Source organism: Pseudazoarcus sp. NS34 (assembly GCF_059703725.1).
In genome coordinates this window covers 837,111-946,282 of the sequence record NZ_BAAKIZ010000001.1, presented here as the reverse complement: position 1 = coordinate 946,282, position 109,172 = coordinate 837,111, and the positions used below count along the sequence as shown (strand labels likewise).

Below are 109,172 nucleotides of genomic sequence, written 5' to 3'. Positions count from 1 at the left end.
GATGGGCACGCTCCTCGCCCGAGCGATGCTGGCTCCAGATCTCGCCTTCCCAGTAGCCATGTTCGGCCAGATTGCTCTGCAGGGCGGCATAGAAGGCCTCGCTCTGCCGCGCGGAGCTGAAGATCTGCGGCGCCTTGCCGACAGACTCGCTGCGGCTGTAGCCCGTCAGCCGGGTGAAGGCCTCATTGACGTCCATGATGCGCTGGTTGGCATCCGTGATGATGATGCCCTCGCGTGCATGGGAGAACACGCTGGCTGCGAGCTCTATACCGGACTGCGCCAGATCGCGCTCGCGCATCAGTTGCACGAGCTGGCGGTTGCGTCGCGAGAGTTGCATTAGCAGCGCGGAGATCACCACAACAGCAGCCACTGCGGCGGCCAGGTACGGCCAGTATTGCTCCCACACGTCGTGCGGAGAAATGGTTGGCGCGGCCTCGTAAGGCGGCATGCGCAGCGTGCGGGCGAGCTGTTCCACCGGCAGATAATCAGCCGGCGGCGCAAAGCCACCGAGATGCGCTGCGCGCGCCGCCGGATGCTCGGGATGCAGCGTCAGCAGCGCGGTGGTGATGCGACGGACAACGTCGTGATCGACCGAGGATAGCGCCACGAACGGCCACTCCGGATACAGTCGGGTCGAGATGGCGTAGGGGAAACCGGCGAGCGCTTGCGGGTTGATGACTTTCAGCTCGGACCGGTCGAGCTGGCCCGCGGCGGAGAGGCTCTCGAGAATGCCGGTGCGGATGAAGCCGGCATCAACGTCGCCGTCCAGCACGGCGTTGACGACCGCATCGTGGCGCCCCAGAACGACGCGGTCGATGGTTCGTTCCGGATCGATGCCGGCGTCGATGAGTTCCAGCGCCTGAGTCTGGTAGCCGCCGAGGTAACGCAATCCGGGAATGCCGATGCGCTGCCCACGCAGATCAGTCAGCGTGTTCAGATCCGCACGGTCGGCCCGCGCGATGATCACGCCGCCAAGCGATTCGATCGGCGTGCCGTCTTCGCGGCTGATCACGGTGGCCAGCACGCCGCCCAGGCTGTCGCGGCTGCGTACGATGAGGTAATGGCTGGGGTTGGTCAGCACCAGGTCGAGCTGGTGCTGCGCCATGGCCTGTTCGAGTTCGTCCTGCTCCAGCACGCGCAACTCGACCGTGGCGTTCGGCAGCTGTGCGCTGAGGTAGTCGGCCAGCGGCTGGTAGCGCTCGACCATGACCGGCTTGGGGCGGAAGGCGAAGACGCCGAGCACAAGCGTCTGCGCGGCATCGGCCAGCAGCGGTGCTGCCAGCAGCAGCACCGTAAGGCAACGGACGAGCAGCCTTGTCATGCCCGCTTCACCTTGTCGGGTAGAAAGCTGGCGTCAATGAGGTTGTCGATATTGACGGAGCGGCCGTTCGAAAGCATGCCGGATAGATTCTCGGCAGCCCGCTGCAGGGTGCCGTCCGCGGCCAGCATGCGGCGGTTTTGAGCGAGATCGGGTAGCGCCAATCCGGCAAACGCACGCAGTGTTTCGTCCAGGCTCAGGCCGCGCCAGGCAGCGATACGGCGCGTGGCGTCGTCGCGGCTGACGCGCAGGTGCTCGAGCCCACGCAGATGCGCGGTGATGAGATCGCGAATGCAGCTTGTGCGCCAGCGCATGCGGTCGTCGCGCACGGCCAGCACGTCGAAGATCGTGCCTGGAAACTGACGGCTGTCGAAGATGCGCCGTCCGCCGGCGCGCTCGATCAGCGCATCGCTTGGCGCGTAGGTGATGACCGCGTCGACCAGACCGTCATTCCATGCGGCGACCTGGCGATCGTGCGGCAGATCGACCACCGTCACCTCGCTCTCCAGCAACTGCCCCGCCGCGAGCAGCTTGTGCAGCACGATGCCCCCCACTGCCGAGCGTTCCACCGCAATGCGCCGTCCGCGCAGCTCGGCAGGGCTCGCGATGTCGGAACGCGCCAGCACGACATCCGCACCAACCGACTCGTTCATCACCAGAATGACGGACAGTGGCAGACCTTCGGCCCGCGCAGCCAGTACCTCGTCGAGCGTCAGCGCCGCGCCGTCCAGCGTGCCGGCACGCAGGCCGGCGAGCGATTCGCTTGCGCTGCTCAGCTTGTGCAGCGCAACAGTCGAAGGCAGCCAGCCGAAATGTTCGGCCAGATACAAGGGCTCGTAGCCGGGCCACGGCTGGATGCCGATTGTCAGCGCGTTTGCGGGGTTGCAGCCGGGCAAGGCCGTCAGCATGGCCATGCTGCCGAGGCTGGTCAGAAAGCGGCGTCTAAGCATTCCGGAATTCTAATTTGCACCTGCACCAAATGGGTGAATTCCTGCATTGCCGAAGGGGTTTTAAGGGCTCGATCGTGGCATTTGCCGCAATCCGCACCGCTTCGGGTGCGGTGGTTTTCTGCAAGTAACTGTTTGAGCATGATTTTCGTCTTGGCCTGCCTAGGATTTTGCGCCCCGCGGGCGTAGAATCCCGCCCTTCGCCGAATTTCACGCGCCGGGGTGCGCCATGCGATATCCAGACTCCTTTGATGTGATTGTTGTGGGTGGCGGCCATGCCGGCACCGAGGCTGCGCTTGCGTCCGCGCGCATGGGCGCGAAGACTTTGCTGCTTACGCACAACATCGAAACGCTCGGCCAGATGAGCTGCAACCCGTCGATCGGCGGCATCGGCAAGGGCCATCTCGTCAAGGAAGTGGACGCACTCGGCGGCGCGATGGCCGAGGCCACCGATGAGGGCGGCATCCAGTTCCGCATCCTCAACGCCTCCAAGGGCCCGGCCGTGCGCGCTACCCGCGCGCAGGCTGACCGCGTGTTGTACAAGGCGGCAATCCGTCATCGGCTGGAGAACCAGCCGAACCTCACACTGTTCCAGCAGGCGGTGGATGACATCACCGTTGAGGGCGAGCGCGTCACCGGTGTTGTGACGCAGATCGGTCTGCGCTTCGAGGCCCGCGCCGTGGTGTTGACGGCTGGCACCTTCCTCAACGGCCTGATCCACGTCGGCATGCAAAGCCATGTCGGCGGTCGTGCCGGCGATCCGCCGTCGATATCGCTGGGCCAACGCCTGAAGGAAATGCAGCTGCCGCAGGGGCGCCTGAAGACCGGCACGCCGCCGCGGCTGGATGCGCGCAGCATCGACTTCTCGGTGATGCAGGAACAGCCCGGTGATGATCCGGTGCCGGTGTTCAGCTTCCTCGGCTCGGCCGCGCAGCATCCGCGCCAGATGCCGTGCTGGATCACCAACACCAACGAGCGCACGCACCAGATCATCCGCGAGAACCTCGACCGTTCGCCGATGTATTCCGGCGTGATCGAGGGCGTGGGCCCACGTTACTGCCCGTCGATCGAAGACAAGATCCACCGCTTCGCCGACAAGGACACGCACAACGTCTTCCTCGAACCGGAAGGCCTGACGACGCACGAGATCTACCCCAACGGGATTTCGACCTCGCTGCCCTTCGACGTGCAGCTGGCCGTCGTGCGCTCGATTCACGGCATGGAAAACGCCCACATCCTGCGCCCCGGCTACGCCATCGAGTACGACTACTTCGACCCGCGCAACCTCAAGTCCAGCCTCGAGACCAAGAGCTTCAACGGCCTGTTCTTCGCCGGCCAGATCAACGGCACGACCGGTTACGAAGAGGCGGCCGCGCAGGGCCTGCTCGCCGGCGCCAATGCCGCGTTGCAGGTGCAGGGCCGCGAGGCGTGGTGCCCGCGCCGCGACGAGGCCTATCTGGGTGTGCTGGTGGACGACCTGATCACGCGCGGCGTGAGTGAGCCGTACCGCATGTTCACCTCGCGTGCCGAATACCGCCTGCAGCTGCGCGAGGACAACGCCGACCTGCGCCTGACCGAAAAAGGCCGTGAGCTGGGCTTGGTTGACGACGCGCGTTGGGAGGCCTTCTGCCGCAAACGTGACGCCATCGAGCGCGAAACAGCACGTTTCAAGGCTGCCTGGGCGCATCCGGCGAACGTGCCGGCCGCGGACGCCGAGCGCGTGTTGGGCAAGGCGCTGGAACGCGAATATCGCTTCTTCGAACTGCTGCGCCGCCCCGAGGCCACCTATGCCGGCCTGATGAGCCTGCCCGGCGCGCCAGCAAGCGAAGACATCGACCCTGCGGTGGTCGAGCAGATCGAGATTGCCGCCAAGTATCAGGGCTACATCGACCGTCAGCAGGACGAGGTGACGCGCCAGTTGCAGGCCGAGTCCACGCGCCTGCCGGCCGACTTCGACTATTCGGTGGTGCGAGGTCTTTCCAAGGAAGTGCAGCAGAAGCTCAACACGCACCGTCCCGAGACCATCGGCCAGGCCGGCCGCATCCAAGGCGTGACGCCGGCGGCGGTTTCCTTGCTGCTGGTCTGGCTCAAACGCAATGAGCTGATGCGCGCGAAGGGCTCCACGCTTGGCCGCAACGCGGACTCGGGGCTGCCCGACGGCACAACGAACAAGAAAACCGCATGAGCGAGGCGGCCCTGCTGGACCGCGGCCTTGCGGAACTCAAGCTCGACCTTTCCCCGGAAGCGCGCGCCAGCCTGCTCGCCTTTGCCGCGCTGCTGGGCAAGTGGAACCGCGTTTACAACCTGACCGCGATCCGCTCGCCCGAGCAGGCCATCACCCACCATCTGCTCGACTCGCTGGTTGTTCTGCCGCATCTGGCAGGCATCGCGAGGCTGGCCGACATCGGCTCGGGCGGCGGCCTGCCCGGCATTCCGCTGGCCATCGTGCAGCCCGATCTGGCGATTACGTCGATTGAAACCGTCGGCAAGAAATCGAGCTTTCAGCAGCAGGCGAAGATCGAGCTTCAGCTGCCCAACTTCACGCCGGTGCATGCGCGCGTCGAGGATGTGATGCCGGATGTGCCGTTCGATGCCGTGATCTCACGCGCCTTCTCGGACGTTACCGATTTCGTGCAACTCACCCGTCATCTGCTCGGGCCCGGCGGGCGCTTCCTGGCGATGAAAGGCGTGTATCCTCGGGACGAACTCGCGTCACTGCCCGCCGACGTGCGCGTCGTAGAGGCGCTGCCGCTGACGGTTCCGGGGCTGGACGCGGAACGACATCTGATCATCCTGGAACGGGACTGATGGCAAGAATCTTCTGCGTCGCCAACCAGAAAGGGGGCGTCGGCAAGACCACCACCTGCGTGAACCTCGCGGCCGCCCTGCATGAGGCCGGGCAGCGCACCCTGCTGATCGACCTCGACCCGCAGGGCAACGCCACCATGGGCAGCGGCGTCGAGAAACGCAGCCTGGGTCACTCGATCTATCACGCGCTGGTGGGTATCGCGGCTTTAGAGGAAGTGCGCGTCACGTCGCCTACCGGCGGTTTTGACGTGCTGCCGGCCAACCGCGATCTGGCCGGTGCCGAGGTTGAGCTGGTCGAGCTCGAGCGCCGCGAAACGCGCTTGCGCGACCTGCTCGCACCGTATGTCGAAGACTACGACTTCATCCTGGTCGATTGCCCGCCTTCGCTGTCTCTGCTCACGCTCAACGGCCTGTGTACCGCCCATGGCGTGATCATCCCGATGCAGTGCGAGTACTACGCGCTGGAAGGTCTGACTGACCTAGTCAACAGCATCAAGAAGGTGCACGCCAACCTCAACCGCGACCTGAAGATCATCGGCCTGCTGCGCGTCATGTACGATCCGCGCATGACGCTGCAGCAACAGGTCTCGGACCAGCTCGAAGGGCACTTCGGCGACAAGGTCTTCAAGGCGATCGTGCCGCGCAATGTGCGCCTCGCCGAAGCCCCCAGCCACGGTATCCCCGGCGTGCTGTTCGACCGCAGCGCCAAGGGCGCGCAGGCCTACATGGCCTTCGCGCAGGAAATGATCGAACGGGTGAAGACGCTGTGACGCGCCCCTTCGCAACACTCCGGAAACACGCATGACGCCACCAAAACCGAAAGGCCTCGGCCGTGGGCTGGATGCCCTGCTGGCCGGTAACCGCGACGACGAAGACAAGGGCGAACTGCAGACGCTGGCGCTCGACCGCCTGCAGCCCGGCAAGTACCAGCCACGCACGCGCATGGATCCGGGCTCGCTCGACGAGCTGGCGGCGTCGATCCGCGCGCAGGGGCTGATGCAGCCCATCCTGGTGCGCCCGGTCGGACCGGACCGCTACGAGATCATCGCCGGCGAACGCCGCTGGCGCGCTTCGCGTCTGGCCGAGCTCGAATATGTGCCGTGTCTGGTGCGCCAGATTCCGGACGAAGCCGCGCTGGCGATGTCGCTGATCGAGAACATCCAGCGTGAAGACCTCAACCCGCTCGAAGAGGCCGCCGGCATCCAGCGCCTGGTCGACGAATTCGGCATGACCCACCAGCAGGCGGCCGACGCGGTCGGGCGTTCGCGCTCGGCAGCAAGCAACCTGCTGCGGCTGCTCAATCTGGCCGCGCAGGTGCAGGAATTGCTGATGGCCGGCGACATCGACATGGGCCACGCCCGGGCCGTGCTGCCGCTCGACGAGGCCAGCCAGATTCAGGTGGCAAATCAGGTCGCGGCGCGCGGTCATTCGGTGCGCGAGACGGAACACCTTGTGTATCGCATGCTCAATCCGCATGCGCAGAAGACGCCGGCGGCCCCTGATCGCGACCTGCTGCGTTTGCAGGAAGAGCTGGCCGACAAGCTCGGCGCAACGGTGAAGATCCGCGCCAACCGCAAGGGTGCCGGCGAGCTGTCGATCCGTTTCGGCGATCTGGATCAGCTCGACGGGCTGCTCGGCCGACTCAAGTAGGCTTTACTCGGCCTTCCCGTGCGCGGCAGCAATGCCGCGCGCTTCGTTGACGGCTGCCAGCGGAACCAGCGCGGCGACGAACAGCACGATGCAGAACAGCACCGCACCTTGCAGCCCCAGGGCCAGCTGCAGCAGGCCGACGCCGAAAATGCCGAAGATCGCAGCGAGCTTCGAGAACAGCCCCCAGAAGCCGAACAACTCGGCCGCCCGTTCGGGTGGTGAGAAGGCGCCCACCAGCGCGCGCCCGACCGACTGACTCGACCCCAGACTGAGCCCCGACAGCAGGCCGGCGAACAGGAACACCTGCTCGGTCAGCAGACTGGTTCCGAGCGTGGCGTTGAGTACAGCCGTAATCTCGGCAACGAAATAGATCGCCAGGATTGCGATGATCCATAGCAGCAGTGTCACCGCGTAGGTTGGCCGCCCGCCAAGGCGATCCTGCAGCCAGCCGAACAGCAGTGCTCCGCCCAGTGCGGTGAGCTGCACGACGATGAACATCAGCGTGCGTGTGCCCTCGCTCCAACCGATGACCTGCGCACCGTAGATGAACGAGAAAGCGACGATCACATACACACCCGCCATCGCGAACAGGATCGAGATGAACACGCGGCGCAGGTCCGGATACTGCGCGGCGGTGCGCAGCGTTTCGCGCAAGCGGCCGTAACCGGCGGCGACTACACCACCATCCAGCGGCCGGCGCACGCCGATCTCCGGCTCGCGCAGCCACAGGAAGGTGGGAATCGCAGCAAACAGGAAGAATGCGGCGGCGAAGGGGCCGACCCAACGTACGCGCTCGAAATTGTCAAAGCTGACTTCGCCCAGGAAGATCAGCGCAAACACCGCTGCGATCAGCCCGCCGGCGTAGCCCAGCGCCCAGCCGAATCCGGACACCTTGCCCAATTCGCGCGGTTTTCCGAGGAAGGGCAGAAAGCTCGCAATGAAGGATTCGCCGATGGAATAGGCGGTGTTCGACAGCACGATCAGGAAGAAGCCGAGCCAGATCCAGCCGGGTGCAACGAAGTACAGCAGGGCGGTGGCCGCAACGGTGGCGATGTAGCTCGCGAAGAGCAGCCGCTTCTTGGCGCGGGCGTGGTCCATGATCGTGCCGAACAAGGGCGCAGTGAGTACCACCAACAGATAAGAGAGGCATAGCGCCAGGCTCCACATCAGGTTGCCGATACGGTAATCGGGCGCGTCCGCCACGACGATGCGGGTGTACAGGTCGCCGAAAATGACCGTGATGATCAGTAGCGTGTAGGCCTGGTTGGCAAAGTCGAACATGCTCCAGCCGAAGATCTCGCGGCGGCTGGCGCGGGAGGTGCGGATCATCGATCAGGCCCGTTGTTGGCGAAAGCCGCAGTCTGAGGCCCGCCACCCTCGGGCGCAAACCCTGCCGTGCGCGGATTCCCTGAAAACATGCGGCCGAACAGGTTTGACTTGATAGAGGTTAACCCCTACCATTGCCCGGATTTTCAGCCGTCGGCGCCTCCCGAACGGGGGAGAAAAGGCAGCGATCCATGCTGAAAGTCGTATTTCTGCAGATGTGCGCGACCCTCATTGCAGCGGCCCTGGCGGCCGTTTTTTTCGGGGTCCATGGCGCGGTTTCTGCAACCCTCGCGGGTCTGGTGTGTGCGGTGCCGAACTTGCTGTTCGCGCTCCGCATGAAGGCGGTCTCGAAGCATCCCGGTCCGGTGACGGCGGTGACTTTCATGATCGGCGAGTTCATCAAGATCGTCGCGATCGTAGGTTTGTTGGTGCTGATTCAGGCCTTGTATGAAGACCTCCACTGGGGCGGTCTGTTCATCGGTCTGATTCTGGCGCTCAAGGCGAATTTGTTTGCTTTTCTGGTGAAGACATAATCATGGCATCCGGGCACGCTCCGACCGCATCCGAGTACGTTGTACACCACCTGACCAACCTGAATCAGACCGGTCATGGGCAGGAAAACATCGTTGATTGGAGTTACATCAACCTCGACTCCGTGTTCTGGGGCTTTGGCCTCGGCGCGCTCACGGTGTTCGTCCTGTGGCGTGTTGCGCGTTCCGCGACCTCGGGCGTGCCCGGTCGCTTCCAGGGCATGATCGAGATGATGGTGGATCTGGTCAATGACCAGGCCAAAGGCATCATCCATAGCGCCGAGTCGCGCAAGTTCGTGGCACCGCTGGCGCTGACGGTATTCATCTGGGTGTTGCTGATGAACACCATGGACCTCGTGCCGGTTGATCTGATCCCGATGGCCTGGGGCGCTGCCATGGCTTCGCTGGGTTTCGTGGAGCACGCTGGCGAGGCGTACATGCGCGTCGTGCCGACGGCCGACATCAACGTGCCGCTGGGCATGGCGATCTCGGTGCTGCTGATGTGCTTCTACTACAACATCAAGATCAAGGGCGTCGGCGGCTGGATCCACGAGCTCTTCACCGCTCCGTTCGGTGCGCACCCGCTGCTGTGGCCGGTGAACTTTGTCATGCAGATGATCGAGTTCCTCGCCAAGACCGTCTCTCACGGCCTGCGACTGTTCGGCAACATGTTCGCCGGTGAGCTGCTGTTCGTGCTGATTGCACTGCTCGGCGGCACCGCCACCGTGTTCGGTTTCCTGGGCCACATTGTTGCCGGTTCGATCTGGGCAGTTTTCCATATCCTGATCATCGTGCTGCAGGCCTTCATCTTCATGATGCTGACTCTGGTGTACGTCGGTCAGGCGCATGAAGGCCATTGATTTTCTGTATCATCCGCCGTTTTAACTAGTCACCTTTCTTCAAGGAGTTGTCATGGAAGTCACTCTCGGTTACGTCGCTCTGGCTGCTGGTCTGATCATCGGTATGGGCGCCATCGGTGCGTGCATCGGCATCGGCATCATGGGCAGCAAGTACCTCGAAGCTTCGGCCCGTCAGCCGGAACTGATGAACGCCCTGCAAACCAAGATGTTCCTGCTGGCCGGCCTGATCGACGCCGCGTTCCTGATCGGCGTTGGTATCGCGATGATGTTCGCCTTCGCCAACCCGTTCGTCGTCGCCTGATCGATACCACCTCAACACCCAACGAGGGTCAAGAACAGTGAATCTGAACGCAACCCTGATAGCCCAGATCGTTGTGTTCTTCATTCTCGGCTGGTTCACGATGAAATTCGTGTGGCCGCCGATCATGAAGGCACTCGATGAGCGCGCGGCGAAGATCGCCGACGGGCTGGCAGCTGCGGACAAGGCCAAATCCGACCTCGAGCTGGCTGAGAAGAAAGCCGTCGAAGAGATGCGCAAGGCGCGCGAATCCGCCGGCGATGTTCGCACCGCCGCGGAGAAGCAGGCCGCCAAGCTCATCGAGGAAGCGCGTACCGAAGGTGCGCGTATCGTCGAGCAGGCCCGTACCGCAGCCGAAAATGAAGCCGTTTCGGCGATGCAACGCGCCAAGGAAGAACTGCGTGACCAGGTGGCGGCGCTCGCCGTGTCTGGCGCGGAGCGCATCCTGCGTCGCGAGATCGATGCCAAGGCCCACAACGAGCTGCTGGCAAACCTGAAACAGGAACTGCAATAAGTCATGGCCGAGAACCTCACCATCGCGCGCCCCTACGCTGATGCCGCGTTTGAGCAGGCGAAAGGCAACAAGGCGCTTGGGGCCTGGCTGGATGCCCTGCAAAGCCTTGCCGCCATCGTGTCCGACGCATCGATGAAGGAAGTCATCCGCAATCCGAAACTTTCGGACGATCAGGTGTATTCCGTGCTGATGGGCGTCGCGGGCGAGGGCCTCTCCGCCGATCAGCAGAACTTCGTTCGCGTCCTTATCGAGAACGACCGCCTGCAGGTGCTGCCGGAAATCCGCGATCTGTTCGTAGCCAAGAAGAACGGACACGAAGGTGTGCTGGAAGCCGACGTCAGTTCGGCTTTCGCCATCGACGACGCAGCGCTGGCCACCCTCAAGAAGGATCTTGAGGCCCACTTCAAAGCCAAGCTCAACGTCAACGTGCGTCTGGACCCCGAACTCATCGGTGGCGTCCGGATTGCCGTCGGCGACGACGTCATCGACACCTCGGTCCGCGGCAAGCTCGCGAACATGGCCGCTGCGCTCAAGAACTAGGAGTTATCGCAAAATGCAACTCAACCCCTCTGAAATCAGTGAGCTGATCAAGAGCCGGATCCAGGACCTGAAGCTTGGCGCCTCGTCGCGCAGCGAAGGCACTGTTGTTTCGGTCACCGACGGCATCACCCGTATTCACGGTCTCGCCGATGTCATGCAGGGCGAGATGCTGGAGTTCCCGGGCAACACCTTCGGGCTCGCGCTGAACCTTGAGCGTGACTCTGTCGGCGCGGTCATCCTGGGTGACTACGAGCACATCTCCGAAGGCGACACGGTCAAGGCGACCGGCCGCATCCTCGAAGTGCCGGTTGGTCCGGAACTGCTTGGTCGCGTGGTGAATGCGCTGGGTCAGCCGATCGACGGCAAGGGCCCGATCAACGCCAAGATCACCGACAAGATCGAGAAGGTCGCTCCGGGCGTGATCGCCCGTGAAGGCGTTTCGCAGCCGGTGCAGACCGGTGTGAAAGCCATCGACTCGATGGTGCCGATCGGCCGTGGCCAGCGCGAGCTGATCATTGGTGACCGCCAGACCGGCAAGACTGCCGTCGCCGTCGATGCGATCATCAACCAGAAAGGGCAGAACATGCTCTGCGTCTACGTTGCGATCGGTCAGAAGGCTTCGACCATTGCCAACGTGGTCCGTCAGCTCGAAGAGCATGGCGCGCTGGAATACACCATCATCGTCGCCGCCTCGGCTTCCGAGTCCGCCGCGATGCAGTACCTGTCGGCCTACGCCGGCTGCACCATGGGCGAATACTTCCGCGACCGTGGTCAGGACGCGCTGATCGTTTATGACGATCTGACCAAGCAGGCCTGGGCGTATCGCCAGATCTCCCTGCTGCTGCGCCGTCCGCCGGGCCGCGAAGCCTACCCGGGTGACGTGTTCTATCTGCACTCCCGTCTGCTCGAGCGTGCTGCTCGCGTGAACGCCGACTACGTCGAGAAGTTCACCAATGGTGAAGTCACGGGCAAGACCGGTTCGCTGACCGCGCTGCCGATCATCGAAACCCAAGCCGGTGACGTTTCCGCTTTCGTTCCGACCAACGTGATCTCGATCACCGACGGCCAGATCTTCCTCGAGACCGACCTGTTCAACGCCGGTATCCGTCCCGCCATCAACGCCGGTATCTCGGTGTCGCGCGTCGGTGGTGCAGCGCAGACCAAGGTCGTCAAGAAGCTCTCCGGCGGTATCCGTACCGACCTCGCGCAGTACCGCGAACTGGCGGCCTTCGCGCAGTTCGCCTCGGACCTCGATGCGGCCACGCGTCGTCAGCTCGAGCGCGGTCGTCGCGTGACCGAACTGATGAAGCAGGCGCAGTTCGCTCCGCTGTCGGTGGCCAAGCTGGCGATCACGCTGTTTGCGGTCAACAAGGGTTACTTCGACGACGTCGAAGTGAGCCGTCTGCTGGCTCTGGAAACGGCGCTGCACAAGCACATCGAAGCCCAAAACGCGGACCTGTACAACAGCATCCAGACCAAGGCCGAAATCGACGCTGAGGGTGAGAAAGAACTCGCCGCTGCCATCGAAGCGTTCAAGAAGACCTGGTCCTGAAATCGCTGAGGGAGGCGTAAATGGCAAGCGGTAAGGAAATCCGGACCAAGATCAAGAGCGTTCAGAACACGCGCAAGATCACCAAGGCGATGGAGATGGTCGCTGCATCCAAAATGCGCAAGGCGCAGGAACGGATGCGGCAGGCTCGCCCCTATGCCGACAAGATCCGCCAGCTCGCCGCCAACCTGTCGCAGGCGAACGTGGCTGACTATCGTCACCCGTTCGTCGTGCGCAAGGCCGAAGGCAAGAAGATCGGCCTGATCATCGTGACGTCCGACAAAGGGCTGTGTGGCGGTCTCAACACCAACATCCAGCGCATCGTCGTCAACGCGATGAAGGAATGGGAAGGCAGCGGCGCCAGCGAAGTTCAGGTGTGCGCAATCGGCAACAAGGGCCTCGGCTTCATGCAGCGCATCGGCGCCAAGGTCGTGTCGCACGTGACGCAGCTTGGCGATACGCCTCACCTCGACAAGATCATCGGCCCGATGAAGGTCGTGCTCGATGCCTTCCGCGAGGAAGAGCTCGACACCGTGTATGTGGCCTACACCCGCTTCGTGAACACCATGAAGCAGGAGCCGGTGCTGGAGCAGTTGCTGCCGGTCACCGGCGAGCAGCTCGGAACGCCTGATGCCTCGTGGGATTACCTCTACGAGCCGTCGCCGGAAGTGGTGGTCGATGAACTGCTGCTGCGTTACATCGAAACCGTCGTGTATCAGGGCGTGGTGGAGAACATGGCGTCCGAACAGAGTGCGCGGATGGTGGCAATGAAGGCCGCGTCCGACAACGCCAAGAACGTGATTGGTGAACTGCAGCTGGTCTACAACAAGACCCGCCAGGCAGCGATCACGAAGGAACTGTCGGAAATCGTCGGCGGCGCAGCCGCGGTCTAACGGATTATTGCTTTTAAGGAAATGACGATGAGTCAAGGAACGATCGTTCAGTGTATCGGCGCCGTGGTGGATATCCAGTTCCCGCGCGAATCGATGCCCAAGGTTTACAACGCACTCAAGCTCGAAGACACCAGCAGCGCCATCGTTGAAGCGGGTCTGACCTTTGAAGTGCAGCAGCAGATCGGCGACGGCGTGGTGCGTACCATTGCACTGGGCTCGACCGACGGCCTGCGTCGCGGCATGGCCGTGTCGGACACCGGTGCGCAGATTTCCGTGCCGGTCGGTGAAGGCACGCTGGGCCGCATCATGGACGTGCTGGGTCGCCCGATTGACGAAGCCGGCGAGATCAAAGCCGACGAGCTGCGTCCGATTCACGCCAAGGCACCGAAGTTCGACGAGCTGTCCCCGTCGGTTGAGCTGCTCGAAACCGGCATCAAGGTTATCGACCTGATCTGCCCGTTCGCCAAGGGCGGCAAAGTCGGCCTGTTCGGCGGCGCCGGTGTCGGCAAGACCGTCAACATGATGGAACTCATCAACAACATCGCCAAGCAGCACGCGGGTTTGTCGGTGTTTGCCGGCGTGGGCGAGCGTACCCGTGAGGGCAACGACTTCTACCACGAGATGAAGGACTCCAACGTTCTCGACAAGGTCGCGATGGTGTTTGGTCAGATGAACGAGCCGCCGGGCAACCGTCTGCGCGTGGCGCTGACCGGCCTGACCATGGCCGAGCGTTTCCGTGACGATGGCCGTGACATCCTGTTCTTCGTCGACAACATCTACCGTTACACGCTGGCCGGTACCGAAGTGTCCGCACTGCTCGGCCGTATGCCGTCTGCGGTGGGTTACCAGCCGACGCTGGCCGACGAAATGGGCCGTCTGCAGGAACGCATCACCTCGACCAAGGTGGGCTCGATCACCTCGATCCAGGCCGTGTATGTTCCCGCGGATGACTTGACCGACCCGTCGCCGGCAACGACCTTCCTCCACCTCGACTCCACGGTCGTGCTGTCCCGCGATATCGCCGCGCTGGGTATCTACCCCGCCGTCGATCCGCTCGACTCCACCAGCCGCCAGCTCGATCCGCTGGTCGTTGGCGAAGAGCACTACGGCGTCGCGCGTCAGGTTCAGCAGACCCTGCAGCGCTACAAGGAACTGCGCGACATCATCGCGATTCTGGGCATGGACGAACTGTCGCCGGAAGACAAGCTGGCCGTGGGCCGTGCGCGAAAGATCCAGCGTTTCCTGTCGCAGCCCTTCCACGTGGCCGAAGTGTTCACCGGCGCGCCGGGCAAGTACGTACCGCTGAAAGACACGATCTCTGGCTTCAAGATGATTGTGAACGGCGAGTGCGATCACATGCCGGAGCAGGCTTTCTACATGGTCGGCAGCATCGAAGAGGCCATGGAAAAGGCCAAGAAACTCTGATGGCGCAGTGCGGCGGGTTCGCCCGCCGCGCAGCCAGAACATAAGGACAACCCATGGCCATGACTGTTCATGTCGACGTCGTAAGTGCAGAAGAGCAGCTTTTTTCGGGTCTGGCAGAGTTTGTTGCCCTGCCCGGTGAAGCCGGCGAGCTCGGTATTCTGCCCGGCCACATGCCGCTGCTGACCCGTATCCGTCCGGGTGCCGTGCGCGTAAAGCTGCCCAATCAGAAAGCCGAAGAGGTGATCTTCGTCGCCGGTGGCCTGCTCGAAGTTCAGCCGGGTCTGGTGACCGTGCTGGCCGATACCGCCATCCGTGGTGCCGACCTTGACGAAGCCAAGGCGCTGGAAGCCAAGCGTCTGGCCGAAGAGGCCCTGCAGAACCGCTCGGGACAAGTCGATTACGCCAAGGCTCAAGCCGAACTGATGGAAGCGATTGCACAGATCGCCGCCATCCAGCGCATGAAGAAGCGCGGCCACTGAGCGTCGGCTGTACGTAGTTAAAAAGGGCAACCGCATGCGGTTGCCCTTTTTGTTTGTGGCGGCAAGCCTCTCAGCTGCTCTTGCGAAGTCGTGCGGTGCGTTTTTCCAGACGCGCGATCGCGTCGCGCAGCTGCGTAACATCGTCACGGAACTGGTCGACTTCGGAACGTGAGGCGATCACGCCCCCCTCTTCAGTCAGGTACTCGGCAAGGTTGCCGCTCAGGCCCTCAATCGCGCGCGCCTGTATTGCGCCGAGGTCGCGCACGCCGCTGACGATTCGATGCGCCGGGATGTCGCCGATGACCCGGGAGAGGTCCTCTTCGACGTCCCAGGACAGATTGCGGAATACGAAGCCGAGGGCCTCGGCGAACTCCGCGTTGCCGGTAATGCGCACGCGGTTCATCAGCCGGTCCATGCCGCCGGAAAGGATCGTCGGCGCCTCAGCCAACGGCAAGACCAGCGTTACGTCTGGCTCCGCCGTTTTCAACGCTGCGGCAAGCAAGCCGTTCGGAGCGACGCTTGCATCGAGCGCAAACGGAGCAGCGTCGATGCGAAACTGCTGACCGGAGAAGGCCTGCAGGCGCTCGCACGCCCACGGCGAGCGCACGAGTACGTGATTGACCGCAGCGACGAAACCCTGCCCGAACAAGGACGTGTTCATAAGTGCCCAGAGCGCAGTCGTCAGGCGCCTTGCTGAATACCGGCTACCAGCCAGCCGCCGGATCCGTCGATGTTCTTCACCAGATGCCAGACTTCATCGAAGCTGGCCGGTGCCGCATCGGCTTCCTCGCGGATCAAGCCATTGAAGCGCACGCTGACGACGTAGCGACGCCCGTCTTCGGCCACATCCAGCACCTCGGCATCGAGTTCGACGACGTCGGTCTGCTGACTCTCTGCCGGCGGATGCTCATTGAGTTGCATGCAGATCTCGGCAAATACTTCGGGCGTCGTGAAGCTGCGGATGTCTTCGTGATCGCCGCGATCGTTGGCGGCCTGCAGCCGGATGAAGTTGAGCTTGGCCTGGCGCAGAAAGGCTTCTTCGTCGAGCTGATCGCGCAGTGCATTGGTCGGCGCAGAGGCGCCGCCACCGATCTCGTTCATCGAAGCCGGTGCGGCACCGCCGAGCGCTCCAGGTGCGTTGCCCGCGTACTGCATGGGTCGGTTGCCGCCGGCGTCAGCTGTGGCGCGGCGAGTCAGCATGCGGAACAGCATGAAGGCGCCGAAAGCCAACAAGGCGATCAAGAAGAATGAAGCCAACTCTTCGCCAAGACCCAGATGCGAAAACAGCGCTGCCAGCCCGAGACCGGCGGCGAGGCCGGCAATGGGCCCCATCCACGACGAACGTGCCGGTGCGGCGGCGCCCGGGGCCTGACGAGCCGGCGCCGTGGCGGCTGGGCGCGGGGCTTGCGGCGGCGCCATCTGGCGCTGCATGCCGAAGCTGCTGCCACCGCCGAAGCGACGTGCTTCCGCTTCGGGGACCATCATGCCGAAGGTGAATACCGCTGCGATCAGCGTGATGAAAAGGTGTCTCATGTGTTGCCTTGCTCCACAAAAATGCCGGTCTTCGCCGGCCTGATCGGCACGCCCGTCGGGCGTGTTCTCCTCAAAGCTTGAAACCGCGGTGCAGCGCGACTACGCCGGCCGTCATGTTGAAATATTCGACTCGTGCAAGCCCCGCGCGTTCCATCAGGCCCTTGAGTTCCTGCTGGTCAGGGTGCATGCGGATCGACTCCGCGAGGTAGCGATAGCTCTCGGCATCCTGCGCCACCCGCTCACCCATCCACGGCAGGATCTTGAACGAGTAGAAATCATAGGCCGGCGCCAACGGTTTCCACACCTTGGAGAACTCAAGCACCAGCAGGCGTCCGCCGGGTCGCAGCACGCGCGTCATCTCGGCCAGTGCGACGTCCTTGTGGGTCATGTTGCGCAGACCGAAGGCCACCGTCACACAATCGAAATGATCCGATGGGAATGGCAGCTTTTCGGCATCGCACTGCGCCACTGGCAACATCGTGCCGCGATCCACTCCGCGGTCGCGTCCGACGGACAGCATGGCGTGGTTGATGTCGGTCAGCCACACTTGCCCGCTCTTGCCTACGCGCTTTGCAAAGGCCAGTGACAGATCGGCGGTTCCGCCAGCAACGTCGAGCACACGCGAGCCCTCGCGCACGCCGGAGAGCTGGATGGCGAAGGCCTTCCACAGCCGGTGCAGGCCCATGGACATCAGGTCGTTCATGATGTCGTAGCGCTGCGCAACCGAAGAGAAGACCTGAGCTACCTTGTGGCGCTTGTCGCCTTCAGCGACCGTCTGAAAGCCGAAATGGGTTTGCTTGTCACTCATGTGTCAGTGCCTGTGCGAACCGCAGCCACCGCCGCCCGAGGAAGGCGCGTCCGCTGCGGCGACATCGCGACTGCCGCCTTCGGCCGCGAGCTTGTCGAGATAGGCCTGCCACAGTTCGTGCTGCCGGGTGCCGAGGTCGTAAAGGTAATCCCACGAATACAGGCCGCTGTCGTGTCCATCGTCAAAGCGCGGGCGGATGGCGTAATTGCCGACCGGGTCCACCGCCACAATGGCCACATTGCGCTTGCCGACCTGCAGCACCTCCTGCCCCGGCCCGTGGCCGCGCACTTCAGCCGACGGCGAGTGCACACGCAGGAATTCAAAGGGGAGCTGGAACACCTTGCCGTCGTTGAAGCCGATTTCGAGCGTCTTCGACTGACGGTGCACGGTGATGCCGGTGGGGGTCGGGGTACGGGTGTCGAGTCCGGCCATGATGGGCCTCGTCTGCAGCTGTGGGGGAGGGTCCAATCATACCCGAAGCGGTCGCGACGCAGACTTACGTGACCTGTCACAAAACCTTCAAGGTTCTGCAATAGACTGCGCCTGAACAAATGGAGCAAACCATGGCTGCAAACATCCTCCTGGTTGAGGACGAACCCGCGATTCAGGAACTCATCGCCGTCAATCTGACGCGCGCCGGTCACAACGTGATCCGTGTCGCGGATGCCGAAGCGGCGCAAAGGCTGGTGCGCGAGGCCTTGCCCGACCTCGTCCTGCTCGACTGGATGCTGCCGGGCATGTCCGGTGTGGAGCTGGCGCGTCGCTTGCGTGCCGATGAGCGGACGCGCACCACGCCGATCATCATGCTTACGGCGCGCGGCGAAGAGGCCGACAAGGTAACGGGCCTCGAAACCGGTGCTGATGACTACATCACCAAGCCCTTCTCGCCGCGCGAGCTGGTCGCGCGCATCAAGGCAGTGCTGCGCCGTCGCGCGCCGCAAGCCACCGACGATCCGGTGGAAATGGGCGGTCTGAAACTCGACCCGATCGCGCACCGCGTCAGCGCCAACGATCAGGGGCTGGCACTGGGGCCGACCGAGTTTCGGTTGTTGCACTTTCTGATGACCCACCCCGAACGTGTGCATTCGCGTACTCAGCTGCTCGATCAGGTGTGGGGCGACCACGTCTTTGTCGAAGAGCGCACGGTGGACGTGCATATCCGGCGGCTGCGTTCGGCGCTCGAGCCGACCGGGCATGATCAGCTGATCCAGACCGTGCGTGGCAGCGGCTACCGCTTCTCCACGCAGCTCGACGCTGCGGCCTGAATCGGCTGCATGTAATAATCGACGGGCCCGCAGATGCGGGCCCGTCCTTCATTCCCGGGCAAGTATGTACAAGATCTGGACCGGATCACTGATCTTTATTTCGGCCTGCGCGGCGGTGTCCATCGTCGTCGGCTACGCCTACGGCATGTGGTTCGGCGTCGGCCTATTCATCCTCGTGTTGCTCGGTTTGCTGGATCATCACCTAAGCAATCTGCAGCGCCTCGCGCAATGGGCGCGTCGCCGCGACGATGCGCCGGCGCCTGAAGGGCATGGCGCATGGCGTCCGGTGTTTCACGAGCTCGAGTGCCGGGCGCGCGACGGGCGGGAAGAGCGTGTGCGTCACACCGCTACGCTGGACCGCTTCCGTGCGGCCAGCGAGGCCATGCCCGACGGCATCGTATACCTGTCGGCCAGCGACTCCATCGAATGGCTCAATCGGCGCGCCGAGCAGCATCTCGGGCTGTCGCAGGAACAGGACGTAGGCGTGCCGCTGGTCGGCATCGTGCGCGCACCTGAGCTGGTTGCGTACATGGAGGCCGAGCTGCGTGACGAGCCGCTGTTGATCCACTCGCCGCGCAAGGCAGGCATGCGCTTGCAGATTCAGATCGTGCCCTTCGGTGGCGGACAGAAGATGTTGATCTCGCGCGACATCACGCAGCTCGAGAAGCTCGAGACCATGCGCCAGGACTTCATCGCCAACGTGTCACACGAATTGCGTACGCCCTTGACGGTGGTCGGTGGCTTTCTGGAAACGGTGCATGACGGGCTGGATGATCTGGACCGCGGCGACATCGAACGCTTCCTGCAGATGGCGCTCGACCAGAGCACCCGCATGCAGCGGTTGATCGAGGATCTGCTGACCCTGTCTGCGCTGGAAACCGACGCGCCGGCACCGATCGAAGAGCGCGTCGACGTCTGTGCTCTGGTGCGCACCATCTCGCAAGAGGCCATCGTGCTGTCGGCCGGCAAGCATCAGATCGACGTCGAGCTGGATGTGCGCGATGAGGGAGATGTCGCGCTTGGCAGCCAGAAAGAACTGCATTCGGCGTTTGCCAACCTCGCCAGCAATGCGGTGCGCTACACCCCGGCCGGCGGTCGCATCATCATCGGCTGGCGTCGCGGCATGGGCCACGGCGAATTCTCGGTTTCGGATAACGGCATCGGTATCGACCCGAAACACATCTCGCGGCTGACCGAGCGCTTTTTCCGGGTGGACAAGGGGCGCTCTCGCGAAACCGGCGGCACGGGTCTGGGCCTGGCGATCGTCAAGCACATCGTGTCACGCCAGGGTGCCGAACTGCACATCGAGAGTACGCCCGGCAAGGGCAGCCGCTTTGCCGTGCGCTTCCCGGATTCGCGGCTCACCCGGCGACGTTGACGGCCTCGAAGGTGGCCTGGTCAAAGTCGGCACCGCGGTTGATGAGCTCAAGCAGCCGGAAACCGTGCAAGCCTTCGTCGAACATCTCGATGACACGGAAAGGCTGAAAGTAGCCGGCCGGCAGTACCAGCGTGGCGGGGGATTTGATGGCCGGCGTTTCGGACAGCTGGAAGGCCGGCTGGAAACTGACATCGTACTGGCCGTGTCCCAGCCCGACCGAACGCACGGCGATCACCTTCGGGACGCCTTCAAGCAACTGGATGCCGGCATCCAGGGCGCCGTCTTCGCGATACATGACCCAGCTTACGGTGCCCAGCATGAAGGTTCTGGTGTCGCTCGGACGGATGGCGATCAGTTCGCGATGTGCCAGCCGGTCTGCACTGCTGCTGCGGCGCAGCCGGAAGCCGCCCAGCGACTGATCGAGAATCTCCCACTGGGTGCAGATGAAGCCGCGATGCTCGGCTGCGCGCTGCACGGCTGTGGGCTGATCTTCCGCGATATCGGTAACGCGCTCGCCCAGCGTCAGCAGGCGCATGTCGCTGCGCACACTGCGCGCGGCGCCTTGCAGGCTGGGCTGGCTGAACGGCTTTCCCCCGATATAGAAGGTGATGGCTTTCCAGTCGCCGGTGAGTTCGGCTGTGCCGCCACCGGGACGGCGGGTGAAGCGTCGCCCGATCGAGCCGCGCGCCCACGGTCGGTAGAGTGACAACAGCAGTCGCACGGCTTCCTCCACCCCCACCGAGGCATCCAGACCGAGTTCCGCAACGCTCTGGCGTTTGCGCACGCGTGAAGTGAGCTCGCGGAACTGATCCCCCAGCTGCAGGCTGTCGAAGCGGCGGATGCCGTTCAGGCTGGTCAAGGTCGCGACCGGCCGCAAGCCGTGATCGGCATGGAGATCCAGACCATAGGCGGCGCGCCGGCCATCGTCGGCGGCACTGTCCGCTTCGAGCAATCGGCAATACGGGGCGAAATGTCTGGCGCAATGCCAGATCTGGCCGAACTCCCGCGGTGACCTGCTGAACGGCGCCGACAGGTCGACCAGCAGCAGCACAGTGTGTGCCTCCGCGGCGCTCTGTGCCTGCCATGGGTTGAGCGGGTCGGGCGCGCGAGTGTAGGCCAGGCCGCGCGCCTCGGCATCGGCCAGGCTCTCGTGCAGTGCCGTCCATAAGCCAGGCGCAGTGACACGTCGGGCACGCATGTATTCGAGCACCGCCCGCGCGTGGCAGTCGGTGCGGCGCTGTGCGAGCAGTGTGTGCGTGGTTTCCGAATTGCCTAGGGCGGTGTCCTGGGCGATGACGGAATAGGCCTCGGCCATCTTGCTCCAGGTCGAGCAGACCTTGAGCAAGGTGTCGTTCTCGGGTGCGTCGGGCGCAACCGGCAGGCCGGAGTAGCGCAGCGCCAGCGTGGCCAGCGCGCGGGAAAGCGGCTCGCGCAGGGTTTCGAGCACATCAAGATGGCGGCGCGAGGGCGGAACCGATGCGAGTACGGCGTCGAGCATGGCATCCAGCTCGTCGCGCAGCGTAGCGGGGTCCTTGCCGCGCAGGTCGCGCAAGGCAGCGAGGCATTCGACGGCAGTGGGATGGCTCATCACGCGCTCCGGGACGGGAGACTGCCAAGTTCGAGCGCCAGCGCGGCCGCCAGCGCTGCATCATCGGGTACGCCACGTGTGACGGGAGGCCGCTCGGGCGGAGCCCACACCGGCTGCGGAAAGTGGCGGTCATCCAGATAGCGCGGAATCACGTGCCAGTGCAGGTGCGGCACCTGATTGCCGAAGCTGGCGAGGTTGATCTTGTGCGGCTTGAGTACGTCACGCAGGACGCACTCTGTGGCAAACACCACGTCCATCAGATGATCGCGCTCCTCGGGTCGGAGATCGCTCATTTCGGCGACGTGCGCGTTCCAGATGACTCGACAGAAGCCGGGGTAGTCCGGGTCGGTTACGGCAATCACACGGCAGTGCGCATTCCGCCAGAGGATGCGCTCCGTGCCGGACTCGCAGAGTGGACAGATCATGGTGCCGCCAAGCAGGAATGGTGTGCTGATTATAGTGACAGCCAAGCGGCGGTCGGTTCAGCCTGCGTGGGGCACGGTGTGCATTTCTCCCAGTTCTTCCGGTTCGCCGTGTGCAAACGCCATCAGCGTGCCGGGAGGGATCAGCGTCCAGGTCTCGTTGTCGGTCAGCGGCAGGGTTGCGATCACCGCGACGCGGTCTTGCGGCGTGGTGACGTGATTGAAATCCACGCTCACATCTTCGTCGGACAGGTGTGCGGTAGGGAACGGGGCCTGCCGGATGACATAGGCGAGCCGGCTCGAACAGTGGGCAAACAAACGCTCGCCGTTCGACAGCAGAAAGTTGAACTCGCCGTGTGCGCCGATGCTAATCGCCAGCTCGCGCAGCGTCGCATGCAGTACATGCGCGTCCGGCGGCCCGTCCGGGAATCGCTCGGACAGCGTTTGCAGGATGTGGCAGAAGGCGCGCTCGGAGTCGGTCGTGCCGACCGGCAGAAAGCGCCCGCCCAGCTGCGGCGCGTAGTCGAGCAGATTGCCGTTGTGCGCAAAGATCCAGTAGCGCCCCCACAACTCGCGCTGGAAGGGGTGAGTGTTGTCGAGTCTGATCTCGCCCTGCGTTGCCTTGCGAATGTGCGAGATGACGTTGAGCGAGCGGATCGGATACTGGTGCACCAGTTCCGCCACCGGCGAATCGACGCTGGGCCTCGGATCGAGGAATACGCGTACGCCACGCCCCTCGAAGAAGGCGATGCCCCAGCCGTCGCGATGATGATCGGTCAGGCCGCCGCGCGCGCGAAAGCCGGTAAAGGAGAAGCAGATGTCCGTCGGGACGTTGCAGTTCATGCCGAGAAGCTGGCACATGGCGAAGAATCCGATAGCTCGAAGCCCTGATTATAGGGTGTAGAACCAGCTGTTCAGGCTTGGGCCGCGCTTGTGCCGCGGCGGTCCACCAGCCAGTCCGTCAGGGCGGCCCCAGCCCACATGCCACATAGCGTGACCCAAGCGGTCAGCGCAAATACCGCCGCGCCGGACACGCCCGCCCCCACCGCACAGCCGCCCGCAAGCATGCCGCCAAAGCCCATCAGCAGCGCCCCGGCGATGTAGCGGCGCATGGCCGCGCCGCCATCGAATCCCTCAAGCTTGAGCTCGCGTGCAAACCAGGCCGCGACGAAGGATCCCAGGAACACGCCTGGCACCATGCCATGATCAAAATTCAACGCCTGACCGAGTGGCGACAGCACCAGCATCAGCATGTCTGCGGCCGGGCCGGTGAAAGAAAGGCTCTGCACCGCGGTTGGCTCAAAAGTGATCCGCGACAGTGCAAAGTTGTACCACCAGGCCACGGCCACCATGACCCCGGTGCCGAGGCCACCGACCCAGCCCCATGGCGGAATGCGTGCACGCAGCGCAAAGAACACCCCGGCGGCGAGCCACACCAGCCCGAACAGCAGCCCGCCGCCGTTGCCCATGCCGGTCAGCGCCAGCAGGTCGCGGGCGTGGCCGCCCTCAATGGTCCAGAGATTTCCGAGCGTCTCGCGTGCCGGCGCGAGGATGCCTTTCATCGAGGCTTGCGCCGTGACGGCGAAGATCAGGCCCGACAGCAAGGCGCGCAGGTTGCCGTTGGCGGCCAGTACCAGCAGGCGGCTTGAGCAGCCGCGCGCCAGGATCATGCCGACGCCGAACAACAGGCCGCCGATCAGCGCGCCAGAGAGGCTGCCGCGGCTGGCGAGCTGGCGCACGTTGGCCGTGTCGAACTGCCCGATCAGCGCCAGTAACTGGGTGGTTACGACTGCCGCCGAGAACGCGAACAGCCATACCGCAAGCTTGCCGCCGAAGCGGCCGCGCGCTACGTCGATGACGGCGGCACGCAGGCAGAAGCGGCTGCGCTGCGCAAAGAAGCCGAACAGCGCGCCGACCACGAGCCCGCCCAGCGCCAGTGCGTACTGGTCGCCGAGGGCTTCGACGAGCTGGATGAGTGTGGACATGCATTCTTCCGCCACACGGGCGGTGCGTGGTGAGCGACCACATCAGAATGCACTTAAATTAGAGCTTGATTATTGACCTGACGCAAACAGCCGGCTCGAATGGCTTCAGCGAGTCATGCCCGGCATGTTCTTCATCATCTCGTTGAGATCGATGTTGCCGAGGCCGGGAACATTAACGCCGCCCTTCATGCGCGAGTCGCCAGGCTGCTGCCCTGGCAGGCAGTTCGGCGCCATCCAGCGGCCCTCGACGGTTGCCGTGGTTTGCTGCATGCCGTGCAAGGGTGGCGTGTAGCTGGAGCGCACCTGGCCACGGTAGGCGCGGCGGAAGTCGCCGGTGAATTCCGACACGATTTCGGCACGCGAGCCTTCGATGGTGCAGGTGGCGCGCGCCGTCATGCGGTTGCCGGCATAGTCGATCTTCATGTCGGAGCAGTCGGCGTTCTCGACCTCGGGACGCTGCAACAGCTCTTCGACACTGCCGCCCATGCAGCTTTCGAAGGTCATGGTCATGCCGCCCATTTCGGCGACAGCGGTCTTCATCTCCCACAGCCCGGCGTTGGGCTTGGGCATGTTCGGCGGTACCGGGTTGGCCAGCGCCGCGCCTGCGGCGGCGACGAGCGACAGGGCGAGAATGCGTTGCATGGCGTTGTGCTCCTTGGGTGCCTCAGGCGCCGAGCTTGCGCCTCAGGACTTCATTGACCTGCGCCGGATTGGCCTTGCCGCGGCTGGCTTTCATGACTTGCCCGACCAGTGCGTTGAAGGCCTTGTCCTTGCCCGCGCGGAATTCCTCAACCGATTTCTGGTTGGCGGCCAGCACCTCGTCGACGATGGCTTCGATGGCGCCCGAGTCGGTGACTTGCTTCAGGCCCTGCGCCTCGATGATCTCGTCGGCAGAGCTGCCTTCGCCGTTCCAAAGCGTATCGAAGACCTTCTTGCCGATGCTGTTAGAGATTGTGTTGTCGGCGATGCGTTGCACCAACCCGGCGATCTGCAGCGCGGAGACCGGTGACTCGGTGATGTCCAAATCCGCCTTGTTGAGCCGCGCGGCCAGATCCCCCATGACCCAGTTGGCGCAGGTCTTGGCGTTGGCGGTACCAGCTGCGTCGACCGTGGCCTGGAAGAAGGCCGCGACTTCGCGCGAGGCGGTGAGCGTGGCGGCGTCGTAGGGCGACAGGCCGAACTGCGCGATGAAGCGCGCCTTCATCGCCTCGGGCAATTCCGGCATGGCCGCGCCGACGTCATCCATCCATTGCTGTGAGATCAGCAATGGCAGCAGGTCGGGGTCGGGGAAGTAGCGGTAGTCGTGCGCGTCTTCCTTGGTGCGCATGACGCGCGTTTCGCCGGTATCGGGGTCGAACAGCACGGTGGCCTGCTGGATGGTGCCGCCGTCTTCGATGCGTTCGATCTGCCACTGGATTTCGTAGTCGATGGCCTGTTGCAGAAAGCGGAAGGAGTTCAGGTTCTTGATCTCGCGACGCGTGCCGAGCGGAGCACCGGGGCGACGTACCGACACGTTGGCATCGCAGCGGAAGGAGCCTTCCTGCATGTTGCCGTCGCAGATTTCGATCCAGCGCACCAGTGCGTGCAAGCTGCGGGCATAGGCCACCGCTTCGGCCGACGAGCTCATTTCCGGTTCGGAAACGATTTCCAGTAGCGGCGTGCCGGCGCGGTTCAGATCGATGCCGCTCATGCCGTGGAAGTCTTCGTGCAGGCTCTTGCCGGCGTCCTCTTCAAGGTGCGCACGGGTGAGGTTCACCGTCTTCTCGTAAGCCTTGTCACCTTCGCCGACACGGATCGTGATCGCGCCGCCCTGCACCACCGGCAGATCCATCTGGCTAATCTGGTAGCCCTTCGGGAGATCCGGGTAGAAGTAGTTCTTGCGCGCGAACACGCTCTTCGGCGAGACGTGCGCACCGATGGCCAGACCGAAGCGGATGGCGCGTTCGACCGCGCCGCAGTTGAGCACTGGCAGCACGCCGGGCAGCGCGATGTCGACGGCGCTGGCTTGGCGGTTGGGCTCGGCGCCGAAAGCGGTCGAGGCGCCGGAGAAGATCTTGGAGGCGGTGGTGAGCTGGGCATGGACTTCCAGTCCGATGACCACTTCCCAATCGTTTCTGCTCATGGTGTGTATCTCTCAGTCCGCGAGGGCGGGCCGACGCTGGTGCCAGTCGGTGACCTGCTGGTAGCGGTGCGCCACGTTGAGCAGGCGGGCTTCGTCGAAATGGTTGCCGATCAGTTGCAGGCCGACCGGCAGCTGGCCGGCGCCGAAACCGCAGGGCAGCGACAGACCGGGCAGGCCGGCGAGGTTGACGGCCAGCGTGAAGATGTCGGACAGGTACATCTGCACCGGGTCGTCGGTCTTCTCGCCGATCTTCCAGGCGGTGGTCGGGCTGACCGGGCCGGCGATGACGTCGCAGGCCTCAAAGGCCGCGGCAAAGTCGTTGGCGATCAGGCGGCGCAGCTTCTGTGCCTTCAGGTAGTAGGCATCGTAATAACCGTGAGACAGCACATAGGCGCCGACCAGGATGCGCCGTTTGACCTCGTCGCCGAAGCCCTCGGCGCGGCTCTTGCGGTACATGTCGTCGAGGTCGCCGTACTCGGCGGCGCGATGGCCATAGCGAACGCCGTCAAAGCGTGAAAGATTGCTCGAAGCTTCGGCCGGGGCGAGCACGTAGTAAGCGGGGATAGACAGTTTTGCATTGGGCAGGCCCACCTCGACCGTGGTCGCGCCCAGCGCGCGATACTGTTCGACGGCGGCTTCGACGGCGGCGCGCACGTCGTCGGCCATGCCCTCGCCGAAGAACTCGCGCGGCAGGCCGATGCGCAGGCCGGCCAGAGGTTTGTTCGCGCGGATGTCCCGCGAATAGTCCTCGGCCGGGCGATCGAGGCTGGTCGAATCGCGTTCGTCAAAGCCGGCCATGGCGGTAAGCACCAGCGCGCAGTCTTCGGCCGAGGCAGCGAACACGCCGGCCTGATCGAAGGACGAGGCGTAGGCGATCATGCCGTAGCGGCTGCAGGTACCGTAGGTGGGCTTGATGCCGGTCACGCCGGTCATGGCCGCCGGCTGGCGTACCGAGCCGCCGGTGTCGGTGCCGGTGGCGAACGGCGCCAGACGCGCGGCCACGGCAGCGGCCGAACCGCCCGACGAGCCACCGGGAATGCGCGACACATCCCACGGGTTGCGGGTGGCGCCGAAGTAGGAGTTCTCGTTGGACGAGCCCATCGCGAACTCATCCATATTGGTCTTGCCGAGCATCACCACGCCCGCTTCACGCAGCTTGGTGACGACGTGCGCGTCGTAGGGGCTGACGAAGTTGGCGAGCATTTTCGAGCCGCAGGTGGTCAGCACGCCTTCGGTGCAGAACACGTCCTTGTGGGCGAGCGGAATGCCGGTGAGCGGGCCGGCCGTGCCGGCAGCAATCGCGGCATCTGCGGCGGCCGCATCGCGCAGCGCACCTGCGCGATCAACGGTGACGAAGGCGTTGAGCTCGCCGTCGAGGCGTTCGATGCGGTCGAGGAACAGCGTCGTGAGTTCGACGCTGGAGATCTTGCGCGCGTCGAGGGCGGCGCGCAGTTCTGCGAGGCTGGCGTGAATCATGGTGGCGGCGGTGTGCGCGGGGCGCGGATTATTCGATGACCTTGGGCACGAGATACAAGCCGGCCTCGGTCTGCGGCGCGATATGCTGGAAGGCGTCGCGGCGGTCGGTTTCGGTGACACGGTCGTCGCGCAGGCGCTGTCCGCAGTCTTGCGGATGGCTCATCGGCTCGACACCGTCGGTGTCCACCGCCTGCATCTGTTCGATCAGCCCGAATATGCTGTTGAGCTTGCCTTGGGTGGCTTCGGCATCATTGCCCCGGAGCTCAATGCGAGCCAGCGTGGCGATGTTGTGGATATCTTCGAGCGAAAGAGACATGAGATGAAATGGTTTAGCTTTTCAAACCGCAAGAAATTGTAGAGTATCATACCGGCTTTCGCCCTTATCCCGCTTGGGTGTGGCGCTGATCGGCGCGTTTCTTGCGTCCTCTTGCATCGGTTACGGAACCCTCAATGTTCGGTCTTCTGCGTTCCTATCTTTCCAGCGATCTGGCAATCGACCTCGGTACGGCAAATACGCTGATTTACGTCCGCGGCAAGGGCATCGTCCTCGACGAACCTTCCGTTGTCGCGATCCGCACCGAAGGTGGCCCCAACGCCAAGCGCACGATCCAGGCGGTCGGCGCGGCTGCCAAGCTGATGCTGGGCAAGACGCCCGGCAACATCACGGCGATCCGGCCGATGAAGGATGGCGTGATTGCCGACTTTGTCGTCACCGAGCAGATGATCAAACAGTTCATCAAGAAGGTGCACGAGTCGCGCATGTTCTCGCCGAGCCCGCGCATCATCATCTGCGTGCCTTGCGGCTCGACCCAGGTCGAGCGCCGGGCGATCCGCGACGCCGCTCTCGCGGCCGGCGCAAGCCAGGTGTTCCTGATCGAGGAGCCGATGGCTGCGGCAATCGGCGCCGGCCTGCCGGTGTCCGAGGCCACCGGCTCGATGGTGGTCGATATCGGCGGCGGCACCACCGAGGTCGGCGTGATCTCGCTCGGCGGCATGGTGTACAGCGGTTCGGTGCGTGTCGGTGGCGACAAGTTCGACGAAGCCATCATCAACTACATCCGCCGCAACTACGGCATGTTGATCGGCGACACCACGGCGGAAAACATCAAGAAGACCATCGGCTCGGCCTTTCCGGGCTCCGAGGTGCGCGAGATGGAAGTCAAGGGCCGCAACCTGGCCGAAGGCATTCCGCGCAGCTTCACGGTGTCGAGCAACGAAGTGCTCGAAGCGGTCACCGAGCCGCTCAACAACATCGTTTCGGCGGTCAAGATCGCGCTCGAACAGACCCCGCCAGAACTCGGCGCGGACATTGCCGAACGCGGGCTGGTGCTGACCGGTGGCGGTGCGCTGCTGACCGATCTGGACCGTCTGCTGATGGAAGAAACCGGCCTTCCGGTGATCATCGCTGAAGAGCCGCTGACCTGCGTCGCGCGCGGTTGCGGCATGGCGCTGGAGAAGATGGACACACTCGGTTCCATCTTCTCATCCGAGTAATACGGACGGAGCCGATGCCCACAAGGTCACCGGCTCCGTTGCCAATACGCTGATATGTCGCTGGCAGGACACTCGCCGCCGCCCATCTTTCATCACGGACTCGCGCCGCGGGTCCGCTTGTTCATCCTCAGTGCAATCTGCATTGCCATGCTCGTCGCCGATCTTCGATTCGGCTACCTCGAGTTCGTGCGTCAGGTCGCTACCGTAGTCATCCACCCCATCCAACGCATTGCCGCCGCGCCGGTCGATTTCGCGCGCAATGCGGCCGTGTATTTCGCGACGCTCGTCGATGTCCAGCTCGAAAACGCCGAATTGCGTCGCAATCAGGTCGAGTCGGCGCAGCGTCTGCTGCGCTTCGGGCAGCTGGAATACGAGAACGCCGAACTGCGCCAGCTGGCAGGGCTGTCGCAGGCCGTCGCCCTGCGCGGGGTCGGCGCCGAAGTGCTGTACGACGCGGCGGACCCGTTTTCGCGCAAGGTGATTCTCGACAAGGGGAACCACCACGGGGTGCGTGCCGGCCTGGCCGTGGTTGATGCGCGTGGCTTGATCGGACAGGTCAGCCGGGTCTATCCGGTTCAGTCGGAGGTCACGCTGTTGACCGACCGTGAGCAGGTTGTCCCGGTCAGGCTCGAGCGCAGTGGCATGCGCGGCATCCTGTCTGGGTCCGGCGACGGCGGCGTGGAGATGCGCTTTGTGCCAGTCGGCAGCGACATCCAGCCCGGCGACCGGATCGTGACGTCCGGCCTCGATGGCCTGTTCGTCGCGGGCTTGCCGGTGGCGACCGTGACCGAGGTTTTTGCGGATAATTCTCCGCACCTGCGTGTGGTCTGCGAGCCGGTGGCGCGCGTCGAACGTGCTGTTCAAGTGCTCGTGCTCGGTCCGGAAGAGCCGCGTCCCGGTCGTCCGGACCGGTCGCAGGCGCTCCCGCTGCATGCACCTGCGGCAACGAGTCCGGTCGAATAAGATGCATCCCACCCATCGATCCAATCGCATCCTGCAGCCGGCCAAGACATGGTTCATCTGGTTCAGCCTGTTCGCGGCGCTGGCCCTGAACTACGTGCCGACCGGCCGGCTTCCCGGCCTGCCCGACTGGATGGCCCTTGTGCTGGTGTTCTGGTGCATCCGCGAGCGCCGCCGCGTGGGCATGACTACGGCCTTCTTCTTCGGCCTTTTGGTCGATATCGGGCAGGGAGCGGCAATGGGTCAGCATGCGCTGGCCTATGTCGCGATGGCCTATCTCGCCACGTCGTTATCGCGTCGCGTGCTGTGGTTCGGCACCGCGCAGCAGTCGCTGCATGTGTTGCCGATGCTGCTGCTGGCACAGGCGATCATGGTGGCGGTGCGTTTGCTGGCCGGGGCCGAGTTCCCCGGCTGGAGCTATTTCATTTCCAGTTTCAGCGGCGCGCTGCTGTGGGGGCCGCTGGGCCTGTTGCTGTTGCTGCCTCAATATCAGCCGGTGGATCGTGACGAGAATCGCCCCATCTGACCGCCGCGGCGAAGCCCGCACGCAGCCCGTGGGCGACGCAGGGGAATGAACGAGTTTCATAACCCCGTGCTGGTCCGGCTGTACTTCCGGCGCCGTGCGGTGGCGGCCGGCCTGTTCGTAATGGTCTGCTTCGCGCTGTTGGCCTACCGCCTGTATCACCTGCAGGTCGAGCAGTACGACTACTTCCATTCCCGCGCAGAAGGCAATCGCATCGCCGTGTTGCCGGTGCCGCCGAACCGCGGTGTGATCTTCGACCGCCACGGCGAGGCCCTGGCCCGCAACTATTCGGCGTGGACGGTCGAGATCAATCCGGCACAGGTCCGCGACATCGACCGCACGCTCGACGTGCTGGCCGAGGTTCTGCCCTTCGAGGAGCGCGACCGCCGGCGCTTTCGCCGACTGCTGACCGAATCGAAGTATTTCGACAGCGTGCCGATCCGCACCCATCTCGACGACGAGGAGGTGGCGCGCGTGGCGGCACGGCTGTACCGCCTGCCGGGCGTCGAGGTGAAAGCGCGGCTGTATCGAAACTATCCGCATGGCGAATCGGCCGCGCACATCATCGGCTACATCGGTCAGATCAACGAGCGTGATGTGCAACGCATCGAAGAAAATGGCGAGCTGGCCAACTATCGGGGCTCGGAATACACCGGCAAGAGTGGCCTGGAACTGCGCTATGAGCGCGAACTGCATGGTACGACCGGCGTCGAGCAGGTCGAAATCAATGCTTCCGGACGGGCGGTACGCTTGTTGGCGCGCACGCCGCCGGTGAACGGCAGCGACCTTGAACTGACGCTGGACCTGGGCTTGCAACAGGCCGCCGAACAGGCTCTCGGCGCGCGACGCGGGGCAGTGGTGGCGATCGAGCCGGCGACCGGCGGTGTACTGGCACTGGCATCGACGCCGAGTTTTGACCCCAACCTGTTCATCGACGGCATTTCGGTGACAGATTGGCGGGCCTTGTCCGATTCGCCCGACCATCCGCTGCTCAACCGCGCCATCTACAGCGCCTATCCGCCGGGCTCGACCTTCAAGCCCTTCATGGCACTGGCGGGTCTGGCATCGGGCAAGCGCACGCTCGAGCAACGCTTCAACAATCAGGGGCTGTTCAGCTTCTTCGGGCATCGCATGCTCGACCGCAAATCCAGATGCCAGCAGGGCGTGGACCTGCACACCAGTCTGGTGCACTCGTGCAATACCTACTACTACGAACTGGCCAACGAACTGGGTATCCAGGCCATTGCGGATTTCATGGCGCCCTTGGGTTTCGGCAAGCGCACCGGCGTTGATATTCCCGGTGAGGCGGCCGGCATCCTGCCTTCGCCGCAATGGAAGCGCGAGCGCTTCAAGACGCGTGAGCATCAGCAATGGTATGGCGGCGAGACGATCTCGGTAGGCATCGGCCAGGGCTATAACGCCTACACGCCGATCCAGCTGGCGCACGCGCTGACCGTGTTGCTCAACCATGGTGAAGTGCGCGTACCGCACCTGGTGCGCCGTGTTGTGGATGGGCGCGATGGGCAGATCGTCGACGCCACGCCGCCGCCGAGCGTGCCCATGCGCTTGCGGCGCGAGCATGCCGAGGCGGTGCGCAAGGCCATGGTTGATGTCACCAAGGTCGGCACCGCCCGGGCGGTATTCGCCGATGCGCCCTATGATGCGGGCGGCAAGACCGGCACGGCGCAGGTGTACTCGCTGCGTGGCCAGAAATACGTCGAGAAGGACGTGGCCGAGCGTTTGCGCGACCACTCATGGTTCATCGGCTTTGCACCGGCAGAAAACCCCACCATCGCGATTGCCGTGCTGGTCGAGAACGGCGGTTTCGGTTCCCAGTCGGCGGCGCCTGTCGCACGCAAGGTCTTCGATTTCCACCTCCTCGGCAGACCGGTTGCCAGTGAGGCGGCCGAGACGGATGAAGCGCTGGCCGAGGAGCTTGAACAATGATCGGGCGTTTCTATCCTCTGGTGCTGCTGAGGAATGTGCTGCGGCCGCTCGACCCCGCCTTGTGCATCTTGTTGGCGTTGTTGTTTGCCTACGGCTGGGTGCTCATGATCAGTGCCTCGCCCGAGCGTCTGCCGGTGCTGCGCATGCATATGCTGATTGCCGTCGGTGTGATGTGGATGGTGGCGGCAGTGCCGGCCAACCGTCTGCTGTCACTGGCGGTGCCTCTGTATCTGGGCGGCGTGCTGTTGCTGTTGGGCGTGATGTTCTTTGGCGAGATGTCCAAGGGCGCGCGGCGATGGCTCGACCTGGGGTTCATTCGCATTCAGCCCTCCGAGCTCATGAAGATCGGCATGCCGTTGATGTTGGCCTGGTATTTCCACATGCGCGAAGGCGCCATCCGACTCGTCGATTACGTTGTCGCAACCGTGTTGCTGGCCATACCGCTCGGCCTCATCGTGGTACAGCCGGACCTGGGAACCAGCCTGCTGGTGGCTGCCGCCGGCTTGTATGTCATCTTCTTCGCCGGTTTGAGCTGGAAATTGATCGTGCCGGTGTTTGTCGTCGGTGTCGTCGGCATCGGTCTGCTGGTCGGCTTTGGAGATCAGCTTTGCCAGCCCGGCGTCGACTGGCAAGTGCTCAAGGAGTACCAGAAGCAGCGCGTATGTACGCTGCTCGATCCGAGCCAGGATCCCTTGGGGCGCGGCTTCCATACCATCCAGTCGTCCATCGCCATCGGATCCGGCGGCTTGTGGGGCAAGGGCTGGATGGATGGGACGCAGACGCACCTGGCCTTCATCCCCGAGCGGCATACCGACTTCATCTTCGCTGTGCTGGCCGAGGAGTTCGGACTGATCGGAGCGTTGGTACTGCTGGTGCTGTACCTGTTGCTGCTGCTGCGCGGTCTGCGCATTGCCTCACGCGCCCCGATGCTCGGCGCTCGGCTGTTGGCCGGTGCCGTGACGATGATCGTATTTACCTATGCTTTCGTGAACATCGGCATGGTCAGCGGTATCCTTCCGGTCGTCGGTGTGCCGCTGCCTTTCCTCAGTTATGGCGGCACCGCGCTCGTGACACTGTGTGTCGGCATGGGTATGCTCATGAGCGTTGCGCGTAGCCGCAGCACGCCCAAGGATTGATCGACCCGCATGAGCATGAACCGTTTTCTTTCCGCGCTTTCTTCACCGCTGCTGGCTATTTTGCTGGCCGTGGCGCTAGTGGCTTGTAGTTCACGGCCCGTACAGCAGGCTGACAAGGCGCCCGATCCCGCGCCTCGGCCGACCGTGGTGACGACGGTGAAGGGCGGTGGCTACTATCTGGATGATGGTCCGCATGCGACGCTGCCGGCCGATCTTGATGTGCTGCCCGATGCGGCGCCGCGTATCGAGCCGATCTACCCGCCCTCCTTGCGCCCCTACACCGTCATGGGTCAGCGTTTTGTGCCGATGACCGCGCTGCACCCGTACCGCGAACGTGGTCACGCCAGTTGGTACGGGCGCAAGTTCCATGGCCGGCTCACGGCCATCGGTGAGGTGTACGACATGTACAAGATGACCGCGGCCCACCCGACGCTGCCCTTGCCAAGCTATGCGCGCGTCACCAACATCAGCAATGGCCGTTCGGTGATCGTGCGTGTGAATGATCGCGGGCCGTTCCTGCGCAGCCGTGTGATCGATCTTTCGTACGCGGCCGCAAACCGCCTGGATTACATCAATGCCGGCAGTGCAGTGGTGGATATCGAACTGCTCACGCCCGAGATCATTGCCGCGATGAATCGCGAGCGTCATGACAATGCTCGCAGCGTGGTGGCCAGCGCCTCTGCGCCGGAGATCAAGGTTACGCGCGCGCCCGCCAGCGAAGGCGGCGCTGCGGCGGCTTACCTGCAGCTGGGTTCATTTGAAACGCCGGCCAACGCGGCACGCATGATGGTGCGTGTGCGCGAGGAGTTCGACCTGCTGGTCGAGCAGATGCATTTGCTCGACGAAGATGGCCGTTATCGCCTGCAGATCGGACCGTTCGCCTCGGTCGCCGAGGCGCGCAGCACGGCCGGGCGCATGGTCCTCCTGCTGGAGGTCCAGCCCTACCTCGTGATGCGTTGAACCAAGCCGCGTCGTGCGCGGTCTTTCCCCTCGCTGGCGGCCATGCGGTCGCCCTTCGTTTTTTTCACTTCTCCGGATTCCACACACAAGTCGTCATGCGTTTTCTCATTGCTCTGCTCTGCGCCCTCCTGCCCCTCGCCGCCTCTGCCCAGATTCCGCCGGCGCCTCGACTCGCCGCCAACGCGTGGTTGCTGATCGACCACGGTACTGGCCAGACGCTGGTTTCGCACAATGCCGATGCGCGTATCGAGCCGGCTTCGCTGACCAAGTTGATGACGGCCTACATCACCTTTCAGACGATCCGTTCCGGCAATCTGGCGCTTGAGGATACCGTCCAGGTCTCCGAGAAGGCCTGGCGCATGACCGGCTCGCGCATGTTCATCGAGCCCAATCGCCCGGTGACGGTGGAAGAGTTGATCCGCGGCATGATCATCCAGTCGGGCAACGACGCCTGCGTGGCGCTGGCCGAGCGTATTGCCGGTTCCGAGGAAGGCTTCGTCAGCATGATGAACCGCGAAGCCGAACGGCTCGGCATGAAGAACACACGCTTCGCCAACTCATCCGGGCTGCCCGACCCTGAGCTGTACACCACTGCCAATGATCTGGCCTTGCTGGCTTCCGCGCTGATCCGTGACTTCCCCGAGTTCTATCGCATCTATTCAGCGCGCGAGTACACCTACAACAACATCACTCAGCCCAACCGCAACCGCCTGCTGTGGCTTGATTCAACCGTTGATGGCATGAAGACGGGCTTTACCGACGCTGCCGGCTATTGTCTGGTGTCGTCGGCCGTGCGTGGTCCGCGCCGCCTGATCTCCATTGTGCTCGGTACCGAATCCGAAGCGGCGCGTGCGCAGGAATCGCTCAAGCTGCTCAACTATGGCTTCCAGTTCTTCGACACCGTGCGTCTGTATCAGGCCGGTCAGGAGTTGTCGCGCTTCCAGGTGTGGAAGGGGGCAGTCAAGGACGTGCCGGTCGGCTTTGCCGAGGATTTCGTGATGTCCATGCCCAAGGGGCAGGTCGATCGGATCGAAGTCTCGCTGGTGAGCAGCCAGCCGGTGTTGGCGCCGATCGAGCGCGGTCAGTCCATCGGTACTCTGACGCTGACGGCTGATGGCAAGGAACTCGGCCAGTACCCCGTGGTGGCGCTCGAAGAGGTCAAGATTGGCGGATTCTTCAGCCGTCTGTGGGACGCGCTGGTGTTGTGGATCAAGAGCCTGTGAGCATCTGCTTTCTGAACGGGGGCTTCGTACCGCGCAGCGAGGCCCGCATCTCGCCGATGGACCGTGGCTTCCTGTTCGGCGACGGCGTGTATGAAGTCATCCCGGTGTACGGCAAGCGGGCGTTTCAGCTGGCGCCCCACATCGCGCGGCTGGAGCGCTCACTGACTGGTGTGCGCATCAGCAACCCGTACTCCGCTGCGGAATGGACCGATCTGGTCGAGCGTCTCGTCGAGGCCCATGCGTGGCCCGACCAGGCCATCTATGTGCAGGTTACGCGCGGCGCCGATACGGTACGCAACCACGCCTTTCCGGTGGACGTTGCGCCCACCGTTTTCATGATGGCCGACCCGCTTGCGCCAGTGCCCGACGAGCAGATGGAGAACGGCGTCAGCGTGGTCAGCGCCGTCGACAATCGCTGGCTGCGCTGCGACATGAAGACCACCGCCTTGCTCGCGAACTGCCTGTTGCGCCAGCTGGCGGTCGAGCAGGGCTGTGCCGAGACGCTGCTGTTTCGAGACGGCTTCCTGACCGAGGGCAGCGCATCGAACATCTTCGTGGTGCGCGACGGAGTGTTGCTCGCGCCGCCCAAGAGCCGTCTGATACTGCCCGGCATCACCTACGACGTGGTGCTGGATCTGGCGCGCAGGAATGGCCAGCCGGTCGAAGTGCGCGAGATATCCGAGGACGAAGTGCGCGGCGCCGACGAACTGTGGCTGACGTCATCGACCAAGGAAGTGCTGCCGATCACGCAGCTCGACGGCCAGCCCGTCGGAAGCGGGCGACCCGGCCCGGTGACCATGAAACTGCATGGCTGGTACCAGCTTGCCAAGGCCAGCGGAGAACTTGCATGAGCGACGCACGCGAAACGCTGATCGAATTCCCCACCGATTTTCCGATCAAGATCATGGGCGCGCGGGTCGAAGGCTTCGCGCAGGCGGTGGTCGATGTCGTGTTGCGCCATGACGCGGGCTTCGACGCCGCGACGGTCGAGATGCGTCCGTCGAGCAAGGGCAACTACCTTGCGTTGACCTGTACCGTGCGTGCCGTGTCGCAGGAGCAGCTTGATGCGCTGTACCGCGAGCTGTCCTCGCATGCCATGGTCAAGGTCGTGCTGTGAGCCTGGCGCTGGCCGCACGTCCGGCGCTGCTCGTCAAACGTCCGGGCCGTGTCGACTACGAAGCGGGGTTGGAGGCCATGCGAGTCTTCACCGCTGCACGCGATGCCGACACCCCCGACGAGATCTGGCTGGTCGAACACCCTCCGGTGTATACCTTGGGCCAGGCCGGCAAGCCCGAACATCTGCTGCACGCCAGTGACATTCCGCTGGTCAAGTCCGACCGCGGGGGGCAGATCACGTATCACGGCCCGGGCCAGCTCGTGGCCTACCTGCTGATCGATCTGACGCGGCGCGGCCTCAAGGTGCGTCAGCTGGTGTCGGTGATGGAACAGGCGCTGATCGACTGCCTCGCGGAGTACGACATTGCGGCCCAACGGGTCGCCGGCGCGCCGGGCGTCTACGTGCAGGGAGCCAAGATCGCCGCGCTCGGGCTTCGCGTGCGCAACGGGCGCAGCTATCATGGCCTGTCGCTCAACGTAGCCATGGATCTGGCCCCGTTCTCGTGGATCAACCCCTGCGGCTACGAGGGCCTGAAGACCACGCAACTGGCGGATTTCGGCGTGCGCGACGACCTCGATGCGGTCGGCGCCCGCCTGTTGGCCCATCTGCATCGGCTCCTGCCGGAGCAGACCGCCTGATATTGCGGCTTACCGCCGCAGCGATCGGGGCCGCCCTACCCGGGTCTGCCCCGCAACCGAGGAACCCACGAGAGACCCCGATGGAAACCACCTCCCGCAAGCAGCGCGGCGCCGACAAGACCGCCCGCATCCCGATCAAGATCGTGCCGGCCGAGCGCCTCAAGAAGCCGGACTGGATCCGTATCCGTCTCGGCTCAGGCGCCGAAGTCGAGCGCTTCAACGAAATCAAGGCCACGCTGCGCGAGCACAAGCTGCACACCGTCTGCGAGGAAGCGTCTTGCCCGAACATCCACGAATGCTTCGGCAAGGGCACCGCCACCTTCATGATCATGGGCGACATCTGCACGCGGCGTTGCCCGTTCTGTGATGTCGGCCACGGCCGGCCCGAAGCGCTCAACGCCGACGAGCCGCGTGACCTCGCCAACACCATTGCCGCGATGCGTCTCAACTACGTCGTGATCACCTCGGTGGACCGCGATGATCTGCGCGATGGCGGCGCTGCCCACTTCGTCGACTGCATCCGCTCCACCCGTGAAGCCTCGCCAAAGACCACCATCGAAGTGCTGGTGCCGGATTTCCGCGGCCGCATGGAAGTCGCGCTGGAGATCTTCGATCAGGCGCCGCCCGACGTGATGAACCACAACCTCGAGACCGTGCCGCGCCTGTACAAGCAGGCCCGCCCCGGCTCGGATTACGCGCACTCGCTGCTGCTGCTCAAAGAGTTCAAGGCGCGCAAGCCCGACGTTTTGACCAAATCCGGCCTCATGGTGGGGCTTGGCGAGACCGACGAGGAAATCCTCGAAGTCATGCGCGATCTACGCGCCCACGACGTCGACATGCTGACCATCGGTCAGTATCTGCAGCCTTCGGCCGGCCACCTGCCGGTGCTGCGTTACGTGCATCCGGATACCTTCAAGATGTACGAGACGGAAGCCTTGAAGATGGGCTTTCGCAACGCTGCCTGCGGCCCGATGGTGCGTTCCAGCTACTGGGCCGACCAGCAGGCGCATGGCGCTGGCGTGGTGTGAGCGTAACGCCGTTCGACGCGTGGGGAACGTGGCTCAAGGGTTCTTTGTGGGCCTACCCCGCGCTGGAAGCGGTACATATCACCGGCATTGCGTTGCTGTTCGGCAGCCTGGTGGTGCTGGAGCTGCGCCTGCTTGGGCTGGGGCGTGCGCTGGAGGTGTTCCCGCTGGCCCAGCTTGCGCTGCCGGTGAGCCTGTTCGGCTTCGGCGTGGCAGCCTGTTCCGGTCTGCTGCTGTTCGCGGCTGACGCCTTTGATCTGCTCGTCAATCCCGCCTTCCGCCTGAAGATGCTGGTACTCGTGCTGGCCGGCACCAATGCCGCGCTGTTCCACGCTGCCGGTGGCTTGCGCGCGAACGGCACGCTGCCGAAGCTGCAGCTCGTGGTCTCGCTGCTGCTGTGGCTGGCGGTGATTGCCTGCGGGCGCATGATTGCCTACGTCTGAACTCTGCCGACATAAGCGCACTCTCAGCGTCGTCCGACCTTTCGGAGAATGACGATGAACCGACGCAATTTCGTACTCACCGCCGCCGTCGCGGCACTGGCCCCCCAGCTTGTCCGTGCGCACCATGGCTGGAGCGGTTTCGATGTCGATACGCCGGTGTTCCTGCGCGGCAAAATCAAGGCCGTGAAGTGGGAGAACCCGCACGCGATGCTGACCATCGAGATCCCCGATGCCCTGCAGGTGCCGGCTCAACTGCACGAGCGAGCCTTGCCGGAACAGGCTTCTCGCGTGGATGGCGCAGACATCCTGCGCCGAGCGGTGGCGCCGCCCAAGGGGGAGCTGGAATGGACGCTGCAACTGGCGCCGCTGTTCCGTGTCAGGCAGTGGGACATGCCGCAACCGGCCGTCGGCGATGAGGTCGAGGCCGTCGGTTATATCCTGCGAAAAGAAAACGCCCCGGCGTTCATGCGCGTGGAGTATCTGTTCCACGCCGGCCGGGGCTATGCGTTGCGCTCAGGCCCTGCCTGAGGCGCGATCGGGCTTGCTGTCAGCGGAAAACCCGCTCCTCGCGCTCGTGCCGCTCCTGCTCTTCGATGGTGAGCGTGGCGGTCGGGCGGGCGAGCAGGCGGCGCAGGCCGATCGGCTCGCCTGAGGCTTCACAATAGCCATAGGTGCGGTTGGAGATGCGGTCGAGCGCGCCGTCGATCTTGCGCAGCTGCTTGCGTTCGCGGTCGCGGATGCGCTGCTCCAGCACGTGCTCTTCTTCCTGCGTTGCGCGGTCAGCTTCGTCCGGCGTGGCTTCGGTTTCGCGCATGTGCGAGATCGTGGCCAAGCCGTTCTCGAAGATTTCCTCGCGCATGCGTTCGAGCAGCGCGCGAAAGAACTCGAGCTGCTGCGTGTTCATGTAGTCGTCTTCCGACATGGCGAGAAGCTCGGCCTCGGTCAGCGGCTGCGCTTCGGCTGCGGTTTTGGTTTTCATCGCGACAACTCCTGCGTCGTGCGAACATCGTGACTGCATCATACGGCCAGTTTGCCGGCCACGGGCGTTTTGTGGATGCCGCGCCACACCAGCCGCATCGGGTAGAATCGGATCGCTGCCGCCTGCGGGCGGCAGTTCCATTTCCAGCCCCGCCCGGAGCCATGTCCGCACACCTCAACGCACCTCAACGCGAAGCCATTCGCTACCTCGACGGCCCCTGTCTGGTGCTGGCCGGCGCGGGTAGCGGAAAGACGCGCGTCATCACGCACAAGATCGCGTGGCTGGTTGAGGAATGTGGCATCAACCCGGCCAACATCGCCGCCATCACCTTCACCAACAAGGCGGCCAAAGAGATGCAGGAGCGCGTCGCGCATCTGATGGGCGGGCGCACACCACGCGGTCTGACGGTGTGCACCTTCCATGCGCTGGGCGTGCGCATCATCCGCCAGGAGGCGCAGCACTGCGGCCTCAAACCGCAGTTCTCGATCCTCGATGCGGCTGATACGGTGCAGATCGTCTCGGACGTGGCAAAGAACGCCGACAAGGCCATTGCGAAACAGATGCAGTGGCAGATTTCATCGTGGAAGAACGCGATGATCCTGCCGGCCGAAGCTGCGCAGCTTGCCGACAACGAGATCGCCAGCGCTGCGGCAGTGGCTTATGCCGAATACGAGCGCACCTTGCGCGCCTATCAGGCGGTGGATTTCGACGACCTCATCGGTCTGCCGGTGCGACTCTTCGATGAGAACGATGAAGTGCGCGAGCGCTGGCAGAACCGCTTGCGCTATTTGCTCATCGACGAATACCAGGACACCAATCGCGCGCAGTATCGGCTGCTGAGCCAGCTCTCCGGCGTGCGTGGCGCATTTACAGCGGTCGGCGACGACGATCAGGCCATCTACGCCTGGCGTGGCGCCGACGTCGAGAACCTGCGCTTGCTGCAGCAGGATTACCCCAAGCTGCGCGTCGTCAAGCTGGAGCAGAACTACCGCTCGTCGGCGCGCATCCTGCATGCTGCCAACACACTGATCGCCAACAACGACAAGCTGTTCGAGAAGAAGCTGTGGTCCGAACACGGCCCCGGCGAGCAGATCGTTGCGTTGTCGTGCCGCGACGGCGAGCACGAGGCCGAGTCGGTGGCGATGAAGATATCTGCCCACCGCTTTCAGCATCGCACGCGTTTTGCCGACTACGCCGTGCTCTATCGCGGCAATCACCAGGCGCGCGTGATCGAGCAGCAACTGCGCAACCACAAGATTCCCTACGTGATTTCGGGCGGGCAGTCGTTCTTCGACAAGGCCGAGATTCGCGACCTCATCTCGTGGTTGCGACTGCTGGTGAACGAGGACGACGATCTCGCCTTCATCCGCGCCATCACCACGCCGCGGCGCGGGGTGGGCACGGCGACGCTGGAGGCGCTTGGCGCTTACGCAGGACAGCGCCATGTGAGCCTGTTCGCGGCGGTCTTCGAAGAAGGCGTGAGCGAGCATCTCAACACCCGCCAGCTCGAACTGGTGCGTGAGTTTGCGGCGTACATCAACAACCTGCGACACCGTGCGCCGCGTGAAACTGCCGGTGTCCTGCTCGAAGAACTACTCGCGACCATCCGTTATGAAGTGTGGTTGTTCGAGCACCACGACTCGCGCGAGGCCGAGAGCAAATGGAGCAACGTGCGCGACTTCGTCGAATGGCTCGCGCGCAAGGGCGACGAGGACGGCAAGGACCTGCTGGAGCTGACGCAGACAATTGCGCTGATCTCGATGCTCGACAAGGACGACCCCGATTTCGACGGCGTCCAGCTTGCCACGCTGCACGCGTCAAAAGGCCTGGAGTTCCCGCACGTGTTCATGATCGGCGTGGAGGAAGGGCTGCTGCCGCACCAGTCGAGCATCGAGGAAGACAAGATCGAGGAAGAGCGGCGCCTGATGTATGTCGGTATCACGCGCGCGCAGCGCAGTCTGACCATCAGCTGGTGCGAGCGGCGCAAGAGCGGCAAGGAGTGGCGCCCATGCGAGCCTTCGCGTTTCATCGAGGAAATGGGCGAGGACGTAAAGCTTGGCGGGCGCAAGTCCAGCGAACCCGTCGCGCGTGAGGACGGTCGCGCGCGCGCCGCCGCGCTGCAGGCTATCTTCCAGAATCGCGGCTGAGTGGCAGCAGTGCCGGCTGCGCACAGCCAACCCATTCCGCAGGTTCGGGGCGGTGCTGCACGAAACGCCTGCTCCACCCCGACGAACCGCAAAAGAAAAGGGCGGCTTGAAGCCGCCCTTTGATGCCCGTGTGACGGCGCTTATTCGCTGAAGTTGGCGCCGCTCTGGTTGGCCATGTGAATGACCGCGCGGCGCACTTCGTCGTCCGTCAGGTTGGGGTTGCCGCCGCGAGCCGGCATCGCGCCTACGCCGTTGATGGCGGTCGTGACGATGACGTCCAGACCTTTGGCAATGCGCGGACCCCAGGCGGCGTTGTCACCGGTCTTCGGTGCACCCGCGACGCCAGCCGAGTGGCAGGCCGAGCAGACCGACTTATAGACGGTTTCGCCGTCACGGTCGCCGGCAGATTCATCAGCCGCAGCGACTTTGAGTTCGACTTGCGCAACCGGCTGGATCAGCGTTGCGGTGGTTTCATGGTCGAGCTGGGGCTTGTCGCTACAGGCGGCCAGCACCAGGGCGAGCAGCGCAGCGACGGGCACGGCATAACGGCGGTGCTGCATCAGCGCAGCGGGCTTGCGGGTGTTCGACATGCTGAATCCTTTTCGCTGGACGGGGCAAAGCCCAGATTATAGCGGCAGCCCCCTTTTTTGTCGCCGGGCCGCCCCAAGACAAAAGCGCGGTTTTTGGTGACAGCGCCGTCCAAAGCGGCGGCGTGGCGGAACCGCCCTTTGATCCGCGGCGATGGACGCTCCGGTGCTTCGGGTATATCCTTGCGCCCCCCGCGTCGAGTACACTCGGGGACTGGCGCCCGTAGCTCAGCTGGATAGAGTACTGCCCTCCGAAGGCAGGGGTCGTGCGTTCGAATCGCGCCGGGCGCGCCAGAATTTCCGAGGGTCGGACCAAGCGGTTCGGCCCTTTGTTTTTGGGCCCCGTCGGGCGTCGACGCATCAATTTGCGATGGTCTTCTGCACGAGGTCGCGAAAGTCTGCCCTTGGTCGTGCAGATTCTCTCGAACTCGTTTCACTGGTTCTTTCAGCCAGCCAGCTTTAGCACTACTCAAGAGACGGCGTATCGTTAGCGTCATTCTCATGCACACTGGGCCGTGTAAATTGCGTCCAGCCGGGGCAGGTCCGGGAATGAACGGAGTGAGTTGAAGCATGGTGCAGAGGCAGTTTTCATGACGTCCGCAGTCGATGAGGCAGAGGTGCTGTGCGTCATCGCGGTGTGCACCTATCGCCGACCGGGAATGCTGCTCAATTGCCTGCAATCGATTCTGGCGCAGGACATTCCGCCGCATTGGAATGTGGTGGTGGTGGTGGTCGACAACGATCCTCAGGGGCAGTTGCCCGCCGCCGTCGAGGCCCTGACCGATACTTCTCCGATGGCCCTGGAATACGTGCGCGAATCCCAGCGCGGCATTCCGTTTGCACGCAATGCCGCCTGTCGACGCAGCCTTGAACTCGGCGCTCAGTGGCTGATGTTCATCGACGACGACGAGGTGGCCATGCCCGGTTGGCTCACCGCCTATGCTGAAGTGATGGGCCGTTTCGAAGCCGAGGCATACACCGGCCCTGTGCTGTATGAAATGCCGGCAGAGTACGCGTCCTATCTGCAGAACCGGGGGCTGTTGCATTTGTCCGATGGCTCCCCGCTACGCCGCGCGGCGACCAACAACGTGCTGATCAGCACACGTCTGCTGCAGCCGCCGTGGTCGCTGGAGTTCGATACCCGTATGGCGTTTTCCGGCGGCAGCGACAGTGACTTCTTCATGCGCTGCACGTTCCATGGCGGCCGCATCGTGTGTGCCAGTCGGGCGCTGGTGTCGGAACCGGTCATGCCAAACCGGCTGAGTCTGAGCTGGCGCATGAAGCGCCAGTTTCGATCGAGCGCGAACCGCGTCTACACGAACTACAAACTCCACGGTGCAGCGCGCACCATTCGCGAGAGCGTTGTGGAAATATTGTCCCGCGTTCTGCGCGGGCTTTTCCGTCTGATCACCTTGCCGTTCTACCTGCCGCGAGGGCGAGCGGCGGTGATGCGCGCCTGGTACCACGGCCTGCGGCACTTCGCCAAGGCGGGCGGTATCGTCTCCGGCCTGTTCGGCATGCAGCCGCGTCCGTACTGGGAAACCGACGGCTACTGAGCCGATTCGGCGGCTTCCCTGGCTGATCCCCTCGTGCCACCAAAGTCCCTGGCCGACGAAACGTGATCGCAACGCACGATCAGCGGGCCGGCCGGCATAGCGCTCTCGGCGTGCCCCATGCCGACTTCATTGACAGCCTTGCGCATGAATTCTTCCACGGGGCTGCTGCAGCGCTGTTCGCACCCGGTTCGGCCGTGCTGACCTGCCCCGGAAATGCGCTTACACTGCCTTCAACTTCCGGTCGCTCAAGGGCCATCGCGCTCATTCGGCCGGGTTCCCGTCCAAGCCGCAGCGCGGCTGGTTGCCATGGGCCCTGCGATGCGTGATGTGCTCGATCTCCTCACTTCCGGTGTGCATGACGCCAAGAACCAGCTTTTTGTCGCCGAGTCGCACGTGGTACGTGCCGAGGCCGAGCACGGCATCCGCATGGATGAAGCGCGCTTTGCCATCGAGCAGGCCGCCTTGCGTCTGAACCGCATCCTCACCGCCTATCGCAGCCAGCGCGGCTTGCTTGCGTTGGCGGTCGACATGTCGCGGCTCGAAGATCTGCTCGACGAGGCTGTGCTGGTGGCTGGATCGCATTGCACGCATGCCGGCCTGGCGCTCGAATCGGTGTGTTTCGACGACGACCTGCAATGGCCGCTCGATCGCGAGCGCATGCTCGACGTGTTGTCCAACGCTCTCAACAACGCCTCGCGTTTTGCGCGCAGCCAGATCCTGCTGTCGGCCCGCCGCGACGGCGACGAGTTGGCGTTGCGCGTCGAGGACGACGGCCCCGGCTTCGACACCACCGACCCTGCGCTCATCGTGCAACGCGGTCTCGGCCTGTTTGTCGCCGGCGAGATCGCGCAGCGCCACCATCGCGGTGAGCGCGCCGGGCGCTTGCTGTTGTCCAATGGCGGCGCGCTCGGTGGCGCCGTGTTCGAGCTGCGTCTGCCATGAGCGACGCCGAGCGCGAGCGCTACAAGAACCTGCGCTTCCTGGTCATCGACGACCAGCCGGCCGCGCGGGATGGTTTGCGCACCTGTGCGCAGACCATGGGGGCCTTTGCAGTCGAATTCGCCACCGCCTACAAGGAGGCCATTGCGCGCGTACGCCGCGCCGTGCCCGACGTCATCCTGTGCGACTACAACCTCGGCGAAAAGCGCAACGGCCAACATCTGCTTGAAGAGATGCGGCGCGACAAGCTGCTGCCCGAAGAGTCGGTGTTCATCATGGTCACGGCGGAGAAATCCTACGAGAACGTCGTGGCGACCGTCGAGCTCGGGCCGGATGACTACATCATCAAGCCCTTTTCGCCTGATCGCCTGCGCTTCCGGCTGGATCGCGCGCTCACTCGCAAACTGTTCTTTCGTCCGCTTTACGTGGCCAAGCGCGAAGGCGATTTCGCCATGGCCGAGGCCTTCATCCAGGAGCATCTCACCAGCGCCGAGGGCAAGCCTTACCACTTCGATCTATTGCGGGCGCGTGCCGAACTGAAGCTGGTGCGCGGGGATTCGTCGTCCGCCCAGGCCGCCTACACCGAGATCCTCGAACTGCACCCCTTCCCGTGGGCGCGGGCTGGTCTGGCGCGCGCCCTGTTGATGCAGAATCGGTTGCAGGAAGCGCGCGAACTGGTCGACGGCGTGGTCGTCGAGGCGCCGATGTATTTCGATGCCTTCGACCTCAAGGCAAAGATCTGCATGGAGATGGGCGACCACGCCGAAGCCCAGCGTACGGTCGAGGACGCCTCCCGTCGCAGCGCCAGAAACCACACGCGCAAACGTCTGCTGGCCGATGTCGCGCTGCGTAATGGCGATGCCGAAACCGCCCGCCGTGCGATCGCCGAAGTGCTTGAAATCGACGTGCTCGGCGATCCCCCTTCGATTGCCGACCGCCTGATGCTGGTGCGTAGCCACCTGGACGCCGGTGACATCCTGGCGGCCGAACAGGCCTTGCAGGCCATCCAGCCGGCCGAGCTGGAAACGGCCAGCCTCGACGACAAGACCAGTCATCTGGCGCTGCGTGCGCGACTCGGGCAGGACGACGCGCGACTGGCATTCGGCGCACGTTGTGCCAGCCTGATGCAAACGGATCTCGGGCTCGATGCCAGCGTAGACATCGTGCTCACTGCGCTGACGCTGCAGGATTTCGACACCGCCCGCGCCATGGCCGGGCGGCTGTTCGAGCACGGCAACATCCGGCCGATTTTCGCGCAACTGCGCTCGGCCTTTGCCGCCGCTGATCTGGAAGGCGAGTTCCGCGACATGCAGAAACGCGCGGCGCTCAGCCGCATCGGAAAAGACACCCCCGGTTGAATCCGGTCGGGCGTTTCCGAATGCTGCATCAGGTGAACGGAGGGGTCTTGCGATGCGCATGCCGGATATGCAGTGCGTGACCCAGTCGGGCCAGCTCTGCGTCGTCACGGCCGAGAATGCTCTCGGCTAGCGGCAGGAAACGTGTTTCCTCAAAATGCGCATGAGCCTTGTAGCCGGATACTAGCTGTTCTACCGCATCAGCGTCGATGTGCGTTGCGTTGCCGGCGGCGATTTGGGCTAGCTGCGGTTTGATGTCCTCCCACTGCCTCTCCAGCAGACGATGATCGGAAATCAGCCGGTCGACCAGCGCTTTGACCGAATCACGTTCGATGCCGGAAGCGGCGTATTTGCATACCGTCGGAAACAGTTCTCGCTCCTCGTCCTCGTGGTGTTCGATGATCATCTCGTCGAAGAACTTCAGCACGTCTCGAGCGATGACGCGCGCACGCGTCGCTGCGGTGAGCATCGCGTCGAGATCGCCGAGGGCGTCGAGCTGGCTGACGATTCCGTCATGACAATCGGCAAAGCGGGAGATTGCGTCGCTGGTGGCGGGGTCGGGTTTCACGGAAGGTCCTTGCGAGTTGACGTACAGTCATTACAGAGCTACTAACATATTAGTAGTATATAGTCGCGTACGGGTCAATCGTGACGACAGCACTTTGCGTGGCGCAAGCATCCGCTTCCCGAGTCATGCACTGCTGGCGGAACCATCCATGGAGGCAGGCCGAATGGAGCACTTTGAACCGCTGCGCCGCTTTGTTCGCGGCATGACCGAATCTGCGGTGCTGTCCGGCGACGAAGCCGAGCAAATGTTGCGTGCGCGTGCGCTCCTTGCGGAGTTGATCTCGCGAGATGACTGGTTGCCGGAAGAGTTCTCCCGCCCGCATCCAGAGCACTATCAGCAATACCTGTTGTATTGCGATCCGCTCGAGCGCTTCTCGCTGGTGAGCTTTGTGTGGGGCCCAGGTCAGCGCACGCCGATCCACGACCACACCGTGTGGGGGCTGGTCGGCATGCTGCGCGGTGGGGAAGTAAGCGAAGGGTTCGAACTGGGGGCGGAAGGCGACGCGCCCCGTGCCACCGGGAAACTGCGGCTGCAGCCGGGAGACATCGAGGGGGTGTCACCGACCCTTGGCGATATCCACCGCGTGATTAACGCCCACGACGACCGGGTCAGCATCTCCATCCACGTGTACGGCGCAAACATCGGGGCCGTACACCGCCATGTGTATGACGCTCAGACCGGAGCCGCGAAAACCTTCGTTTCGGGCTACGCAAACTCCACTCTGCCCAATCTGTGGGACAGATCGCGCGATTGAATGGGTCTTACAGACTCGACAGCACGGTGGCGCGGGTGAAGGCGTCAATGCTGTCGAGAAGTCGGTCGAGCGCTGAGCCGGCGGCATCCGAGTCGCCGCGAGCGATGGCGCCCGCAATGGCAGCATGCAGACGGGCGCTTTCGGGCAGATCGGCGGCCTGCTTGTAATGCACATACCAAAATCGGCGCGACAGACCATGCATCAGTCGCATCGCACCTTCGGCGAACTCGTTGCGTGCGGCGACCAGACATAGTTCGTTGAACTCGCGGTCGCTGCGCATGAAGGCCTCATCGTCATTCGATTCGGCTTCGGCCAGGAACTCCGCTTCGATTTCGCCAAAGCGGGCACGTTCGACGTCGGTCGCCCGTCTTGCCGCACTGCGACAGATCAGGCGCTCGACTTCACGCCGCGTCTCCAGCAAACGCAATTGCTTGCGCACATCCATCTCGGCAATCAGCAGGCCGCGCTGGGGCAGCACCACGATGAGCTTCTCTTGCGCCAGGCGTTGGATGGCCTCGCGGATCGGCGTGCGGCCGATGCCCGTCATCTCGCTCATCGCCAGTTCCGACACCACCGCGCCGGGAGGCAGTTTGAGCGTGACGATGGCTTCCTCTATCTGACGGTAGGCGAGGTCCTTCAGCGTCATGCGGGGTTCGGTCGGATGGATCCTTCCGGGCGGGCGCTTCGAAGGTTTGCGGGGCATCGCGCGGGCTCCTGCGGTTCGTTTGAGCCGATTATACGGGGCCTCTCGGAATCCACGGATACATCAAATCGGCTATTGACCGATCAAAGCCATACAACTAGTATATTACACATATACGCAGGATCGGCGTTCTCTGGATGCCGGCCGACATAAGCGTAAGACAAGAAGCGTGTCCGCGTGCAAGCTGCGTGAGATCCGTCCAAGCGTGGTGTTCCAACCGAAGGAGACTGAGATGCGGAAGAAGACTGGAATGATGCTCGCAACACTGGCCGTTGGCCTAGCGGCGGTGTTCGGCGCGCAAGGCGCCTTTGCTGCAGAGGAGACGGCCTGTCCCACGGTAGGCTCGTGCAAGTGGAAGATGGCCACTGGTTGGGCCGGCGGTCCGCTGATGGATATCGGCGCCAAGGCGTTTGCAGACCGCCTCAAGGAACTGTCGGGCGGCCGCATGGAAGTGCAAGTCTTCCCGGGCGGTGCGCTCGGCGGGGCACTCAAGGTCAGCGAAACCGTCAAGAACGGCATCGCTGACATGGGCCATCTGTGGATGGGCTACGACTGGGGCAAGGACAACACTACCGTGCTGTTCGGCGGCTATGCCGGCTCCTTTGACTCCGAGCGCATGCTGCACTGGCTGTACCAGGGTGGCGGTGTCGAGCTGCAGCGCGAGTTCCGCGAGAAGCAGTTCGACGTGATTTCCTTCCCGCTGTTCATCCGCACCTCCGAAGTGTTTCTGCACTCGCGCAAGCCGGTGCGGACCCTGGAGGATCTGCAAGGCCTGAAATTGCGTACCGCCGGCGCGTGGATCGAGATGTCGGCGGCGCTGGGTGCGGCGCCGGTAACCACGCCGGGCGGCGAGATCTACGCCGCACTGGAGCGTGGCGTGATCGACGCGACCGAGTGGGGCACGCTGTGGGAGAACATCTCCCCGGGCTTCGCCAAGGTGGCGAAGTACGTGATCCTGCCCGGTGTGCATCAGCCGACGGCGCCCTTCGAGCTGGTACTCAACAAACGCATGTGGGGCAAGCTCAAGCCGGCTGATCAGGCGCTGATCGAGACGGTGGCGAAGCTCGTGACCTACGAGTCGTGGCTCAAGATCGGCCAGGAAGATGCCAAGGCAATTGAGTACTTCCGTGCCCAGGGCAACGAGATTATCGATCTTGACCCCGAAGTGCAGTACGCCGCACGACGCGTCGGCCGCGAATGGGCGGACAAGCAGGCGGCCTCCAGCGAGTGGTTCAAGCGGGTCTATGAAAGTCAGAAAGAGTTCGAGAAACTGTGGGCTGACTCGACTCGTTATCGCAACGTGAAAGTCGAAGGCGCGAAGTAAGTCGCCGTCCCCGCCGCCGGTTCGCTTTGCGAACCGGCGCGCCCCGCTCCCTCTCCAGCTTCCCGGAGACCCCAATGAAAAAGCTGCTGAGCCTGATCGACCGGATCACGGCCAACGTCGGCGTGATTGCGGCGTGGCTGATCGTCCCGCTGGTGGCCGCGACTGCCTACGAGGTGTTCTCACGCTACCTCCTCAATGCCCCCACGGTATGGGCGTTCGAGATCGGCTACATGATGATGGGATCGCACTTTCTGCTCGGAGCAGCCTATACGCTGCGTGCCGGCCAGCACGTGCGCGTCGATCTGATCTATGGCCAGGTCTCACCGCGCACGCGGGCGATCATTGATGTGGTCGGCTATCTGTTCCTGATGTTGCCGCTCACCATCTGGATGAGCTGGGGGCTATGGGATTACTTCGCGACGGCCTGGATGGACAACGAAACCTCGGGCAACTCCTCATGGAACCCCGTGGTGTGGCCGTACCGACTGGTGTTCTTCATCAGTTTCGCGGTGCTGACGTTGCAGATACTCGGTGAGGTCATCAAGGGCGTGCTCGTGCTGCAAGGCCGCGCCGACGAAGCGGAGGTCGCGCAATGACCGATTACCTTGCCCTGTTGATGTTCCCGGTCTTGCTGATCCTGATCTTCATCGGCTTCCCGGTTGCCTTCTCGCTGATGGTCACCGCGCTGCTGTTCGGGCTCGTGACCTTCGGCGACAACCTGATCCACATGCTCGTCGACAAGGTCGACGAGGTCGGCTCCAACTTCGTACTCGCTGCGGTACCACTGTTCGTGTTCATGGGTTCGATGCTCGAACGTTCCGGCATCGCCGACAGGCTGTTCGAGGCCATCCATCTGTGGACGCGTCGCCTGCCCGGTGGCCTCGCGCTCGGCACCATCCTGATGGCCATCCTGTTCGCGGCCTCGACGGGCGTGATCGGCGCGGCCGAGGCGGTGATCGGCCTGTTGGCGATTCCGCCGATGCTCAAGCACCGTTACAACAAGGCGCTGATCAGCGGCACGATCTGCGCCGGCGGTTCGCTTGGCACCATCATTCCGCCGTCGGTCGTCGCCGTCGTCATCGGTCCGCTGGCCAATGTGTCGATCGGCGATCTGTTCATGGGCATGGTGTTTCCGGGCCTGCTGCTCGCAAGCTTCTACGCGATCTACGTTGTCGTGATTTGCGTGATCCGGCCCGATTACGGCCCGCGCAGCGAACCTGGCCCTGACGATCCCGGCCTGCTCGAGAAGATCCGCATCACCGTCTACGCGATGGTGCCGCCGATGCTCATGATCTTCTCGGTGCTCGGCTCGCTCATCATGGGCTGGGCGGCGCCGACCGAAGCCGCCGCGCTCGGGGCGCTGTGCTCGGTGGCGCTGGCGGTGTTCTACCGCCGCTTCAACCGCCGCATGCTGAGTGAGGCGCTGATGTCCACGCTGCGCATCACCTCGATGATCATGCTCATCCTGCTCGCAGGAAACATGTTCACCGGCGTGTTCGCCGGCACTGGCGGCATGATGGTCGTACAGAACCTCATCGACGCGCTGGGCCTCGGTCCGTGGGGGCTGCTCTTCCTCGTGCTGTTCCTGACCCTGCTCGCGGGCTTCTTCCTCGAATGGGCGTCGGTCACGCTGATCTTCATCCCGATCTTCGCGCCGCTGATTGCCGCGGCCGGCTTCGACCTGGCGTGGTTCTGCATCCTGTTCATGATCATGCTGCAGACCGGTTACCTGACACCGCCAATGGCCCCGGCCATTTTCTACCTGCGTGGTGTCAGCCCGCCGGAGATCACGCTGCCCGACATGTACCGCGGCGTGATCCCGTTCATCCTGCTGCAACTCGTGGTTGCTGGCGTCATCATGACCTTCCCGCAGATGGTGCTGTGGCTGCCTGCCCAGGTGCTGGGCTTCTAGCGGGGCGGACATGAACCACACCATCATTCGCGACGCCCGCCCCTCCGAACGCGTCACTGCCGATGTGCTTGTTGTCGGAGGCGGTGCGGCGGGTCTGGCCGCGGCGGTCACCGCTGCGCGCCAGGGCCTGTCGGTGATCCTGCTCGAACGTTATGGCTTCTGCGGTGGTGGCGCGGTTGCCGGCCTGTCCGGCACGGTCTGCGGGCTGTACGAGGCGGATCAGTCGGATACCGCCGCGCCGCGCCAGCTCGTATTCGGTTTTGCCGACGAGTTTGTACGGGCGATCGCCGCGCGCGGCGGGCTGACCGGCCCGGTGCGCTACGGCCGCACCTTCACGCGGGTGCATGATCCACTGGCGTGGCGTGAGACCGCCGACGAATTGCTGGAGGCAGCCGGCGTGCGCGTGTTGTTGCACACCGTCGTCACCGATGTGCTCACTGACGGCGGCGAACGCATCGAAGGCGTGCTGGCCTGGACCAAGCAGGGGCGTATCGAGGTGCGTGCCACGATCACCGTCGACGCCAGCGGCGATGCTGATCTGGTGGCGCTGGCGGGTTTGCCTCACACGGTCGGAGACGAGGGCCGGGTGCAGAACCCGACCATGATCTTCCGTCTGCAAGACGTCGACGTCGAACGTTTCACCGCCACCTACGGCCCGGATTCCATCCTGGGCGACGCGGTTGCGAGGGCCATTGCCGAAGCCAACGCCTCGGGCCGCTTCCGCCTGCCGCGTGCCAAGGTCTTCCTGTTTGAGACGCCGCGCCCCGGGCAGCTGCTGTGCAACGCCACGCGCGTGGTCGGCCGGGACGGGCGCGAGCTGAATCCGATCCAGGTCGCCGACATCACCGAGGCCGAGATCGAGGGCCGCCGTCAGGTGCGCGAGTACGAGCGCTTCTTCCGCGAGCATCTGGCCGGCTGTGAGCACGCCTGGGTCAACGACACCGGCGTACAGGTCGGCGTGCGGCAGACGCGGCAGGTCGCCGGTGTTGCCACACTCGCCAACGACGACGTCGTTTCTGGTCGCAAGCGCGCCGACGGAGTGGCGCGCAGCCCGTGGCCGATCGAGCTGCATTCGGGCGAGAAGCCGCGTCTGTCGTGGCTGTTCAACGATTACTACGAGGTGCCGTTCGGCAGCTTCGTGCCGAGTCGCGGTGAGGCGCTGCTGGTGGCCGGCCGCTGCCTCTCGGCGCAACACGAGGCGATGGCCTCGGCGCGTGTCACCGCGCAGTGCTTCGGCTACGGCCATGCGGTCGGTCATGCCGCAGCGATCGTGGTGCGCGAGCGCATCGCGGCGCGAAGTTTGCGCGGCGAGGACGTGCGCGCGGCGCTCAACCGCGACGGCGCCCAACTCGACTGAAACCTTCCTTTCGACTCACCTAGCGACACACGCACGGAGCCACCTATGGCGAACAAGCTGCGCAGCAATTTCGATCGGGGAACCACGCGCTGGGCCGTGCGCCGCGCACAGTGGATTGCCATGGGCATCCCCGAGGAAGACTTCGACAAACCCAAGATCGCCATCGTCAATTCGTCGAGTAAATTGTCGGTGTGCTATGCGCACCTGGACGATGTCGCGCGTGAGGTCGAACGCGCAATCCGCGCCGCCGGCGGCCTGCCCTTCGAGATCCGCACCGTCGCGCCTTCGGACTTCGTTACCAGCGCGGGCAAGCAAGGCCGCTACCTGATGCCGACACGCGATCTGCTGGTGAATGACGTCGAGGTGCAGGTGGAAGGTGCCGAGCTCGACGGCATGATCCTGCTCGCCTCCTGCGACAAGACCACGCCGGGCCAGCTGATGGCTTGCGGGCGGTTGAACATCCCCGCGCTGATCCTGCCCTGCGGCTACCAGCTCGGCGGCGAATGCGGCGGCAAGCACGTCGATATCGAGGAGGTGTACAAGGCGGTCGGCACCGTCAAGGCCGGCAAGATGACCTTGATCGAACTTGAGGACATGACGCGCCATGCCATCAAGGGCCCCGGCGTGTGCGCCGGCCTTGCCACCGCCAACACCATGCAGTGCATGGCCGAGGCGCTGGGCATGGCGCTGCCGCACAGCGCGCCGATCCGTGCCGGCTCTGAGCGCCTCGTCGAGCAGGCCGACAAGGCCGGCCGCAAGATCGTGGAACTGGTCGAGAAGAACATCCGCCCGCGCGACATCATGACGCCGGGCGCCTTCCGCAACGCGATCACGGTCGCGGTTGCGACGGGCGGTTCGGTGAACTGCGTACGCCACCTCATCGCGACCGCGATCGAGGCCGAGTGCCCGGTCGACGTACTGGCCGAGTTCGCCCGCATCGGCGAGACCACCGACCAGATCACGCTGGTGCGCCCCAATGGCCCGCATCGCATTGAGGATCTCGATGCGGCGGGTGGCTGTGCGGGCGTGATGCGCCAGTTGCGCGACAGCCTCGATCTGTCCGTTGCGACGGTGACCGGAGCGAGCCTGGCCGAGAACCTCGAGGCCGTGCCGGTTCCGGACGAGGCCTTCATCCGCCCGGTCGACAACCCATTCCGCCGCGAGCCCGGCATCGTCATCGTGCGCGGCTCGCTCGCGCCGGAAGGTGCGGTCGTGAAGCTCTCCGCAGTGCCCGAATCAGTGCGCCGCTTCGTCGGCCCGGCGCGCGTGTTCGAGAACGAGAACGATGCCATCGCCGGCCTGCAGGATGGCTCGGTGCGCGCTGGCGAGGTCATTGTGCTGCGCATGATGGGCGCCAAGGGCGGCCCCGGCACGGTGTTTGCGGCGAGTTTCATGGCGGCGCTGGTCGGCGCCGGCCTGGGTGCAGAAGTGGCGGTTGTCACCGACGGCGAACTGTCTGGCCTCAACAGCGGCATCACCATCGGCCAAGTCATGCCCGAGGCGGCCGAGGGTGGCCCGCTCGCGATCGTGCAGGATGGCGATACCGTTGTGATCGATCTCATGCGGCGCGTACTCGAACTCGATGTCGCTCCGGCCGAGATCGCAGCCCGGCTGGCGGCGTTCCGGCCGCCGGCCAACGACGTCAAACCCGGCTGGCTTGCGATGTATCGCCAGCTCGTGCAACCGATGTCCCAGGGCGCGGTGCTCGGTGAGCGCCGTGTTTTGACGGAGCCGAAATGAACCGATCCATTCAGCAGTCGCTCGCAAACGACTTCACTGCGCTGCATCACGCTGGCTCGACGCTGGCGTTGCCGAATGCGTGGGACGCCGCGAGTGCGCGCGTGTTCGAGGCGGCGGGTGCACGTGCCGTCGGTACCAGCAGCGCAGGCATCGCGTTCTCGCGTGGCTACCCGGACGGCGAGCGCATTCCGCGCGACGAAATGATCGACGTGGTGCGTCGCATCGTCGCGAGTGTTTCGGTACCGGTCACTGTGGATATCGAGGCGGGCTATGGCGAGTCGCGCGCGGCGGTACTCGACACGGTGCGCGCGGTGCTTGATGTCGGCGCGGTCGGCGTGAACCTGGAGGATGCGCCGACCGGGCGACCTGGCGAATTGCGTGACGCAGCAGACCAGGCCGGACTCGTCGCGGGGGTGCGCGAACTGGCGCAGCAATCGGGCATCGACCTCTACCTGAACGCGCGTACCGACGTGTACTGGCTCAAGCTCGGTGACGCCGAAACACGCTTCGAACGCGCCGTTGACCGCGCGCGGCGCTATCGTGATGCCGGCGCGAGCGGGGTGTTCGTGCCGGGCGTGACCGACGCGGAGACCATCGCCGCCCTGGTCGCTGCAGTGGCTTGCCCGCTCAACGTGCTGGCCGGGCCGACGTGCCCGGACGTCGCGATGCTGTCGCGGCTCGGTGTTGCACGGGTTTCCATCGGCTCGGGTCCGATGCGCGCGGTGATGGCGCTCACACGCCGCATCGGCGAAGGCTTGCTGCGCGACGGGAGCTACGAGCCGATGCTCGCCGACACCATTCCCTACGCAGACGCGAACGCCCTGTTTGAGCGCGACTGAGCCCCGTAGCGCAGCACGCGCCTGGCCTCAGAGGTCCGACAGCACGGTGGCGCGTGTGAATTCTTCCATCTGATCGAGTAGACGGTCGAGCGCGCGGGCGGCGTCGTCCGAGTTGCCTCGCGCAATCGCGTCCGAGATTCCGGCGTGCAGCCGCGCAGTTTCCGGCAGGTCGGCTGCCTGCTTGTAGTGCACGTACCAGAAGCGGCGTGACAGGCCGTGCATCAAACGCATCGCGCCCTCGGCGAATTCGTTGCGCGCGGCAACCAGACACAGTTCGTTGAACGCGCGGTCGCTGCGGATGAAGGCCACGTCGTCGTTGGCTTCGGCCTCGGCCAGGAACTCCGCGGCGAGTTCGGCGAAGCGGCGCCGCTCAAGCTCGTTCGCACGCCGCGCAGCGCTGCGACAGATCAGGCGTTCGATTTCACGCCGCGTCTCAAGCAGGCGCAGTTGTTTGCGCACATCCATCTCCGCCACCAGCAGGCCGCGCTGCGGCAAAACCGCGATCAGGTTTTCCTGCGCCAGGCGCTGGATGGCTTCACGGATAGGCGTGCGGCCGATGCCGGTCATCTCGCTCATGGCGGACTCGGACACCACGCTGCCAGGCGGCAGTTCGAGCGTCACGATGGCCTCCTCTATGCGCTCATAGGCCTGCTCCTTGAGGGTCGGCTTGAGCCGCGTGGGTGAGCGCGGGTCGGACAGAGCGGCAGGGGCGTCGGGCCTGGACATGGCGGAACCTCCGGGATGTGCGTGATCGGACATCGTTTGCGTGGTAATTGAGATATCAGTAGTATATAACAAGTATCCACAGAATCAGGGCTCGACATGGACGTACTCGAAACCGGCGCAGGCCCGACCACGATCGTCGCCGTGCACGGCATCCAGGGCACGCGAGCCGCGTGGGGCGGGCTGGCCGCACGGCTGACCGACGACGCGAAGTTCGTGTTGCCGAACCTGCGCGGACGAGCCGCTGCAGTGCGCGGTTCCGGCCCGGACGATTACAGCCTCGATTGTCTGGCCGACGACCTCGAAGCGGTCGTGCGCCAGCGCGGAGAGGCGGCGCCTTTCGTGCTCGCAGGCTGGAGCATGGGAGTTTCGGTGTCCCTGCAGTACCTCGCGCGCGCCGACGTGCCAAAGCCGCAAGCACTGGTGTTGATGTCCGGCACGCCGATGCTCGATCAGGCGGCCTGGTTCCACGCAGAGGGCGAGGCCCTGCTGGCCGAGATCGCTGCACGCGAGGAGCGCCTTGGCCTGGTGGAAGCAGCCGACCGCGATGCGGCGGCGTGGACATGGCAGGCCATTCGCGGCACCAACCAGCTCGCCCTGCTTTCCGCAATCAACATTCCGACGCTGATCGTGCATGGTCGCGAAGACGCCGATTCGCCGTGGTCCCACGCAGAACGTCTTGCGGCTGGTTTGCCCAATGCGCGGCTCGTCGGCTTGTCGGGCATCGGCCACTCGGTGCTCAAGGATGCTACCGATGAAGTCGCGCGCGCCGTGCGCGACTTCCTGAATGAAATCCGGGAGGGAAATCCGGCATGAACATGAATGATCAGATCCATTGGTGCGCACCGGCGCGCACTGTATTCGGCTGCGGTGCACGTGCGGGCCTGCCAGCGCTGGTCCAGCGTATGGGGTGGCGCCGCGGCGTGCTCGTGACCGACCGGTTCTTCACCGGTCAAACCCCCTGGGTGCGCGAATACGTCGAAGCGGCCGCAGCGCTCGGCATCGTGACCGAGGTATATGCCGGCGGCCTGCCCGACCCGACCACGACGCTGTGCGATGACGCGACGCGGGAGATCTGCGCGGCGCTGGCCGGGCATAAGGCGGACCACGTCATTGCGCTCGGTGGCGGCAGCAACATCGATCTGGCGAAGGCACTGTGCCTGACGTTGCCCGAGGGCCGCCCGGTGCGCGACTTCGCCGGTGCGCTTGCTGAACAGCCGCAGGCCCTGCCGCTGGTCGCTTTGCCGACCACGGCCGGTACCGGATCCGAGGCCACGCCTGGTGCGATCCTGATCGACCCCGACAACGCAACCAAGATCGCAGTCATGGACAACGTGCTGCGCCCGGTCATCGCGCTGATCGACCCGGAGTTCACGTATACCTGTCCGCCGCGCGTGACGGCCGATGCCGGCATCGACGCGCTGACCCACGCGGTCGAGTCCTACCTGACGATGGATTCGGCGGACTTTGACCGTGGCGGCAACCCCGACCCCGGTTACAGCGGGCGGTCGTCGCTGACGATGATGTTCGCGCGCGAGGCGATCCGGCTGTGCGGCCTCTACCTTGAGCGGTGTTACCGCGATGGCGAAGACCGGGAGGCGCGGGTCGGCATGGCCTACGCGAGTTACTACGCGGCGCTTTCTTACGGCAGCGCCGGGCTCAATGCGGTGCACGGCACCGCCTATGCGGTAGCCGGCGTGACACACAAGTCACACGGCAGCACCAACGCCGTGATGCTGCCCTATGTGCTCGATGCCCTGCGTGAGTCGCGTCCGGCCGAGCTGATCGACACCGGCCGCATGTTCGGCCTGAATGGCGACGACGCGACCGTGCTGCGCGAGACGCCGCGCCGCATGCGCGACTTGGTCGCGGCACTGGGCATCCCTTCCGATCTTGCGAGTTTCGGACTTGCACGCGAGAACATCGATGGTCTCGTCGACGATGCGCTGGCGGTGGTGCGGCTGGCCAAGGCCTTTCCGGTACCCGACGTGCCGTCGGCCTACCGCGCGATCATCAACGCCGCGTGGCATGGCCACCTTGCTGCCGAAGCTTGAGAAGTCGGCTCTTTTTGCGCGCGGCTGATCCTCCTTGCGCGCAGATCGATGAACACAAAAAGGAAATACAGACTTGACGACATCTGACATGATCACTAGTATATTAGTCATATACACGCCGTGGAGGTGACTGATCATGATGTCCGAGAAACAGCGCAAGTTCCGAGAGCAATACAAGGCCGACATCAGCCCGATGTACAACGGGCTGCTGCATATCGTCGTCATGTATGGGGTCGGCATTGCAGCAATCTGGTACTGCGCGAGCCAGATCGAAAACCTCGGCTGGGAATGGCTGATTGCCGTGCCGGTGTTCATCGCGGGCAACTTCGTCGAATGGTTCATGCACCGCTACGTGATGCACAAGCGCATCAACGTCTTTGGTCTGCGCCAGATCTACGAACGTCATACGCGACAGCACCACCAGTACTTCACCGACAACGAGGCCACCATCGACACGACCCGCGAGTTCCGCATCGTGTTCTTTCCGTGGCGCGTGCTGGCCACGCTGGGTGCGGCCGGCCTTCCGCTGGCGTACATCACGAGCCTGATCTTCAATGCCAACGCCGGTTACGTGTTGTTCATGACGATGGTCGCGCAGTACCTGATCTACGAAACGTTCCACTACTGCTGTCACTGTCACGACAACTGGTTCGTGCGCAACATGCCCTTCATCAACACCATCCGTCGCCATCACACGGCGCACCACAATCAGGGAATCATGATGAAGTACAACATGAACCTCACCTTCCCGATTGCGGACTGGTTCATGGGTACGAGCGATCTGGATCGGGGGCTTGTCGGTACGCTGTTCAACGGCTATGACGAGTCGCACGTGAAGACCGAACTGCGCCCGGTGATCGAACGCTTCCGCCTGGATGATTCGCGCGTGACACTCGACGGACCGGAGCTGACGCCGGACGAGGAGCGTGTGCTGGCCTCCTGAAGCCAGTCTGCAGGTGGTCGCCGAGACGGTCACCTGCGGATGAGGCTGTTCCTCGGAAGGCGGGTGGGTGAGTGAATCAGCCGCAGAGCGCGGCGATCTCCAGAGCGACCGATCCGACTCCCGCAAATCGGGCCTCGATGCGTTCCCCCGGGCGCGCCTCGTAGAGTCCGGTCCAGGTGCCTGATGCGATCAGGTCTCCGGCGCTCAGGCCGTCTGCGTGTCGCGCAACATGGCTGTCCAGCCACGGCAGGATCGCGATCGGCGAGCCGAGCGCGTGTCCCCCGTGGCGGCGCAGCTCCTTCCGCCCGTCGATTCTGAGGAATCTTCCGTGTCGGCAAGGGAGTCTCGCCCCCTTGCACGAGATCCGTGCGCAGCAAACTGCACGGTCGGGCGTCTCAAAGTCGTACAGTCACTTCGACATCGTTAATGCTGGCCTTTGCCAACAGAGGTCGCAATGCTTTCCCTGCTCCGGGCTCGTATTCACGAATGCAACAATATATCATCGCAATCGTGTCGATCCATTTCGGAGCTTTCCATGACCTCTCCTTCCCTTGATTCCGCATCTCGTCGTCTCCCCGTGACCGTGTTGTCGGGTTTTCTCGGTGCCGGCAAGACCACGCTGCTCAATCACGTGCTGAACAACCGCGAAGGCCTGCGCGTGGCGGTCATCGTCAATGACATGTCCGACGTGAACATCGACGCCCGGCTGGTGCGCGAGGGTGGTGCAGCGTTGTCACGCTCCGAAGAGAAGCTGGTCGAGATGTCCAACGGATGCATCTGCTGCACGCTGCGCGAAGATCTGCTGGTGGAGATCCGCCGGCTCGCTGACGAGGGCCGTTTCGACTACCTGCTGATCGAGTCCACGGGCATCTCCGAACCGCTGCCGGTGGCCGAGACCTTCACCTTCCGCGATGAAGACGGCCGCAGCCTTTCCGATATCGCGCGCCTCGACACAATGGTGACGATGGTCGACGCCTGCAATTTCCTGCGTGACTACGGCTCGCAGGATTTCCTCGCCGACCGCGGCCAAAGCATGGGCGAGGAGGATGACCGTGCCGTGGTCGACCTGCTGGTCGAGCAGATCGAGTTCTGCGATGTGCTGGTGGTCAACAAGATCGACCAGGTCAGTGATGAGCAGCGCGAACGTCTGGCGGCGATGCTGCGCGGGCTCAATCCCCGTGCCGACATCGTGTACGCGGAGTTCGGCCGGGTGCCGCTGGATCGCGTGCTCGATACCGGCCGTTTCGACTTCGAACAGGCCGCCAACGCGCCGGGCTGGCTCAGCGAGTTGCGCGGTGAGCACACCCCGGAAACCGAGGAATACGGCATCACGAGTTTCGCCTACCGTGCCCGACGCCCGTTCCACCCGCAGCGCTTTCATCGCTGGATCAACGAAGACTGGCCCGGCGTGGTGCGCTCCAAGGGCTACTTCTGGCTCGCCAGCCGGCTGGATCTGGTCGGCAGCTGGTCACAGGCCGGCGCGCTCACGCGCCACGAGCTCGGCGGACTGTGGTGGGCCAGCGTGCCGCGCGAGCACTGGCCACAGGACGACGACAGCCTCGCCAACATCCGCGCACGCTGGGTCGAGCCGTTTGGCGACCGTCAGCAGGAACTGGTACTGATCGGCATGGGCATGAACGAAGCTGAACTGCGCGCCGGCTTCGATACCTGCCTTCTGACTGATGCCGAGCTGGAGGCGGGTCCGGCGGCCTGGGAGCGCCTTGAGGACCCCTTTCCGCGCTGGATCATGCGCGAGGAAGAGGCCGAAGAAGCGCTCTGAACAAGAAGCTGGCTCGGGGTCTTCTGCATCTAAGTGCGCCGAAAACAAGCCATCTTGCTGTCATCTGACGGGCGGCCGGTTCGCCATGGGAGGGCTCTTGCTGTATGGTGAGGCCCTTTCATGCTTCACCAACCGCCATGCGCAACCGGTGGAGATCCGGCTAACGCACTTATCAGGAGGTGCACATGGCACAGATCAAGCAGGGCGATACCGTCCGCGTTCATTACACCGGCAAGCTGGCTGACGGTTCGGTGTTCGATTCCTCGGTCGGCGGCGAGCCGCTTGAGTTTACGGTCGGTTCCGGCCAGCTGATTCCCGGCTTCGAGAAGGCCGTTACGGGTCTTGGCGCTGGTGAGAAGACTACCGCGCTGATTCCGTCCGACGACGCATACGGCGCGCACAACCCCGAAGGTGTGATCGAGGTTCCGCGCGGCAACATTCCGGCCGAGATCGAATTGTCGATCGGTCAGCAGCTGCAGATGCAGACGCAGGATGGCCGGCCGGTGCCGGTCGTGGTCGTCGGTATCGAAGACGAAACCATCAAGGTCGACGCCAACCACCCGCTGGCCGGCAAGGATCTGACCTTCGATATCGAGATCGTTTCTATCGTCTGAACTTGCCATCAGGCATGTGGAAAGGCCGGGACATGAGCCCGGCCTTTTGCGTTGACGAGTGCTTTTCAGGGCTTTGCGCCTGCGCTTTCGGTAAAATCCACACTTTTCCGCTGCAGCTTGCGGCCCACGATCAACCCGTTCAGGAAGACGCCATGACCACCGACAATCGCCGCAAGTACTCCGCCGAAGTCGTCGACGGCATCAGCAAGGCGCCCGGCCGCGCCATGCTGCGTGCCGTCGGCTTCACCGACGAGGATTTCAAGAAGCCGCAGATCGGCATCGCCTCGACCTGGAGCAACGTCACGCCGTGCAACATGCACATCAACCGCCTCGCCGATGAAGCCGCGCGCGGCGCAGATGCAGCCGGCGGCAAGGGCGTGATCTTCAACACCATCACCATTTCGGACGGCATCGCCAACGGCACCGAGGGCATGAAGTACTCGCTGGTGTCGCGCGAGATCATCGCCGACTCCATCGAAGCCGTTGCAGGCTGTGAAGGTTTTGACGGCCTCGTCACCATCGGCGGCTGTGACAAGAACATGCCGGGCTGCATCATCGGCATGGCACGCCTCAACCGCCCGTCGGTGTTCGTCTATGGCGGCACCATCCTGCCGGGCAAGAACCACACCGACATCATCTCGGTGTTCGAGGCCGTTGGCGCCCACGCGCGCGGCACCATGACGCTCAAGGAAGTGAAGGACGTCGAAGACACGGCCATCCCCGGCCCCGGCTCCTGTGGCGGCATGTACACCGCCAACACCATGGCTTCGGCCATCGAGGCGCTGGGTATGAGCCTGCCCGGTTCGTCGGCGCAGAACGCCATCTCCAGCAACAAGATGGAAGATTGCCGTCGCGCTTCCGAAGCCGTGATGAAGCTGCTTGATAACGACATCAAGCCGCGCGACATCATGACCCGCAAGGCCTTCGAGAACTCGATCACCGTCATCATCACGCTCGGCGGCTCGACCAACGCCGTGCTGCACCTGTTGGCCATGGCGCATTCCTGCGATGTCGAACTCACGCTCGAGGACTTCACCGAAATCGGCAAGCGCGTGCCGCTGCTGGCCGACCTGCGCCCGTCGGGCCGCTTCATGATGAGCGAGCTGGTCGAGATCGGTGGCATCCAGCCGCTGATGAAGATGCTGCTCGATGCCGGCCTGCTGCACGGCGACTGCATGACCGTCACCGGCAAGACGCTGGCGGAAAACCTCTCCACCGTCGAGCCGTATGCTGCCGGTCAGGAGATCATTCGCCCGCTGTCCAACCCGATCAAGAAAGACAGCCACCTGCGCATTCTCTACGGCAACCTCGCGCCCACCGGCTCGGTGGCCAAGATCACCGGCAAGGAAGGCACGCAGTTCACCGGCAACGCCCGCGTATTCCACTCCGAAGAAGAAGCGCTCGACCGCATCCTCGACGGCACCGTGGTGGCGCACGACGTGCTGGTCATCCGCTACGAAGGCCCCAAGGGCGGCCCCGGCATGCGCGAGATGCTGAGCCCGACCTCCGCCATCATGGGCAAGGGTCTGGGCAAGGACGTGGCGCTGATCACCGACGGTCGCTTCTCGGGCGGTAGCCACGGCTTCGTAGTCGGCCACATCACGCCGGAAGCGGCTGAAGGCGGCCCGATCGCGCTGGTCGAAACCGGCGACAAGATCACCATCGACGCCGACAACAACGTCATCACGCTGCATATCGACGACGCCGAGATGGAACGCCGCCGCGCCAACTGGAAGCCGATGGCACCGCGCTACACGCGCGGCGCGCTGGCCAAGTTCGCCAAGACGGTCAGCTCGGCCTCCGAAGGCGCGGTGACCGACAAGTTCTGAGTCTTGCCGCATCGGAAATGAAAAACGCCACGGCTCGCCGTGGCGTTTTGTTTTGAGCATCGGAGACACACATGAACCTCACTCCCTGGCTGTACCTCGGCACGGCGATCATTGCCGAAGTCATCGGCACCTCGGCCCTCAAGGCCAGCGATGGCTTCACGCGGCTGTGGCCGTCGGTCATCGTGGTCGTGGGCTATGCCTGTGCGTTCTGGCTGCTGGCGCTCACGCTGCGCTCCATTCCGGTCGGTGTGGCCTACGCCATCTGGGCGGGGGTGGGCATTGTGCTGATCGCGCTGGTGGGCGTGGTGCTGTTCGACCAGAAGCTCGACGCGCCGGCCGTCATCGGCATGGGTCTGATCGTGGCCGGCGTGGTGGTGATGAACGTGTTCTCGAAAACCGCCGGCCACTGAGGCCGTTCAGCCGCGGTGCGCGCGGTGGCGCGCGGCGAGGCTGCGCGCAGATTCCATTGCCAGTCCAGCGGCCAGCGCCCAGGCCGGGTTCATCGCGAAGGCCACTGCAGCGGTGATGCCGATCACCGCCCAGCAATCCGGTCGCGTGTTGAAGAGCCGTTTTGAGAAGGCCAGATCGGCGCCGGCTACGGCCAGCAACGCACCAGCGACCGGCAGCGGGAAGGCCGCCAGCAACGCCGCAGCGGATTCTCCGGCAAACAACGCGCTTGCCAGCAACACCGCGCCCAGCAGCACCGGCGCGGTGCACGACCGTGCGCCGAAGCGGTGTTGCGCCACCACGCCGCCGGCGCCGTGGCACATCGGCATGGCGCCGAAGGGCGCCAGCAGCAGGTTGCCCAGCCCGGTGCTCAGCGCCAGATTGCGCTCGTTGGCGCGTGCAGCCTGCTCGTGGAACAGCGAGGCGCTGACCGCAGCGGTGACGATGATGGCGTTCGACAGCGTCAGCGGAATCTGCGGCAGCACCGCCAGCTCCAGTGCGCGCGGCAGGTCGGCCCACGATGGCAGCGCGAGCTGCGGCACGGCCAGGCCGAATCCGGCCAAGGTAGGCACGGTGTCGCTCAGGCCCAGCCAAGGTGCTGCGAGCACCGCGACGATGCCCATCGCCAACAAGGGCAGGCGTGTGACGAACATCGCTGCGACGGCAAAGGCCAGTGCGCCAGCACCGAGCAAGGGCGCATCCATCATCAGCGTTCCGCCCAGCCACGCCATCGATAAGCCCAGGCCCAGCGTCAGCCCCAGCGTGACCGAATGCGGAATGCGCCGTGCAATCCACGAAACCCCGCCAGTGAGGCCCAGCACCAGCAGCGTGCCGCCGATCAGCAGACCGGCCATGGCCACTTCGCCGGGCGTCAGGCCTGAGGTCAGCAGCACGGCGGATACGGCCTTCATCGGCTGGACCGCCATCGGCATGCCGTAGAACAGCCCCGCCGCGATCAGCGCGATACCGAAACCGAAGAACACGCCGAGCGCACTCAGCCCGCCGACCGTGACGGCACCGACGGCATACGGCAGGAAGGTGCCGAGGTCTCCGCAGGCGCCGTTGGCCTCGCGCGCCAACTGGCTTGCTGCGCGCTTCACAGCGGCATGCGCCAGGGCAGCTCGCCCTGTATGAACAATCGCGCTTCCTCCGATGCCGGGCGCGCGAAGAAGCGCTGCACCGGCGTGTGCTCGCGCACGCGGCCGGCACTGATGAAGATCACCTCGTCGCCCAGCCGCGTGGCCTGGCCGAGGTTGTGCGTGGTCATGACAATGCGTGTGCCGTCGGTGCGGATCTCGCGGATGATGCGCTCGACCTCGGCGGTGGCCGACGGGTCGAGGCTGGCGGTGGGTTCGTCGAGCAGCAGCAGGCGGGGTCTGGTCAGCCAAGCGCGCGCCAAAGCCAGTCGTTGCTGTTCGCCGCCGGAGAGGTGGCGTGCGCTGTCTTGCGCGCGGTCGGCCAGCGCCACGCGTTCGAGCACTTCAGCCGCACGCCGGTAGCGCTCGGCGCGCGACACGCCGAGCGGCTTGAGGCCCAGCGAGACGTTTTCCAGCACCGAGGCGCGAATCATCATCGGGTGCTGGAAGACCATCATCACGCCGCGCTCCGGGCGCGGCCCGCCGGCCCATTCAATGCTGCCGGCAGAGGGCTCGATCAGGCCGCACAGCGTGCGCAGCAGCACGCTCTTGCCGGCGCCGTTGGGGCCGAGCACCAGCGTGATGCCTTCGTCGCCGAGTTCGAGGTCCACGCCGTCGAGCACCGTGCGGCCGTTGGGCGTGAAGCGCACGTCATGCATGCGCACCGGAAACATCGCCGCTTCAGCCATAACGCCGCATCGCCCAGCCGCGCATCAGGTGCGCGAAGGTGTTGAGGATCAGGATCACCGAGATCAGCACCAGCCCGAGCGCTATCGCCAGCGGCAGGTCACCCTTGCTGGTTTCCAGCGCAATCGCGGTGGTCATCACACGCGTCACGCCGTCGATGTTGCCGCCGACGATCATCACCGCGCCGACTTCGCTCATGGCGCGGCCCAAGCCGGCCAGCACGGCCACCAGCAAGGAATGACGACAGTCGTAGAGCAGCGTGGTGAGGCTGTGCCACCACGAAAAGCGCATCACGCGCAGTTCCTCGGCGTAGCGCTGCCAGGCGTCTTCGACGACTTGCCGCGCAATCGCCGCCATCAGCGGAATCACCAGAATGGTCTGCGCGATCACCATGGCCGTGGGGCTGAACAGCAGGCCGAAATGCCCGAACGGGCCGGAGCGCGACAGCAGCAGGTACACGACCACGCCGATCACCACCGCCGGTGCGCCCATCAAGGCATTGACCAGTACGGTGCCGACCTGTTGGCCGGGCCAGCGGCCGATGGCCAGAATGGCCCCGAGCGGCAGGCCAATGAAGGTGCCGAGTACCACCGCAGTGCCGCTGACCTGGATCGACAGCAGCACGATTTCCGCGACGCGCGCATCCAGGCTGGCGATCAGCGAAAAGGCTTCGGAAAAGGTGGCGGCGAAGGACATCAGGCACCAGAAATACGCGTCGCGCGCGCGAGGCCGAACACTGTAAGGGCGGGCGAATACGCCAACAATATGAAATGCCGTGCATAGGGGCCGTGCGAACGCGGCTCAGTCTGCCGGAATCGCCTCGTCGAGCGTCAGCAGCAGGCCGGATTCATGACCGTCGTAGCCGGGCAGCGCGGCGACGGAGGCGCGGAAATCGTGGCTTTGCATGATGTCGTGCATGCCGCGCACGGCGGTGGATCTCATCGCCGAAGCGTTACAGGCGATGAAGTAGCGTTCGCGCGCGATCTCGATGAAGTCGAGCTTGAAGCGATGCGCGGCGGTGCGCACGCCGAAGCCGACATCGGCCATGCCACTGGCGATATAGGCCGCTACCGCGGCATGCGTCAGCTCGGAATTCTGAAAGCCGCGAATGCGGTCGCTGTCGATGTGGTGCGCCTCGAGCAGCAGGTCGAGCAGGATGCGTGTGCCGGAGCCGGGCTGGCGGTTCACAAAGCTCACGTCCTCGCGCGCCAGATCCGCCAGCCCGGTGATGTTCTTCGGGTTGCCGGGCAGCACGAACAGCCCCTGCTGGCGTTCGGCCAGATGGATCAGCCGGTGCTTTCGCGGCCGCAGCCACTTGCGGTACTGCGCCCAGGCCGCAGTCTCGAACTCGCCCAGTGGCACGTGAAAGCCTGCCACGTCGCAATCTCCACGGGCCAGCGAAGCCACCGAATCCAGGCTTCCGCGGTATTTCAGATCGACCGGAATGTCGTGGTCGACCAGAAAGCCGCGCAGCGTCTCGACCGCAAAGCCGTGGCTGGCGTTGATGCGCAGGATGCGGTCCTTGTGCTCAACGCTTTTGAGCAGCTCGGCTTCGAGTTCGGACGCCAGGCTGTCGAGTGTCGGCGCGAGCCGGGCGGCGATGCGCTTGTCGGCCCACAGCAATTTCTTGCCCAGCGCAGTCAGCGTCGTGCCGCGTCCGCGCGCCTTGCTTACCAGCGGGCTACCGAACACTTCCTCGCCGGTGCGCAGAAGCCCCCAGCCGTGGCGGTAGGACACGCCGAGCTGCGCGCAGGCCTGCTCGATCTGGCCGAGTTCATCCACCACCGCCAGCAGCGCGAGCAGGCCGGGCAGCGACAGCTGAGCTTCGCCGTCGCGCGAGATGTGCCAGGCCGGTTTGATCGTGACGCTGAACTTCATGTGCAATTCATATCATATTGAGAGGCAAATTTTCCTCTGCTAACTTGGCGGTGTAGCGATTCGGAGTGGGTTCTGATTCATATGTTTAGTTGTTCATATGAGATCGGCGCGACGAATCCAGCTTACCCCGAATCGACCGGTTATCAAGTTTTCGAGAGGTGCACATGAGTTCCGCCCAACCCGCCTGGGACCGCGACAAGGTCCTTGGCATCATCAATACGCTGAAGGACATGCCCGGCGCGCTCATGCCGATCCTGCACGGCATCCAGGACAGCATCGGCTACGTGCCCGATGACGCCGTGCCGTTGATGGCCGAGGCGCTGAACCTGTCGCGCGCCGAAGTGCACGGCACGATCACCTTCTATCACCACTTCCGCACCACCCCGCCGGGTCGTCACAAGCTCGAAATCTGCCGTGGCGAAGCCTGTCAGGCCGTGGGCGCCAATGCCCTTGTCGCCCACGCCAGGAAGACCCTGGGTGTGGACTTCCACGAAACCACCAATGACGGCGCCGTCTCGCTCGAGCAGGTGTTCTGCCTCGGCAACTGCGCCTGTTCGCCGTCGATCATGGTCGATGGCGAGGTCGTCGGTGAGGTTTCGGCGGACAACTTCGACGGCATCGTCGACAGCCTGAGGACCCGCCAATGACCGTAAAAGTCTACGTTTCCCGCGACTCCACCGCGATCTCCAAGGGCGCCGACAAGGTTGCCCGCGCCATCGCGTTTGAGGCCGCCAAGCGCGGCGCCACCATCGAACTCGTACGCAACGGCTCGCGCGGCATGTTCTGGCTCGAACCCATGGTTGAGGTCACCACGCAGGAAGGCCGCGTGGCCTTCGGCCCGGTCAAGCCTGAGGATGTGCCCGAGCTGTTCGAGGCCAACTTCCTGTACGGCGGCCAGCACCATCTGAACCTCGGCCTGACCGAAGAGATTCCGTACTTCGCCAAGCAGCAGCGCCTGACCTTCGCGCGCGTCGGCATCACCGATCCGGTGTCGCTCGACGACTACCTCGCGCATGACGGCTACCGCGGTCTGGCCAACGCGCTGAAGATGACCGGCGCCGATATCGTCGAAGAAGTCGCCACCTCCGGCCTGCGTGGCCGCGGCGGCGCAGCCTTCCCGACCGGCATCAAGTGGCGCACCGTGCTCGGCGCGCAAGCCGACCAGAAGTACATCGTCTGCAACGCCGACGAGGGCGACTCCGGCACCTTCTCCGACCGCATGATCATGGAAGGCGACCCCTTCGTGCTGATCGAGGGCATGACCATCGCCGGTCTGGCCGTCGGCGCCACCATGGGCTACATCTACCTGCGCTCGGAATACCCCTACGCCGAAACCGCGCTGAACGAAGCCATCGACGTTGCCAACGCGCGCGGCTATCTGGGTGCGGACATCCTCGGTTCGGGCAGGACCTTCCACCTCGAAGTGCGCCGCGGTGCCGGCGCCTACGTGTGCGGCGAGGAGACCTCGCTGTTGGAGAGCCTCGAAGGCAAGCGCGGCATGGTGCGCTTCAAGCCGCCACTGCCGGCGCTCGAAGGCCTGTTCGGCAAGCCCACGGTCGTGAACAACGTCATCTCGCTGGCCAGCGTACCGATCATTCTCGATCAGGGCGGCGCCAACTATCAGGAATACGGTGTCGGTCGCTCGCGCGGCACGCTGCCGTTCCAGCTCGGCGGCAACGTCAAGCACGGCGGCCTCGTTGAGGCGGCCTTCGGCATGACCATCCGTGAGCTGTTGTACGACTTCGGCGGCGGCACGCGCAGCGGCCGTCCGATTCGCGCCGTGCAGATCGGCGGCCCGCTCGGCGCCTACGTGCCGGAGTCGCACTTCGACCTGCCGCTCGACTACGAAGAGCTGGCAAAGAACGACGCAATGCTCGGCCACGGCGGTCTGGTGATCTTCGACGACACCGTGGACATGGCTGGCATGGCGCGCTTCGCGATGGAGTTCTGCGCCATCGAATCCTGCGGCAAATGCACGCCTTGCCGCATCGGCTCCACGCGCGGGGCCGAGGTCATCGACAAGATCGTCGAGGGCAAGGAACGACCCAAGCAGGTCATTTTGCTGCGCGAACTGTGCGACACCATGCTCAGCGGCTCGCTGTGCGCACTGGGCGGCATGGCACCTTTCCCGGTGCTCAGCGCGCTCAACCACTTCCCTGAAGACTTCGGCGTGAGCAAGCCCGCCGGCAAGGCAGCCTGAGGAGAACCACCATGCTCTACAACCTGAACGAAATCGATTTCGGCACGCCCGCCAGCGTTTCCGAAAAGCTCGTGACGCTGACCATCGACGACGTCGAGATCTCCGTCCCGGCCGGCACCTCGGTGATGCGCGCCGCTGCCGAAGCCGGCATCAACATCCCCAAGCTGTGCGCCACCGACAGCCTTGAGCCCTTCGGCTCGTGCCGCCTGTGCCTGGTCGAGATCGACGGCCGACGCGGCACGCCGGCCTCGTGTACCACTCCGGTGGACGAAGGCATGGTGGTGCACACCGAGAACAAGAAGCTCGCCGACTTGCGCCGCGGCGTGATGGAGCTGTACATCTCCGACCACCCGCTGGACTGCCTGACCTGCTCGGCCAACGGCAACTGCGAGCTGCAGGACATGGCCGGCACCGTCGGCCTGCGCGAAGTGCGCTACGGCTACGAAGGCGAGAACCACCTCAAGGACACCACCGACTATTCCAACCCGTACTTCAACTACGACCCGTCCAAGTGCATCGTCTGCAACCGCTGCGTGCGCGCCTGCGAAGAAACGCAGGGCACCTTCGCGCTGACGGTGGATGGCCGAGGCTTTGAGTCGCGCATCGCGGCCAGCCAGAACCAAGACTTCATGGATTCGGAGTGCGTGTCTTGCGGCGCCTGCGTACAGGCCTGCCCGACCGCCACGCTGATGGAGAAATCCGTTGTCGAACTCGGCCAGGCCGAGCACAGCGTGGTCACCACCTGCGCCTATTGCGGCGTCGGCTGCTCGTTCAAGGCCGAGATGAAGGGCGAGACCGTGGTGCGCATGGTCCCCAACAAGAATGGTCAGGCCAACATGGGTCACTCCTGCGTCAAGGGCCGTTTCGCCTGGGGCTACGCCACCCACACCGACCGCATCACCAAGCCGATGATCCGCAAGAAGATCACCGATCCGTGGCAGGAAGTGTCGTGGGACGAGGCCATCAACTACGCGGCTTCCGAGATCAAGCGCATCCAGGGCCAGTACGGCCGCGGCTCGGTCGGCGGCATCACCTCGTCGCGTTGCACCAACGAGGAAACCTACCTCGTGCAGAAGCTGGTGCGCGCTGCCTTCGGCAACAACAACGTCGACACCTGCGCCCGTGTCTGCCACTCGCCCACCGGCTACGGCCTGAAAGTGACCATGGGCGAATCGGCCGGTACGCAGACCTTTGAATCGGTGCTGCACTCCGACGTGATCTTCGTCATCGGTGCCAACCCGACCGACGGCCACCCGGTGTTCGGCTCGATGATGAAGCGTCGCCTGCGTGCCGGTGCCAAGCTCATCGTCGCCGACCCGCGCCGCATCGATCTCGTGAGGTCCGCCCACATCAAGGCCGACTACCACCTGCAGCTGCGCCCCGGCACCAACGTTGCGCTGGTCACGTCGATGGCCCACGTCATCGTCACCGAAGGCCTGATGGACGAGGCCTTCATCCAGGAGCGTTGCGACCTCGAGTCGTTCGACCTGTGGAAGAAATTCGCTGCCCGTCCGGAAAACAGCCCGGAAGCCATGGAAGCCGTCACCGGCGTGCCGGCCGACGTGCTGCGCGGCGCCGCACGCCTGCTCGCCACCGGCGGCAACGCGGCCATCTACTACGGTCTGGGTGTCACCGAGCACGCACAGGGTTCGACCACCGTCATCGGCATCGCCAACCTCGCCATGGCCACCGGCAACATCGGCCGCAAGGGCGTGGGTGTGAACCCGCTGCGCGGCCAGAACAACGTGCAGGGCGCCTGCGACATGGGCTCCTTCCCGCACGAGCTGCCGGGCTACCGCCACGTGTCCGATCCCAACGCCCGCGCGCTGTTCGAGTCCGAATGGGGCGTGTCGCTGGAAGGCGAGCCGGGCCTGCGTATCCCGAACATGTTCGACGCCGCGCTTGATGGCTCGTACAAGGCCATGTACGTGGAAGGCGAGGATATCGTTCAGTCCGACCCGGATACCCAGCACACCACGGCCGCGCTGGAGCAGCTCGAGTGCCTGATCGTGCAGGATCTGTTCCTGAATGAGACGGCCAAGTACGCGCACATCTTCCTGCCGGGCGCATCCTTCCTGGAGAAAGACGGCACCTTCACCAACGCCGAGCGCCGCATCTCGCGCGTTACCAAGGTCATGAAGCCGCTGGCCGGCTACGGCGACTGGGAAGTCACGCAGCTGCTGTCGAACGCGCTGGGCTACCCGATGAACTACCAGCACCCGTCCGAAATCATGGACGAGATCGCGCGCCTCACGCCCACCTTCCACGGCGTGTCGTTCGACCTCATCGAAAAGCTCGGTTCGGTGCAGTGGCCGTGCAACGAAGAAGCGCCGGAAGGCACGCCGACCATGCACATCGACGAGTTCGTGCGCGGCAAGGGCAAGTTCGCCCCGACCCGCTACGTCGCCACCGATGAGCGCGTGACGCAGAAATTCCCGCTGATCCTGACCACCGGCCGCATCCTGTCGCAGTACAACGTGGGCGCGCAGACCCGCCGCACCGCCAACAACGCGTGGCACAGCGAAGACCGGCTGGAACTGCACCCGCACGACGCCGAAGACCGCGGCATCAAGGACGGCGACTGGGTCGGCATCCAGAGCCGTGCCGGCGAGACCGTGCTGCGCGCGACCATCACCGAGCGCATGCAACCGGGCGTGGTGTACACCACCTTCCACTTCCCGGAATCGGGCGCCAACGTGATCACCACCGACAACTCGGACTGGGCCACCAACTGCCCCGAGTACAAGGTGACCGCGGTGCAGGTGCTGCCGGTGTCGCAGCCGTCCGAGTGGCAGCAGGGCTTCCAGCGCTTCACCGAACAGCAGCTCGCGCTGCTTGAGGAAGCGCGTACGGAAGGCGCCAAATGAGCGTGTGCAGCGCTCGCACCGGGCAGCCCGTGCAGGCGCGTCCATGGTCGAGCCGTCGGGTCGAACGCTGGTCCGCTGGCGGGCCCACCGACGGCATCGACCAGGTCGCCGAAGAAGTCCCGGTCGCGCTGGTGTACAACGGCATCTCCCACGCGGTGATGCTGGCGTCGCCAGCCGACCTGGAAGACTTCGCGCTGGGCTTCTCGCTGTCCGAAGGCATCCTGCGTGAGGCCAGTGAGCTGTACGACATCGAAGTCGAACAGCTCGGTGAAGGCATCCAGGTCGACATGCGCATCTCGGCCGAGTGCTTCATGCGCCTCAAGCAACGCCGCCGTAACCTCACCGGTCGCACCGGCTGCGGCCTGTGCGGTGTCGAGACGCTGGAGCAGGCCGTGCGCCACCCCGCGCCGGTCGCCAACGCTGACCTGCAGGTTTCGGCCGAGGCCGTGCACCGCGCCATGGCCGAGATGGCTGAAGCGCAAACCCTGCAACGCATCACCGGCGCCGTTCATGCCGCCGCCTGGGCCCACCCCGACGGCAGCCTGCAACTCGTGCGTGAAGACGTCGGCCGCCACAACGCGCTCGACAAGCTCCTCGGCGCCATGGCGTCCGAGAGCATCGACGCGGCCTGCGGCTTCGTCGTCATCACCAGCCGCGCCAGCTACGAGATCGTGCAGAAAGCCGCCACCCGCGGCATCAGCTTCGTCGCCGCCATCTCCGCACCCACCGGGCTGGCCGTGCGCATCGCCGAAGAAGCTGGCGTGACCCTGCTCGGCTTTACCCGCGGCAAGGGCCACGTGGCCTATTCGCACCCCGCGCGGCTCGACACAACGCAATCAGGAACCACCGAATGAACATCCAGACCCTGATCAAGATGGCCAATCAGATCGGCACCTTCTTCGAGCCCGAAGTCGCGCTCGAAATCGCCGCCGACGACACCGCCAACCACATCCATCGCTTTTGGGACCCGCGCATGCGTCGCGCCCTGATCGCCCACGTCGACACCAGCGGTGATTCCGAACTGCTGCCCGTCGTCGCCGCCGCGCTGATGCGCAACCGCGATGCCCTGCTCGGCGTCGTCCACCAAGAACGCCAGGCCGCCTGATCATGAACGTCCAGACCCTCATCAAGATGGCCAACCAGATCGGCACCTTCTTCGAACCCGAAGTCGCCATCGAAATCGCCGCCGACGACACCGCCGGCCACATCAAGCGCTTCTGGGACCCCCGCATGCGCCACGCCCTCATCCAGCACGTCGACGCCAACGGCGACGAAGAGCTGCTGCCGGTGGTATCCGCCGCGCTGGAGCGCAATCGCAACGCGCTGCTCGGCGGCAAGCAGAGCATCGACGAGGAAGAGCAGTGGAAGGGGCCGCAGGGTGGAGGGGATGCGGGCTGAAGAGCTCGCGGTTCCGAAACGAAGAAGCCGGCGGAGACGCCGGCTTTTGCGTTTACGACGACGTCAATGGAAAGGAGGAGGGCTTAACGTATTAGGTTCGAAATGAACGAATTGAAGATTTGCCTTCAGTTGTGTGCTGGATCCGACTTCCTTCTGGAAGTGACGAAGGCGCTGGGGTTGAAGCTACAGGTCGAGCTCGCCTAAAGGTGAAGAAGGCCCACGCCCAAGTAAGCGGCATGGCGTTCCCTCGGCTTCTTCCTGAGAAAATAAAAATTTAAGCATTGGCAAGCCCAAGTGTCTGCTCCAGGTGGAGGATATGCTCATCAATTCGCGATATAAAATCGCGGACTGAAGCTTGCCTCAATTCCATGTCGCTACGTGCTGCTGTCGACACTTCACGATAGGCCGCTAAGAGGTATTGCCCATCTCTGGTGCCCCAATGACGCTCGTAGAAGGCTGCTAGTTGCGTCTCCGCATTGTCATCGCCACGCACAATATGCGACTTGGCGATCTCCCGCAACGCAATATCCGTAGACCAGAGGCTCCACCACGGGCCAGCGGCTTGTGCGACAAGTTGAGCGAATTTCTGCAACAGAAACATGTCCCACGTCGCATTACGAAGTCCGGACCGAAGGGCGGTCAGATTAGATGAAAAAATGCCTTTTAGCATTCCGCCCTTAGGAGGCTTGTGAGCAATTGCGGCGACGCAGTACACTCCGCTTGATGCGCTGAAGAAGGCCTCTTCCGCCTGCCAGCGTGTGAGCGCTTTTGCTGCTTCGAAAGCCGTCAAACCTGAACGTCGCAAAGAAACTGTCTTGAGTGCATAGAGATAATTTGGCTTCCAGCTCTTTAGTCTGCGTTCGAAGTCTTTCTCGGGAAGCGCATACTGAGCGACATCAGTAAGGGTATGAACGTACTCTAGAAGTTCCCTTGGTAGCCGATCGGCACGCCCAAGTGCAATATCAAGAAATGCCATTGGATCTGCATTGTCCGCAACTCTAAAGAGACGAGCGTCAGACTGCGCAGCCTCGTGCCCGGCAGTGGCGGCGTACTCGTATATCGAGATGTTTGGTTCAATCAGAATTTTGGCCAAAATGCAGAAGCAAGCGCATGCCGAAGCCAACCTCGCATTGCTTTGTGCCTGGCCGGCCTTGGGAACGCATTCTCCTTTGGCCAAAGCCACCAATGGCGAGATCAGGTTTCGGTCAAACAGTGCGTTAAATTCACAGTCTTCGAAGAACGCAGCGGCCAAGTAATTGGCAAGTACGTAGGGGTCTTCTCCGACATAGTTTCCAGGTACCAAAACATCAGCACGTCGTAGCATGCGTTGTAAGGATTCGAGTTCGTCGCTCTGAAAAGGGAAACCGATCAACAGGGAGAGATCATCGTCATTCATAGCGATGCATCTTTCCCTACTTAAGGTAAACCCACAGGGTATCAAGATACCGTCGAGCGCAGGCGCGCGCTTCGCGCTCGGATCAGCCAGCACGATCTCGGATCAGAGACCGTCTTTAATTTAAACCGCACATGGAATCAGGCCGTTAAACCTCAAGCCGTCAGCCGCAATTCCGTATGCAACCCAGCTCTTGTCGCCAAGGTCAGCAGCATGTCGAGACTGAAGTCTTCCACCTTGCCTTTGATGAGCCGCGAGACACGGGGCTGGGTAATGCCGAGCTGACGCGCGGCCTCGGCCTGTGTCCAGCCGCGCTCTTTCAGGTGCTGCGCGGTGCGGATCATGACCTCGGCGCGCAGTTTCATGACTTCGGCCTCAGCGGCATCGAAACCGAGATCGAGAAAGACGTTGCCGCTGCTCTCGGTGATAAGGGTGTCGTTGTTCTGCATGGTTCATTCTCCGATCGACTTGTAGCGCCGGGCGGCGAGGTCGATGTCTGACTTGGATGTTTTCTGCGTTTTCTTCTGGAAGGCGTGGAGCACATAAACCGCACCGGCCAGCCTGGCAACGTAGATCACGCGGAAGGCGCCGTGAATATCCCTGTAGCGAATCTCATACGCTCCAGCGCCAACTGTTCTCATGGGTTTGAAGTCGCGTGGCTCGCCGCCGTACTGGAGCGTCATCAGTTCGAGGCCCAGCGCGTGCCGCACGGGAGCCGGCATGCTGCGAAGGTCATCCAGGCTGGAGCCGACAAAACGGAGCGGCTTCATACGGAAACTATGCCAGTACTTGCATGGCTATACAAGTACTGGCATGTCTGCGCTGCGTGCCAAGAGGCATCGCTGGCGTTGGTCCAAGCCGGCCCGGCCACTGTTAGCGCCCGGCGATGAGTTGTAGATACATGGACTTCGCACCTGAGGCGATCACAGAGGGCTGATACAACACCGCCGAACTGCCGTCCTTCGCATGGATGGTGAACTTGAAGACGAACGTTGAATGGCCTTTTTCGTAGAGCCAGGGGACGACCTCTCGCGTCATCGGCAGAGGGGGCATGCGCCCCGTCCATCCTTTGTTTTTGAGCGCCGGAGTCCGGTCTTCCACCACCCTCTCCAATTCTCCGTTGGTGGTAACGACTTCGATCGTCACGGATGCCAGCTCGATGGCGCTTTTGGCGGTCAAGCCGAACCCCCAAACCAGTTTGGATTCGGCCGGATTGCCCTTTTTGACCGAGGCGCTGAATCCGGCAAATTCGATCTTGTAGTGCTCGTTCTCGGCCGGCAGTGCGCCTGCTCGGGTCACAGGCAGACTGATCGTCTTGCCGGCGTCCACCTTGAAAGTCGCCTGATGCACCGTATGGCCCATGTACTTTGGCCCGGTTGCGCAGCCAGCCAGGATTGCCAGAGCCAGAATGGCGAAGAAAATGCGCTTCATTGTTACTCCCGTGAATGGTCAAGACCAGGATCGCGCTGGACGCCGAGCAAGGGCTCAGAGCAAGTGCGAAAATCCTGCGACAGTATGCCGTACGCGTTATCCGTGAAGGCGTAGAAATGCGTATCGAATACTTGGGGGCTGGAGAAGGGTGAGCGCAGGGAGTGGTTGGTGTCGTGGGTGGTGAAGATCACGCCGAGGCCCTCACCCTTGATCCGGCGCGCGTCGTCGTCCCCGCTGCGGAACCACCCGCCGATCACGTTGCCGGAGCTTTACCGGCGGGCCATGTGGATGGCCGTATGGGGCTGTGGCCCCGGCCGCAACGTGAACGTCTGCAGTCCGCCCGCCGCGCTGCCCTTCACGAACCCGCCGGAGCGCAGGCCCACGTCGGCCTGACCGGCCACACTGTTACAGGAGCACCATCATGAGCATTCATCTCGGCGACATCGCCCCCGATTTTGAGCAGGATTCCACCGAAGGCACCATTCGTTTCCACGAGTGGCTGGGTGACAGTTGGGCCGTGCTGTTTTCGCACCCGGCCGACTTCACGCCGGTGTGCACCACGGAACTGGGCCAGACCGCAAAGCTGCGCGACGAATTCGCGCGCCGCGGCGTGAAGGCCATTGCGCTGTCGGTCGACCCGGTGGAATCGCACCGCGGCTGGATTGGCGACATCAACGACACGCAGGGCACCGAGGTGAACTTTCCGATCATCGCGGACGCCGACCGCAAGGTGTCGCAGCTCTACGACTTCATCCACCCCAACGCCAGCGCCACGGCCACTGTGCGCTCGCTGCTGATCATTGATCCGGCCAAGAAGGTGCGCCTGATCATCACCTACCCTGCGAGCACGGGGCGCAACTTTGACGAGGTTCTGCGTGTTATCGACTCACTGCAGCTCACCGACAACCACGCTGCCGCCACGCCGGCCAACTGGCGTCCAGGTGACGATGTGGTGATCGTGCCGTCGCTGAAGGACGAGGACGAGATCAAGCGCCGCTTCCCCAAAGGCTACAAGGCGCTGCGCCCGTATCTGCGCATGACGCCGGATCCGCGCAACAAGGACTGACGGGCGGGGCGGATAACCGCGAAGGCTCGAGACAACGATGGGCGCCCGGCATAGTCGGGCGCCCATTTTTCATCCGTGAAAAGCTCGCGCGCCACGGCTTTGCCAGGCGTCGTCGGCTGGAACGAACGGCACGGAATCTATCTGGCCAGAAGATAGATGCTGAGAAGCGTGGACAGCCCGGAAAGCCCCAAGGCAATGACGAGCAGGGCCTTGTAGGTCGCAACCTGTTTCCTCGCCTCTTCGGCGGCCATCTCGATGCCCTGGATGGCCTGCTGCAGCTTTTCAGCCAGCACATGAATCGACTCGGCGTTCTGTGTGGCGGCTGCCTGAAGCTCCTCGATCTGTTGGGCCACTACCGGCGCGCTCTTGGCAGTATCAGCGGGTTTGGAGGTGAATGCGGGAATCGCGGCGGTTGCGATCTGCGCCAGATAAGGCGCAACGGCTTTGATGATCGGGAAAATTGCGACGGCCATGAAGCCCCCCGTTGGTTGAGGTAATCCTTAGGTGTGGCTTGGAGCACAAAACTGCCGGAAAGCTCCGCGATCCGTCTTTCAGGCCGTCAGCCGCAACTCCGGATGCAACCCCGCCCTGGACGCCAACGTCAGCAGCATGTCGAGGCTGAGGTCCTCCGCCTTGCCTTCGATGAGCCGCGAGACGCAGGGCGGGGTAATGCCGAGCTGACGCGCGGCTTCGGCCTGCGTCCAGCCGCGCTCCTTCAGGTGCTGGGCGGTACGGATCATTACTTCGGTGCGCAGCTTCATGACATGGGCTTCTGCGGCATCGAAACCGAGATCAAGAAAGACGTTGCCGCTGCTTTCGGTGATGCGGGTGTCGTTGTCCTGCATGGCTGAGCCTTTAGTCGTCCTGCAGCGCTGGCAGGGAGCAGGTTTCGCTTTCACGCGGTCTTGGCATACAGCGTCACATCCGGCAGGTCCTTGAAGTGCGCATCGCAAGTCATCAACCGCGCGCCCTGGTGGCGCGCTGTCGCGTAAACGATGGCGTCGGCGGTGGCCAATCCGTATTCCCGGTGGAAGTCAGCAGCAAGCAGGGCAAGGGTCGTGTCCAGCGGCACGACCACGCACTGCATGGTGTAGGCGATGACCTGATCGGCCTGGTCTTCTCCGACTTCGCGCACCATCCATTTCGACAGTTCAAGCTGGACGATGGTCGGGACGATGCACTGCGCCTTGTCCGGGAAGTGCTTGCCCAGCTCCTTGCCGAGCGCGCTACCCGTGAGCCATTCGATCCAGGCGGAGGTGTCGACCACGCATGGCCTGGAGGCCATCAGAAGCGGTCCTCGCGGTCGCGGTAGTCGGCCTTGTTTGCGCCACGCGCGATGCCGGCGAGTTGTTCCAGTTCCGGTACCGGCATGACGAGCACGCCCTTACCCTTTGGGATGAACACGAACTCCTGCCCGGCCTCCCAGTGCTGCTCTTCACGCACAGCCTTGGGGATGGAAATCTGGAATTTGCTTGAGAGGGTGGCGGAGGCCGACATCTTCGTACTCTTTATCGATCGTTCAATGAACCGTAAGAATAGACTGTGTTGTTGTGCGTTGCCATGATTGGGTGGAAACCAAATAGGGGGTGCAGAGTGGAGTACGGCGCGGCTACTCCCTCCTCTTCAAGGGGAGGGTCGGGGTGGGGATGGGTTTCGATTGGCGCCAACACAGTAACCCATCCCCCTCCCAACCTCCCCCTTGACGGGGGAGGAGCGGCGCTCACGTACTTGATCCCCGAGTAATGGCTTGTCGTGCTGGCCCCTCACTCCGCCACGAAGAACGCCTGCTCATGCGCCGTATCTCGCAGCGCGGCTACCTTCGTCCCGTATATCCCCGCCAGCGCCTCGGCCGTAAGCACCTCTCCGGCCGCCCCATCCGCCAGCGCGCGCACCCGGGCGGGGTTCAACAACCCGTCAGATGGCTCCGAATCCATGACGCTTGAACACCTGCTGCGCGGCCGGCGACCGGATGTAGTCAGCCAGCGCCTTGGCGGAATCGGGCGCGCCGTCGCGCACGCTCATGCCGTAGGTCGCGCCCACCGACAGTTCCGCGGGAATCTCGACGATCTGCAGCTTCGGCAGTTCTTTCTGCGCGGCGACGGCGTTGGTGCAGTAGGTCAGGAAGACGTCCGCTTTGCCCTCATCCATCACCCAGGCGTACGGGTTGCGCCCTGCCGGCGCCTTGGCCGAGTCCGGCCCGCCGGTGAGCTTGAGCGCCTTGGCGTCGAGCGCCTTGAACGAGCCGGCGCGCACTTTCTCGGCCTTCTCGAACAGCGCCCAGGCGTAGTCGCCGGAGGGGTCGGCTTTGGGTGTGGAGGTGCCGAGCCTGGTGGCGGGGTCGAGCATGACGTCGAGCAGACTGGCGCTGTCCACCTTCACTTCCGGCTGCGCCATTGCGCACAGGTTGTTGTGCGTGAACACCACCGGCGCGCTCCAGCCGCCAGCGTCGGCCAGCGTCTTGGGATGCTTCATGTTGGCGGAGGCGAAGACCTGAGCCGCTTCGCCCTTCTCGATGCGCTCACGCAGCAGGCCGGACGGCCCAAAGCTGCCGCTGACGGCCTGGCCGGTCTCGGCGGTGAAGTCTTTGGACACTTCGGTCAGCACCGCCTTCAGGCTGCCGGCTGCGAACAGCGAGACTTCGGGTTTGGCTTGAGCCAGGACGGCGCCGGAATGCAGGCAGGCGGCCAGCGCGCAGGTGAGCAGTGCGGGATTCATCGTTTTCTCCGTTGGAAACAGAGGGCCGATGCTAAGCGCGCCTATGCACAGGGGCCATAAGGGCAAGTACGAAATGAAATGGCGTGCATAGGGGAGAAGGCCTGGCGGAAACACATTCGCCAGCCCGCGCGGGGCACGCTCGCCGCGTTTGCCAAGAGCATTGTTGGGCTCAGTGTCGGATCACCAGGCGCTGCCACACTTTCCGCCCCCACGCTTCGAGCCGGTCCAGCAGCAGCGCCAGCCCTTTGGATCGCGCCGCGAGTAGCGCAAGGCCGGGAATCCACAGCAGAAAACCCGGAACGCCGGGCGGAATCGAAAGCGCCACGCCGCAGACGATCAGCAGCAGGCCGGCGATGACGGCCCCCAGCGTTGCCCACGGCAGGCGCTGCGCGTCTTCCTTGCGCTTGCTGCGTTCGTAGTAATCGACAAATCGGTGGCCGGGTTCGCCATTCTTGATGGCTTGAAATTCCAGCTTGAGCTTCTGTAGCAATTGCGAATCCGTTATTGAGCTGATGAGCGGAAGCGCAGTGGCCGCAAGCCCGCATGGCACGGGCTGGTCATCGCAGTTGCTCAGTTCGGGCTGAGCAGCGCGGCGCTATGGGCAGTGCTGAAAGCAGGCCGCGTGCCCGCATCTGCTCGTGCGGCTCAGGGGCCGAGCGTGACTTTCCAGTCTTCAACATCGAGAAACCCCAGCACCTGCAGCTTCTTGCTGGTGTCGTCTTCCGCCACGATCAGCGCGGTGCCGTAGTCCGGCGTGTCGTCGTCATACCCCAGCTCTGCCTGGAATGCCTGCATGCATCCGCTGTGGGTCACGAGAATCAGATTGCGGCCTTGCGCCTTGCGCTGTTTGACGCCTTCGAGCATCTGCTCCTTGCACTCGTACAACCAGTGTTGATCTTGCTCGGCGCGACTGAATACGACCTGCGAGGTCTGCGCCGTACGCGCGAGCGGGCTGTTCGAAATGTCGGTGTTCGCCAGGCCGAGCCGGTGGAATGCCTTGCCCAGCTCATGGCCGTCCTGCACGGCGCGCAGGGTGATGCCGCTCTTGTCCCCGTGCAGGCAGGGCACGTCGGCACGATCACAGCGTTCGAGGTGGCGAAGCAGCACGATCACGTCGCCTTCCTGCCACTCGGACAGCAGCCGCGGCGCCATTGTTTGCTTGTCTTCCGACAGGTCTTCCACCGACGGCGGCTGGGCCAGAAGCACGCCACCGTAAACCACCAGAGCCGCAGGTATCAGCAGTACTGCCTTGCGCCTGCACCAACTTGCTAGCTTCTGTGGGCGCGTGGGTTGCTTGCATTGGTCGGCTGCTTCACCTGCGCCGTCCGGACGATCAATCATGTTGCTGATCCTTGTTTGTCTGCTGTCTGGTGCTGCTCTTGCGCAGCTTTATTTGCCTGCGCCACGGGGGCGCAGTTCGGGCGGGGCGACCCCGCGAATACTGGGAGGGCGGCATTACATCGGTGTTACGGGCGTGGACTCCGGAGACAGGGGTTTTTCTATCAAGCGCGCACGCGCGGGCGAGTCACTTGCAGCAAGACCGCCGCAATGCGTTCGACGCCAGCGTAGGTTTCGCCTTCAAGCTCTTCGCCGAAGACGTCGGGGTCGAGCTCGCGATACGCCCACTGCGCGCCGCGCAAGGCATGCCGCTCGCGCAAGGCAGCGGCGAATGGATCGGCTGCGCCCGGCATCGCCACGCCGGTGTACAGCAGCAGGCTGCCGCCCGGAGCGAGGCGCGGCACCGCGGCATCCACGATGGCCAGCGACAGTCCGGCGCCGAGCTCGCCGCCGCCATGGCGGTAGCTGCGTGCGTCCGGATCGAGCATGTAGGGCGGGTTGGCGACGATGAGGTCGAAGGCGCCGGAAACCTCCGTCATGAGGTCGCTGTAGCGCAGGCCGACGTTGTCGGCGCCGGCAAAAACGGCGTTCACGCTGGCCAGCCGCAGGGCGGACAGATTGATGTCGGTGCCGGTGACTTCCGCGCGGGGGCGCAGGCGCGCAATGGTCAGCGCGCCAGGGCCGGCGCCGCAGCCGATGTCGAGCGCGCGCTTTACGGGGCCGTCGTGACTGAGCAGGTGGGCTTCGATGGCCGAGGCAAAGCGGTAGCTGTCGGGGCCGAAGAACACTGCATCGGCCTGCGCGGTGGGGAAGGCGGAATGCAGCAGCAGGCTGTCGCCCAATGTGGAGGCACGCACCACGCTGCGCCAGCCGTCCTCGCACGGCACTACCACGCCGGCTTCGCGCAGCGATTCGAACACGGCTGTCGGCAGAAGATCCGGCGCAAACGGCCGGCTCCAGCCAAAGGCGTCGCGCAGATCGGCCCGCTGCGGCGGTGCGCGCCGAAGCACGCGCTGGTGGGTAGCGGGCGTCGGGGTGACGAAGTGGTAGTCGGCCTGCCGCAAACTCGCGAGCAAGCCGAGCAAAGCCGGTGCCGCGGTCGAGAAGGCTTCGCCGTCGGGTGCGGTGAAACTGCTGTCGCGCACGTTCATGGGCGGGCCGCTCCCAGAGTTTCGCTGAACAGCCGGGTGGCGAACAGGCCGGCGGCGGTGTGGTGGAGGCTCGGCGACATCATGCGCGGCAAGGCATCCAGCAGGCTTGCGCAGTCCGTGCACTCGGCCAACCGCTGTTCCAATTGCGGCTCTGCGTCGGTGGCTGGCGGCATCGGCTGCTCGGGGGGCTGCCCACGCGTGCGTCGCAGTCGCTCCCTCTGACGGAAGCTGCGTCGCGGCGTGCCCGTGGAGTCGGCAGAGTCATCGGCAATCCAGTCTTCAAGCAGCTGCACCTCGTACGGCGAGAACACCCCGAACATCTCGGCGCGCTCACCCTGAATCAGTTGCCAGAATCGGCTCTCCGACGGTGCTTCTCCGCGCCGGATCCAGCCCCGTCGCTGCAGCGCATCCAGAAACGCCGGGATGTCATTGCTGTCGCTCAACCACTGGCTCACGCTGCGCCCTTCAATGCGGCAGTAGTCGGAATGGACGTAACGGCCGACGGCGCTCTTGTCGGTCAGGACCCGGACCAGCTCAGCTTCGAGATCAAAGCTGCGGATCACCGATTCGCTGCCCGCGCCGAGTGAGTTGAGGCGGTATCCGAGGCGCACTCGGCGCAGGAAGTCTTCGCGCCCGACCCCCGTCGGGGCAATGTGCTCGACGGCCTGCACGGCCTTGCGCGCATGGCCGTTGACGGCGTTGTCGATGGTCACGTGCAAGGTGAAGTAGTAGGGGTCTATGCCCAGCTCGTCGAGCTCATAGGCGCTTACCAACAGATGCAATGGCAATTGCTCGTAGCCCAGGTTGAAGCCGATCACCTCTGGCAGAAAGTCGTCCGCAAGGTAGGCAAGGCTGAGCTGGATCGCGCCCTGCGTGTATTCCGCCGCAGTGCGCCCGCCCTCCCAGTCATCGCAGCCCACACTCGCCAGAAGCTTGCGGTAGAGCGCCACATGGTTGAGATCGGCGCTGCCATCGCCCAACTCTTCGAGATAGGTTCGAATCAGCGGCAGGTAGTCTGGATTGCGCCAGTGGCGGAGCAGGCCATACAGCCAGGCGCCGTCGACCAGTTTGGTCGGCGCCACGCCGCGCAGAAAGTGCATGGCGTGGGAGCGGCTCGAGAAGTAGCGGCGCGGGCCGCCGGCCGCACGCGTGTCCAGGTACGCGCGATACGCGTCGCCCACCTCTTCGAGCCGGCCGGTCAGCCAGTCTTCCGAAGGGGCGCCGGAGTCGGGCAGGTCGTCCTCGACGTCGTCGGCTTCGCGCAGCCGATCCGTCAGAAAGCGCCGCGCCACGGGCACGGCGCTCTCACGCAGGCGCGCGTCGAGCAGAGCCAGGTAGAGCGCATGCACCTCGTCGACAGCCTGCGTCGGTCGATCAAACGAGGTATCCCTGGTGCTGAGAAAGTCACGAAGCATCATGAAGGCAGGTTCAGCCGGAACGATAACGGGACCAGCTTTCCACGAAGCGCACGGCCGGGACAACGCGGGGGGTGTTACGTGTTGTGTCCGCCCGCCCGTGGCACGCGCCGGGCATATCGCTAGCTGCTGGCGATTTCGTCGTAGCCCTTGCCCAGAAACTGAATCAGGCAGAAGCCGTGACCGAACGGATCCGCCATCAGCGCGAGCCTGCCCCAATTGAAGGTCTCGATCGGTTTCTCCAGCGTTGCGCCGGCGGACATTGCCTTTTCCAATGCGACTTCGATATCACTTACGACGAAATCGAGGTGGATCGGGCTCCAGTGGCGCAGGTAGTGGCGCGTCTGCGCCGTGCGCTCGGACGGTGAGCTGCCCTCGGGCTTTGACAGCAGGTAGATGGACGACGAGGCGCCGACCAGCTCCGTAACGTCCGGGCCCAGACGCCGGCCGACCGAGAGGTCGAAGGCGCTGCAGTAGAAGGTCGTGGCTTCGCCGAGATCGTCGACGTCAATGTTGACCAGAATTTTCATCGAAGGCTCCTTATGTTGCCGACTCAGCCGAGCACGCCCAGCATGATGCCGGCCACCACCAGATACCGGCCAAGCTTGGCGACGAAGACGATCAGCACAAAGCTCCACAGCGGTTCGCGCAGCACGCCGGCGATCACCGTGAGCGGGTCGCCGATGAACGGCGCCCAGCTCATCAGCAGCGACCAACGGCCCCAGCGGTGATACATGCGCTGAAAGCGGTCGAGTTGCGATTCGCGCAGCGGAAACCAGCGGCGGTGGCGGAAATGTTCGATGTAGCGGCCGAGCAGCCAGTTGATGATCGAGCCCAGGACGTTGCCGGTGGTGGCCACCGCGATCAGCGCCCACACCGGATGGTCGCCCAGCGAGAGCAGGCCGGCGAGCACGACTTCCGACTGCATGGGCAGCATGGTCGCGGCGACAAGTGCGGACAGGAACAGGCCGAGGTAGGCGGTCATCAGGTGTCAGTGCCCATGGCGGCGGGAGACATGCGGACGGCGCGGGCGCTTGTGTTGGTCATGGCGGTCACGTCCGACCTGAATGGCTCGCAGATCAAAGCGCGGTGGCGCAGCAGATGGAGCCATTCGCGCCAGGCCTTCGGGTAGGTCTGCAGGGTGGGATGCGTTCTTTGCCCTTGAGGGCCGCGCACCTTGCCGACAGCACTGCAGACCCACGCGACCGGCCAGTGCAATTGGCGACAGGTCCTAGGGCTTGTGCCCTTTGCCATCGCGGCTCATATCATTCTTGAGCTGAGTGCCGCGGCGCTGCACATCCTGATCTGCCTCCGCTTCCTCGCGAATGGCATTGCCCTCAGGCGTGTCCTCGTTGCCAAACGCGCCGTAAGCATCCCCTTCGCGCGTGAGTCGGGACGCGGGGCGGTACAACTCCGCCTCGGTCTGCTCGGGAGCCGGTGAGCCCGTTTTCCGGGGCTGCGCGAGTGCCGAGTCGCGATCGTTCGTGTCAGGGGTCTCGGGCGAGTTCTTCTTGTGGCCTTCAGTCGGCCGGGAATCCTTTGCGGTCATCTGATAGATCTCCTGAAATGCCGGCACGGGCAGCACGTCGTAGCCGGCGCGCGTGACAGCGTTGCGAGTGTGCGTGGGCGTGGCACAAACGTTTGTGCGCTCTCGTACCCAGGCGAGCCGGGAAGCAATGCTTGCGAGGCTGATTGATGGTACCCGCATGGCCAGCGCCAGGAGCCCGCGCAGGACGAGGTTTTACAAGGGCTTACGCCAGCGCCTGTTCGCACTTGCCCGGCGGGCGCGCTTTCAAGCCGGCCCCCGGACGGAGCCGCACTGTAAGCTTGCGCTTACGGCGTCACGGCCGGAAACAGCACGTCGGTAAAGCCGAACTGGCTCATGTCGCGGATGCGCATGGGGTAGAGCATGCCGATCAGGTGGTCGCATTCGTGCTGCACGACGCGGGCGTGGAAGCCGTCCACCGTGCGGTCGATGGCTTCGCCCTGCGGGGTGAAGCCGGTGTAGCGGATGTGCGTGTGGCGCGGCACCAGGCCGCGCATGCCGGGCACCGACAGGCAGCCTTCCCAGCCGTCTTCCAGCTCGTCGGACAGCGGCGTGATGACCGGGTTGAGCAGGATGGTCTGCGGCACCGGTTCTGCGTCGGGGTAACGCTCGCTGCGCTCGAAACCCATGATTACCAGCTGCAGGCCGACGCCGATCTGCGGTGCGGCCAGCCCGACACCGCCGGCGTCGGCCATGGTGTCGAACATGTCGGCGATGAGTTCGTGCAGTTCGGGCGTGTCGAACTCGGTGATCGGTTCGGCGGGCACCAGCAGGCGCGGATCGCCCATCTTCAGTATCGGTCGTACGGCCATTGGGTCTCCAGCGGCCCGGACCGTGCCGGGCCGTATTGCGGTGGGCTTATTGCGGGCCGATGTCCATCTCGACAAAGCCGAGGCCGGGGAAGTCGGCGCGCAGCGCTTCGCCACCGCTGACGAAGAGCATGCCGGTGCAGCTGCCGGTGGTGACGAACTGACCCTTGCGCAGGCCGCCGCAGCGGATTGCGACGTGGTTGGCGAGCCAATGCACGAGCCGGAAGATGTCACCCGCGGGGTTGCCGCCGGTCTTCTCGACCCAGCGTTCGCCGTCGACGTCGAGTTGCGCGCGTTGTTGGGTCTGGTCCAGCCCGATGAGGTCGGGACGGCCATCGCCATAGACGAAGGCGCCGTTGCCGAAGGCGTCGGTGGCGAGGATGACGCGGCTCTGGTGCGCGTGCGTCATCAGGCGATAGGTCACGATCTCGAAGGCCGGGTGCACGGTGTCGATCGCCGCGAGCACCTCTTCATAGGTGTAGGGGCGGCCGAGCGGCGGCAGATCCTGCTTCATGCGCACCGCGATCTCGCATTCGATGCCGCATTTGTCGGCGGTGTAGGCCGGCATGCGATGGCCCGAGGCGTGCACCAGCGAGGCCGGCATCGGCGCGCAGGTGGGTTCGGCGCCGGGTTCCTTGGCGCCGACTTTCCAGCCGCCGACCGGGCCGAGCGCCTCGGATACGGCGTCCTGAATGGCATAGGCCTCGGCAAAGTCGGTCGGCTCGCAACCGGGCGGCAGTGATTTCAGCAGCGTGCCGGCGGCACGTGCGTCGAGCAGCGCCTGTGCGGCGCGTTGGATGGCTTGCTTGTCCATGGCTCCTCTCCCTGCCGGTGGTCCGGCTTAGTGACGCTTCGGGTTGCCGGCGATTCGACCGCTTGAACGGTTGGTCACCGGTGACCTTCGACGCCTGTTAATCAAGCTGTCGTGCGAAGGTGTCGCGAAGCAGATTCTTCTGCACCTTGCCCATCGTATTCCTCGGAAGCTCCGGAAGGAAGAACACTCTCTTGGGTACCTTGAATCCGGCCAGTTCTGCCTTGAGAAGAGCCACCACTGCGGCTTCGTCGATTTTGGCGCCCGGCTCGGGCACGATCACGGCGGTCACGGATTCACCGAAATCCGGATGCGGCAGACCGATCACGGCGGATTCGCGCACGCCCTCGATTTCGTCGATCCAGCTTTCGATCTCTTTCGGATACACGTTGTAGCCGCCGGTGATGATGAGGTCCTTCGAGCGGCCGACCAGATGCACATAGTCGCGCTCGTCGATCAGGCCGAGGTCGCCAGTGCGGAAGAAGCCGTCGGCGGTGAATTCCTCGGCGGTCTTCTCGGGCATGCGCCAGTAGCCGGGGAAGATGTTGGGGCCGCGCACCTGCACGTGGCCGGTTTCACCCTGCGGCAGCGACTGGTCGTCGTTGCCGACGATGCGCAGCTCCACTCCCGGCAGCGGGTAGCCGACGGTGCCGGCGCGGCGCTCGCCGTCATACGGGTTGGAGGTCAGCATCACGGTTTCGGTCATGCCGTAACGCTCCAGGATGGCCTGGCCGGTGCGGCGTTCGAACTCGCGGTGGGTTTCGGCCAGCAGCGGGGCGGAACCCGCCACGAACAGACGCATGTGGGAGGTCAGTTCGCGGTTGAACTCGGGCTGTTCGAGCAGGCGCGTGTACAGCGTCGGAACGCCCATGAAAACGGAGGCGCGCGGCAGCAGCTCGATCACGCGGTGGGCATCGAAACGCGGCTGCCACAGCATCAGGCTGCCGTTGAGCAGCGAGCAGTGGCAGGCCACGAACAGACCATGGGCGTGGAAGATCGGCAGCACGTGCAGCACAACGTCGCCGGGCACGAAGCCCCAGTACTTGTGCAGCGTCTGCGCGTTCGAGGCGAGGTTGCGGTGCGTCAGCATCGCGCCCTTGGAGCGGCCGGTGGTGCCGGAGGTGTACAGGATGCAGGCCAGATCGTCGTCGCCGCGCTGCACCGTGTCGAACAGCTCGGACATCGTCGAGGCGCGCTCGGGCGCCGTACCGTTGCCGTGGTCGCCCAGCGTCAGCACGGTGGGGTTGCCGGCCTCGGCCGAGATGTCGAGGAAGAGGTCTTCGTGCGAGGGGCTGCACACCACCATGCGCGGCTCGGCGTCGGTCAGGAAGTAGGCCAGTTCCTTGCGCTGATAGGCCGAGTTGAGCGGCACGAAGATGGCGCCGGCGCGCAGGCAGGCCAGATACAGGAACAGCGCTTCGGGCGATTTGTCGATCTGCACCACGACGCGATCGCCCGGCATGACGCCGTGCGAGGCGATCAGGTTGGCGTAACGCGCACTCGCCCGGTCGAGTTCGGCGTAGGTGAATACGGCACCGGTCTCGGTCTCCAGCGCGGGGGCGTCGGGCGATTCGGGAAAGCCGCTTTTAAGCGTCAGATACAGGTTCTTGTTTTGCATTTCGTCGAAGTTCGCGTGTGTTCCGGGGTGCGAAGTATCTGCCGCCCGCGCCGCCGTGGTCAAACCGGCGCGGGCGGCGGACGCGTCAGTTCAGGTGATCCGCCAGCACCACCGCCACATGCAGGGCCTCGCGCTGTGCGCCGTCGGCGATCTGGTGGCGGCAACTCGTACCGTCGGCGACGATGATGGCGTCCGGCGCCGAGCGCACCGCCGGCAGCAGCGACAGTTCGGCCATTTTCATCGACGCGTCGTAGTGCGAGGCCTCGTAGCCGAAGGCGCCGGCCATGCCGCAGCACGATGATTCGATCAGTTCCGGCTTGGCGTCGGGAATCAGGCGCAGCACTTCGAGCACCGGTGCCACCGCGGCGAAGGCCTTCTGGTGGCAGTGGCCGTGCACCTTGATGGGCTGGGTCGCAGGGCGCAGATCCAGCGCAAAGCGGCCGGCCTTGGCCTCTGCCGCGATGAATTCCTCGAACAGTTGCGCGCGCGCGGCCACCGTTCGGGCCTTGTCGCCAAAGCCCATGACCAGCATCTCGTCACGCAAGGACAGCAGACAGGACGGCTCCAGGCCGACGATGGCCAGCCCCTTCTCGGCAAACGGCAGCATCGCCTCGAGCAGCTCGGAGGCCTTGTCGCGGGCCTCGTCCATCATGCCGGCGGCCATATAGGTGCGGCCGCAGCACAGATTGCGCTCGCCCGTGCCGCGCGCGGCATGCACCTTGTAGCCGGCGGCCTGCAGCACGCCCACCGCCGCGATGGCGTTTTCGGAGTCGAGGAAGCCGTTGAAGGTGTCGACGAACAGCACCACGCCCTTGTCGGCCATCAGCACTTCTTCGCGACTGGCCAGGCGCAGCTTGCGGGCGTCGCGCCAGAAGGTGTCGCGGCGCCATCTGGGCAGGCTGCGGCGGGCCGACAGGCCAAGCAGCTTTTCGCTCAGCGTGGCGAAGCCGGGAATGATGTCGCGCAGGTTGAACAGCCACGGCAGCTTGCTGGCCAGGCCGGCGTAGGCCGGCACGTGGGCAATGAGCTTGTCCTTGAGTGACACGCCGTAGCGGCGGGCGCGATGGGCCTGCACCTCGTATTTCATCTTGGCCATGTCGACGCCGGTCGGGCAGTCGCGCTTGCAGCCCTTGCAGCCGACGCACAGATCCATGGCTTCTTTCACCAGATCGCCGGTCAGCGCGTCTTCGCCGAGCTTGCCGGAGAGCGCCATGCGCAGGGTGTTGGCGCGGCCGCGCGTGAGGTGCATCTCGTCGCGCGTGACGCGATAACTCGGGCACATGGTGCCGGCGTCGAACTTGCGGCAGTGGCCGTTGTTGTTGCACATCTCGACGGCCTTGGCGAAGCCGTGCGTGGTGTCGCCGCCGGTGCCGGGGGCGGTGGTCTCTTCGGTGACGGCGTCGTTCTGCACGTCCCATGCCGACCAGTCGAACACGGGTTTCAGTTCGATGGTGCGGTAGCTCGGCGGATAGCGGAACAGGCTGTCGTCCGTCATCTTCGGCGGATCGATGATCTTGCCGGGGTTGAGCAGATTGCCCGGGTCGAGATGTTGCTTGAGCGCGCGGAAGGCGTCGTTGATCTTCGGGCCGAACTGCCACTCGATCCACTCGCCACGGCACAGTCCGTCGCCGTGCTCGCCGCTGTAGGCGCCCTTGTACTTGCGCACCAGCGCGGCGGCTTCCTCGGCAATCGCGCGCATCTTCGAGGCGCCGTCGCGGCGCATGTCGAGAATGGGGCGCACGTGCAGCGTGCCGACCGAGGCGTGGGCGTACCAGGTGCCGCGCGAGCCGTACTTGGCGAAAACTTCGGTGAGCCCGTCGGTGTACTCGGCCAGATGTTCCAGCGGCACCGCACAGTCCTCGATGAAGGACACCGGTTTGCCGTCGCCCTTGAGGCTCATCATGATGTTCAGGCCGGCCTTGCGCACTTCCCACAGCGCTTTTTGCGCGCCTTCTTCGGGCATTTCGACGACGCTGCCGGGCAGGCCCAGATCGCCCATCAGCTCGACCAGTTGCGCCAGTTGGTTGAGCAGCGCGGCACGGTCGTCGCCGGCGAATTCGACCAGCAGGATGGCGTCCGGCTTGCCGATCAACGCGGTTTCGATGACCGGGCGGAAGGCCGGGTTGGCCGTGGCCAGCTCGATCATGGTGCGGTCGACCAGTTCCACCGCGGTCGGCCCCAGCTTGACGATGTGCTGGGCCGAATCCATGGCCTTGTGGAAGGTCGGGAAGTTCACCACGCCGAGCACCTTGGACTTGGCCAGCGGCGAGAGCTTGAGCTTGAGGCTCCTGGTGACCGACAGCGTGCCTTCCGAGCCGATCAGCAGGTGCGCGAGGTTCACGCTGCCATCGGTGGTGTAGGGCTTCTCGCTCATCGGATGAAAGATGTCGAGGTTGTAGCCCGCCACGCGGCGCATCACGCGCGGCCACATGGCGTCGATGTCGGGGTGCAACGTATCGACCAGACCGCGCACGGTTTCGGCCAGCGCGCGCTCCTTCGCGCCGAGACCATCGACCGGGCCGAGCGACAGCTCCGAGCCGTCGGCCAGCCAGGCATTCACGCCCAGCACGTTGTGCACCATGTTGCCGTAGGCAATCGAGCGGCTGCCGCAGGAGTTGTTGCCGGCCATGCCGCCGAGCGTGGCCTGCGCGGAGGTGGACACATCCACCGGATACCACAGGCCGTGCGGCTTCAACTGCGCGTTGAGGTGGTCGAGCACGATGCCGGGTTCGACTTCGACCGTGCCGGCCTCGACGTCGAAATCCAGCACCTTGCGCAGGTACTTGGTGTTGTCGATGACCAGCCCCGCGCCGACGGTCTGGCCGCATTGCGAGGTGCCGCCGCCGCGCGAGGTGATCGGCACCTTCAGGTCGCGCGCAATGTCGATGGCCGCGGCCACGTCCTGCGTGCTTTTCGGCACGAACACGCCGGTCGGCATGATCTGGTAGATCGACGCATCGGTGGCATAGCGGCCGCGCGAAGCGGGGTCGAACAGGACTTCGCCGGTGGTTTCGCGCGCCAGTCGACGCGCCAGTTCGGCCGCTTCCGGCGCACCGCGTCGTGCAACTTCGGCAGCGCCGGCGTCGGCGTTGTCATGCGTGACGGCGAGCGGCAGAGGCTTGTTCATGCGTTTTCCTTCCTCGACTGGTTCAGGCGGCCGGAGCGCATCAGTTCGATCACCGTGTCGCGTTTGACCAGCAGGTGCGTGATGAGCAGCTTGCGCAGCCCCTCGGCATCGCGGGCAGCCAGCATGTCGACCATCTGCTCGTGCTCGACCAACGCCTGATCCCACTTGGCGCCGTCGAGGTTCGAGCGGAAGCGCAGCACCTGCAGGCGCGCATTGACGTTGCGCCAGGTCTGGGCCAGCACCGGGTTGCGTGCGGCGGCGTTGATGCGTTCGTGGATGGCGGCGTTGAGGCGGTAATACGTCGGCAGATCGCGTCGCGCATGGGCGGCGCACATCTCGAAGTGCAGCGCGCGGATCTCGGACAGCTCTTCGGCCGTGATGCGCTGCGCGGCCAGTTCGCCGGACAGGCCTTCGAGGCCGGCAATGACCTCAAAGGTGTCGCTGACGTCTTCCTCGTCGAGCTGGGCAACGACCGCACCGCGGTTCGGCAGCAGCTCGACCAGCCCTTCGGCGGCGAGCATCTTGATGGCTTCGCGCAAAGGGGTGCGCGAGACATCCATGACCTCGCACAGCTCGCGTTCGTTGAGCTTGGCGCCGGGGGGCATGTCGCCCTCGATGATGCGCTGACGCAGCCGATTCACCACCTCCTGGTGTAGTGACTGGCGCGGGATGGAGACGATGTTATTCATGGTCGTCCGTAGGTTTGTATGCAAAACATGGGGTGGGTGCAGGGCCATTATAGCCAACGAAAAGCAGTTCTTGGTTGACAAACGTATTTTGTATGCAAAACTTAGCCTACCGTTTGGAGGAACCTTGAATGTTGAACCTTGATGCACATCCCAGCGGCCGGCACTTTCTGCAGATCCCCGGCCCGAGTCCCGTACCTGATCGCATCCTGCGGGCGATGAGCTTGCCGACGATCGATCACCGCGGCCCCGAATTCGGCGTGCTCGGCCTGCAGGTGTTGGCCGGCATCCAGAAGATTTTCAAGACCAAGCACCCGGTCATCATCTACCCGGCGTCGGGCACGGGCGCCTGGGAAGCTGCGCTGGTGAACGTCACCAACCCGGGCGATCTGGTGCTGATGTACGAGACCGGTCACTTCTCTTCGTTGTGGCACAAGATGGCTACCCGCCTGGGCGTGAAGACCGAATTCCTGTCGCTGCCCGGCACCGACGACACCGGCCTGCCGGTGACGTGGCGCAATGGCGTGCAGGCCGACCTCATCGAGAAGCGTCTGCGCGAAGACAGCGGCCACCAGATCAAGGCCGTGTGCGTGGTGCACAACGAAACCTCGACCGGCGTGACCTCCGATATCGCGGCCGTGCGCCGTGCCATCGATGCCGCCAAGCACCCGGCGCTGCTGATGGTCGACACCATCTCGGGTCTGGCCTGCGCTGATTTCCGCCACGACGAGTGGGGCGTGGACGTCACCGTGTCCGGCTCGCAGAAGGGCCTGATGCTGCCGCCGGGCATCAGCTTCAACGCCGTATCGCCCAAGGCCATCGAAGTCAGCAAGAAGTCCACGATGCCCAAGGCCTACTGGGCCTGGGACGAAATCATTGAAGGCAACAAGACCGGCTACTGGCCCTACACGCCGAACACCAACCTGCTCTACGGCCTGCACGAAGCCATCGAGATGCTGCTGGGCGAAGGCCTGGACAACGTCTTTGCGCGTCACCAGCGCTGGGGCGCCGGGGTGCGCAAGGCGGTGGAAGCCTGGGGCTTGCCGGTGCAGTGTGCCGACGCCGCCGTGTATTCGCCGGTGCTGACTGGCGTGATCACGCCGCAGGGCGTCGATGCCGACGGCATCCGTCGCCAGATCTACGAGCGCTTCGACATGTCGCTGGGCACGGGTCTGGGCAAGGTCCGCGGCCGAATGTTCCGCATTGGTCACCTGGGTGACTGCAACGATCTGACGCTGATGGCCACGCTGTCGGGCGTCGAGATGGGCCTCAAGCTGGCGGGCGTCAAGCTGGCCGGCAGTGGCGTACAAACCGCAATGGATTACTTCATGGCGCACCCGCAACAATCAGGTCTCAAGGTTGCCGCGTAAGCGGTGACCGGCAGCAACCTCGCCGGGGCGCCGCCTCGGCGAGGCAGTCGAAAGATATCGACGTCACAACAAAGAGGAGACACAAGCATGTTCAAGATGAAGAGAATCGTCACCGCAGGGGTGTTTGCGATGGCAGCGGCTGGGCTCGCGGCCACTGCCCATGCGCAGGTCGAAGTCCGTCTCGGCCACGTTGGCGGCCCCGGCTCGCTGTTCGAGTTGTCTGCCAATGAGTTCGCCCGCGTCGCCAACGAGCGCCTTGGCAGCAAGGGCAAGGTCGTCGTGTTCGGCTCCAGCCAGCAGGGTAGCGACTCGGAGATGATGCAGAAGCTGCGTCTGGGCACGCTGGAACTGGCGCTGCCGTCTTCGGTGATGTCGTCCACGGTCGACGCCTTCGGCATGTTCGAGATGCCGTATCTCGTGAAGAACCGTGATCACATGAAGAAGATCGAGGCCGAAGTGGTGTGGCCGAGCCTCGCCCCGCTGGCCGAAGACAAGGGCTACAAGGTGCTCGGCGTGTGGGAGAACGGCTTCCGCAACATCACCAACAACGTGCGCCCCATCGTCAAGCCTGAGGATCTCAAGGGCATGAAGCTGCGCACGCCCAAAGGTGTGTGGCGCGTGAAGATGTTCCAGGCCTACGGTGCCAACCCGTCGCCGATGGCGCTGTCCGAAGTGTTCGTGGCGCTGCAGACCGGCGTGATGGACGGCCAGGAAAACCCGCTCACGCAGATCTACTCCTCGAAGTTCCAGGAAGTGCAGAAGTATCTGTCGATGACCGGCCACGTCTACACCCCGGCCTACCTCACGGCGGGCAAGCGCAAGTTCGAGTCGCTGCCCAAAGACGTGCAGGAAATCCTGATGCAGACCGCCAAGGACGTGCAGCCCTTCGTGTATGAGACCGCCGAACGCCTGGACGGCGAGCTGCTCGCGAAGATCAAGGCTGCCGGCGTTGCTGTGAACGAAGCCGACAAGGACGCCTTCATTGCCGCCAGCAAGGGCGTGTATGAAGACTTCGGCAAGGAAAGCCCGGAAGGCGGCAAGCTGGTCGACAAGGCCATTGCCCTCGGCGCCGGTATGTAAGTGATGCATCGGCCCTGCCGGCGGAGACTTCGCCGACAGGGCCGAATTGCTTCGCCCCCGGTTCTTCTGCTTCAACTATCCAGGATTCAAGAATCGTGTTCTCTACGCTAAGAGCCGTATTCGAGCGCGTGCTGACGACCATCGTCATCACGCTGCTCGTCACGCTGACGGTCATCGTTCTGATGGGCGTCTTCTACCGCAAGTTGGGCTGGTCGCTGGTCTGGTATGACGAGGGGGCATCCATCCTGCTCGCCTGGCTCACCTACTACGGTGCCGCGCTGGCTGCGCTCAAGCGCGCCCACATCGGCTTTCCGGGTCTGGTCAATTCCTTCCGCCCACAGCTGCGCGTAGCCGTCGTGCTGCTGGCTGAGGCCATCGTCATCGCCTTTTTCGCACTGCTCGCGTGGTACGGCTATCAGGTGATCGTCATTCTCGAGGGCGACACCATGGTCACGATGCGCAACATCCCCACCAGTCTGACCCAGTCGGTCATTCCGGTCGGTGCCGTGCTGTTCATCATTGCGCAGCTGTTCAGTCTGCCCGAGGTGCTGGCGCAGGCGCGAGGCGAGGGCATCATCGATGCCGAAGAGCGTGAGCTGATGGAGGCACTGAAAAAATGACCGGTCTTCTGATGCTTTTGGGCCTGGTGGCCCTGATCCTGATCAACGTACCCATCGGCGTGGCGCTGGGCGTCGTCGCCATGGTGATGATGATCGCCTCGCATGGCATGGATTCGCTGCTCTCGGCCGCGATCACGATGTTCTCGGGTGCGACCAACTTCCCGCTGCTGGCCATCCCGCTGTTCATCCTGGCCGGCGCCATCATGAACTCGTCGAGCCTGTCGCGTCGTCTGATTGCCTTTGCCTCGGCCATCTTTGGCTGCATCAAGGGCGGCCTGGCGATGGTCAACATCGGCACCTCGCTGTTCTTCGCCGAGATCTCGGGTTCGGCCGTGGCCGACGTGGCCGCGATGGGTTCGATCCTGATCCCGGCGATGAAGAAGAAGGGCTATCCGAAGGAGTTCGCGGCAGCCGTCACGTCTTCGTCGGCAACGCTGGCGGTGATCATTCCGCCGTCCATCCCGATGATCCTGTACGCGGTGATGGCCGATGCCTCGGTGGTGCAGATCTTCGTCGCAGGCATCGTGCCGGGCGTGGTCGGCGGCCTGATGATGATGGGCCTCGCCTACTGGTATGCCGTGCGTTTCAACTACCCGGTCGAGGAAGTGTTCAGCTGGAAAAAGCTCCGGGATACAGGCAAGGATGCCGGTTGGGCGTTCACCCTGCCCCTGATCATTCTCGGCGGCATCTTCGGCGGCTGGGTCACGGCCACCGAGGGTGCGGCGCTGGCGGTATTGGCCGCGCTGTTCATCGGCGGAGTGATCTACCGCGAGCTCAACTGGAAGCACCTGTACGAGTCCATGCTCGACGGCGGTATCCAGACCGCCGTGGTGATGTTGCTGGTCGCAGCCTCCGCGCTGCTCGGCCACCTGCTCACCGAACTGCAGATGCCCCAGCAGATCGCCGCGTCGATGACCGCGCTGACCGACAACAAGTACGCCGTGCTGGCGATGCTCAACGTGTTCTTCCTGATCTGCGGCCTGTTCCTGCATTCGGCAGCGGCCATCATCCTGGTGGTGCCGATCGTGCTGCCGCTGGTGAACGCGGTCGGCATCGATCCGGTGCACTTCGGCCTGATCGTGACGCTGAACCTCGGCATCGGTCAGCAGACCCCGCCGGTGGCGAGCGTGCTGGCGACCTCGTGCTCGATCGCCAAGGCGGATATGTGGAAGGTCACCAAGGTGAACCTGCCCTTCATCGGCGTGCTGTTCTTCCTGCTGATGATGGTCACCTACGTGCCGGCGATCCCGATGTTCCTGGTGGAGTACTTCTACCGTTGATCATCGCGCCTTGATGCAAACCCCGGCCCGGGCATTGTCCCGGGCCGTTTCCATGGAAGATTGCTATGAGTGAAGGCACTGTTCATCTGAACATCGAAGGCGGCGTGGCTGCCGTCGTGTTCGACCGCCCGCAGGCGCGCAATGCCATGACCTGGGCCATGTACGCGCGGCTCGGCGAGATCTGCGAGCAACTGCGCGAAGACGCCAGCGTGCGCGTGGTCACCTTTCGCGGCGCCGGTGGTGAGGCCTTCGTGGCCGGCACCGACATCGAGCAGTTTCGCGATTTCGACGGCGACGCCGGCGTGGACTACGAACGCAAGATCGACGCCTGCATCGGCCTGCTCGAAAGCCTGCCGATGCCTACCGTGGCCATCGTCGAAGGCTGGTGCGTCGGCGGCGGACTGGCGATCGCCACCGCCTGCGATTTCCGCGTGGCCACCGCCAATGCGCGCTTCGGCGTGCCGATTGCCAAGACGCTGGGCAACACGCTGTCGATTGCCAACCTCGCGCGCCTGGTTGCCGCCTTTGGCCAGCAGCGCATGAAGCGCATGCTGATGCTGGCCGAGATGCCGGATGCCGCCGAGGCGTTGTCCTGCGGTTATTTGCAGCAGGTGTGCGAAGCGGCCGAGCTCGACGCGGCTGCGGCCAAGCTGGTGTCGCGTCTGGCCGCGCTCGCGCCGGTCACGCAGCGCACCGTCAAGGAAGGCCTGCGCCGGCTGGTCAATCACGACCTGCCGACCGGTGAAGACCTGATCCACGCCTGCTACGGCAGCGCCGACTTCCGCGAGGGTGTCGACGCGTTCATGAGCAAGCGCAGTCCGGCCTGGACGGGGCGATGAGCGGCATGCAGCAAATCGGTTTGCCGTCCGGAATGAACGCGCTGGTCCGAAGCCGGTCCGGGATTTTCAGAGGCTAGGGCAGATGCGGGTGCAACATAGCCGGGAGTCGGTGTTGCATGGCTCGACCGGCCGGGATTTCGCCCCGGCGGGCGACTTCCTTTCTTGTTGCACGACAAGAAAGGAAGCAAAGAAGCGTGCCCCGCCGTCTCGGCCCTTCGGGCTTCCCTCGCTCCGGGTGTTTTCACCGGCCGGTCCTGAACTCGCTGCGCTCAGACAGCAGGACCGGACTACCCCGGCGAAACCACCCTGCACTCGGCGAGCCAGAGGGGATAGGGTGCCAGGTGAGCCGCCAAGCTTGTGACCGCTCTCTACGTTGGGGCACGACTTGTTTACCCCTCCCTTCTGAGTCGCTGAGCGAAGAGTGCTCACGGCGGGGTCTTCCGGCCTTGCTGTTTGAGCGAAGCGAGTTCGCAAGGCCGGCCGCCGGGAGTGCGCGTAGCGAAGGAACCCCGAAGGGGCGGTGAGGAGGGTGCACTTCTTTGCCTTCTTTCTTGTTGCACTACAAGAAAGAAGGTCGCCCGCCGGGGCGAAATCCCGGCCGGTCGAGGCATGCAGCAGCACGCCGCCTGATAGACCACAACCTTATTTTTGATCCACCAACCGAAATCACGACAATGAACAAGATCCTCGATTTCCGCAGCGACACCGTCACCCAGCCCTCGCCCGAGATGAAGCAGGCCATGATCGAAGCGCCGCTGGGCGACGACGTGCTGGGCGATGACCCGACCGTCAACCGCCTGCAGGACATGGCTGCCGAAATGCTCGGCTTCGAGGCCGCGCTGTTTGCGCCCAGTGGCACGCAGACCAACACCATTGCGATGATGTGTCACTGCGCGCGCGGCGACGAGGCCATTGTCGGACAGCAATGGCACACCTACCGCTGGGAAACCGGCGGCATGGCGGTGCTCGGCTCGATCCAGCCGCAGCCGCTGGAAAACCAGCCCGACGGCACCATCGCGCTCGGCGACATCGAAGGCGCGATCAAGATCGACGACCCGCACTTCGCCCGCACGCGCCTGGTCGTGCTCGAGAACACCACCGGCGGCAAGGTGCTGCCGCCGCAATACATGCGCGATGTGCTGGCGCTGGCCCAGCGTCGCGGGTTGGTCACACATATCGACGGCGCGCGCCTGTTCAACGCTGCCGTGGCGCGCGTCGAGGCCGACGGCGGGCACCCGGTCGACCGCGCGCACGAGATCTGCGCCGGCTGGGATTCCGTCTCGCTGTGCCTGTCGAAGGGGCTGGGCGCGCCGGTCGGTTCGCTGGTGTTGGGTAGCAAGCCCTTCATCGCGCAGGCCAAGCGCGTGCGCAAGATGCTGGGCGGCTCGATGCGTCAGGCCGGCATGCTGGCCGCGGCCGGCATCTACGCGCTGGAGAACAACGTGCGCCGCATGGCCGACGACCACGCCAACGCGCGTCATCTGGCCGACGGGCTGCGTCAGGCCGTGGCCGGCAACCCGAAGCTGGTCGGGTTGATCGAGGTGCCGGACGCCAATACCAACATCCTGTTCGTCGACGTCTCGCCCGACATCTCCGAGAAATTCCTCGCCCACCTCGCACGGCACAAGATCAAGGTGTCCGGCGGGCCGTATCAGTCGTCTTCCAAGCGCGTTCAGCGTGTGCGCTGGATCACGCATCTCGACGTGAACCGCGCCGATGTGGAGCGCGCAGTGGAGATCGTGGCGGCGTTCTGACATTGGGGTAAGCCACGCTTGTGGCGCGTGTTACCCGGACCCATGCTTGTCCCGTCACGCAAGGGGCGCGCATGGTCATCCTGATGTTCTTCGCCGGACTGGTCTGTCTGGTGCTCGGTGCAGAACTGCTGGTACGCGGCGCGGCGCGGCTGGCGGCCGGTTTCGGCGTTTCGCCGCTGGTTGTGGGGCTCACCGTCGTGGCCATGGGCACCAGTTCGCCCGAGCTGGCGGTGTCGATCGGCGCCGCGTTGGAGGGCGAGAGCGCGATTGCCGTTGGTAACGTGGTCGGCAGCAACATCTTCAACGTGCTGTTCATTCTGGGCGTGTCCGCCCTGATCATTCCGCTGGCGGTCAGCACCCAGGTCGTGCGGCAGGAAGTGCCGATCATGATCGGCGCCTCGGCGCTGCTGATCGTCTTCGCCATGAATCGCGTCATCGGCCACCTCGAAGGCCTTGTCCTGGTTGCGCTGCTGGGCGCCTACACGGTGTTTCTGGTGGTGCAGTCGCGCGCAGCCTCCGCGCAGGCCAGTGCGGACGACCCGGCTCAAATGCCCGCGCCGCTGGGCCTGCGCGTCGTGTCCCTGCAAGTGTTGCTGATCGTCGGCGGCCTCGGCCTGCTGGTGCTCGGGGCGGACTGGCTGGTGACGGCGGCCACCACCTTTGCACGCATGTTCGGCGTCACCGATCTCGTGATCGGGCTGACCATCGTTGCGGCCGGCACTTCGATGCCCGAACTGGCCACGTCGATCGTGGCGGCGCTGCGTGGTCAGCGCGACATCGCCATCGGCAACGTCGTCGGCAGCAACACCTTCAACATCCTCGGTTGTCTGGGCGTGACCTCACTGGTCGCACCGGAGGGGCTCGCCATCGCGGATGCCGTGATGCATCTCGACGCCTGGGTCATGCTCGCGGTGGCCGTCGCATGCGTGCCGATCTTCCTCACCGGGCGTCGCATTGCGCGCTGGGAAGGCGCCCTGTTCGTGCTGTATTACATCGCCTATGCCGGCTACCTGGTGCTCATGGCGCAAGAGCACGCGCTCCTCGGGCGCTACAGCCTCGTCATGCTCGGTTTTGTCGCGCCGCTCACTGCCGTCACGCTGGTGGTCTCCCTGATGCGCGACCGCCGCCGCCCTGCGCCGCAGGGCTGAATCCGCTGCTGCATGTTCGGTTGGACGGAATGATCGGGAACGCATTCGTCGGCGATCGTTCAGAACGTTTTGTCTGCCAAGAGAGAGCCGCGATGATTTCGATCTGCCGAGTGCTGTTGGTGAGCCTGCTGTTGTTGGTGCTCACGGCCTGTTCGCCGCTGCGCCTCCTCAACGCGCTGGGCACCGGCGAGGACGTGCGTGAGAAGCGCGGCATTGCCTACGGCGAGGGCGAGCGCCGCAAACTGGATGTGTATGCACCGCCCGATGCCCGCGACGCCCCGGTGGTGGTGTTCTTCTACGGCGGAAGCTGGCGCGGCGGGGACCGCGAGGACTATGCCTTTGTCGGCCATGCGCTGGCCGCACGCGGCATCGTCACGGTGATTCCGGATTACCGCGTGTACCCGGAAGTGAAGTACCCGGACTTTCTCACCGACAGCGCGCAGGCCGTGGCCTGGGCCTTGCGCGAGGCGGCTGCGCACGGCGGCGACCCGCAGCGTGTGTTCGTCATGGGTCACAGCGCCGGTGGCTACAACGCAGCCATGGTGGCGCTCGACGCGCGCTGGCTCGATGAGCAGGGCAGCAGCCCGGCGGCGCTGGCCGGCTGGATCGGCCTGGCGGGCGCATATGAGTTCCTGCCCATCATCAACCCGCGTGTGAAGCCGGTGTTCCATCACCCGAACACCCCGCCGGATTCGCAGCCCATCGTGCATGCGTCGTCGGCCTCACCGCCGGCCCTGCTGATCGCCGCCGCCCATGATCTGCTCGTCGACCCCGAACGCAACACCGGCGCGATGACGGCCAAGCTGCGCGAGGCCGGCGTGCCGGTGACCGAGCGCTACTACAAGCGTATCGGCCACTCCACGCTGATCGGCTCGCTGTCGCCACCGCTGCGCGGCTTTGCGCCGACGCTGGAGGAAGTCGTGGAATTCGTGCAGCGGGATCGATCGAAGTAAGCCGGCTCACGCCCCTCGCATGTAGCGACATGCCGGAAACGTCGAGCAGCCGTAGAACTGCTTTCCGGCGTTTGCCCCCGACTTGGTGGTGCGCAGCGCCAGCGCGTTGCCGCAGCGCGGGCAGGCTGTGGTGCTCTCGTGCCGCGCTTTCAGTGAGGCCACGTGCTCACGGTGAGTGGCGCGCGTTTTCGGCAGCATGCCGGATTGCACTGCGCTCACGATGGCCTTCACTTCATCGTCCGAAAACACCACCGCCTGCTTGCTCTTGAGGTAGCTCGTGTAGCCGCGCGTCAGCACGTTGTCGGGCAGCGGCGTCTTCAGTTCGGCATTGCCCCAGAACATCACCACCGAATGAAAGTGTTCGTCCGGCAGTTGCAGGAATTCGGCCAGTGCGCGGATGTGGCGGTAGTTCTGGTGCAGCGGGTTCTGGAAGCGGTAGCGTCGGCCAAAGACGTTCTGCGTCCATTGCGCGCTCTTTTCGTCGCCGAAGATCCAGCCCTTCATGTTCTTTGTTTCGATCACGAAAATGCCGTGCCGAGACACCACGATGTGGTCGATCTGCGTCGTGCCGTTGGAAGTCGGGATCGTGATGTTGTTGAGCGTGGTGTAGATCTCCTTGTCGAGCAGGAGATGCTTGGCCAGCGCGCCCTGCGCCTCGCCGAACCAGCCCTTGACCACCGGCAGCCGAAAGATCGCGATGATCGCCGCCAGCACAAAGAGTACGAGTGCGCCGGTATAGACCGGGGCGAGGATTTGGGCGATGGACGAGCTCATGGCGGCAACCGGGTATGCGGAATGCAAACCTTAGCAGCCACAGGGCGCGTTCGGCGAAGGGCAATGCGCCGTATGGGCAGCCTTATGCCTCATCGCGTGTCTTGGCCCGCATCCACAGGGCCAGCCCGAGCGCGGTCACAAAACAGCCGCCCACGGCCAGCGTCAGCCCGGTCCAGCCGCCGCTGTCCCACGCCAGCCCCGAAAAGGTGCCGACCAGACTGCTGCCCAGGTAATAGGCCGACAGGTACAACGCCGAAGCCAGCGCGCGACGCTCGCCGGCGCGGCGGCCAACCCAGCCGCTGGCGGCGCTGTGCGCCCCGAAGTAGCCGAAGGTGTACAGCGCGATGCCGAGAATGATCACCGGCAAGGCCGTGAACTGCGTCGTCGCCAGCCCCAGCAGCGCCACCACGATCATCGCCCACAGCACGTTGTGTCGGCCGTAGCGGTCCGACAGCCGTCCGGCCCAGGCTGACGACAGACTGCCCATCAGATACAGCAGGAAGATCGCGCCGATCGCGCTCTGCGCCAGGTTGTAAGGCGGCGCTTCAAGCCGGAAGCCGGCGTAGTTGTAGAGCCCGAAGAAGGCGCCCATCAGCAGGAAGCCGCAGGCGAAAAGCCAGCACAGGTGGCTGTCGGCGAAGATCGTGCGGGCGTCGGCGAACACCGCGCGCGGTGATACCGAGCGTGTGCGGAAATGATGCGAGGCCGGCAGCACCCGCCAGAACGCGATGGCCGCGAACACGCCCAGCACCGCCAGCACCGCCAGTGCCACGCGCCACGAGCCGAAATCCGTCAGCAGGCCGCCGAGCACGCGCCCGCTCATGCCGCCCAGCGCGTTGCCGCCGATGAACAGGCCCATCGCCCGCCCTTGCGCGTTGGGTGCAATTTCCTCGCCCAGATAGGCCATGGCCGCCGCCGGCAGCCCGGCCAGCGCCGCGCCGAGCAGGGCGCGCAACACCACCATCTGCGTGAAGTCGGTGACAAAGACGCCGGCCAGCGCGATGAGTGCCGCCAGCGCCAGCGACCACTTCATCAGCCGCACGCGCCCGTAGCGGTCGGACAGGATGCTCGCCGGAATCAGCATCAGCGCCATCGCGCCGGTGCCGGCCGACACCGCCAGGCTGGCCCACGCCGGGCTCACGCCGAACACGCGCGACAGCTCGGGCAGCAACGGCTGCGTGGCGTAGAGCAGCGCAAACGTGGCGAAGCCGCCGATGAACAGCGCCAGGTTGGCGCGGCGAAAGGCGGGCGTATCGGCTTCGATCAGGGCGGGGGGCGGCGCGTCGGGCATGGCGGCGGGCGGCTGGGAGCAGGTCGCATGATTGGCCTGTACGCTGCGCTGCACAAGTGTGGATATCCACGTTGGCTGCTTTCCCCTCGATGGCGTGCTGGAGCGCGATCTGCGCTGCAACGCGATGTCGAACCCGCTGGGTGAGAGGCGCATAATTCGCGCTCCTCGACTGTTTGCAGAGATGCGCCGAAATGAACGATTCTTCCGCCGCTGAACCCGTCGATCTGCGCCCGCAAGTCGTGGCGCGTTCGGCTCTCCTTGGGTGGCTGGTCGAGGGCGCGCGCGTTGCGGCGTTCTTGCGTCCGCGCTGGTCGGGGCTGCGCGTTGGGTTCGTGACCTTGCCGGTGCTGGTGTTGCTGACGGTCGGCGTCGCCGTTGCGTTCGACCGTGCGTGGATCGATGGGCCGGCCGACTTCTGGGTGAGCGGCTTGTTCGCCGGTTGGTTGCCGCCGGTGGCGCTGGCTTGGGCGTGCTTTGTCCTGATGCGCGGCATGGGCAACGATGCGCCGCGTAGCGCAGAGGTTTTCGCGCTGGCGGCGGCGCAGGGCCTGGTGTACTCCGCCGGCTTTGCCAGTATCGCGATCTGCTTGATGTATCTGCGGCCGGAGTGGCTCAGTGCGGGTGGCTGGTGGGTCGTGTCGGGTGTGCTGCTCGCGCTGTCGCTGGCGGCATTGGCCGTGCTGCTCGCGCGCGCTTCGAGCCGCTGGCTCGCCGCGTGGGTGCTTGCGGCACTGGTCAGCGGCGTCGCGCTAGCCAGCGCGATCTACGAAGACGTTAGCTACTGGTACCCCCGCGACGACGCCGCGGGCGACGAACGCCCCGCCGTGCTGCAGCTCACTCAATCGGTCATGGAGCGCCAGCCCGACCTGTTCGCCGAGCGGCTGGAGGCTCTTGCGCCTCAGCGCCCCGGCATTGCCGACGTCTATGTGCTGACCTTTGCGCCCTACGCGCATGAGGACGTTTTCCGGCGCGAGAGCGCGATGGTTGCCGAGGTAATGCGCCAACGCTTTGATGCCGACGGCCGCACGCTGCAGCTCGTCAACCACGCCGAGACTGCGTTGGAGTTGCCGTGGGCGACACCGCTGAATCTGGCGCGCGCGATCCACCACATCGGCCGCGTGATGGACCCCGCCGAGGACGTGCTGTTCATCCACCTCACCTCACATGGCGCACAGGATGGCGAACTCGCTGCGCGCTTCTGGCCGCTCTCGGTCGAAGCACTCACGCCGGCCGACCTCGCCACCACGCTCGACGATGCCGGCATCGCTCATCGCGTCATCTCGGTTTCGGCGTGCTATTCAGGCTCGTGGATTGCGCCGCTGGCCGGCGATGCAACGCTGGTAATGACCGCCGCCGATGCCGATAACACCTCCTACGGTTGTGGCGCAGGCTCGGAGCTGACCTACTTCGGCCGCGCCGTGTTCGATGAGCAACTGCGCAGCGAAACGCGCTCCTTCGAGGCCGCCCACGCCGCAGCACGTCCGATCATCGATGCGCGTGAGCGCGAGGCCGGCAAGGACGACGGCTACTCGAACCCGCAGATCGCCGTCGGCACACGCATTCGCGAGGTGCTTGATGCGCTGACGCAGCGGCTGGACGCCGCTGCGAGACCCTCCGCAGGGGCCGGCAGCTAAGCACGGCGCTGGATGCCCATTTCGCCAGAGCCAGTGCGAACCGATTGACGCTTTCCGCGTCTGTGTCGAGTGGCCGCGTAGCGGCCTACTCCGGAGATCGACCATGCACCTGCCAAAACTGACCCGTCGCCAGTTCCTCGCCGCTTCCGGCGCCACGCTGGCCTGGGCGACGCTGCCGTTGGCGAAGGCCTGGGCGCAAGGCGACCAAGCGCTGCGCCTGTCGGCCGGCAAGGCCACGTTCTCGCTGGCGCCGCATGGGCCAACGGAGGTCGGTGGCTGTTGGGGCTACAACGGCACGGTGCCGGGGCCGGTGATTCGCGTGAAGCAGGGCGGGCGGCTGCGCGCGGTGCTGGAGAACGGGCTGGCCGAGGACACCACCATTCACTGGCACGGCATCCGCCTGCCAAACGCCATGGACGGCGTGCCGCATCTCACGCAGGCGCCGGTGCAGCCGGGCGGGCGCTTCGAATACGACTTCACGCTGCCGGACGCCGGCACCTACTGGTATCACCCGCATGCCAACGCGCCGGAACAGCTCGGGCGCGGGCTGTCGGGCGCGCTGATCGTAGAGGAGGCGGAGCCGTATGCGGCCGACCGCGAGATCGTGTGGCTGCTCGACGACTGGATGCTCGACCGCGACGCCAACATCGTCGACGGCTTTGACGATTACCACGCGCGCAGCCACGACGGCCGCATCGGCAACACCGTCACCATCAACGGCAGCCTGCACGACGAAGAGCCGGTGCGCCCCTTCGAGCGCATCCGCCTGCGCATCATCAACTCCGCCAACGGCCGCATCTTCCGCCTGAACTTCGGCGGTTTGCCGGCGCATGTCATCGCGCTCGACGGCCAGCCGCTTGCGCCGTTCGAGGCTGACCGCGTCACGCTCGGACCCGGCATGCGGGCCGATGTGGTGGTGGACATCACCGCGCAGGGCGGCAGCGGCGTCGACATCGTGGATGACTTCTACGCCTCGTCCGCATACCGCTTTCTGACGCTGAAGGTCGGTGGCGAGCCGGCCCGCGCCGCGGCATTGACCAGCGCACCGCCGGCATTGCCGGCCAACCCGGTGCCCGAGCCCGAGCTGGCCCGCGCCGTGCATCACGAGCTCGAATTCAAGGGCGGCATGATGGGCAGCCTGCCGCGCGAAGAGATGATCGGCCTGATGCAGCAAGGCATGGCATGGACCGTCAACGGCCAGCCGCACACTGCCGACGCCCACCACCATGCGCCGCTATTCACCCTCGAGCGCGACGCCACCTGCCGCCTCACCCTCATCAACGACACGCGCTGGTTCCACCCCATCCACCTGCATGGCCACCACTTCCGCGTGCTCAGCCGTAACGGCCAGCCCGAGCTGCATCAGCCGCTGCACGACACCGTGTTGATCCAGCCGCAGGATAAAATCGAACTCGCCTTCAAGGCCGACAACCCCGGCGACTGGATGCTCCACTGCCACGTACTCGAACATCACGCCGGGGGCATGGGCGGAGTGTTTCGGGTGCGGGCCTGATCGACACGCCAGCCGTGAGCACCGAAAGGTGCAAGGGCGTAACAGTGCCAACATGGCGCGCCTGATTCGCCTACGCTCTCGCTTTGTTGCACCTGTGCCAAGTCGCCGCAAACTCAGGCTGTTTGCCGTTAGGATGAGCCCACTACCGGTTCGAGGACCTTTGATGTTGCGGACGCCGTTCACCGCCCTGTTCGTTGCTGCCCTGCTGGTCGCGTGCACCACGCCGCCGCCAACGTCGTCCCCGCCTCCGCCCGCCTCACCGCCGCCGGTCTTGCATGGTTTCGACAACGCTCGCCCACCCGAGCCGGGGCAGTCGCGTCTGTACGTTTTCCGCCCGCGCTCCGAAGACCAGGATCTTCACGACGAACAGCCCGTGCTGTACATCGGCGACATCCGCGTCGCGCCCATTCCCGAAAACAGCTACGCCGAAATCCAGCTCCCGCCCGGCAAGCACACCCTCTCGCTGGTCCCGCCCGAAGGCGGCTCCGACCTCTGGCGCACCCGCATGGATCTGCTGTTGTGGGCCGATAGCGTTGCCTACGTCCCGTTCTGGATGGCTGCCGGCTTCGAGCGCACCTCGCCCGGCAGCAATTCCTCCGACACCGTCCTGCTCGTCCTCCCCGTCGGCAACCCCGACGACACGCCCGCCCACCTGCGCATCGAGCGCGCGCATCCGTCAGTGGCAGAGCCCATCCTGCGGCAGTGCTGCGGGCGGGTGTTCCCGCCGGCCGAGGTTCCGGCTGCGGTCAACGCGCCGGCGCCTCGCAATCAGACCGTCGAGAATTAAGGCGCACCGAGGCCGGATTTCTTGATCTTTGTGGGGCAGGTAAGCAGAGCGCACCTGCCGTCCCAGGCAATACTGCCACCCGCTCTACCGCCGAACGTCAGGTGCGCCCCGCTGCGCGGTTCTTTCCTGACGTACCAAATGCTCGGAATCTTCCGAGGTGGTTGCTCGACAAGGTCTGCCATGACACCCCGAACTTGTCCTTGAGCCAGACGCTGGCGAACTCAAACCGTTGCTACTTCGCCGCAGCCTCCGCGAGCAACCAGTCCCGGAAGGCCGACAGCCTTGGCAAGCTGGCGCACTCGGCGCGATAGACGACGTAATAGGCTAGGTCCGAGGCGAGCGCGATATCTGGGAACAGTCGCACCAACCGTCCGGCGGCCAAATCGTCGTGCGCCATGACACTACGTGCGAGCGCCACACCGTGGCCCTCGACGGCTGCCTGCAACACTGCCGCGGAGTTGTTGATCTTCATGCCGCGCGTGGCGGCGACATCGGTTACCCCTGCTTTCTGTAGCCACGTGCTCCAC

At 64.4% G+C, this 109,172-nt stretch carries 113 protein-coding genes and 1 tRNA gene (2 of these 114 cut by a window edge); 65 read left to right on the top strand and 49 right to left on the bottom strand.

Annotated elements, in window-relative coordinates:
* Together AC6H0N_RS04570 and AC6H0N_RS04565 are read right to left on the bottom strand one after the other, a co-directional pair.
* Nucleotides 1-1,321, bottom strand: partial view of a PhnD/SsuA/transferrin family substrate-binding protein gene (locus AC6H0N_RS04570; RefSeq protein ID WP_497572874.1) — the 5' portion only. Its footprint begins 629 nt before the window's first position; the window shows 1,321 of its 1,950 coding nt (coding positions 1-1,321); it begins with the start codon at nucleotides 1,319-1,321; its stop codon lies beyond the left edge, outside the window.
* Nucleotides 1,318-2,268, bottom strand: coding sequence for an ABC transporter substrate-binding protein (locus AC6H0N_RS04565; protein ID WP_497572873.1), 951 nt, complete (start codon nucleotides 2,266-2,268; stop codon nucleotides 1,318-1,320). Before AC6H0N_RS04565 ends, AC6H0N_RS04570 begins: the two co-directional genes overlap by 4 nt.
* Nucleotides 2,269-2,494: 226 nt before the next feature.
* On the opposite strand from AC6H0N_RS04565, the gene mnmG reads away from it, so the two are divergent.
* The 4 genes from mnmG to AC6H0N_RS04545 are packed head-to-tail and all read left to right on the top strand — an operon-like array spanning nucleotide 2,495 to nucleotide 6,723.
* A complete protein-coding gene (mnmG, locus tag AC6H0N_RS04560; RefSeq protein WP_497572872.1) occupies nucleotides 2,495-4,450 on the top strand; it encodes a tRNA uridine-5-carboxymethylaminomethyl(34) synthesis enzyme MnmG in 1,956 nt (651 codons plus the stop codon).
* Nucleotides 4,447-5,073 (top strand): 16S rRNA (guanine(527)-N(7))-methyltransferase RsmG, encoded by a 627-nt coding sequence (gene rsmG, locus AC6H0N_RS04555; RefSeq protein ID WP_497572871.1) that lies wholly within the window; start codon nucleotides 4,447-4,449, stop codon nucleotides 5,071-5,073. Before mnmG ends, rsmG begins: the two co-directional genes overlap by 4 nt.
* Nucleotides 5,073-5,843 carry a ParA family protein gene (locus AC6H0N_RS04550; protein ID WP_497572870.1) on the top strand — a complete coding sequence of 257 codons (771 nt, stop codon included), beginning with the start codon at nucleotides 5,073-5,075 and terminating at the stop codon, nucleotides 5,841-5,843. Before rsmG ends, AC6H0N_RS04550 begins: the two co-directional genes overlap by 1 nt.
* Nucleotides 5,844-5,874: 31 nt before the next feature.
* On the top strand, nucleotides 5,875-6,723 hold the full coding sequence (locus AC6H0N_RS04545) for a ParB/RepB/Spo0J family partition protein (RefSeq protein ID WP_497572869.1): 849 nt from the start codon (nucleotides 5,875-5,877) through the stop codon (nucleotides 6,721-6,723).
* Between the two features lie 3 nt (nucleotides 6,724-6,726).
* Here the strand turns inward: AC6H0N_RS04545 and AC6H0N_RS04540 are convergent, their stop codons facing one another.
* On the bottom strand, nucleotides 6,727-8,052 hold the full coding sequence (locus AC6H0N_RS04540; protein WP_497572868.1) for an MFS transporter: 1,326 nt from the start codon (nucleotides 8,050-8,052) through the stop codon (nucleotides 6,727-6,729).
* A 188-nt stretch (nucleotides 8,053-8,240) separates the two neighbouring features.
* On the opposite strand from AC6H0N_RS04540, the gene AC6H0N_RS04535 reads away from it, so the two are divergent.
* Genes AC6H0N_RS04535 through AC6H0N_RS04495 form a run of 9 tightly spaced genes read left to right on the top strand, consistent with a single transcriptional unit; the run spans nucleotide 8,241 to nucleotide 15,137 of the window.
* Nucleotides 8,241-8,582 carry an ATP synthase subunit I gene (locus tag AC6H0N_RS04535; RefSeq protein ID WP_497572867.1) on the top strand — a complete coding sequence of 114 codons (342 nt, stop codon included), beginning with the start codon at nucleotides 8,241-8,243 and terminating at the stop codon, nucleotides 8,580-8,582.
* A 2-nt stretch (nucleotides 8,583-8,584) separates the two neighbouring features.
* Entirely contained in the window at nucleotides 8,585-9,439 is an 855-nt protein-coding gene (atpB, locus tag AC6H0N_RS04530; protein ID WP_497572866.1) for a F0F1 ATP synthase subunit A, read from the top strand.
* A 52-nt stretch (nucleotides 9,440-9,491) separates the two neighbouring features.
* Nucleotides 9,492-9,740 (top strand): F0F1 ATP synthase subunit C, encoded by a 249-nt coding sequence (atpE, locus tag AC6H0N_RS04525; protein ID WP_497572865.1) that lies wholly within the window; start codon nucleotides 9,492-9,494, stop codon nucleotides 9,738-9,740.
* Between the two features lie 37 nt (nucleotides 9,741-9,777).
* On the top strand, nucleotides 9,778-10,251 hold the full coding sequence (locus AC6H0N_RS04520; RefSeq protein WP_497572864.1) for a F0F1 ATP synthase subunit B: 474 nt from the start codon (nucleotides 9,778-9,780) through the stop codon (nucleotides 10,249-10,251).
* Nucleotides 10,252-10,254: 3 nt separating this feature from the next.
* The gene (locus AC6H0N_RS04515; RefSeq protein WP_497572863.1) at nucleotides 10,255-10,791 is read left to right on the top strand and encodes a F0F1 ATP synthase subunit delta; all 537 of its coding nucleotides are present in this window, start codon (nucleotides 10,255-10,257) and stop codon (nucleotides 10,789-10,791) included.
* Between the two features lie 13 nt (nucleotides 10,792-10,804).
* The gene (atpA, locus tag AC6H0N_RS04510; protein WP_497572862.1) at nucleotides 10,805-12,343 is read left to right on the top strand and encodes a F0F1 ATP synthase subunit alpha; all 1,539 of its coding nucleotides are present in this window, start codon (nucleotides 10,805-10,807) and stop codon (nucleotides 12,341-12,343) included.
* 20 nt (nucleotides 12,344-12,363) lie between these two features.
* Nucleotides 12,364-13,233: a F0F1 ATP synthase subunit gamma gene (gene atpG / locus AC6H0N_RS04505; protein ID WP_497572861.1), complete on the top strand. Its 870-nt coding sequence runs from the start codon at nucleotides 12,364-12,366 to the stop codon at nucleotides 13,231-13,233.
* A gap of 27 nt (nucleotides 13,234-13,260) precedes the next feature.
* Nucleotides 13,261-14,658, top strand: a complete 1,398-nt coding sequence (atpD, locus tag AC6H0N_RS04500) for a F0F1 ATP synthase subunit beta (protein WP_497572860.1) — start codon at nucleotides 13,261-13,263, stop codon at nucleotides 14,656-14,658.
* 53 nt (nucleotides 14,659-14,711) lie between these two features.
* Nucleotides 14,712-15,137 (top strand): F0F1 ATP synthase subunit epsilon, encoded by a 426-nt coding sequence (locus AC6H0N_RS04495; protein ID WP_497572859.1) that lies wholly within the window; start codon nucleotides 14,712-14,714, stop codon nucleotides 15,135-15,137.
* 70 nt (nucleotides 15,138-15,207) lie between these two features.
* Here the strand turns inward: AC6H0N_RS04495 and AC6H0N_RS04490 are convergent, their stop codons facing one another.
* From AC6H0N_RS04490 to AC6H0N_RS04475, 4 genes are all read right to left on the bottom strand, one after another.
* A complete protein-coding gene (locus AC6H0N_RS04490) occupies nucleotides 15,208-15,798 on the bottom strand; it encodes a ubiquinone biosynthesis accessory factor UbiJ (RefSeq protein WP_497572858.1) in 591 nt (196 codons plus the stop codon).
* A 20-nt stretch (nucleotides 15,799-15,818) separates the two neighbouring features.
* Nucleotides 15,819-16,670 carry a Tim44 domain-containing protein gene (locus AC6H0N_RS04485; RefSeq protein ID WP_497572857.1) on the bottom strand — a complete coding sequence of 284 codons (852 nt, stop codon included), beginning with the start codon at nucleotides 16,668-16,670 and terminating at the stop codon, nucleotides 15,819-15,821.
* A gap of 70 nt (nucleotides 16,671-16,740) precedes the next feature.
* Nucleotides 16,741-17,478, bottom strand: a complete 738-nt coding sequence (ubiE, locus tag AC6H0N_RS04480; protein WP_497572856.1) for a bifunctional demethylmenaquinone methyltransferase/2-methoxy-6-polyprenyl-1,4-benzoquinol methylase UbiE — start codon at nucleotides 17,476-17,478, stop codon at nucleotides 16,741-16,743.
* Nucleotides 17,479-17,481: 3 nt separating this feature from the next.
* Nucleotides 17,482-17,910, bottom strand: a complete 429-nt coding sequence (locus AC6H0N_RS04475; RefSeq protein ID WP_497572855.1) for a gamma-butyrobetaine hydroxylase family protein — start codon at nucleotides 17,908-17,910, stop codon at nucleotides 17,482-17,484.
* Nucleotides 17,911-18,041: 131 nt separating this feature from the next.
* On the opposite strand from AC6H0N_RS04475, the gene phoB reads away from it, so the two are divergent.
* Both phoB and phoR read left to right on the top strand, forming a co-directional pair.
* Entirely contained in the window at nucleotides 18,042-18,743 is a 702-nt protein-coding gene (gene phoB, locus AC6H0N_RS04470; protein WP_497572854.1) for a phosphate regulon transcriptional regulator PhoB, read from the top strand.
* A 64-nt stretch (nucleotides 18,744-18,807) separates the two neighbouring features.
* A complete protein-coding gene (gene phoR, locus AC6H0N_RS04465) occupies nucleotides 18,808-20,121 on the top strand; it encodes a phosphate regulon sensor histidine kinase PhoR (protein WP_497572853.1) in 1,314 nt (437 codons plus the stop codon).
* On the opposite strand, the gene AC6H0N_RS04460 is transcribed toward phoR, so the two are convergent.
* From AC6H0N_RS04460 to gatC, 8 genes are all read right to left on the bottom strand, one after another.
* Nucleotides 20,105-21,709: a cyclic-di-GMP receptor FimW-related protein gene (locus AC6H0N_RS04460; protein ID WP_497572852.1), complete on the bottom strand. Its 1,605-nt coding sequence runs from the start codon at nucleotides 21,707-21,709 to the stop codon at nucleotides 20,105-20,107. The genes phoR and AC6H0N_RS04460 overlap by 17 nt on opposite strands.
* The gene (locus AC6H0N_RS04455) at nucleotides 21,709-22,134 is read right to left on the bottom strand and encodes an HIT family protein (protein WP_497572851.1); all 426 of its coding nucleotides are present in this window, start codon (nucleotides 22,132-22,134) and stop codon (nucleotides 21,709-21,711) included. The genes AC6H0N_RS04460 and AC6H0N_RS04455 overlap by 1 nt, the downstream gene beginning before the upstream one ends.
* A gap of 57 nt (nucleotides 22,135-22,191) precedes the next feature.
* Nucleotides 22,192-22,992, bottom strand: coding sequence for a class II glutamine amidotransferase (locus tag AC6H0N_RS04450; protein WP_497572850.1), 801 nt, complete (start codon nucleotides 22,990-22,992; stop codon nucleotides 22,192-22,194).
* Between the two features lie 53 nt (nucleotides 22,993-23,045).
* The gene (locus tag AC6H0N_RS04445; protein WP_497572849.1) at nucleotides 23,046-24,116 is read right to left on the bottom strand and encodes a YeeE/YedE family protein; all 1,071 of its coding nucleotides are present in this window, start codon (nucleotides 24,114-24,116) and stop codon (nucleotides 23,046-23,048) included.
* 105 nt (nucleotides 24,117-24,221) lie between these two features.
* Entirely contained in the window at nucleotides 24,222-24,758 is a 537-nt protein-coding gene (locus AC6H0N_RS04440; RefSeq protein WP_497572848.1) for a DUF3617 domain-containing protein, read from the bottom strand.
* A 22-nt stretch (nucleotides 24,759-24,780) separates the two neighbouring features.
* Nucleotides 24,781-26,238 carry an Asp-tRNA(Asn)/Glu-tRNA(Gln) amidotransferase subunit GatB gene (gatB, locus tag AC6H0N_RS04435; RefSeq protein ID WP_497572847.1) on the bottom strand — a complete coding sequence of 486 codons (1,458 nt, stop codon included), beginning with the start codon at nucleotides 26,236-26,238 and terminating at the stop codon, nucleotides 24,781-24,783.
* A 12-nt stretch (nucleotides 26,239-26,250) separates the two neighbouring features.
* The gene (gatA, locus tag AC6H0N_RS04430) at nucleotides 26,251-27,714 is read right to left on the bottom strand and encodes an Asp-tRNA(Asn)/Glu-tRNA(Gln) amidotransferase subunit GatA (protein WP_497572846.1); all 1,464 of its coding nucleotides are present in this window, start codon (nucleotides 27,712-27,714) and stop codon (nucleotides 26,251-26,253) included.
* A 28-nt stretch (nucleotides 27,715-27,742) separates the two neighbouring features.
* Nucleotides 27,743-28,030 (bottom strand): Asp-tRNA(Asn)/Glu-tRNA(Gln) amidotransferase subunit GatC, encoded by a 288-nt coding sequence (gatC, locus tag AC6H0N_RS04425; RefSeq protein WP_497572845.1) that lies wholly within the window; start codon nucleotides 28,028-28,030, stop codon nucleotides 27,743-27,745.
* Between the two features lie 134 nt (nucleotides 28,031-28,164).
* On the opposite strand from gatC, the gene AC6H0N_RS04420 reads away from it, so the two are divergent.
* From AC6H0N_RS04420 to AC6H0N_RS04360, 13 genes are all read left to right on the top strand, one after another.
* Entirely contained in the window at nucleotides 28,165-29,208 is a 1,044-nt protein-coding gene (locus AC6H0N_RS04420; protein ID WP_497572844.1) for a rod shape-determining protein, read from the top strand.
* 54 nt (nucleotides 29,209-29,262) lie between these two features.
* On the top strand, nucleotides 29,263-30,171 hold the full coding sequence (mreC, locus tag AC6H0N_RS04415) for a rod shape-determining protein MreC (RefSeq protein ID WP_497572843.1): 909 nt from the start codon (nucleotides 29,263-29,265) through the stop codon (nucleotides 30,169-30,171).
* A gap of 1 nt (nucleotide 30,172) precedes the next feature.
* Nucleotides 30,173-30,694, top strand: a complete 522-nt coding sequence (gene mreD / locus AC6H0N_RS04410) for a rod shape-determining protein MreD (protein ID WP_497572842.1) — start codon at nucleotides 30,173-30,175, stop codon at nucleotides 30,692-30,694.
* A 45-nt stretch (nucleotides 30,695-30,739) separates the two neighbouring features.
* The gene (mrdA, locus tag AC6H0N_RS04405; RefSeq protein WP_497572841.1) at nucleotides 30,740-32,638 is read left to right on the top strand and encodes a penicillin-binding protein 2; all 1,899 of its coding nucleotides are present in this window, start codon (nucleotides 30,740-30,742) and stop codon (nucleotides 32,636-32,638) included.
* Nucleotides 32,635-33,774 (top strand): rod shape-determining protein RodA, encoded by a 1,140-nt coding sequence (gene rodA / locus AC6H0N_RS04400; RefSeq protein ID WP_497572840.1) that lies wholly within the window; start codon nucleotides 32,635-32,637, stop codon nucleotides 33,772-33,774. Before mrdA ends, rodA begins: the two co-directional genes overlap by 4 nt.
* Nucleotides 33,775-33,783: 9 nt before the next feature.
* Nucleotides 33,784-34,734 (top strand): septal ring lytic transglycosylase RlpA family protein, encoded by a 951-nt coding sequence (locus AC6H0N_RS04395; protein WP_497572839.1) that lies wholly within the window; start codon nucleotides 33,784-33,786, stop codon nucleotides 34,732-34,734.
* A gap of 95 nt (nucleotides 34,735-34,829) precedes the next feature.
* Entirely contained in the window at nucleotides 34,830-35,957 is a 1,128-nt protein-coding gene (locus tag AC6H0N_RS04390) for a D-alanyl-D-alanine carboxypeptidase family protein (protein ID WP_497572838.1), read from the top strand.
* Complete coding sequence (locus tag AC6H0N_RS04385; protein WP_497572837.1) at nucleotides 35,954-36,808, top strand: D-amino acid aminotransferase; 855 nt, start codon at nucleotides 35,954-35,956, stop codon at nucleotides 36,806-36,808. The genes AC6H0N_RS04390 and AC6H0N_RS04385 overlap by 4 nt, the downstream gene beginning before the upstream one ends.
* On the top strand, nucleotides 36,805-37,074 hold the full coding sequence (locus tag AC6H0N_RS04380) for a YbeD family protein (RefSeq protein WP_497572836.1): 270 nt from the start codon (nucleotides 36,805-36,807) through the stop codon (nucleotides 37,072-37,074). The genes AC6H0N_RS04385 and AC6H0N_RS04380 overlap by 4 nt, the downstream gene beginning before the upstream one ends.
* A complete protein-coding gene (lipB, locus tag AC6H0N_RS04375) occupies nucleotides 37,071-37,712 on the top strand; it encodes a lipoyl(octanoyl) transferase LipB (RefSeq protein WP_497572835.1) in 642 nt (213 codons plus the stop codon). The genes AC6H0N_RS04380 and lipB overlap by 4 nt, the downstream gene beginning before the upstream one ends.
* 80 nt (nucleotides 37,713-37,792) lie before the next feature.
* Nucleotides 37,793-38,740, top strand: coding sequence for a lipoyl synthase (gene lipA / locus AC6H0N_RS04370; RefSeq protein ID WP_497572834.1), 948 nt, complete (start codon nucleotides 37,793-37,795; stop codon nucleotides 38,738-38,740).
* Complete coding sequence (locus AC6H0N_RS04365; protein ID WP_497572833.1) at nucleotides 38,737-39,180, top strand: hypothetical protein; 444 nt, start codon at nucleotides 38,737-38,739, stop codon at nucleotides 39,178-39,180. The genes lipA and AC6H0N_RS04365 overlap by 4 nt, the downstream gene beginning before the upstream one ends.
* A 54-nt stretch (nucleotides 39,181-39,234) precedes the next feature.
* Nucleotides 39,235-39,708 (top strand): DUF6152 family protein, encoded by a 474-nt coding sequence (locus AC6H0N_RS04360; protein WP_497572832.1) that lies wholly within the window; start codon nucleotides 39,235-39,237, stop codon nucleotides 39,706-39,708.
* 19 nt (nucleotides 39,709-39,727) lie between these two features.
* Here AC6H0N_RS04360 and dksA read toward each other — a convergent pair whose 3' ends face one another.
* Entirely contained in the window at nucleotides 39,728-40,159 is a 432-nt protein-coding gene (dksA, locus tag AC6H0N_RS04355; RefSeq protein WP_497572831.1) for an RNA polymerase-binding protein DksA, read from the bottom strand.
* 161 nt (nucleotides 40,160-40,320) lie between these two features.
* Between dksA and AC6H0N_RS04350 the strand changes: the two genes are divergently transcribed.
* Nucleotides 40,321-42,306 (top strand): UvrD-helicase domain-containing protein, encoded by a 1,986-nt coding sequence (locus AC6H0N_RS04350; RefSeq protein ID WP_497572830.1) that lies wholly within the window; start codon nucleotides 40,321-40,323, stop codon nucleotides 42,304-42,306.
* Between the two features lie 140 nt (nucleotides 42,307-42,446).
* On the opposite strand, the gene AC6H0N_RS04345 is transcribed toward AC6H0N_RS04350, so the two are convergent.
* Complete coding sequence (locus AC6H0N_RS04345; protein ID WP_497572829.1) at nucleotides 42,447-42,896, bottom strand: c-type cytochrome; 450 nt, start codon at nucleotides 42,894-42,896, stop codon at nucleotides 42,447-42,449.
* Nucleotides 42,897-43,110: 214 nt separating this feature from the next.
* Between AC6H0N_RS04345 and AC6H0N_RS04340 the strand changes: the two genes are divergently transcribed.
* From AC6H0N_RS04340 to AC6H0N_RS04325, 4 genes are all read left to right on the top strand, one after another.
* Nucleotides 43,111-43,187 (top strand) — tRNA-Arg (locus AC6H0N_RS04340).
* Between the two features lie 296 nt (nucleotides 43,188-43,483).
* Entirely contained in the window at nucleotides 43,484-44,449 is a 966-nt protein-coding gene (locus AC6H0N_RS04335; protein WP_497572828.1) for a glycosyltransferase family 2 protein, read from the top strand.
* A gap of 306 nt (nucleotides 44,450-44,755) precedes the next feature.
* On the top strand, nucleotides 44,756-45,391 hold the full coding sequence (locus tag AC6H0N_RS04330; protein WP_497572827.1) for a sensor histidine kinase: 636 nt from the start codon (nucleotides 44,756-44,758) through the stop codon (nucleotides 45,389-45,391).
* A complete protein-coding gene (locus AC6H0N_RS04325) occupies nucleotides 45,388-46,746 on the top strand; it encodes a response regulator (protein WP_497572826.1) in 1,359 nt (452 codons plus the stop codon). The genes AC6H0N_RS04330 and AC6H0N_RS04325 overlap by 4 nt, the downstream gene beginning before the upstream one ends.
* Nucleotides 46,747-46,774: 28 nt before the next feature.
* Here AC6H0N_RS04325 and AC6H0N_RS04320 read toward each other — a convergent pair whose 3' ends face one another.
* Nucleotides 46,775-47,311 (bottom strand): hemerythrin domain-containing protein, encoded by a 537-nt coding sequence (locus AC6H0N_RS04320; RefSeq protein ID WP_497572825.1) that lies wholly within the window; start codon nucleotides 47,309-47,311, stop codon nucleotides 46,775-46,777.
* Nucleotides 47,312-47,474: 163 nt separating this feature from the next.
* Between AC6H0N_RS04320 and AC6H0N_RS04315 the strand changes: the two genes are divergently transcribed.
* Nucleotides 47,475-48,065: a cysteine dioxygenase family protein gene (locus AC6H0N_RS04315; RefSeq protein WP_497572824.1), complete on the top strand. Its 591-nt coding sequence runs from the start codon at nucleotides 47,475-47,477 to the stop codon at nucleotides 48,063-48,065.
* A gap of 7 nt (nucleotides 48,066-48,072) precedes the next feature.
* Here AC6H0N_RS04315 and AC6H0N_RS04310 read toward each other — a convergent pair whose 3' ends face one another.
* Nucleotides 48,073-48,711, bottom strand: coding sequence for a GntR family transcriptional regulator (locus AC6H0N_RS04310; protein WP_497572823.1), 639 nt, complete (start codon nucleotides 48,709-48,711; stop codon nucleotides 48,073-48,075).
* Nucleotides 48,712-49,000: 289 nt separating this feature from the next.
* On the opposite strand from AC6H0N_RS04310, the gene dctP reads away from it, so the two are divergent.
* From dctP to AC6H0N_RS04280, 6 genes are all read left to right on the top strand, one after another.
* The gene (gene dctP / locus AC6H0N_RS04305; RefSeq protein WP_497572822.1) at nucleotides 49,001-50,092 is read left to right on the top strand and encodes a TRAP transporter substrate-binding protein DctP; all 1,092 of its coding nucleotides are present in this window, start codon (nucleotides 49,001-49,003) and stop codon (nucleotides 50,090-50,092) included.
* Nucleotides 50,093-50,166: 74 nt separating this feature from the next.
* Complete coding sequence (locus AC6H0N_RS04300; protein ID WP_497572821.1) at nucleotides 50,167-50,688, top strand: TRAP transporter small permease subunit; 522 nt, start codon at nucleotides 50,167-50,169, stop codon at nucleotides 50,686-50,688.
* On the top strand, nucleotides 50,685-52,004 hold the full coding sequence (locus AC6H0N_RS04295; RefSeq protein ID WP_497572820.1) for a TRAP transporter large permease: 1,320 nt from the start codon (nucleotides 50,685-50,687) through the stop codon (nucleotides 52,002-52,004). The genes AC6H0N_RS04300 and AC6H0N_RS04295 overlap by 4 nt, the downstream gene beginning before the upstream one ends.
* Nucleotides 52,005-52,014: 10 nt before the next feature.
* Nucleotides 52,015-53,361, top strand: coding sequence for an FAD-dependent oxidoreductase (locus AC6H0N_RS04290; RefSeq protein WP_497572819.1), 1,347 nt, complete (start codon nucleotides 52,015-52,017; stop codon nucleotides 53,359-53,361).
* Nucleotides 53,362-53,406: 45 nt separating this feature from the next.
* Complete coding sequence (gene ilvD, locus AC6H0N_RS04285) at nucleotides 53,407-55,101, top strand: dihydroxy-acid dehydratase (protein WP_497572818.1); 1,695 nt, start codon at nucleotides 53,407-53,409, stop codon at nucleotides 55,099-55,101.
* Nucleotides 55,098-55,940: an isocitrate lyase/PEP mutase family protein gene (locus AC6H0N_RS04280; RefSeq protein ID WP_497572817.1), complete on the top strand. Its 843-nt coding sequence runs from the start codon at nucleotides 55,098-55,100 to the stop codon at nucleotides 55,938-55,940. The genes ilvD (AC6H0N_RS04285) and AC6H0N_RS04280 overlap by 4 nt, the downstream gene beginning before the upstream one ends.
* A 27-nt stretch (nucleotides 55,941-55,967) precedes the next feature.
* Here the strand turns inward: AC6H0N_RS04280 and AC6H0N_RS04275 are convergent, their stop codons facing one another.
* Nucleotides 55,968-56,666: a GntR family transcriptional regulator gene (locus AC6H0N_RS04275; RefSeq protein ID WP_497572816.1), complete on the bottom strand. Its 699-nt coding sequence runs from the start codon at nucleotides 56,664-56,666 to the stop codon at nucleotides 55,968-55,970.
* A 96-nt stretch (nucleotides 56,667-56,762) separates the two neighbouring features.
* On the opposite strand from AC6H0N_RS04275, the gene AC6H0N_RS04270 reads away from it, so the two are divergent.
* The 3 genes from AC6H0N_RS04270 to AC6H0N_RS04260 all read left to right on the top strand — a co-directional run bounded on the left by AC6H0N_RS04270 (nucleotide 56,763) and on the right by AC6H0N_RS04260 (nucleotide 59,660).
* Nucleotides 56,763-57,479: an alpha/beta fold hydrolase gene (locus tag AC6H0N_RS04270; RefSeq protein WP_497572815.1), complete on the top strand. Its 717-nt coding sequence runs from the start codon at nucleotides 56,763-56,765 to the stop codon at nucleotides 57,477-57,479.
* Nucleotides 57,476-58,717: an iron-containing alcohol dehydrogenase gene (locus AC6H0N_RS04265; protein WP_497572814.1), complete on the top strand. Its 1,242-nt coding sequence runs from the start codon at nucleotides 57,476-57,478 to the stop codon at nucleotides 58,715-58,717. The genes AC6H0N_RS04270 and AC6H0N_RS04265 overlap by 4 nt, the downstream gene beginning before the upstream one ends.
* A gap of 136 nt (nucleotides 58,718-58,853) precedes the next feature.
* Nucleotides 58,854-59,660, top strand: coding sequence for a sterol desaturase family protein (locus tag AC6H0N_RS04260; RefSeq protein ID WP_497572813.1), 807 nt, complete (start codon nucleotides 58,854-58,856; stop codon nucleotides 59,658-59,660).
* 76 nt (nucleotides 59,661-59,736) lie between these two features.
* Here AC6H0N_RS04260 and AC6H0N_RS04255 read toward each other — a convergent pair whose 3' ends face one another.
* Nucleotides 59,737-59,973: a fumarylacetoacetate hydrolase family protein gene (locus AC6H0N_RS04255; RefSeq protein WP_497573245.1), complete on the bottom strand. Its 237-nt coding sequence runs from the start codon at nucleotides 59,971-59,973 to the stop codon at nucleotides 59,737-59,739.
* Nucleotides 59,974-60,195: 222 nt separating this feature from the next.
* Between AC6H0N_RS04255 and zigA the strand changes: the two genes are divergently transcribed.
* The 4 genes from zigA to AC6H0N_RS04235 all read left to right on the top strand — a co-directional run bounded on the left by zigA (nucleotide 60,196) and on the right by AC6H0N_RS04235 (nucleotide 64,293).
* Entirely contained in the window at nucleotides 60,196-61,440 is a 1,245-nt protein-coding gene (gene zigA / locus AC6H0N_RS04250; RefSeq protein WP_497572812.1) for a zinc metallochaperone GTPase ZigA, read from the top strand.
* A 185-nt stretch (nucleotides 61,441-61,625) separates the two neighbouring features.
* The gene (locus tag AC6H0N_RS04245; RefSeq protein ID WP_497572811.1) at nucleotides 61,626-62,054 is read left to right on the top strand and encodes an FKBP-type peptidyl-prolyl cis-trans isomerase; all 429 of its coding nucleotides are present in this window, start codon (nucleotides 61,626-61,628) and stop codon (nucleotides 62,052-62,054) included.
* Between the two features lie 152 nt (nucleotides 62,055-62,206).
* The gene (gene ilvD / locus AC6H0N_RS04240) at nucleotides 62,207-63,883 is read left to right on the top strand and encodes a dihydroxy-acid dehydratase (RefSeq protein WP_497572810.1); all 1,677 of its coding nucleotides are present in this window, start codon (nucleotides 62,207-62,209) and stop codon (nucleotides 63,881-63,883) included.
* A gap of 71 nt (nucleotides 63,884-63,954) precedes the next feature.
* Nucleotides 63,955-64,293, top strand: coding sequence for an SMR family transporter (locus AC6H0N_RS04235; protein ID WP_497572809.1), 339 nt, complete (start codon nucleotides 63,955-63,957; stop codon nucleotides 64,291-64,293).
* Nucleotides 64,294-64,299: 6 nt separating this feature from the next.
* Here AC6H0N_RS04235 and AC6H0N_RS04230 read toward each other — a convergent pair whose 3' ends face one another.
* The 4 genes from AC6H0N_RS04230 to AC6H0N_RS04215 all read right to left on the bottom strand — a co-directional run bounded on the left by AC6H0N_RS04230 (nucleotide 64,300) and on the right by AC6H0N_RS04215 (nucleotide 68,031).
* Nucleotides 64,300-65,430 (bottom strand): putative sulfate/molybdate transporter, encoded by a 1,131-nt coding sequence (locus AC6H0N_RS04230; RefSeq protein ID WP_497572808.1) that lies wholly within the window; start codon nucleotides 65,428-65,430, stop codon nucleotides 64,300-64,302.
* A complete protein-coding gene (locus AC6H0N_RS04225) occupies nucleotides 65,427-66,155 on the bottom strand; it encodes an ABC transporter ATP-binding protein (RefSeq protein WP_497572807.1) in 729 nt (242 codons plus the stop codon). The genes AC6H0N_RS04230 and AC6H0N_RS04225 overlap by 4 nt, the downstream gene beginning before the upstream one ends.
* Nucleotides 66,148-66,852, bottom strand: coding sequence for an ABC transporter permease (locus AC6H0N_RS04220; RefSeq protein ID WP_497573244.1), 705 nt, complete (start codon nucleotides 66,850-66,852; stop codon nucleotides 66,148-66,150). Before AC6H0N_RS04220 ends, AC6H0N_RS04225 begins: the two co-directional genes overlap by 8 nt.
* A gap of 102 nt (nucleotides 66,853-66,954) precedes the next feature.
* On the bottom strand, nucleotides 66,955-68,031 hold the full coding sequence (locus AC6H0N_RS04215; RefSeq protein WP_497572806.1) for a substrate-binding domain-containing protein: 1,077 nt from the start codon (nucleotides 68,029-68,031) through the stop codon (nucleotides 66,955-66,957).
* Between the two features lie 164 nt (nucleotides 68,032-68,195).
* On the opposite strand from AC6H0N_RS04215, the gene AC6H0N_RS04210 reads away from it, so the two are divergent.
* From AC6H0N_RS04210 to AC6H0N_RS04185, 6 genes are read left to right on the top strand one after another with little or no spacing between them, the layout of a single operon-like run.
* Nucleotides 68,196-68,678, top strand: a complete 483-nt coding sequence (locus AC6H0N_RS04210; protein WP_497572805.1) for a formate dehydrogenase subunit gamma — start codon at nucleotides 68,196-68,198, stop codon at nucleotides 68,676-68,678.
* On the top strand, nucleotides 68,675-70,231 hold the full coding sequence (locus tag AC6H0N_RS04205; RefSeq protein WP_497572804.1) for a formate dehydrogenase beta subunit: 1,557 nt from the start codon (nucleotides 68,675-68,677) through the stop codon (nucleotides 70,229-70,231). The genes AC6H0N_RS04210 and AC6H0N_RS04205 overlap by 4 nt, the downstream gene beginning before the upstream one ends.
* A gap of 11 nt (nucleotides 70,232-70,242) precedes the next feature.
* Nucleotides 70,243-73,098 carry a formate dehydrogenase subunit alpha gene (fdhF, locus tag AC6H0N_RS04200; protein WP_497572803.1) on the top strand — a complete coding sequence of 952 codons (2,856 nt, stop codon included), beginning with the start codon at nucleotides 70,243-70,245 and terminating at the stop codon, nucleotides 73,096-73,098.
* A complete protein-coding gene (gene fdhD, locus AC6H0N_RS04195; RefSeq protein WP_497572802.1) occupies nucleotides 73,095-73,952 on the top strand; it encodes a formate dehydrogenase accessory sulfurtransferase FdhD in 858 nt (285 codons plus the stop codon). Before fdhF ends, fdhD begins: the two co-directional genes overlap by 4 nt.
* Nucleotides 73,949-74,203, top strand: coding sequence for a formate dehydrogenase subunit delta (locus AC6H0N_RS04190; RefSeq protein ID WP_497572801.1), 255 nt, complete (start codon nucleotides 73,949-73,951; stop codon nucleotides 74,201-74,203). Before fdhD ends, AC6H0N_RS04190 begins: the two co-directional genes overlap by 4 nt.
* Before the next feature lie 2 nt (nucleotides 74,204-74,205).
* Nucleotides 74,206-74,496, top strand: a complete 291-nt coding sequence (locus tag AC6H0N_RS04185; RefSeq protein WP_497572800.1) for a formate dehydrogenase subunit delta — start codon at nucleotides 74,206-74,208, stop codon at nucleotides 74,494-74,496.
* A 274-nt stretch (nucleotides 74,497-74,770) separates the two neighbouring features.
* Here AC6H0N_RS04185 and AC6H0N_RS04180 read toward each other — a convergent pair whose 3' ends face one another.
* The 4 genes from AC6H0N_RS04180 to AC6H0N_RS04165 form a co-directional block, all read right to left on the bottom strand.
* Nucleotides 74,771-75,892 (bottom strand): hypothetical protein, encoded by a 1,122-nt coding sequence (locus AC6H0N_RS04180; protein ID WP_497572799.1) that lies wholly within the window; start codon nucleotides 75,890-75,892, stop codon nucleotides 74,771-74,773.
* A gap of 152 nt (nucleotides 75,893-76,044) precedes the next feature.
* On the bottom strand, nucleotides 76,045-76,338 hold the full coding sequence (locus AC6H0N_RS04175; RefSeq protein WP_497572798.1) for a helix-turn-helix domain-containing protein: 294 nt from the start codon (nucleotides 76,336-76,338) through the stop codon (nucleotides 76,045-76,047).
* Between the two features lie 3 nt (nucleotides 76,339-76,341).
* Nucleotides 76,342-76,659, bottom strand: coding sequence for a type II toxin-antitoxin system RelE/ParE family toxin (locus AC6H0N_RS04170; protein WP_497572797.1), 318 nt, complete (start codon nucleotides 76,657-76,659; stop codon nucleotides 76,342-76,344).
* A gap of 103 nt (nucleotides 76,660-76,762) precedes the next feature.
* The gene (locus AC6H0N_RS04165; RefSeq protein WP_497572796.1) at nucleotides 76,763-77,320 is read right to left on the bottom strand and encodes a membrane lipoprotein lipid attachment site-containing protein; all 558 of its coding nucleotides are present in this window, start codon (nucleotides 77,318-77,320) and stop codon (nucleotides 76,763-76,765) included.
* Between the two features lie 421 nt (nucleotides 77,321-77,741).
* On the opposite strand from AC6H0N_RS04165, the gene AC6H0N_RS04160 reads away from it, so the two are divergent.
* On the top strand, nucleotides 77,742-78,386 hold the full coding sequence (locus AC6H0N_RS04160; protein WP_497572795.1) for a peroxiredoxin: 645 nt from the start codon (nucleotides 77,742-77,744) through the stop codon (nucleotides 78,384-78,386).
* A gap of 137 nt (nucleotides 78,387-78,523) precedes the next feature.
* Here the strand turns inward: AC6H0N_RS04160 and AC6H0N_RS04155 are convergent, their stop codons facing one another.
* The 17 genes from AC6H0N_RS04155 to AC6H0N_RS04075 form a co-directional block, all read right to left on the bottom strand.
* The gene (locus AC6H0N_RS04155) at nucleotides 78,524-78,859 is read right to left on the bottom strand and encodes a hypothetical protein (RefSeq protein WP_497572794.1); all 336 of its coding nucleotides are present in this window, start codon (nucleotides 78,857-78,859) and stop codon (nucleotides 78,524-78,526) included.
* A gap of 78 nt (nucleotides 78,860-78,937) precedes the next feature.
* Nucleotides 78,938-79,231, bottom strand: a complete 294-nt coding sequence (locus AC6H0N_RS04150) for a helix-turn-helix domain-containing protein (protein WP_497572793.1) — start codon at nucleotides 79,229-79,231, stop codon at nucleotides 78,938-78,940.
* 50 nt (nucleotides 79,232-79,281) lie between these two features.
* On the bottom strand, nucleotides 79,282-79,671 hold the full coding sequence (locus AC6H0N_RS04145) for a type II toxin-antitoxin system VapC family toxin (protein ID WP_497572792.1): 390 nt from the start codon (nucleotides 79,669-79,671) through the stop codon (nucleotides 79,282-79,284).
* Entirely contained in the window at nucleotides 79,671-79,883 is a 213-nt protein-coding gene (locus AC6H0N_RS04140) for an AbrB/MazE/SpoVT family DNA-binding domain-containing protein (RefSeq protein ID WP_497572791.1), read from the bottom strand. The genes AC6H0N_RS04145 and AC6H0N_RS04140 overlap by 1 nt, the downstream gene beginning before the upstream one ends.
* Nucleotides 79,884-80,300: 417 nt before the next feature.
* Complete coding sequence (locus AC6H0N_RS04135; RefSeq protein ID WP_497572790.1) at nucleotides 80,301-81,101, bottom strand: molybdate ABC transporter substrate-binding protein; 801 nt, start codon at nucleotides 81,099-81,101, stop codon at nucleotides 80,301-80,303.
* A gap of 169 nt (nucleotides 81,102-81,270) precedes the next feature.
* Complete coding sequence (locus AC6H0N_RS04130; RefSeq protein ID WP_497572789.1) at nucleotides 81,271-81,591, bottom strand: hypothetical protein; 321 nt, start codon at nucleotides 81,589-81,591, stop codon at nucleotides 81,271-81,273.
* Nucleotides 81,592-81,746: 155 nt separating this feature from the next.
* Entirely contained in the window at nucleotides 81,747-82,442 is a 696-nt protein-coding gene (gene pmrG, locus AC6H0N_RS04125) for a lipopolysaccharide core heptose(II)-phosphate phosphatase PmrG (protein ID WP_497572788.1), read from the bottom strand.
* Nucleotides 82,443-82,603: 161 nt separating this feature from the next.
* A complete protein-coding gene (locus AC6H0N_RS04120) occupies nucleotides 82,604-83,590 on the bottom strand; it encodes a methyltransferase (RefSeq protein ID WP_497572787.1) in 987 nt (328 codons plus the stop codon).
* Nucleotides 83,587-85,008, bottom strand: coding sequence for an iron-containing redox enzyme family protein (locus AC6H0N_RS04115; RefSeq protein ID WP_497572786.1), 1,422 nt, complete (start codon nucleotides 85,006-85,008; stop codon nucleotides 83,587-83,589). Before AC6H0N_RS04115 ends, AC6H0N_RS04120 begins: the two co-directional genes overlap by 4 nt.
* Nucleotides 85,009-85,127: 119 nt before the next feature.
* Nucleotides 85,128-85,535 (bottom strand): VOC family protein, encoded by a 408-nt coding sequence (locus AC6H0N_RS04110; protein ID WP_497572785.1) that lies wholly within the window; start codon nucleotides 85,533-85,535, stop codon nucleotides 85,128-85,130.
* Nucleotides 85,536-85,558: 23 nt separating this feature from the next.
* The gene (locus AC6H0N_RS04105) at nucleotides 85,559-85,990 is read right to left on the bottom strand and encodes a YqaA family protein (protein WP_497572784.1); all 432 of its coding nucleotides are present in this window, start codon (nucleotides 85,988-85,990) and stop codon (nucleotides 85,559-85,561) included.
* A gap of 246 nt (nucleotides 85,991-86,236) precedes the next feature.
* Complete coding sequence (locus AC6H0N_RS04100) at nucleotides 86,237-86,554, bottom strand: hypothetical protein (protein WP_497572783.1); 318 nt, start codon at nucleotides 86,552-86,554, stop codon at nucleotides 86,237-86,239.
* A 284-nt stretch (nucleotides 86,555-86,838) separates the two neighbouring features.
* Nucleotides 86,839-87,363: a peptide deformylase gene (gene def / locus AC6H0N_RS04095; RefSeq protein WP_497572782.1), complete on the bottom strand. Its 525-nt coding sequence runs from the start codon at nucleotides 87,361-87,363 to the stop codon at nucleotides 86,839-86,841.
* Nucleotides 87,364-87,409: 46 nt separating this feature from the next.
* Nucleotides 87,410-88,174 (bottom strand): 2-keto-4-pentenoate hydratase, encoded by a 765-nt coding sequence (locus tag AC6H0N_RS04090; protein ID WP_497572781.1) that lies wholly within the window; start codon nucleotides 88,172-88,174, stop codon nucleotides 87,410-87,412.
* A 97-nt stretch (nucleotides 88,175-88,271) separates the two neighbouring features.
* On the bottom strand, nucleotides 88,272-89,789 hold the full coding sequence (locus AC6H0N_RS04085; RefSeq protein ID WP_497572780.1) for a malonate--CoA ligase: 1,518 nt from the start codon (nucleotides 89,787-89,789) through the stop codon (nucleotides 88,272-88,274).
* Between the two features lie 85 nt (nucleotides 89,790-89,874).
* Nucleotides 89,875-92,916 (bottom strand): FAD-binding and (Fe-S)-binding domain-containing protein, encoded by a 3,042-nt coding sequence (locus tag AC6H0N_RS04080; protein WP_497572779.1) that lies wholly within the window; start codon nucleotides 92,914-92,916, stop codon nucleotides 89,875-89,877.
* A complete protein-coding gene (locus tag AC6H0N_RS04075; RefSeq protein ID WP_497572778.1) occupies nucleotides 92,913-93,605 on the bottom strand; it encodes a GntR family transcriptional regulator in 693 nt (230 codons plus the stop codon). Before AC6H0N_RS04075 ends, AC6H0N_RS04080 begins: the two co-directional genes overlap by 4 nt.
* A 128-nt stretch (nucleotides 93,606-93,733) precedes the next feature.
* On the opposite strand from AC6H0N_RS04075, the gene AC6H0N_RS04070 reads away from it, so the two are divergent.
* The 8 genes from AC6H0N_RS04070 to AC6H0N_RS04035 all read left to right on the top strand — a co-directional run bounded on the left by AC6H0N_RS04070 (nucleotide 93,734) and on the right by AC6H0N_RS04035 (nucleotide 102,646).
* Entirely contained in the window at nucleotides 93,734-94,972 is a 1,239-nt protein-coding gene (locus AC6H0N_RS04070; RefSeq protein WP_497572777.1) for a pyridoxal-phosphate-dependent aminotransferase family protein, read from the top strand.
* 87 nt (nucleotides 94,973-95,059) lie between these two features.
* Nucleotides 95,060-96,052, top strand: coding sequence for a TRAP transporter substrate-binding protein (locus tag AC6H0N_RS04065; protein ID WP_497572776.1), 993 nt, complete (start codon nucleotides 95,060-95,062; stop codon nucleotides 96,050-96,052).
* 95 nt (nucleotides 96,053-96,147) lie between these two features.
* Nucleotides 96,148-96,672: a TRAP transporter small permease gene (locus AC6H0N_RS04060; RefSeq protein WP_497572775.1), complete on the top strand. Its 525-nt coding sequence runs from the start codon at nucleotides 96,148-96,150 to the stop codon at nucleotides 96,670-96,672.
* Entirely contained in the window at nucleotides 96,669-97,952 is a 1,284-nt protein-coding gene (locus tag AC6H0N_RS04055) for a TRAP transporter large permease (protein WP_497572774.1), read from the top strand. Before AC6H0N_RS04060 ends, AC6H0N_RS04055 begins: the two co-directional genes overlap by 4 nt.
* A 65-nt stretch (nucleotides 97,953-98,017) precedes the next feature.
* A complete protein-coding gene (locus AC6H0N_RS04050) occupies nucleotides 98,018-98,791 on the top strand; it encodes an enoyl-CoA hydratase/isomerase family protein (protein ID WP_497572773.1) in 774 nt (257 codons plus the stop codon).
* A gap of 674 nt (nucleotides 98,792-99,465) precedes the next feature.
* Entirely contained in the window at nucleotides 99,466-100,545 is a 1,080-nt protein-coding gene (gene ltaE, locus AC6H0N_RS04045; RefSeq protein WP_497572772.1) for a low-specificity L-threonine aldolase, read from the top strand.
* Nucleotides 100,546-100,616: 71 nt separating this feature from the next.
* Nucleotides 100,617-101,693 carry a calcium/sodium antiporter gene (locus AC6H0N_RS04040; RefSeq protein WP_497572771.1) on the top strand — a complete coding sequence of 359 codons (1,077 nt, stop codon included), beginning with the start codon at nucleotides 100,617-100,619 and terminating at the stop codon, nucleotides 101,691-101,693.
* Between the two features lie 92 nt (nucleotides 101,694-101,785).
* Entirely contained in the window at nucleotides 101,786-102,646 is an 861-nt protein-coding gene (locus AC6H0N_RS04035) for an alpha/beta hydrolase (RefSeq protein ID WP_497572770.1), read from the top strand.
* A 6-nt stretch (nucleotides 102,647-102,652) separates the two neighbouring features.
* Here AC6H0N_RS04035 and AC6H0N_RS04030 read toward each other — a convergent pair whose 3' ends face one another.
* Nucleotides 102,653-103,420, bottom strand: coding sequence for a nuclease-related domain-containing protein (locus tag AC6H0N_RS04030; RefSeq protein ID WP_497572769.1), 768 nt, complete (start codon nucleotides 103,418-103,420; stop codon nucleotides 102,653-102,655).
* 82 nt (nucleotides 103,421-103,502) lie between these two features.
* A complete protein-coding gene (locus tag AC6H0N_RS04025; RefSeq protein ID WP_497573243.1) occupies nucleotides 103,503-104,642 on the bottom strand; it encodes an MFS transporter in 1,140 nt (379 codons plus the stop codon).
* A gap of 260 nt (nucleotides 104,643-104,902) precedes the next feature.
* Here AC6H0N_RS04025 and AC6H0N_RS04020 point away from each other — a divergent pair, with 260 nt between their 5' ends.
* From AC6H0N_RS04020 to AC6H0N_RS04010, 3 genes are all read left to right on the top strand, one after another.
* Entirely contained in the window at nucleotides 104,903-106,345 is a 1,443-nt protein-coding gene (locus tag AC6H0N_RS04020; RefSeq protein ID WP_497572768.1) for a C13 family peptidase, read from the top strand.
* 103 nt (nucleotides 106,346-106,448) lie between these two features.
* Nucleotides 106,449-107,858 (top strand): multicopper oxidase family protein, encoded by a 1,410-nt coding sequence (locus AC6H0N_RS04015; protein ID WP_497572767.1) that lies wholly within the window; start codon nucleotides 106,449-106,451, stop codon nucleotides 107,856-107,858.
* Between the two features lie 163 nt (nucleotides 107,859-108,021).
* Nucleotides 108,022-108,645: a hypothetical protein gene (locus AC6H0N_RS04010; protein WP_497572766.1), complete on the top strand. Its 624-nt coding sequence runs from the start codon at nucleotides 108,022-108,024 to the stop codon at nucleotides 108,643-108,645.
* A 232-nt stretch (nucleotides 108,646-108,877) separates the two neighbouring features.
* On the opposite strand, the gene gcvA is transcribed toward AC6H0N_RS04010, so the two are convergent.
* On the bottom strand, nucleotides 108,878-109,172 hold the 3' portion of the coding sequence (gcvA, locus tag AC6H0N_RS04005; RefSeq protein WP_497572765.1) for a transcriptional regulator GcvA. Its footprint extends 620 nt past the window's final position; only the last 295 of its 915 coding nucleotides appear in the window; its start codon lies off the right edge, out of view; the stop codon is at nucleotides 108,878-108,880.

What these genes read in the sequence shown, in the direction of transcription:
- AC6H0N_RS04565 (WP_497572873.1), bottom strand. Translation starts at nt 2,268, where the DNA reads ATGCTTAGACGCCGCTTTCTGACCAGCCTCGGCAGCATGGCCATGCTG.
- mnmG (WP_497572872.1), top strand. Translation starts at nt 2,495, where the DNA reads ATGCGATATCCAGACTCCTTTGATGTGATTGTTGTGGGTGGCGGCCAT.
- rsmG (WP_497572871.1), top strand. Translation starts at nt 4,447, where the DNA reads ATGAGCGAGGCGGCCCTGCTGGACCGCGGCCTTGCGGAACTCAAGCTC.
- AC6H0N_RS04550 (WP_497572870.1), top strand. Translation starts at nt 5,073, where the DNA reads ATGGCAAGAATCTTCTGCGTCGCCAACCAGAAAGGGGGCGTCGGCAAG.
- AC6H0N_RS04545 (WP_497572869.1), top strand. Translation starts at nt 5,875, where the DNA reads ATGACGCCACCAAAACCGAAAGGCCTCGGCCGTGGGCTGGATGCCCTG.
- AC6H0N_RS04540 (WP_497572868.1), bottom strand. Translation starts at nt 8,052, where the DNA reads ATGATCCGCACCTCCCGCGCCAGCCGCCGCGAGATCTTCGGCTGGAGC.
- AC6H0N_RS04535 (WP_497572867.1), top strand. Translation starts at nt 8,241, where the DNA reads ATGCTGAAAGTCGTATTTCTGCAGATGTGCGCGACCCTCATTGCAGCG.
- atpB (WP_497572866.1), top strand. Translation starts at nt 8,585, where the DNA reads ATGGCATCCGGGCACGCTCCGACCGCATCCGAGTACGTTGTACACCAC.
- atpE (WP_497572865.1), top strand. Translation starts at nt 9,492, where the DNA reads ATGGAAGTCACTCTCGGTTACGTCGCTCTGGCTGCTGGTCTGATCATC.
- AC6H0N_RS04515 (WP_497572863.1), top strand. Translation starts at nt 10,255, where the DNA reads ATGGCCGAGAACCTCACCATCGCGCGCCCCTACGCTGATGCCGCGTTT.
- atpA (WP_497572862.1), top strand. Translation starts at nt 10,805, where the DNA reads ATGCAACTCAACCCCTCTGAAATCAGTGAGCTGATCAAGAGCCGGATC.
- atpG (WP_497572861.1), top strand. Translation starts at nt 12,364, where the DNA reads ATGGCAAGCGGTAAGGAAATCCGGACCAAGATCAAGAGCGTTCAGAAC.
- atpD (WP_497572860.1), top strand. Translation starts at nt 13,261, where the DNA reads ATGAGTCAAGGAACGATCGTTCAGTGTATCGGCGCCGTGGTGGATATC.
- AC6H0N_RS04495 (WP_497572859.1), top strand. Translation starts at nt 14,712, where the DNA reads ATGGCCATGACTGTTCATGTCGACGTCGTAAGTGCAGAAGAGCAGCTT.
- AC6H0N_RS04490 (WP_497572858.1), bottom strand. Translation starts at nt 15,798, where the DNA reads ATGAACACGTCCTTGTTCGGGCAGGGTTTCGTCGCTGCGGTCAATCAC.
- AC6H0N_RS04485 (WP_497572857.1), bottom strand. Translation starts at nt 16,670, where the DNA reads ATGAGACACCTTTTCATCACGCTGATCGCAGCGGTATTCACCTTCGGC.
- ubiE (WP_497572856.1), bottom strand. Translation starts at nt 17,478, where the DNA reads ATGAGTGACAAGCAAACCCATTTCGGCTTTCAGACGGTCGCTGAAGGC.
- AC6H0N_RS04475 (WP_497572855.1), bottom strand. Translation starts at nt 17,910, where the DNA reads ATGGCCGGACTCGACACCCGTACCCCGACCCCCACCGGCATCACCGTG.
- phoB (WP_497572854.1), top strand. Translation starts at nt 18,042, where the DNA reads ATGGCTGCAAACATCCTCCTGGTTGAGGACGAACCCGCGATTCAGGAA.
- phoR (WP_497572853.1), top strand. Translation starts at nt 18,808, where the DNA reads ATGTACAAGATCTGGACCGGATCACTGATCTTTATTTCGGCCTGCGCG.
- AC6H0N_RS04460 (WP_497572852.1), bottom strand. Translation starts at nt 21,709, where the DNA reads ATGAGCCATCCCACTGCCGTCGAATGCCTCGCTGCCTTGCGCGACCTG.
- AC6H0N_RS04455 (WP_497572851.1), bottom strand. Translation starts at nt 22,134, where the DNA reads ATGATCTGTCCACTCTGCGAGTCCGGCACGGAGCGCATCCTCTGGCGG.
- AC6H0N_RS04450 (WP_497572850.1), bottom strand. Translation starts at nt 22,992, where the DNA reads ATGTGCCAGCTTCTCGGCATGAACTGCAACGTCCCGACGGACATCTGC.
- AC6H0N_RS04445 (WP_497572849.1), bottom strand. Translation starts at nt 24,116, where the DNA reads ATGTCCACACTCATCCAGCTCGTCGAAGCCCTCGGCGACCAGTACGCA.
- AC6H0N_RS04440 (WP_497572848.1), bottom strand. Translation starts at nt 24,758, where the DNA reads ATGCAACGCATTCTCGCCCTGTCGCTCGTCGCCGCCGCAGGCGCGGCG.
- gatB (WP_497572847.1), bottom strand. Translation starts at nt 26,238, where the DNA reads ATGAGCAGAAACGATTGGGAAGTGGTCATCGGACTGGAAGTCCATGCC.
- gatA (WP_497572846.1), bottom strand. Translation starts at nt 27,714, where the DNA reads ATGATTCACGCCAGCCTCGCAGAACTGCGCGCCGCCCTCGACGCGCGC.
- gatC (WP_497572845.1), bottom strand. Translation starts at nt 28,030, where the DNA reads ATGTCTCTTTCGCTCGAAGATATCCACAACATCGCCACGCTGGCTCGC.
- AC6H0N_RS04420 (WP_497572844.1), top strand. Translation starts at nt 28,165, where the DNA reads ATGTTCGGTCTTCTGCGTTCCTATCTTTCCAGCGATCTGGCAATCGAC.
- mreC (WP_497572843.1), top strand. Translation starts at nt 29,263, where the DNA reads ATGTCGCTGGCAGGACACTCGCCGCCGCCCATCTTTCATCACGGACTC.
- mreD (WP_497572842.1), top strand. Translation starts at nt 30,173, where the DNA reads ATGCATCCCACCCATCGATCCAATCGCATCCTGCAGCCGGCCAAGACA.
- mrdA (WP_497572841.1), top strand. Translation starts at nt 30,740, where the DNA reads ATGAACGAGTTTCATAACCCCGTGCTGGTCCGGCTGTACTTCCGGCGC.
- rodA (WP_497572840.1), top strand. Translation starts at nt 32,635, where the DNA reads ATGATCGGGCGTTTCTATCCTCTGGTGCTGCTGAGGAATGTGCTGCGG.
- AC6H0N_RS04395 (WP_497572839.1), top strand. Translation starts at nt 33,784, where the DNA reads ATGAGCATGAACCGTTTTCTTTCCGCGCTTTCTTCACCGCTGCTGGCT.
- AC6H0N_RS04390 (WP_497572838.1), top strand. Translation starts at nt 34,830, where the DNA reads ATGCGTTTTCTCATTGCTCTGCTCTGCGCCCTCCTGCCCCTCGCCGCC.
- AC6H0N_RS04380 (WP_497572836.1), top strand. Translation starts at nt 36,805, where the DNA reads ATGAGCGACGCACGCGAAACGCTGATCGAATTCCCCACCGATTTTCCG.
- lipA (WP_497572834.1), top strand. Translation starts at nt 37,793, where the DNA reads ATGGAAACCACCTCCCGCAAGCAGCGCGGCGCCGACAAGACCGCCCGC.
- AC6H0N_RS04360 (WP_497572832.1), top strand. Translation starts at nt 39,235, where the DNA reads ATGAACCGACGCAATTTCGTACTCACCGCCGCCGTCGCGGCACTGGCC.
- dksA (WP_497572831.1), bottom strand. Translation starts at nt 40,159, where the DNA reads ATGAAAACCAAAACCGCAGCCGAAGCGCAGCCGCTGACCGAGGCCGAG.
- AC6H0N_RS04350 (WP_497572830.1), top strand. Translation starts at nt 40,321, where the DNA reads ATGTCCGCACACCTCAACGCACCTCAACGCGAAGCCATTCGCTACCTC.
- AC6H0N_RS04345 (WP_497572829.1), bottom strand. Translation starts at nt 42,896, where the DNA reads ATGTCGAACACCCGCAAGCCCGCTGCGCTGATGCAGCACCGCCGTTAT.
- AC6H0N_RS04335 (WP_497572828.1), top strand. Translation starts at nt 43,484, where the DNA reads ATGACGTCCGCAGTCGATGAGGCAGAGGTGCTGTGCGTCATCGCGGTG.
- AC6H0N_RS04330 (WP_497572827.1), top strand. Translation starts at nt 44,756, where the DNA reads ATGGGCCCTGCGATGCGTGATGTGCTCGATCTCCTCACTTCCGGTGTG.
- AC6H0N_RS04325 (WP_497572826.1), top strand. Translation starts at nt 45,388, where the DNA reads ATGAGCGACGCCGAGCGCGAGCGCTACAAGAACCTGCGCTTCCTGGTC.
- AC6H0N_RS04315 (WP_497572824.1), top strand. Translation starts at nt 47,475, where the DNA reads ATGGAGCACTTTGAACCGCTGCGCCGCTTTGTTCGCGGCATGACCGAA.
- AC6H0N_RS04310 (WP_497572823.1), bottom strand. Translation starts at nt 48,711, where the DNA reads ATGACGCTGAAGGACCTCGCCTACCGTCAGATAGAGGAAGCCATCGTC.
- dctP (WP_497572822.1), top strand. Translation starts at nt 49,001, where the DNA reads ATGCGGAAGAAGACTGGAATGATGCTCGCAACACTGGCCGTTGGCCTA.
- AC6H0N_RS04300 (WP_497572821.1), top strand. Translation starts at nt 50,167, where the DNA reads ATGAAAAAGCTGCTGAGCCTGATCGACCGGATCACGGCCAACGTCGGC.
- AC6H0N_RS04295 (WP_497572820.1), top strand. Translation starts at nt 50,685, where the DNA reads ATGACCGATTACCTTGCCCTGTTGATGTTCCCGGTCTTGCTGATCCTG.
- AC6H0N_RS04290 (WP_497572819.1), top strand. Translation starts at nt 52,015, where the DNA reads ATGAACCACACCATCATTCGCGACGCCCGCCCCTCCGAACGCGTCACT.
- ilvD (WP_497572818.1), top strand. Translation starts at nt 53,407, where the DNA reads ATGGCGAACAAGCTGCGCAGCAATTTCGATCGGGGAACCACGCGCTGG.
- AC6H0N_RS04280 (WP_497572817.1), top strand. Translation starts at nt 55,098, where the DNA reads ATGAACCGATCCATTCAGCAGTCGCTCGCAAACGACTTCACTGCGCTG.
- AC6H0N_RS04275 (WP_497572816.1), bottom strand. Translation starts at nt 56,666, where the DNA reads ATGTCCAGGCCCGACGCCCCTGCCGCTCTGTCCGACCCGCGCTCACCC.
- AC6H0N_RS04270 (WP_497572815.1), top strand. Translation starts at nt 56,763, where the DNA reads ATGGACGTACTCGAAACCGGCGCAGGCCCGACCACGATCGTCGCCGTG.
- AC6H0N_RS04265 (WP_497572814.1), top strand. Translation starts at nt 57,476, where the DNA reads ATGAACATGAATGATCAGATCCATTGGTGCGCACCGGCGCGCACTGTA.
- AC6H0N_RS04260 (WP_497572813.1), top strand. Translation starts at nt 58,854, where the DNA reads ATGATGTCCGAGAAACAGCGCAAGTTCCGAGAGCAATACAAGGCCGAC.
- zigA (WP_497572812.1), top strand. Translation starts at nt 60,196, where the DNA reads ATGACCTCTCCTTCCCTTGATTCCGCATCTCGTCGTCTCCCCGTGACC.
- AC6H0N_RS04245 (WP_497572811.1), top strand. Translation starts at nt 61,626, where the DNA reads ATGGCACAGATCAAGCAGGGCGATACCGTCCGCGTTCATTACACCGGC.
- ilvD (WP_497572810.1), top strand. Translation starts at nt 62,207, where the DNA reads ATGACCACCGACAATCGCCGCAAGTACTCCGCCGAAGTCGTCGACGGC.
- AC6H0N_RS04235 (WP_497572809.1), top strand. Translation starts at nt 63,955, where the DNA reads ATGAACCTCACTCCCTGGCTGTACCTCGGCACGGCGATCATTGCCGAA.
- AC6H0N_RS04225 (WP_497572807.1), bottom strand. Translation starts at nt 66,155, where the DNA reads ATGGCTGAAGCGGCGATGTTTCCGGTGCGCATGCATGACGTGCGCTTC.
- AC6H0N_RS04215 (WP_497572806.1), bottom strand. Translation starts at nt 68,031, where the DNA reads ATGAAGTTCAGCGTCACGATCAAACCGGCCTGGCACATCTCGCGCGAC.
- AC6H0N_RS04210 (WP_497572805.1), top strand. Translation starts at nt 68,196, where the DNA reads ATGAGTTCCGCCCAACCCGCCTGGGACCGCGACAAGGTCCTTGGCATC.
- AC6H0N_RS04205 (WP_497572804.1), top strand. Translation starts at nt 68,675, where the DNA reads ATGACCGTAAAAGTCTACGTTTCCCGCGACTCCACCGCGATCTCCAAG.
- fdhF (WP_497572803.1), top strand. Translation starts at nt 70,243, where the DNA reads ATGCTCTACAACCTGAACGAAATCGATTTCGGCACGCCCGCCAGCGTT.
- fdhD (WP_497572802.1), top strand. Translation starts at nt 73,095, where the DNA reads ATGAGCGTGTGCAGCGCTCGCACCGGGCAGCCCGTGCAGGCGCGTCCA.
- AC6H0N_RS04190 (WP_497572801.1), top strand. Translation starts at nt 73,949, where the DNA reads ATGAACATCCAGACCCTGATCAAGATGGCCAATCAGATCGGCACCTTC.
- AC6H0N_RS04185 (WP_497572800.1), top strand. Translation starts at nt 74,206, where the DNA reads ATGAACGTCCAGACCCTCATCAAGATGGCCAACCAGATCGGCACCTTC.
- AC6H0N_RS04180 (WP_497572799.1), bottom strand. Translation starts at nt 75,892, where the DNA reads ATGAATGACGATGATCTCTCCCTGTTGATCGGTTTCCCTTTTCAGAGC.
- AC6H0N_RS04175 (WP_497572798.1), bottom strand. Translation starts at nt 76,338, where the DNA reads ATGCAGAACAACGACACCCTTATCACCGAGAGCAGCGGCAACGTCTTT.
- AC6H0N_RS04170 (WP_497572797.1), bottom strand. Translation starts at nt 76,659, where the DNA reads ATGAAGCCGCTCCGTTTTGTCGGCTCCAGCCTGGATGACCTTCGCAGC.
- AC6H0N_RS04165 (WP_497572796.1), bottom strand. Translation starts at nt 77,320, where the DNA reads ATGAAGCGCATTTTCTTCGCCATTCTGGCTCTGGCAATCCTGGCTGGC.
- AC6H0N_RS04160 (WP_497572795.1), top strand. Translation starts at nt 77,742, where the DNA reads ATGAGCATTCATCTCGGCGACATCGCCCCCGATTTTGAGCAGGATTCC.
- AC6H0N_RS04155 (WP_497572794.1), bottom strand. Translation starts at nt 78,859, where the DNA reads ATGGCCGTCGCAATTTTCCCGATCATCAAAGCCGTTGCGCCTTATCTG.
- AC6H0N_RS04150 (WP_497572793.1), bottom strand. Translation starts at nt 79,231, where the DNA reads ATGCAGGACAACGACACCCGCATCACCGAAAGCAGCGGCAACGTCTTT.
- AC6H0N_RS04145 (WP_497572792.1), bottom strand. Translation starts at nt 79,671, where the DNA reads ATGGCCTCCAGGCCATGCGTGGTCGACACCTCCGCCTGGATCGAATGG.
- AC6H0N_RS04140 (WP_497572791.1), bottom strand. Translation starts at nt 79,883, where the DNA reads ATGTCGGCCTCCGCCACCCTCTCAAGCAAATTCCAGATTTCCATCCCC.
- AC6H0N_RS04135 (WP_497572790.1), bottom strand. Translation starts at nt 81,101, where the DNA reads ATGAATCCCGCACTGCTCACCTGCGCGCTGGCCGCCTGCCTGCATTCC.
- pmrG (WP_497572788.1), bottom strand. Translation starts at nt 82,442, where the DNA reads ATGATTGATCGTCCGGACGGCGCAGGTGAAGCAGCCGACCAATGCAAG.
- AC6H0N_RS04120 (WP_497572787.1), bottom strand. Translation starts at nt 83,590, where the DNA reads ATGAACGTGCGCGACAGCAGTTTCACCGCACCCGACGGCGAAGCCTTC.
- AC6H0N_RS04115 (WP_497572786.1), bottom strand. Translation starts at nt 85,008, where the DNA reads ATGATGCTTCGTGACTTTCTCAGCACCAGGGATACCTCGTTTGATCGA.
- AC6H0N_RS04110 (WP_497572785.1), bottom strand. Translation starts at nt 85,535, where the DNA reads ATGAAAATTCTGGTCAACATTGACGTCGACGATCTCGGCGAAGCCACG.
- AC6H0N_RS04105 (WP_497572784.1), bottom strand. Translation starts at nt 85,990, where the DNA reads ATGACCGCCTACCTCGGCCTGTTCCTGTCCGCACTTGTCGCCGCGACC.
- AC6H0N_RS04100 (WP_497572783.1), bottom strand. Translation starts at nt 86,554, where the DNA reads ATGACCGCAAAGGATTCCCGGCCGACTGAAGGCCACAAGAAGAACTCG.
- def (WP_497572782.1), bottom strand. Translation starts at nt 87,363, where the DNA reads ATGGCCGTACGACCGATACTGAAGATGGGCGATCCGCGCCTGCTGGTG.
- AC6H0N_RS04090 (WP_497572781.1), bottom strand. Translation starts at nt 88,174, where the DNA reads ATGGACAAGCAAGCCATCCAACGCGCCGCACAGGCGCTGCTCGACGCA.
- AC6H0N_RS04085 (WP_497572780.1), bottom strand. Translation starts at nt 89,789, where the DNA reads ATGCAAAACAAGAACCTGTATCTGACGCTTAAAAGCGGCTTTCCCGAA.
- AC6H0N_RS04080 (WP_497572779.1), bottom strand. Translation starts at nt 92,916, where the DNA reads ATGAACAAGCCTCTGCCGCTCGCCGTCACGCATGACAACGCCGACGCC.
- AC6H0N_RS04075 (WP_497572778.1), bottom strand. Translation starts at nt 93,605, where the DNA reads ATGAATAACATCGTCTCCATCCCGCGCCAGTCACTACACCAGGAGGTG.
- AC6H0N_RS04070 (WP_497572777.1), top strand. Translation starts at nt 93,734, where the DNA reads ATGTTGAACCTTGATGCACATCCCAGCGGCCGGCACTTTCTGCAGATC.
- AC6H0N_RS04065 (WP_497572776.1), top strand. Translation starts at nt 95,060, where the DNA reads ATGTTCAAGATGAAGAGAATCGTCACCGCAGGGGTGTTTGCGATGGCA.
- AC6H0N_RS04055 (WP_497572774.1), top strand. Translation starts at nt 96,669, where the DNA reads ATGACCGGTCTTCTGATGCTTTTGGGCCTGGTGGCCCTGATCCTGATC.
- AC6H0N_RS04050 (WP_497572773.1), top strand. Translation starts at nt 98,018, where the DNA reads ATGAGTGAAGGCACTGTTCATCTGAACATCGAAGGCGGCGTGGCTGCC.
- ltaE (WP_497572772.1), top strand. Translation starts at nt 99,466, where the DNA reads ATGAACAAGATCCTCGATTTCCGCAGCGACACCGTCACCCAGCCCTCG.
- AC6H0N_RS04040 (WP_497572771.1), top strand. Translation starts at nt 100,617, where the DNA reads ATGGTCATCCTGATGTTCTTCGCCGGACTGGTCTGTCTGGTGCTCGGT.
- AC6H0N_RS04035 (WP_497572770.1), top strand. Translation starts at nt 101,786, where the DNA reads ATGATTTCGATCTGCCGAGTGCTGTTGGTGAGCCTGCTGTTGTTGGTG.
- AC6H0N_RS04030 (WP_497572769.1), bottom strand. Translation starts at nt 103,420, where the DNA reads ATGAGCTCGTCCATCGCCCAAATCCTCGCCCCGGTCTATACCGGCGCA.
- AC6H0N_RS04020 (WP_497572768.1), top strand. Translation starts at nt 104,903, where the DNA reads ATGAACGATTCTTCCGCCGCTGAACCCGTCGATCTGCGCCCGCAAGTC.
- AC6H0N_RS04015 (WP_497572767.1), top strand. Translation starts at nt 106,449, where the DNA reads ATGCACCTGCCAAAACTGACCCGTCGCCAGTTCCTCGCCGCTTCCGGC.
- AC6H0N_RS04010 (WP_497572766.1), top strand. Translation starts at nt 108,022, where the DNA reads ATGTTGCGGACGCCGTTCACCGCCCTGTTCGTTGCTGCCCTGCTGGTC.